Annotated in this window: 109 protein-coding genes and 1 pseudogene (1 of these 110 cut by a window edge); 13 read left to right on the forward strand and 97 right to left on the reverse strand. The window is 52.5% G+C overall.

What is annotated here, in order from left to right:
• Window positions 1–132: 132 nt before the first annotated feature.
• Window positions 133–882, reverse strand: coding sequence for an ABC transporter ATP-binding protein (locus tag MKY86_RS16885; protein ID WP_076078723.1), 750 nt, complete (start codon window positions 880–882; stop codon window positions 133–135).
• Between the two features lie 166 nt (window positions 883–1,048).
• Here MKY86_RS16885 and MKY86_RS16890 point away from each other — a divergent pair, with 166 nt between their 5' ends.
• From MKY86_RS16890 to MKY86_RS16900, 3 genes are read left to right on the forward strand one after another with little or no spacing between them, the layout of a single operon-like run.
• Window positions 1,049–1,270: a helix-turn-helix transcriptional regulator gene (locus tag MKY86_RS16890; protein ID WP_076078722.1), complete on the forward strand. Its 222-nt coding sequence runs from the start codon at window positions 1,049–1,051 to the stop codon at window positions 1,268–1,270.
• Window positions 1,257–1,709, forward strand: coding sequence for a hypothetical protein (locus MKY86_RS16895; protein ID WP_076078720.1), 453 nt, complete (start codon window positions 1,257–1,259; stop codon window positions 1,707–1,709). The genes MKY86_RS16890 and MKY86_RS16895 overlap by 14 nt, the downstream gene beginning before the upstream one ends.
• Before the next feature lie 27 nt (window positions 1,710–1,736).
• A complete protein-coding gene (locus tag MKY86_RS16900; protein WP_076078719.1) occupies window positions 1,737–2,372 on the forward strand; it encodes an NUDIX hydrolase in 636 nt (211 codons plus the stop codon).
• 106 nt (window positions 2,373–2,478) lie between these two features.
• Here MKY86_RS16900 and MKY86_RS16905 read toward each other — a convergent pair whose 3' ends face one another.
• Window positions 2,479–4,557 (reverse strand): beta-galactosidase, encoded by a 2,079-nt coding sequence (locus MKY86_RS16905; protein ID WP_076078717.1) that lies wholly within the window; start codon window positions 4,555–4,557, stop codon window positions 2,479–2,481.
• A gap of 190 nt (window positions 4,558–4,747) precedes the next feature.
• Between MKY86_RS16905 and MKY86_RS16910 the strand changes: the two genes are divergently transcribed.
• Window positions 4,748–5,620: a helix-turn-helix domain-containing protein gene (locus MKY86_RS16910; protein WP_076078715.1), complete on the forward strand. Its 873-nt coding sequence runs from the start codon at window positions 4,748–4,750 to the stop codon at window positions 5,618–5,620.
• A gap of 81 nt (window positions 5,621–5,701) precedes the next feature.
• Here MKY86_RS16910 and MKY86_RS16915 read toward each other — a convergent pair whose 3' ends face one another.
• Window positions 5,702–7,441 (reverse strand): ABC transporter ATP-binding protein, encoded by a 1,740-nt coding sequence (locus MKY86_RS16915; protein ID WP_076078713.1) that lies wholly within the window; start codon window positions 7,439–7,441, stop codon window positions 5,702–5,704.
• Window positions 7,438–9,177 (reverse strand): ABC transporter ATP-binding protein, encoded by a 1,740-nt coding sequence (locus MKY86_RS16920; RefSeq protein ID WP_076078802.1) that lies wholly within the window; start codon window positions 9,175–9,177, stop codon window positions 7,438–7,440. The genes MKY86_RS16915 and MKY86_RS16920 overlap by 4 nt, the downstream gene beginning before the upstream one ends.
• A gap of 161 nt (window positions 9,178–9,338) precedes the next feature.
• On the opposite strand from MKY86_RS16920, the gene MKY86_RS16925 reads away from it, so the two are divergent.
• Window positions 9,339–10,208, forward strand: coding sequence for a LysR family transcriptional regulator (locus tag MKY86_RS16925; protein WP_076078711.1), 870 nt, complete (start codon window positions 9,339–9,341; stop codon window positions 10,206–10,208).
• 166 nt (window positions 10,209–10,374) lie between these two features.
• Here the strand turns inward: MKY86_RS16925 and htpG are convergent, their stop codons facing one another.
• On the reverse strand, window positions 10,375–12,258 hold the full coding sequence (gene htpG, locus MKY86_RS16930) for a molecular chaperone HtpG (protein ID WP_076078710.1): 1,884 nt from the start codon (window positions 12,256–12,258) through the stop codon (window positions 10,375–10,377).
• Between the two features lie 232 nt (window positions 12,259–12,490).
• Here htpG and MKY86_RS16935 point away from each other — a divergent pair.
• Together MKY86_RS16935 and MKY86_RS16940 are read left to right on the forward strand one after the other, a co-directional pair.
• A pseudogene (locus MKY86_RS16935) lies at window positions 12,491–12,946 on the forward strand (AraC family transcriptional regulator).
• Window positions 12,947–13,016: 70 nt separating this feature from the next.
• Window positions 13,017–13,490: a hypothetical protein gene (locus tag MKY86_RS16940; RefSeq protein ID WP_143803693.1), complete on the forward strand. Its 474-nt coding sequence runs from the start codon at window positions 13,017–13,019 to the stop codon at window positions 13,488–13,490.
• A 129-nt stretch (window positions 13,491–13,619) separates the two neighbouring features.
• Here the strand turns inward: MKY86_RS16940 and MKY86_RS16945 are convergent, their stop codons facing one another.
• Genes MKY86_RS16945 through MKY86_RS16960 form a run of 4 tightly spaced genes read right to left on the reverse strand, consistent with a single transcriptional unit; the run spans window position 13,620 to window position 18,789 of the window.
• Window positions 13,620–14,990, reverse strand: coding sequence for an MBL fold metallo-hydrolase (locus MKY86_RS16945; protein WP_076078708.1), 1,371 nt, complete (start codon window positions 14,988–14,990; stop codon window positions 13,620–13,622).
• Entirely contained in the window at window positions 14,987–16,672 is a 1,686-nt protein-coding gene (locus MKY86_RS16950) for an ABC transporter permease (RefSeq protein WP_076078707.1), read from the reverse strand. The genes MKY86_RS16945 and MKY86_RS16950 overlap by 4 nt, the downstream gene beginning before the upstream one ends.
• A gap of 24 nt (window positions 16,673–16,696) precedes the next feature.
• On the reverse strand, window positions 16,697–17,782 hold the full coding sequence (locus MKY86_RS16955) for an ABC transporter substrate-binding protein (protein WP_076078705.1): 1,086 nt from the start codon (window positions 17,780–17,782) through the stop codon (window positions 16,697–16,699).
• Window positions 17,783–17,784: 2 nt separating this feature from the next.
• Window positions 17,785–18,789, reverse strand: a complete 1,005-nt coding sequence (locus MKY86_RS16960) for an ABC transporter ATP-binding protein (RefSeq protein ID WP_076078704.1) — start codon at window positions 18,787–18,789, stop codon at window positions 17,785–17,787.
• Window positions 18,790–18,959: 170 nt separating this feature from the next.
• On the opposite strand from MKY86_RS16960, the gene MKY86_RS16965 reads away from it, so the two are divergent.
• The gene (locus MKY86_RS16965; RefSeq protein ID WP_076078702.1) at window positions 18,960–19,850 is read left to right on the forward strand and encodes a LysR family transcriptional regulator; all 891 of its coding nucleotides are present in this window, start codon (window positions 18,960–18,962) and stop codon (window positions 19,848–19,850) included.
• 119 nt (window positions 19,851–19,969) lie between these two features.
• Entirely contained in the window at window positions 19,970–20,839 is an 870-nt protein-coding gene (locus tag MKY86_RS16970) for a hypothetical protein (protein ID WP_143803691.1), read from the forward strand.
• A 130-nt stretch (window positions 20,840–20,969) separates the two neighbouring features.
• Here the strand turns inward: MKY86_RS16970 and MKY86_RS16975 are convergent, their stop codons facing one another.
• Complete coding sequence (locus MKY86_RS16975; RefSeq protein ID WP_076078701.1) at window positions 20,970–21,866, reverse strand: LysR family transcriptional regulator; 897 nt, start codon at window positions 21,864–21,866, stop codon at window positions 20,970–20,972.
• Window positions 21,867–21,985: 119 nt separating this feature from the next.
• Here MKY86_RS16975 and dapA (MKY86_RS16980) point away from each other — a divergent pair, with 119 nt between their 5' ends.
• Complete coding sequence (gene dapA, locus MKY86_RS16980) at window positions 21,986–22,891, forward strand: 4-hydroxy-tetrahydrodipicolinate synthase (RefSeq protein ID WP_076078699.1); 906 nt, start codon at window positions 21,986–21,988, stop codon at window positions 22,889–22,891.
• Window positions 22,892–23,003: 112 nt separating this feature from the next.
• Here dapA (MKY86_RS16980) and MKY86_RS16985 read toward each other — a convergent pair whose 3' ends face one another.
• From MKY86_RS16985 to sleB, 19 genes are all read right to left on the reverse strand, one after another.
• Window positions 23,004–24,533 (reverse strand): DEAD/DEAH box helicase, encoded by a 1,530-nt coding sequence (locus tag MKY86_RS16985; RefSeq protein WP_076078698.1) that lies wholly within the window; start codon window positions 24,531–24,533, stop codon window positions 23,004–23,006.
• Window positions 24,534–24,753: 220 nt separating this feature from the next.
• Window positions 24,754–25,326: a phosphate propanoyltransferase gene (pduL, locus tag MKY86_RS16990; protein WP_036692683.1), complete on the reverse strand. Its 573-nt coding sequence runs from the start codon at window positions 25,324–25,326 to the stop codon at window positions 24,754–24,756.
• Between the two features lie 161 nt (window positions 25,327–25,487).
• Window positions 25,488–26,474, reverse strand: a complete 987-nt coding sequence (locus MKY86_RS16995; RefSeq protein WP_076078690.1) for a dipeptidase — start codon at window positions 26,472–26,474, stop codon at window positions 25,488–25,490.
• 159 nt (window positions 26,475–26,633) lie between these two features.
• Window positions 26,634–26,894 carry a stage V sporulation protein S gene (locus MKY86_RS17000; protein WP_019910496.1) on the reverse strand — a complete coding sequence of 87 codons (261 nt, stop codon included), beginning with the start codon at window positions 26,892–26,894 and terminating at the stop codon, window positions 26,634–26,636.
• A 215-nt stretch (window positions 26,895–27,109) separates the two neighbouring features.
• Window positions 27,110–27,904 (reverse strand): TIGR00282 family metallophosphoesterase, encoded by a 795-nt coding sequence (locus tag MKY86_RS17005; RefSeq protein WP_076078688.1) that lies wholly within the window; start codon window positions 27,902–27,904, stop codon window positions 27,110–27,112.
• 146 nt (window positions 27,905–28,050) lie between these two features.
• Window positions 28,051–29,592 (reverse strand): ribonuclease Y, encoded by a 1,542-nt coding sequence (gene rny, locus MKY86_RS17010; RefSeq protein ID WP_036724766.1) that lies wholly within the window; start codon window positions 29,590–29,592, stop codon window positions 28,051–28,053.
• Window positions 29,593–29,902: 310 nt separating this feature from the next.
• The gene (locus MKY86_RS17015; RefSeq protein WP_076078687.1) at window positions 29,903–30,640 is read right to left on the reverse strand and encodes a regulatory protein RecX; all 738 of its coding nucleotides are present in this window, start codon (window positions 30,638–30,640) and stop codon (window positions 29,903–29,905) included.
• Window positions 30,641–30,756: 116 nt separating this feature from the next.
• Window positions 30,757–31,821, reverse strand: coding sequence for a recombinase RecA (gene recA, locus MKY86_RS17020; RefSeq protein WP_076078685.1), 1,065 nt, complete (start codon window positions 31,819–31,821; stop codon window positions 30,757–30,759).
• Between the two features lie 297 nt (window positions 31,822–32,118).
• Entirely contained in the window at window positions 32,119–33,408 is a 1,290-nt protein-coding gene (locus MKY86_RS17025; protein WP_076078683.1) for a competence/damage-inducible protein A, read from the reverse strand.
• A 58-nt stretch (window positions 33,409–33,466) separates the two neighbouring features.
• Entirely contained in the window at window positions 33,467–34,054 is a 588-nt protein-coding gene (gene pgsA / locus MKY86_RS17030) for a CDP-diacylglycerol--glycerol-3-phosphate 3-phosphatidyltransferase (protein WP_036724758.1), read from the reverse strand.
• A gap of 148 nt (window positions 34,055–34,202) precedes the next feature.
• A complete protein-coding gene (locus MKY86_RS17035; RefSeq protein WP_036724757.1) occupies window positions 34,203–34,694 on the reverse strand; it encodes a YajQ family cyclic di-GMP-binding protein in 492 nt (163 codons plus the stop codon).
• Between the two features lie 231 nt (window positions 34,695–34,925).
• Window positions 34,926–35,087 carry a hypothetical protein gene (locus MKY86_RS17040; protein ID WP_179090467.1) on the reverse strand — a complete coding sequence of 54 codons (162 nt, stop codon included), beginning with the start codon at window positions 35,085–35,087 and terminating at the stop codon, window positions 34,926–34,928.
• Between the two features lie 83 nt (window positions 35,088–35,170).
• Window positions 35,171–36,112, reverse strand: a complete 942-nt coding sequence (locus MKY86_RS17045) for a RodZ domain-containing protein (RefSeq protein WP_076078682.1) — start codon at window positions 36,110–36,112, stop codon at window positions 35,171–35,173.
• A gap of 48 nt (window positions 36,113–36,160) precedes the next feature.
• On the reverse strand, window positions 36,161–36,928 hold the full coding sequence (locus tag MKY86_RS17050; protein ID WP_081751117.1) for a DUF3388 domain-containing protein: 768 nt from the start codon (window positions 36,926–36,928) through the stop codon (window positions 36,161–36,163).
• Between the two features lie 147 nt (window positions 36,929–37,075).
• Complete coding sequence (locus tag MKY86_RS17055) at window positions 37,076–37,336, reverse strand: DUF3243 domain-containing protein (protein ID WP_036692667.1); 261 nt, start codon at window positions 37,334–37,336, stop codon at window positions 37,076–37,078.
• 132 nt (window positions 37,337–37,468) lie between these two features.
• The gene (gene ymfI / locus MKY86_RS17060) at window positions 37,469–38,236 is read right to left on the reverse strand and encodes an elongation factor P 5-aminopentanone reductase (RefSeq protein WP_036724753.1); all 768 of its coding nucleotides are present in this window, start codon (window positions 38,234–38,236) and stop codon (window positions 37,469–37,471) included.
• On the reverse strand, window positions 38,236–39,516 hold the full coding sequence (gene yfmH, locus MKY86_RS17065) for an EF-P 5-aminopentanol modification-associated protein YfmH (protein ID WP_076078680.1): 1,281 nt from the start codon (window positions 39,514–39,516) through the stop codon (window positions 38,236–38,238). Before yfmH ends, ymfI begins: the two co-directional genes overlap by 1 nt.
• A 2-nt stretch (window positions 39,517–39,518) precedes the next feature.
• Complete coding sequence (gene yfmF, locus MKY86_RS17070; protein ID WP_076078679.1) at window positions 39,519–40,799, reverse strand: EF-P 5-aminopentanol modification-associated protein YfmF; 1,281 nt, start codon at window positions 40,797–40,799, stop codon at window positions 39,519–39,521.
• A gap of 145 nt (window positions 40,800–40,944) precedes the next feature.
• Complete coding sequence (sleB, locus tag MKY86_RS17075) at window positions 40,945–41,796, reverse strand: spore cortex-lytic enzyme (protein ID WP_076078799.1); 852 nt, start codon at window positions 41,794–41,796, stop codon at window positions 40,945–40,947.
• Window positions 41,797–41,968: 172 nt separating this feature from the next.
• On the opposite strand from sleB, the gene MKY86_RS17080 reads away from it, so the two are divergent.
• Both MKY86_RS17080 and MKY86_RS17085 read left to right on the forward strand, forming a co-directional pair.
• Entirely contained in the window at window positions 41,969–43,945 is a 1,977-nt protein-coding gene (locus MKY86_RS17080) for an AraC family transcriptional regulator (RefSeq protein WP_076078677.1), read from the forward strand.
• A gap of 196 nt (window positions 43,946–44,141) precedes the next feature.
• A complete protein-coding gene (locus MKY86_RS17085; protein WP_076078676.1) occupies window positions 44,142–44,687 on the forward strand; it encodes a DUF402 domain-containing protein in 546 nt (181 codons plus the stop codon).
• A gap of 138 nt (window positions 44,688–44,825) precedes the next feature.
• On the opposite strand, the gene MKY86_RS17090 is transcribed toward MKY86_RS17085, so the two are convergent.
• From MKY86_RS17090 to dpsA, 10 genes are all read right to left on the reverse strand, one after another.
• Window positions 44,826–47,498: an FtsK/SpoIIIE family DNA translocase gene (locus tag MKY86_RS17090; RefSeq protein WP_076078674.1), complete on the reverse strand. Its 2,673-nt coding sequence runs from the start codon at window positions 47,496–47,498 to the stop codon at window positions 44,826–44,828.
• A gap of 97 nt (window positions 47,499–47,595) precedes the next feature.
• Entirely contained in the window at window positions 47,596–47,811 is a 216-nt protein-coding gene (locus tag MKY86_RS17095) for a YlzJ-like family protein (RefSeq protein ID WP_076078673.1), read from the reverse strand.
• Entirely contained in the window at window positions 47,808–48,602 is a 795-nt protein-coding gene (locus tag MKY86_RS17100) for an ATP-dependent Clp protease proteolytic subunit (RefSeq protein ID WP_083684921.1), read from the reverse strand. Before MKY86_RS17100 ends, MKY86_RS17095 begins: the two co-directional genes overlap by 4 nt.
• 182 nt (window positions 48,603–48,784) lie before the next feature.
• On the reverse strand, window positions 48,785–49,804 hold the full coding sequence (locus tag MKY86_RS17105; RefSeq protein ID WP_076078665.1) for an anti-sigma factor: 1,020 nt from the start codon (window positions 49,802–49,804) through the stop codon (window positions 48,785–48,787).
• Window positions 49,801–50,298 (reverse strand): RNA polymerase sigma factor, encoded by a 498-nt coding sequence (locus tag MKY86_RS17110; protein ID WP_076078664.1) that lies wholly within the window; start codon window positions 50,296–50,298, stop codon window positions 49,801–49,803. The genes MKY86_RS17105 and MKY86_RS17110 overlap by 4 nt, the downstream gene beginning before the upstream one ends.
• Before the next feature lie 154 nt (window positions 50,299–50,452).
• On the reverse strand, window positions 50,453–52,138 hold the full coding sequence (locus tag MKY86_RS17115; RefSeq protein ID WP_036724742.1) for a ribonuclease J: 1,686 nt from the start codon (window positions 52,136–52,138) through the stop codon (window positions 50,453–50,455).
• Window positions 52,139–52,738: 600 nt separating this feature from the next.
• Window positions 52,739–53,638, reverse strand: coding sequence for a 4-hydroxy-tetrahydrodipicolinate synthase (gene dapA / locus MKY86_RS17120; RefSeq protein WP_076078662.1), 900 nt, complete (start codon window positions 53,636–53,638; stop codon window positions 52,739–52,741).
• A gap of 16 nt (window positions 53,639–53,654) precedes the next feature.
• On the reverse strand, window positions 53,655–54,875 hold the full coding sequence (gene dapG / locus MKY86_RS17125) for an aspartate kinase (RefSeq protein WP_036692638.1): 1,221 nt from the start codon (window positions 54,873–54,875) through the stop codon (window positions 53,655–53,657).
• A 217-nt stretch (window positions 54,876–55,092) separates the two neighbouring features.
• Window positions 55,093–55,689 (reverse strand): dipicolinate synthase subunit B, encoded by a 597-nt coding sequence (locus MKY86_RS17130; RefSeq protein WP_036724740.1) that lies wholly within the window; start codon window positions 55,687–55,689, stop codon window positions 55,093–55,095.
• The gene (gene dpsA, locus MKY86_RS17135) at window positions 55,690–56,586 is read right to left on the reverse strand and encodes a dipicolinate synthase subunit DpsA (protein WP_076078661.1); all 897 of its coding nucleotides are present in this window, start codon (window positions 56,584–56,586) and stop codon (window positions 55,690–55,692) included. It abuts the gene before it with no gap.
• Window positions 56,587–56,949: 363 nt separating this feature from the next.
• On the opposite strand from dpsA, the gene MKY86_RS17140 reads away from it, so the two are divergent.
• On the forward strand, window positions 56,950–58,203 hold the full coding sequence (locus tag MKY86_RS17140; protein WP_340827267.1) for a S41 family peptidase: 1,254 nt from the start codon (window positions 56,950–56,952) through the stop codon (window positions 58,201–58,203).
• Between the two features lie 77 nt (window positions 58,204–58,280).
• On the opposite strand, the gene dut is transcribed toward MKY86_RS17140, so the two are convergent.
• From dut to fliF, 58 genes are all read right to left on the reverse strand, one after another.
• The gene (gene dut, locus MKY86_RS17145; protein WP_076078657.1) at window positions 58,281–58,733 is read right to left on the reverse strand and encodes a dUTP diphosphatase; all 453 of its coding nucleotides are present in this window, start codon (window positions 58,731–58,733) and stop codon (window positions 58,281–58,283) included.
• Window positions 58,705–59,970 carry a M16 family metallopeptidase gene (locus tag MKY86_RS17150; RefSeq protein WP_076078656.1) on the reverse strand — a complete coding sequence of 422 codons (1,266 nt, stop codon included), beginning with the start codon at window positions 59,968–59,970 and terminating at the stop codon, window positions 58,705–58,707. The genes dut and MKY86_RS17150 overlap by 29 nt, the downstream gene beginning before the upstream one ends.
• A 79-nt stretch (window positions 59,971–60,049) precedes the next feature.
• Window positions 60,050–61,036, reverse strand: coding sequence for a polysaccharide deacetylase family protein (locus MKY86_RS17155; protein WP_076078654.1), 987 nt, complete (start codon window positions 61,034–61,036; stop codon window positions 60,050–60,052).
• A gap of 260 nt (window positions 61,037–61,296) precedes the next feature.
• A complete protein-coding gene (gene pnp, locus MKY86_RS17160) occupies window positions 61,297–63,399 on the reverse strand; it encodes a polyribonucleotide nucleotidyltransferase (protein ID WP_076078653.1) in 2,103 nt (700 codons plus the stop codon).
• A gap of 224 nt (window positions 63,400–63,623) precedes the next feature.
• Window positions 63,624–63,893 (reverse strand): 30S ribosomal protein S15, encoded by a 270-nt coding sequence (gene rpsO, locus MKY86_RS17165; protein ID WP_019910460.1) that lies wholly within the window; start codon window positions 63,891–63,893, stop codon window positions 63,624–63,626.
• Window positions 63,894–64,042: 149 nt separating this feature from the next.
• Window positions 64,043–64,990 carry a bifunctional riboflavin kinase/FAD synthetase gene (locus MKY86_RS17170; RefSeq protein ID WP_076078651.1) on the reverse strand — a complete coding sequence of 316 codons (948 nt, stop codon included), beginning with the start codon at window positions 64,988–64,990 and terminating at the stop codon, window positions 64,043–64,045.
• A 36-nt stretch (window positions 64,991–65,026) separates the two neighbouring features.
• Window positions 65,027–65,941 (reverse strand): tRNA pseudouridine(55) synthase TruB, encoded by a 915-nt coding sequence (gene truB / locus MKY86_RS17175; protein WP_076078650.1) that lies wholly within the window; start codon window positions 65,939–65,941, stop codon window positions 65,027–65,029.
• Window positions 65,938–66,915 (reverse strand): DHH family phosphoesterase, encoded by a 978-nt coding sequence (locus MKY86_RS17180; protein ID WP_076078648.1) that lies wholly within the window; start codon window positions 66,913–66,915, stop codon window positions 65,938–65,940. Before MKY86_RS17180 ends, truB begins: the two co-directional genes overlap by 4 nt.
• A gap of 26 nt (window positions 66,916–66,941) precedes the next feature.
• Entirely contained in the window at window positions 66,942–67,289 is a 348-nt protein-coding gene (gene rbfA / locus MKY86_RS17185) for a 30S ribosome-binding factor RbfA (protein WP_036692621.1), read from the reverse strand.
• 18 nt (window positions 67,290–67,307) lie between these two features.
• On the reverse strand, window positions 67,308–69,968 hold the full coding sequence (gene infB, locus MKY86_RS17190) for a translation initiation factor IF-2 (RefSeq protein WP_076078646.1): 2,661 nt from the start codon (window positions 69,966–69,968) through the stop codon (window positions 67,308–67,310).
• Entirely contained in the window at window positions 69,961–70,284 is a 324-nt protein-coding gene (locus tag MKY86_RS17195) for a YlxQ family RNA-binding protein (protein WP_036724725.1), read from the reverse strand. The genes infB and MKY86_RS17195 overlap by 8 nt, the downstream gene beginning before the upstream one ends.
• Complete coding sequence (rnpM, locus tag MKY86_RS17200; RefSeq protein ID WP_036692616.1) at window positions 70,277–70,585, reverse strand: RNase P modulator RnpM; 309 nt, start codon at window positions 70,583–70,585, stop codon at window positions 70,277–70,279. Before rnpM ends, MKY86_RS17195 begins: the two co-directional genes overlap by 8 nt.
• Before the next feature lie 30 nt (window positions 70,586–70,615).
• On the reverse strand, window positions 70,616–71,713 hold the full coding sequence (gene nusA, locus MKY86_RS17205; RefSeq protein ID WP_036724723.1) for a transcription termination factor NusA: 1,098 nt from the start codon (window positions 71,711–71,713) through the stop codon (window positions 70,616–70,618).
• 26 nt (window positions 71,714–71,739) lie between these two features.
• Window positions 71,740–72,207 carry a ribosome maturation factor RimP gene (gene rimP / locus MKY86_RS17210; RefSeq protein WP_036724721.1) on the reverse strand — a complete coding sequence of 156 codons (468 nt, stop codon included), beginning with the start codon at window positions 72,205–72,207 and terminating at the stop codon, window positions 71,740–71,742.
• A gap of 191 nt (window positions 72,208–72,398) precedes the next feature.
• A complete protein-coding gene (locus MKY86_RS17215; protein ID WP_076078645.1) occupies window positions 72,399–76,730 on the reverse strand; it encodes a PolC-type DNA polymerase III in 4,332 nt (1,443 codons plus the stop codon).
• Window positions 76,731–76,859: 129 nt separating this feature from the next.
• Window positions 76,860–78,308 (reverse strand): proline--tRNA ligase, encoded by a 1,449-nt coding sequence (gene proS, locus MKY86_RS17220; protein ID WP_036724718.1) that lies wholly within the window; start codon window positions 78,306–78,308, stop codon window positions 76,860–76,862.
• Window positions 78,309–78,402: 94 nt separating this feature from the next.
• Window positions 78,403–79,677 carry an RIP metalloprotease RseP gene (gene rseP / locus MKY86_RS17225; protein ID WP_076078643.1) on the reverse strand — a complete coding sequence of 425 codons (1,275 nt, stop codon included), beginning with the start codon at window positions 79,675–79,677 and terminating at the stop codon, window positions 78,403–78,405.
• A 147-nt stretch (window positions 79,678–79,824) separates the two neighbouring features.
• Complete coding sequence (locus tag MKY86_RS17230) at window positions 79,825–80,964, reverse strand: 1-deoxy-D-xylulose-5-phosphate reductoisomerase (protein ID WP_076078642.1); 1,140 nt, start codon at window positions 80,962–80,964, stop codon at window positions 79,825–79,827.
• A 23-nt stretch (window positions 80,965–80,987) separates the two neighbouring features.
• Window positions 80,988–81,791, reverse strand: a complete 804-nt coding sequence (locus tag MKY86_RS17235; protein ID WP_076078640.1) for a phosphatidate cytidylyltransferase — start codon at window positions 81,789–81,791, stop codon at window positions 80,988–80,990.
• A gap of 20 nt (window positions 81,792–81,811) precedes the next feature.
• Window positions 81,812–82,579 carry an isoprenyl transferase gene (locus MKY86_RS17240; protein WP_036724712.1) on the reverse strand — a complete coding sequence of 256 codons (768 nt, stop codon included), beginning with the start codon at window positions 82,577–82,579 and terminating at the stop codon, window positions 81,812–81,814.
• Between the two features lie 78 nt (window positions 82,580–82,657).
• The gene (gene frr, locus MKY86_RS17245; protein WP_036724711.1) at window positions 82,658–83,212 is read right to left on the reverse strand and encodes a ribosome recycling factor; all 555 of its coding nucleotides are present in this window, start codon (window positions 83,210–83,212) and stop codon (window positions 82,658–82,660) included.
• Complete coding sequence (gene pyrH / locus MKY86_RS17250; RefSeq protein WP_076078638.1) at window positions 83,213–83,941, reverse strand: UMP kinase; 729 nt, start codon at window positions 83,939–83,941, stop codon at window positions 83,213–83,215. It lies immediately after the preceding gene.
• A 102-nt stretch (window positions 83,942–84,043) separates the two neighbouring features.
• Window positions 84,044–84,694 carry a translation elongation factor Ts gene (gene tsf, locus MKY86_RS17255; protein WP_076078637.1) on the reverse strand — a complete coding sequence of 217 codons (651 nt, stop codon included), beginning with the start codon at window positions 84,692–84,694 and terminating at the stop codon, window positions 84,044–84,046.
• A 145-nt stretch (window positions 84,695–84,839) separates the two neighbouring features.
• A complete protein-coding gene (rpsB, locus tag MKY86_RS17260; protein WP_036692565.1) occupies window positions 84,840–85,541 on the reverse strand; it encodes a 30S ribosomal protein S2 in 702 nt (233 codons plus the stop codon).
• Window positions 85,542–85,702: 161 nt separating this feature from the next.
• Entirely contained in the window at window positions 85,703–86,305 is a 603-nt protein-coding gene (locus tag MKY86_RS17265; protein WP_076078635.1) for a hypothetical protein, read from the reverse strand.
• Entirely contained in the window at window positions 86,302–86,874 is a 573-nt protein-coding gene (locus MKY86_RS17270; protein ID WP_076078634.1) for a hypothetical protein, read from the reverse strand. Before MKY86_RS17270 ends, MKY86_RS17265 begins: the two co-directional genes overlap by 4 nt.
• A gap of 69 nt (window positions 86,875–86,943) precedes the next feature.
• A complete protein-coding gene (locus tag MKY86_RS17275; RefSeq protein WP_076078632.1) occupies window positions 86,944–87,252 on the reverse strand; it encodes a hypothetical protein in 309 nt (102 codons plus the stop codon).
• 69 nt (window positions 87,253–87,321) lie between these two features.
• Window positions 87,322–88,725 carry a DUF342 domain-containing protein gene (locus tag MKY86_RS17280; RefSeq protein WP_076078630.1) on the reverse strand — a complete coding sequence of 468 codons (1,404 nt, stop codon included), beginning with the start codon at window positions 88,723–88,725 and terminating at the stop codon, window positions 87,322–87,324.
• A gap of 30 nt (window positions 88,726–88,755) precedes the next feature.
• Window positions 88,756–89,544: a FliA/WhiG family RNA polymerase sigma factor gene (locus MKY86_RS17285; protein ID WP_036724703.1), complete on the reverse strand. Its 789-nt coding sequence runs from the start codon at window positions 89,542–89,544 to the stop codon at window positions 88,756–88,758.
• Window positions 89,545–89,622: 78 nt separating this feature from the next.
• Entirely contained in the window at window positions 89,623–90,033 is a 411-nt protein-coding gene (locus MKY86_RS17290) for a hypothetical protein (RefSeq protein WP_076078629.1), read from the reverse strand.
• A gap of 2 nt (window positions 90,034–90,035) precedes the next feature.
• Complete coding sequence (locus MKY86_RS17295) at window positions 90,036–90,533, reverse strand: chemotaxis protein CheD (protein ID WP_036724701.1); 498 nt, start codon at window positions 90,531–90,533, stop codon at window positions 90,036–90,038.
• Entirely contained in the window at window positions 90,526–91,152 is a 627-nt protein-coding gene (locus tag MKY86_RS17300) for a chemotaxis protein CheC (protein WP_036724698.1), read from the reverse strand. The genes MKY86_RS17295 and MKY86_RS17300 overlap by 8 nt, the downstream gene beginning before the upstream one ends.
• A gap of 3 nt (window positions 91,153–91,155) precedes the next feature.
• Window positions 91,156–91,617 carry a chemotaxis protein CheW gene (locus MKY86_RS17305; RefSeq protein WP_036692546.1) on the reverse strand — a complete coding sequence of 154 codons (462 nt, stop codon included), beginning with the start codon at window positions 91,615–91,617 and terminating at the stop codon, window positions 91,156–91,158.
• 27 nt (window positions 91,618–91,644) lie between these two features.
• Window positions 91,645–93,735, reverse strand: coding sequence for a chemotaxis protein CheA (locus MKY86_RS17310; RefSeq protein ID WP_076078627.1), 2,091 nt, complete (start codon window positions 93,733–93,735; stop codon window positions 91,645–91,647).
• A gap of 34 nt (window positions 93,736–93,769) precedes the next feature.
• Window positions 93,770–95,161, reverse strand: coding sequence for a protein-glutamate methylesterase/protein-glutamine glutaminase (locus tag MKY86_RS17315; RefSeq protein ID WP_076078626.1), 1,392 nt, complete (start codon window positions 95,159–95,161; stop codon window positions 93,770–93,772).
• Between the two features lie 35 nt (window positions 95,162–95,196).
• On the reverse strand, window positions 95,197–96,078 hold the full coding sequence (locus MKY86_RS17320) for a MinD/ParA family protein (protein WP_076078624.1): 882 nt from the start codon (window positions 96,076–96,078) through the stop codon (window positions 95,197–95,199).
• A complete protein-coding gene (flhF, locus tag MKY86_RS17325; RefSeq protein ID WP_076078623.1) occupies window positions 96,075–97,493 on the reverse strand; it encodes a flagellar biosynthesis protein FlhF in 1,419 nt (472 codons plus the stop codon). Before flhF ends, MKY86_RS17320 begins: the two co-directional genes overlap by 4 nt.
• A complete protein-coding gene (gene flhA / locus MKY86_RS17330; protein ID WP_036724686.1) occupies window positions 97,490–99,523 on the reverse strand; it encodes a flagellar biosynthesis protein FlhA in 2,034 nt (677 codons plus the stop codon). Before flhA ends, flhF begins: the two co-directional genes overlap by 4 nt.
• A gap of 20 nt (window positions 99,524–99,543) precedes the next feature.
• Window positions 99,544–100,638: a flagellar biosynthesis protein FlhB gene (gene flhB, locus MKY86_RS17335; RefSeq protein ID WP_083684915.1), complete on the reverse strand. Its 1,095-nt coding sequence runs from the start codon at window positions 100,636–100,638 to the stop codon at window positions 99,544–99,546.
• 22 nt (window positions 100,639–100,660) lie between these two features.
• A complete protein-coding gene (gene fliR / locus MKY86_RS17340; protein ID WP_036724682.1) occupies window positions 100,661–101,452 on the reverse strand; it encodes a flagellar biosynthetic protein FliR in 792 nt (263 codons plus the stop codon).
• A gap of 4 nt (window positions 101,453–101,456) precedes the next feature.
• The gene (gene fliQ, locus MKY86_RS17345; RefSeq protein ID WP_036692523.1) at window positions 101,457–101,726 is read right to left on the reverse strand and encodes a flagellar biosynthesis protein FliQ; all 270 of its coding nucleotides are present in this window, start codon (window positions 101,724–101,726) and stop codon (window positions 101,457–101,459) included.
• Window positions 101,727–101,748: 22 nt separating this feature from the next.
• Complete coding sequence (fliP, locus tag MKY86_RS17350) at window positions 101,749–102,513, reverse strand: flagellar type III secretion system pore protein FliP (RefSeq protein WP_076078620.1); 765 nt, start codon at window positions 102,511–102,513, stop codon at window positions 101,749–101,751.
• Window positions 102,510–103,040, reverse strand: coding sequence for a flagellar biosynthetic protein FliO (locus MKY86_RS17355; RefSeq protein ID WP_036724678.1), 531 nt, complete (start codon window positions 103,038–103,040; stop codon window positions 102,510–102,512). The genes fliP and MKY86_RS17355 overlap by 4 nt, the downstream gene beginning before the upstream one ends.
• A 9-nt stretch (window positions 103,041–103,049) precedes the next feature.
• Window positions 103,050–103,415, reverse strand: coding sequence for a response regulator (locus MKY86_RS17360; protein ID WP_036692515.1), 366 nt, complete (start codon window positions 103,413–103,415; stop codon window positions 103,050–103,052).
• A 26-nt stretch (window positions 103,416–103,441) separates the two neighbouring features.
• Window positions 103,442–104,776, reverse strand: a complete 1,335-nt coding sequence (gene fliY, locus MKY86_RS17365) for a flagellar motor switch phosphatase FliY (RefSeq protein ID WP_076078618.1) — start codon at window positions 104,774–104,776, stop codon at window positions 103,442–103,444.
• Window positions 104,766–105,764 carry a flagellar motor switch protein FliM gene (gene fliM, locus MKY86_RS17370; protein ID WP_036692509.1) on the reverse strand — a complete coding sequence of 333 codons (999 nt, stop codon included), beginning with the start codon at window positions 105,762–105,764 and terminating at the stop codon, window positions 104,766–104,768. The genes fliY and fliM overlap by 11 nt, the downstream gene beginning before the upstream one ends.
• 39 nt (window positions 105,765–105,803) lie before the next feature.
• A complete protein-coding gene (locus tag MKY86_RS17375) occupies window positions 105,804–106,271 on the reverse strand; it encodes a flagellar basal body-associated FliL family protein (protein ID WP_076078616.1) in 468 nt (155 codons plus the stop codon).
• Window positions 106,268–106,492 carry a flagellar FlbD family protein gene (locus MKY86_RS17380; protein ID WP_036724671.1) on the reverse strand — a complete coding sequence of 75 codons (225 nt, stop codon included), beginning with the start codon at window positions 106,490–106,492 and terminating at the stop codon, window positions 106,268–106,270. Before MKY86_RS17380 ends, MKY86_RS17375 begins: the two co-directional genes overlap by 4 nt.
• A gap of 126 nt (window positions 106,493–106,618) precedes the next feature.
• Entirely contained in the window at window positions 106,619–107,437 is an 819-nt protein-coding gene (gene flgG, locus MKY86_RS17385) for a flagellar basal body rod protein FlgG (RefSeq protein WP_076078615.1), read from the reverse strand.
• A gap of 123 nt (window positions 107,438–107,560) precedes the next feature.
• On the reverse strand, window positions 107,561–107,944 hold the full coding sequence (locus tag MKY86_RS17390) for a TIGR02530 family flagellar biosynthesis protein (protein WP_076078613.1): 384 nt from the start codon (window positions 107,942–107,944) through the stop codon (window positions 107,561–107,563).
• Window positions 107,941–108,513, reverse strand: coding sequence for a flagellar hook assembly protein FlgD (flgD, locus tag MKY86_RS17395; protein ID WP_076078612.1), 573 nt, complete (start codon window positions 108,511–108,513; stop codon window positions 107,941–107,943). Before flgD ends, MKY86_RS17390 begins: the two co-directional genes overlap by 4 nt.
• Before the next feature lie 27 nt (window positions 108,514–108,540).
• Window positions 108,541–110,013: a flagellar hook-length control protein FliK gene (locus MKY86_RS17400; RefSeq protein WP_076078610.1), complete on the reverse strand. Its 1,473-nt coding sequence runs from the start codon at window positions 110,011–110,013 to the stop codon at window positions 108,541–108,543.
• A gap of 22 nt (window positions 110,014–110,035) precedes the next feature.
• Window positions 110,036–110,983, reverse strand: a complete 948-nt coding sequence (locus tag MKY86_RS17405) for a MotE family protein (RefSeq protein WP_340827273.1) — start codon at window positions 110,981–110,983, stop codon at window positions 110,036–110,038.
• A gap of 18 nt (window positions 110,984–111,001) precedes the next feature.
• Window positions 111,002–111,445 carry a flagellar export protein FliJ gene (gene fliJ, locus MKY86_RS17410; protein WP_076078609.1) on the reverse strand — a complete coding sequence of 148 codons (444 nt, stop codon included), beginning with the start codon at window positions 111,443–111,445 and terminating at the stop codon, window positions 111,002–111,004.
• A gap of 6 nt (window positions 111,446–111,451) precedes the next feature.
• Window positions 111,452–112,765 carry a flagellar protein export ATPase FliI gene (gene fliI / locus MKY86_RS17415; protein WP_036692488.1) on the reverse strand — a complete coding sequence of 438 codons (1,314 nt, stop codon included), beginning with the start codon at window positions 112,763–112,765 and terminating at the stop codon, window positions 111,452–111,454.
• Window positions 112,758–113,606: a FliH/SctL family protein gene (locus MKY86_RS17420; RefSeq protein WP_076078608.1), complete on the reverse strand. Its 849-nt coding sequence runs from the start codon at window positions 113,604–113,606 to the stop codon at window positions 112,758–112,760. The genes fliI and MKY86_RS17420 overlap by 8 nt, the downstream gene beginning before the upstream one ends.
• The gene (gene fliG, locus MKY86_RS17425; protein ID WP_036692485.1) at window positions 113,599–114,615 is read right to left on the reverse strand and encodes a flagellar motor switch protein FliG; all 1,017 of its coding nucleotides are present in this window, start codon (window positions 114,613–114,615) and stop codon (window positions 113,599–113,601) included. Before fliG ends, MKY86_RS17420 begins: the two co-directional genes overlap by 8 nt.
• Before the next feature lie 4 nt (window positions 114,616–114,619).
• Window positions 114,620–115,343, reverse strand: the end of a protein-coding gene (gene fliF, locus MKY86_RS17430) for a flagellar basal-body MS-ring/collar protein FliF (protein ID WP_036724657.1). The gene runs 866 nt beyond the window's last position; the window shows 724 of its 1,590 coding nt (coding positions 867–1,590); the start codon falls outside the window, past its right edge; it ends in the stop codon at window positions 114,620–114,622.

Raw genomic sequence — 115,343 nt, forward strand, 5'->3', positions numbered from 1 at the left:
AGACTTCTACCCCGTGTATGAATAGTGGAACGATTATACCGGTAATGCCGATAGATAGTCCATAAAAGAAGAGCATCCCTTTGTCACTTGTAAACTCAGCGCACTGCATTCGAACAACGGGATAGGATCTGTTCATCGGCCTCCCCCTTGCTCCATATCCATATACAGCTTTTCAAGACTGAATTGCCCGTTCTCCAGGTAATGTTTGCTGTCTTGGAGCACTGAGATGGAATCGGTAAAAATATTTCGCCCGTGCCGCAGAATCGTGACTCGATCGCATAGCTTCTGGACCTCTTCCAGGTGATGCGTGGTCATAATGACGGTGGTCCCCTCCTCCTTCGCCAGCCGCGATAACATCTTCCTTAGATCGGTTGTGCTGACAGGATCAAGGCCATTCGTAGGCTCATCCAGGATCAGAAGGCGCGGTCTATGAAGCATGGCCCGGATCAAGGCAACCTTTTTTCTCATGCCGGTAGACAAGCCCTTAACAATCGTTCGTTTCTTGTCATGCAGTGCAAATGTCCGCAGCAGCTCGTCAATACGGCTACTCGATTCAACACGGCTCATACCATAAATGTCAGCGTAATACATCAGGTTATCCCAGACGTTCAAAGACTCATACAGCCCAACATCTTCGGATAAAACGCCGCATAGCCCGCGCACGCTATCCCCCTCCTGTATAGGATTCCGCCCAAAAACAATGACCTCTCCCCCGTCCGGCTCCAGCAGACCAAGCAGTAAGCGAAGCGTTGTTGTCTTTCCCGCCCCATTATGCCCAAGCAATGCGTAGACCTCGCCCTCCTCAATACTCAGATCCAGACCGTTTACAGCAGCCACATCGCCAAAGGACTTTCTGACCCCTTCGAACCGTATATTCTCCATGCTCCCCGCCCCATCCTTTAGATCGTCTTATGTATAGCTTACTGCACATTTTTTGTATAGTCAACTGCACATAAATTGTGTAGTGAACTTGACTAAGACCGTATCCGTGCAACATAATAACAGAGTTGAGGTGCAGAAGTATTGCTTCAGGGGAGGTGGCAGGTTAGTGAAGACAAGAATACGCGAACTGCGAAAAGAGCGGCGGATTTCCCAAGAGGAATTGGCTAAGGCACTGCGTGTCACACGCCACACCATCACTTCAATTGAGAACGAAAAATATATCGCCTCCCTCCCGCTTGCCTATAAAATTTCAAAATTTTTCGATTTGCCGATCGAGGATATTTTTGATTTTTCAGATGTGGAGGATATCGACTATGAAGTCTTTTGAAAAGGAGCTGCGGCGGCGAATCGTTATCAATTCATTCTACGCGGCAGGTATGGGGATAACCGTTATTGTGGCGTTTATACTCAAAGCGTTCGTATGGGGCAGGCTCGACACGCTGGACAGCTGGGATATAGGGATTCTCGCCGGTTTATTGTTCGGTTCGTGGATTACTGCCGCTCTCCGTATTGCCCGGCTCCGTAAGGTTCTCAAAGACCCTGAATTATTAGAAGCGTTACATATTGCCGCACAAGATGAACGAAACCGGATGATCGCCTTAAAAACTGGTAGGGCTGCGATACGTCTTTTCCTTCTTTTATTGTCACTTTCTGCTGTCGTCGCCTCTTTGATTAACCAAACCGTGTTCTTAACAATTGCTGTGACTTTGGTTACCCTTCTGTTGTTGTACCTTCTGTTATCAGCATACTACTCCCGGAAAATTTAACTTACTGGGGAAATGGAGGCAAATTGCATGAACGAGGAATTATTAGCTACGTTTGATGAGCAAGGAAACCGGACGGGGACGGCTCCCCGGGACGAGGTTCACCGCCAAGGCCTCTGGCACGAGACCTTCCACTGCTGGTTTGTCCGTAAGGACGAAGGCGGGCTGAGGATCTGCCTCCAGCTGCGCAGTCAGCAGAAGCGAGATTATGCCGGGCTGCTCGATATCACCGCTGCCGGACATCTGATGGCTGACGAGACCGTTATGGACGGTATCCGCGAGGTGCAGGAGGAGCTGGGGCTTGAAATTGCTTTTGACGAGTTGCAGCCGCTGGGGGTCATCCCCTACCAGATGGACTCCGCCGGATTCATGGACCGTGAACGGGCGCATGTATATGTCTATGAGAACCGCTATGCACTAAGTGAATTCACCCCGCAGCTGGAAGAAGTGGCTGGAATCGTAGAGGCCCGCTTCGCTGACTTCCGCAGCTTCATCTCGGGAGCAGACAGCAAGCTTCATGTGCAGGGCTTCCAGGTCACCGGGAACGGTGAACGAACGGACATCGACGAGCTGGTGGACTTCACGCACTTTGTCCCGCATGAGCGTGAATACTTCAGGCGGGTAATTGAGGGGATTGAGCGGTTGTACGGTCCAGCCACAACCTAAAGCATACTCAAAAGGCAGAACCCGTCGATGAGGTTCTGCCTTCTTTTGTAACTCACTCTATCTGTGCTGATACTTCTAACTATATTACGCGATTTAGCTGCTTCACTTATGCTTTGGCCGCTGCGCGCTTCAGAATTGCCAGTCCATTCACTGCCAGCTTCAGCTCGGCCGGAGCCGCTGCGCCGGATTCTACATCAGTATAGGCTTGTCCGTCCAGCGTCACTACTTGCTCGGAGCCGCTGAAATTCTGTACGAATACATACTCATACTCACCATCGGAACGCAGCTGGGCGGTTACTCCGGTCGGAAGCTCACTGTTCAGCGTGCGGCTGATCCGCTCTTTTCCGGTAATTGCGGCGTACAGATCCACATAGAACTGCGCGTCCTTCACACGTGTTGCCAGATGATAAGCCTTACCCGCTCCCAGCTTATTCACAGTGAGTGCAGGACGTCCGGCGTAGAAGTCGCTGCGGTAATGGCCCAGCGCCTCCGCGCCTTCCAGATGAATCAGCTCGGCGATCTCATGCGCATCGTATTCCCCGCTCAGCTTCAAGCTGTTGCCTGGGTCCATTACTAAACCGTTCAGATCGCGGCTATGCAGTCCTTCTGTCTCTTCGGCCCAAATGCCCAGCGTTCTGCGCAGCGGTCCAGGGAAGCCGCCCAGGTGACACAGATCGGTCTCGCCGACCACTCCCGACCAATAGGTGGCCAGGAAGGTTCCGCCTTGCTCAACGTATTTCTCAATCCGCTTCCCGTTCTCTTCGCTGATCAGGTACAGCATCGGAGCAATCACCAGCTTATAGCCGGACAGATCATCGCCTGAGCCTACCACATCCACCGGAATTCCCAGCTCCCACAGACCCCGGTAATGCTGAAGCACAGTCTCTTCATATTTCAGGCCGGAATTGCGGATACCTTGGGCATCCTTCACCGCCCAGCGGTTATCCCAGTCGAACAGAATGGCAGTCTCAGCAGGAGTTGTTGTACCTACAACATCCTCCAGTCCCGCCAGGGTACGGCCTACCTCAGCTACATCCCTGAAGACACGGGTCTCCGTGTGTCCGCTATGGTCGATCACCGCGCCGTGGAATTTCTCGCTGGAGCCGCGGCTTTTACGCCACTGGAAGTACTGTACAGAATCTGAACCATGCGCAACTGCCTGGAGTGAGGACAGCTTGTGCATCCCCGGACGCTTCAGCTTGCTGACAATCTGCCAGTTCGTGAGGGAAGGTGTGCTTTCCATGAGCAGGAACGGCTTCTTTTTGAAGCTGCGGTACATGTCATGGTGCATCGCTGTCCAAGCGGCCAGACGGGCGTCATCATCGTCCTCGGTATATCCCCAGTCCGGGTAAGCATCCCATGATACCACATCAAGAATCTTCGCCATGTTACGGTAGTCTACGCCGTCAATCATATGCATGTTGGTGGTCACCGGCAGGTCAGGGTTAAAGCCCCGCACCGCGTCAATCTCATGCTGGCAGAAGTTAATCGTCTGATCGCTTACGAACCGGCGCCAGTCCAAGTTAAGCCCGTGAACCTGCATTTCACCATGCGGAGCAGGGGACTCGATCTGTTCCCAAGAAGTATACGTATGGCTCCAGAAGGTAGCCCACCAAGCGTGGTTCACCTCATCCAGATCATTATTGTACTTCGCCTTGAGCCAGTCTCTGAAGGCATCCTGACAGTAATTACAATGGCATTCGCCGCCGAATTCATTAGAGATATGCCAGCCGATCACTGCCGGGTGATGCGCATAACGCTCAGCAAGCTTGGAGTTGATCAGCGCTGTTTTTTCACGGTAGACCGGAGAAGTGAAGCAGTGATTATGACGGACGCCGTGCAGGTTGCGCACCCGGTTCCGTTCCACCCGCAGCACCTCAGGATACTTCTCGGACATCCATGCCGGACGCGCACCGCTCGGAGTAGCCAGGAACGCATAAATACCATTCGCCGCAAAACGGTCCAGCAGCTGGTCCATCCACTCAAAGTTAAATACCCCTTCTTCGCGCTCCAGGGAGACCCAGGAGAAAATCCCGACAGACATGACATTACAGCCTGCCAGCTTCATCATGCGGATATCTTCTTCCAGCACCCCCGGATATTTCAGCCATTGCTCGGGACTATAGTCGGCGCCATGAAGCATTACAGGAGCCTTGCTGCTGATTGCAGGAACTTTGCTGCTCATATGATTTCATCCTCTCGTTTAGGTGTGATAGTAGATGTCAGGATGGGACTTTTCACTGATACAATTTCTTCTGTGGCTCTGTCCCTCTTGCTTATAACGATTTACACTATTTATAATAAAGGATAATCTGTGATCAATGGTAGGATAATAATAGCGTTTGCATAGCACAAAATGAATATGAGGTGTTCGTATGCTCCCCTTCTCTCTGATTGAAATGCCGCGTGACCTGAATGCTTTCCCTCTCTATCCGTACTCTGTCGGCCGTCATATCCAGTATCACCATGTGCGTCCTGCCGGATTCCCGGTGTATCAGATTTTCCTGATCCGCAGCGGCAGCGGGCGGTTCCGTGACCTGGAGGACGGCACCGAAACAGTGCTGCAGCCTGGGATGGCCTATGCATTTCCGCCTGACCGCGGGCATGAATATTATCCGTTATCCCACGAGCCGTGGCATGTCGGCTTCATCGGGTTCCACGGCAGCCAGTCTGCCTCTGTTCTGGAGGGTCTCGGCCTGCTGCCTTCGGCCCCGTTCCGCCCCGAGCGGTTCGAGGAATGCTGGGAGATGCTCGGCGGGATCTGGCACACGGTGAACGGGAACAGCTCGGCGCGTCAGGAGGAGCAGTCGATGCAGGACTTGTCGGTGACGCTGTACCGGCTGCTGCTGATGCTGCGCAAAAGTGATGTCTCCCCAGGTCCAGCGACCCGGCTGGAGAACGAAAACGTCCGCAACGATGCACTTAACAAAGCAGTCAGCCTGATCAACGAGCATTTCACCGAGCCGCTGCTGATCACCAATCTGGCGGCGGCTGTCGGTTATTCCGTCCAGCATTTCCAGCGCCTGTTCCTTCAGGAATACGGCGTCACTCCGCATAAATATCTGCAGAACCTGCGGCTGCAGCGCGCCATGCAGATGCTGACCGAGGACCCGGAGCGCCCCGTGCAGGACATCGCCCTCAACCTTGGTATGGAGACCAATTACTTCATCCGGGTCTTCCGCAAGGCCCATGGAGTAACTCCCGGAGTAATGCGCAGCCGGCTGCATCCGGGCAAGGATCATACCTGATCTGCGCCGGGCTAAAAAATAGCTGCGGCACACTTCCAAAAGAAGTTCTGCCGCAGCTATTCACGCTAACCATATTCCTAGTTACACCGCCGTAAACTGGCTGTTGTACAAGCGGGCGTAGTAGCCTCCGCTCTCCAGCAGCCCGTCATGCGTTCCGCTCTCCACGATATCTCCATCCTTCATGAACAGGATGAGGTCCGCCTCGCGGATCGTGGACAGCCGGTGGGCAATGACGAAGCTGGTCCGCCCGGTGATCATCGCCAGGAAGGCCTTCTGTATCCGCGCCTCTGTCAGCGTATCAATGCTGCTGGTCGCCTCATCCAGAATGAGCATCGGCGGATCAACCAGCATGACGCGGGCAATGGTGAGGAGCTGCTTCTGACCCTGGGAGAGATTATCTCCCGAGGTGCTGATCTTGGTGTCATAGCCTTCAGGCAGGCGCTTGATGAAGCTATGTGCATTCGCGGCCTTGGCGGCTGCAATCACCTCCGCTTCGGAGGCCTCCGGCTTGCCATAAGCAATATTGTCGCGGATGGAAGCCCCGTACAGCCAGGTCTCCTGCAGCACCATGCCGAAATTGCGCCGCAGACTGTCGCGGGTGATGGAGGTAATATCTACTCCGTCAATCCGGATCGTTCCGCTGTCCACTTCATAGAAGCGCATCAGAAGGTTGACCAGCGTGGTCTTGCCCGCCCCGGTCTGGCCGACAATCGCCACGCGTGTGCCCGGCTTCACCTCCAGGCTGAAGTCCTTAATCAGCGGGCGCTCCGGTGTATAAGCGAAGCTTACCTTGTCGAAGGTGATCGTCCCCCGGCTGTTCTCCATCTCATACGCATCCGGCTGGTCGGGGGCTTCCTGCGGGAGATCCAGAATGGAGAAGATCCGCTGCGCCGAAGCTGTGGCGGACTGCAGCTGTGTGATCACACCGGTTATCTCATTGAACGGCTTCGCGAACAGACTGGAATAGATCAGGAAGCTGGACAGATCCCCTACGGAGAACAGGTCTCCGATAACAAGCACACTTCCGATCATCGCAATCAGCGAGAAGGTGATATTATTAACCAGCCGCGTAGTCGGGTTCGAGAGCGAGCCATAGAACTGCGATTTCGTCCCTGTCTTGTACAGCTCATTATTCCGCTCCGCAAAGCCTGCAAAGGAGCGGTCCTCGTAATGATAAGCCTGCACCACCTTCTGCCCGCCGACGATTTCCTCAACATAGCCGTTCAGCCCCCCGAGAATCTTGGCCTGCTCACGGAACAGCTGCTGGGAGCGCATCGTAATGAAGCGGGCAACGAAGAAGGTTGCCGGGGCAGACAGCAGCACCACCAGTGTCATTATCGGGCTGATATAGAGCATCAGCCCGATGGCCCCGGCAATGGTTACGATCCCCGTCAATAGCGTGGAGAAGCCCTGCAGCAGCCCGTCAGAGACGGCATCCATGTCGTTCACGAACCGGCTGATGCTGTCGCCCTGGGGATGGTTATCATGGAACTTCAGCGGCAGGGCGTCCAGTTTGTCAAACAGCTCGCGGCGCAGGTCATAGACTGTGCGGAACGCCAGCTTATTCGTATAATAAGTGAGCAGCCAGCCGAAGAAGCTGCCGACCAGATATACACTGCCCAGAATCAGCAGCAGGCGCAGAATTTCCGGGAACTCCACCCGATCCGGTCCGATCATATGGTCGATGGCGCGGCCAATCAGGAGCGGCCCGATCAGGCTGGCAACCACGCTCAGGATGGCGCAGAAGATAGCTCCATACGTTATTTTCCGGTACTCACGGGTATATTGAAACAGACGTTTCCAGGTCATTGTACTGGTCATTGTAAAGCCTCCTCGCTTGAGAGCTGTGACATGCAGATTTCCTGATAGACTGCGCAGCTCTCCAGCAGTTCCTCATGCGTACCGATTCCGGCAATCCGGCCTTCATCGAAGACGATAATCTGATCGGCCTGCCTTACTGTGCTCACCCGCTGGGATACAAGCAGTACGGTCATATCTGTACTGTTCTTGCTTAGTGCGCGGCGCAGTGACGCATCCGTAGCGAAGTCCAGCGCACTGGAGGAATCATCCAGGATGAGAATCGGCGGACGTCCGACGACAGCGCGGGCAATGGTCAGGCGCTGCTTTTGGCCACCGGACAGGTTATGCCCGCCGCGTACCACCAGCGTATCCAGCCCTTCCGGCAGCCGGGTGATGAACTCCTCAGCCTGGGCAACCACCGCTGCGGCCATGATCTCGTCCCGGGTAGCAGACGCCTTCCCCCAGCGGATATTCTCGGCAATCGTCCCGGTGAACAGCACCGCCTTCTGCGGCACAATGCCGATTCTGCTGCGCAGCTGCTCCAGCCGGTAGTCCCGTACGTTTACACCCTCGACCCTAACCTCCCCTTCCACAGCGTCATAAAAGCGCGGAATCAGATTCACGAAGGTGCTCTTGCCCGAGCCGGTACTGCCGATTAATCCTACCGTCTGCCCCCTGAGGATATCTACAGAGATATTTTCCAGGGCCAGCTCTCCGGTCGTGTTATAGCCAAAAGAGACATTGTGGAAGGAAATCACCGGCGCTGCTCCGTCCCGCTTCGCAGCAGGTGCATGAGCAGGCACTTCAACAACCGAAGCTGTCATCGCCAGCACCTCATTGATGCGGCTGGCAGACGAAGAGGCTTTGGTGAACAGAATGACCAGATTGGAGACTACGATCAGGGCCAGCAGGATCTGGGTTACATAGTTAATGAATGCAATAATCTCACCCTGCGACAGACTCCCGGCTTCAATGTGAATGCCGCCTGCCCATAGAATGGCAATAATCGCCGCGTTCACTACCAATGTCGTCATCGGTCCCAGCCAAGCGGAGATCCGTCCGACACGGATGGCCGTCTGCGTCAGATCCTCAGAGGCTTCATTGAAGCGCTGCTTCTCGCGGCGGCTCTCGGCGAAGGCCCGGATCACCCGGATGCCTGAGAGATTCTCGCTGAGCACCAGCGCCAGACGGTCCAGCTTAGCCTGATATTTGCGGTACATTGGCGAACTCCGAGTAATGATGAAGTATAGAATTACTGCGAATACGGGAGTAGCGGCAATCAGGATCAGCGACAGACGGAAATCCAGAATCATCGCCATAATAATAGCCCCGATACAGATGAATGGCGCACGGATGACCAGCCGGATGAGCATAGCTACTGCCACCTGCAGCTGGTTAACGTCGTTAGTGATCCGGTTGATCAGCGAAGGCGTGCCGATGACATCCAGCTCGGCATACGACAGCGAAGAGATGTGCTTGAACATTTTGTTGCGCAACGTGGTGCCGAACCCCTGTGAGGCCCGCGCCGCATAATATTGACATACCATGGAGCAGCCGAAGCCCAGAATAGCCATCAGCACCATCAGGGACCCCATCCGGTAAACGTAGCTGCTATCCTGCTTGCCAATTCCGTTGTTGATGATCAGGGCTACAATCGTCGGCAGCAGCAGCTCGAGAACCGCCTCCAGCAGCTTGAAAATCGGCCCGATTGTCACTTCTTTCTTGTATGGTTTTAAGAAAACTGCAATTTTGCGCACATTCATCCTCACCTAACTTAGCGTAGTATGTAATCCTTCTTGAAAAAAATAAAAGACCCGTTATGATTATGTCATACCTGCTTATATATTCATAATATTGGTTTCGTATCTATCCCATATGGATAACGTATGTCATAACCCTAACAAATGGAGGCTATACCATGGATATCCGCCAATTAAAATATTTCCTGGCCATTGCCGAGGAAGGACAAATTACATCCGCAGCCAGGAAGCTGCAAATGGCCCAGCCCCCGCTCAGCCAGCAGCTGAAGCTGCTGGAGGAGGAGCTCGGAGTCAAGCTGGTGGAGCGCGGACCGCGCAGCATCCAGCTGACGGATGCCGGAATCATTCTGCGTAACCGGGCCCAGCAGATCCTGGAGTTAACGGACTCCACCGCCCGGGAGATCAGCGACTATGCCAAAGGGCTAAAGGGGAGCCTTACCATTGGAACGGTCTCTTCATCAGGCGCTACCCTGCTGCACGAGCCGCTGACAGCGTTCCATAAGCGCTATTCGGGCGTAACCTTTGAGATTCATGAAGGCAATACGTTCATGATTATCGACCTGCTGAACAAGGGCATTGTTGAGGTGGGCATTATCCGTACCCCGTTCAACACCAGCAATCTGGAATGCCTGTATTTCCATTCGGAGCCGATGATCGCGGTGATGACCGCTGATTATGACTGGGCCCCCAGCCAGAGTGCTGCCCAGCTGGGCGAGCTGCAAGCCAAGCCGCTCATCATCTACCGCCGCTTCGAGCAGCTCATCCGCGAGACCTGTCTGGAGCACGGCTTTGAGCCACAGATCTTCTGTATGAACGATGATGCCCGGACCACGCTGCTCTGGGCCAATGCGGGACTCGGGATCGGCATCGTGCCCAAGTCGGCGTTCGAGCTGGCTAATCACAGCAACCTGATCTACAAAGAGATCCTTTGCGAGAGCCTGCGCACCCGCGTAGCCGCCGTGTGGATGAAGGATAAGTATTTGTCCACCATGGCTACCAAGTTCATCGAGACGTTCAAGTCGCTATGAACACGCCCCGCTCAGTCCCTCCCTTCTGGAGGATGTCCATTATCTGCGCCGGTCATCCTGCGGCTGGACGCTTTCCATATTCGCACCAAAATACCCCGCACCGGCCTAAGCCAGTCGCGGGGTTTCATAATCAGTCAAGGTCAACAGCCCGGCGGCAGCGCCGGTGTTAGACCATGATTTTACAAATATCGTTCGTGAACTGCACCGGATCATTAACCTGCAGTCCTTCGATCAGGAGCGCCTGATTGTACAAGAGGTTGGTGTACAGACCCAGCTTCTCCTTGTCGCCTTCGGCCGCAGCCTTCAGGGACTTGAAGACATCATGGTGAATGTTGATTTCCAGCACCTTGTCCGCTTGCACATCCTGGCCGCCGTTAGGCATGGCCTTGAGGATTTTCTCCATCTCGATCGTCAGCTCGCCTTCAGTGGACAGGCAGACCGGATGGGATTTCAGCCGCTTGGAGGCTTTGACCGCCTTCACTTTGCCGGACAGAATGCCCTGCATGGCTTCGAACAATCCCTTGTTCTCATTCTCTTCCGCTTCGGATGGCTTATCCTCGGCACTCTCTTCAATGCCTAAGTCGCCGCTGGAGACATTTCTAAACTCCTTCTCCTTGTACGCCATGATCATCTTGATTGCGAATTCATCGATATCATCGGTGAAGTAGAGAATCTCGTAGCCCTTGTCCAGTACCATTTCGGTCTGCGGCAGCTTCTCGATGCGCTCTACCGATTCACCGGAAGCGTAGTAGATATACTTCTGGTCTTCCGGCATTCTCTCTACATATTCAGCCAGCGTCACCAGCTTCTTCTCCTTGGAGGAGTGGAACATGAGGAGATCCTGCAGCGTTTCTTTTTCCATACCGTAGTCGTTATAGACCCCGAACTTCAGCTGTCTGCCAAAAGACTTGTAGAACGTCTCATACTGCTCGCGCTCATCCTTCAGCAGGCTCAGGAGCTGGCTCTTGATCTTGCTCTTAATGTTCTTGGCGATCATTGTAAGCTGGCGGTCATGCTGCAGCATCTCACGGGAGATATTGAGCGACAGGTCCTCGGAATCGACCATCCCCTTGACGAAGCTGAAGTAATCCGGCAGCAGGTCGGCGCATTTGTTCATAATCAGCACGCCGTTGGAGTAGAGCTCCAGGCCCTTCTCATATTCCTTGGTGTAGTAGTCGAACGGAGTATTCTCCGGAATGAACAGAATCGCGTTGTAGACCACTGCGCCGTCAGCACTGATGTGGATGTGCTTCAGCGGCTTGTCGAACCCGTAGCGCTTCTCTGCATAGAAGTTGTTGTAATCTTCTTCGGTCAGCTCTTTCTTGTTCTTGCGCCAGATCGGCACCATGCTGTTGACCGTCTGCTCTTCGGTGACATCGATGAATTCATTCTCTTCGCCCTCTTTGGGCTGTCTGCCGGTAATGTCCATCTTGATCGGGAAGCGGATGAAGTCCGAATACTTCTTAATGATTGATTTCAGACGGTATTCTTCCAGGAATTCGTCGTAGTTATCGTCTTCCGTATTCTCTTTGATCTTCAGCGTAATTTCGGTACCGACCGTATCCTTCTCACAAGACTCAATCGTGTAGCCGTCCGCACCCTGGGATTCCCATTTGAACGCCTGCTCGCTGCCCAGCGCCTTACTGATTACGGTCACATCGTCAGCCACCATGAATGCGGAATAGAAGCCGACCCCGAATTGTCCGATGATGTTGTGTCCATCCTTAGCTTCATTATCCTTCTTAAAAGCAAACGAGCCGCTGTTCGCGATAATCCCCAGATTGTTCTCCAGCTCTTCCTGCGTCATCCCGATGCCGGTATCGGCAATGGTTAACGTACGGCTCTCCTTGTCGGCGGTAACTTTAATGTAGTAGTCCTCTTTATTGAACACCAGACTATCATCGGCCAGTGCCTTGTAATAGATTTTATCGATGGCATCACTTGCATTGGAGATCAGCTCCCGCAGAAAAATCTCGCGCTGCGTATAAATGGAGTTAATCATCATTTCCAGCAGTCTTTTGGATTCAGCTTTAAACTCTTTTTTAGCCATGAATAAATAAATCTCCTTTCAAAAGTAACCTTCGGATTACGGAGCATCGTTTAGCACTCCACTCACTTGAGTGCTAACACTCCCTTTTATATACCATATTCTAGTTTTTGATGTCAACATCTTACCGCCCAGGGAGCCCACAAAAAAAGAAATGCATTCTATTTTAGTCCATGTTAGCATTCGGGTTGTACTCCATTTGACCACTTAACCACAGAAAGGATAATGATTAATGATGAACATTCAGCTCGAAAGCATTCCCGCAACACGTATAGCTTATGTACGGCAGACAGGCCCCTACGGCCCCGGCAACGTTCAGGCGATGGAACAATTGAAGGGTTGGGCGCGGGAACAAGGCTTGCTTCAAGGCTCGGCGGTGCTGTTCGGCATTCCGCAGGATAACCCTGCAACTACAAGGCCGGAGCTCTGCTGATATGATGCCTGCATCAGCCTGCCTGAGAATCCTCTCGAAGAGGCCTCAGTACCTTACGGCGAGCTTCTCGGCGGAGCCTACGCAGTGGTAACCCTCCAGCATACAGCTGAAGCTGTCGGTCAGGCATGGGCCGAGATTCTCCCGGCGTTGTCACGCAGCGGCCATAAGCTTGATCCCGGGCGGCCGGTTATAGAGAGATACACGGAAGACATGGTCAGCAGGCATCTTTGTGAGCTTTGTTTTCCTGTATTTGAATAAGGGCAGGAAGGCGCTTTAAAAAGCGGAAGTCCCGAAATCCATGATATAGCTACTTGGGACAGCCTTTATTTTGGAGCAGGATCAGTGTGAGCGCTTGAGTGGACGCTCCGCAAACAGAACGTTGTTCCCATCGCTGTTGTGTCCAGATTTTTTCATTCCCCTTAGCGGTGAAAATCCGGACACAAAGGCGAACGCTCCGCTTGTACACAATCATTCTGCCCGCTCCGCTGTTTATGCGGGAAGCGGACAAAATCACCCTAACGAGCCTGGCGGTGCTCCGCCCATCTTTCACCAATTTAGAACGTCTTCTCTCACCGACCGCTTGTATGAAGCAGCATTGTTGCACATTTTGCAGGACTTCACTAAAAAAGTTACTGGTTGTGGTACATTGTTGCATCATTTGCAGAAATTCCGGTACTTGGAGCAAATTAGCGCTGGCTTTGTTGCATTTTATGCAGGATTTCAGCATCAGTCGTTTCTATTGGGCCGTATTGTTGCATTTCATGCAGGATTTCTCTACAATGTTACGGACTGCGGAGCATGAGGCCCATCCACATCACAGCAGCACCGATTGTATTCGGAATTCCGCATACAATTTGCTAAAAAACAAAAAAGAGGCACCTCTATAAGCAAAATTCCCGCTTACGAGACAGCCTCTTTCATCTTTTCATAGTTAATCCAAATCCAGCGTTTCCCCCGCCGCCATAGAATGCAGCGTGCAGCCCGTCAGCTGCCCGCTCTGGATCAAGGCTTCGCGGAGCTTGTCGGTCTCCGGCTTCGCGGCATGAACCAGTACGGCGTGCCGGACCGGAAGAGACTTCAGCATACGCTGCACATCTTCCCGGCCCTGATGCACCTTATAGCGCAGCTTGAGCACCTCGCATACTCCATGCTGTCCCGGTTCATGCAGCAGCTTGTATCCGAAGGTACCGGCCGCTACATGACCGGTGATCAGCACGGAATAGGTTGAATGGGACGCCCACCTCGCATAGTACCAGCGGGACAAGGACGATTGCATCATGCCATCCGGCACGAACCACAGGGAAGGGCCGGAGCCTGACAGCAGCTCCTCCCGCTCCGCCTCGCTTTGCGGCATCGTCCAGCGGCGGGCGGCAAGAAAGTCTGCTATGTGATCCGCTGCGGAATACCCTCCTGTTCGCTCAGCACTCCTAAGCCAGAACGGCGAGGCTGCCAGCCGCCTCATCCCCTCTATCAGCTTCGCTTCCACTACCATCGGCAGATCCGCGAACAGCTTGGCAGCCCATAGCATCATCTCCTGGCTCCGTCCGCCTGCCGGAACCGGGAGCAGCACCTTGCCCCCCCGTGCCGCAGTCCTGCGGATGGCCTGCTCCAGCTGTCTCAGCTTATCAGACTGGCTCTCCTCGTCCATTCCGTACGCCGCATCGCCCACCGCCAGATCAAGACGCTGCCCGCACGACCATACCCTCAGCCTCTGGTCCGCATCCGGGATGCCTCCGGCTGCTTGTATCGCCTCAGCTGGTGAATCAGCCGCAAGTAACAGGGATTCCGCCGTATAGTCGCCGGAATAGAAGATGGAGCGCCCTTCCGCAGCGATCAGGAACCATACAGATCCCGCCAGATGCCCGCTTCGTCCCCACATGACCTGAACCCCGGGAATCAGTCTGAACCAGGACAGGCAGTTGCCCTCTTCCTCCAGATACCGGTAACGGATCGCTTGTTCATCTGCTTCAGTGTATGGCAGCTCATGGCCCTCACGATTAATATTCGAACGCCAGGAGCGGAAATAGGCATCCAGTTGCGCCCGCGTTTCCCGCGTTGTCCATACCTCACCCTTGTAACCCTGCGCATACAGCAGCGGCAGCGCTACCGAATGATCCTCATGGGCATGGGAGAGCAGTACCATGTCCAGCATTGCCGCCTGCCCGGGTTCGATGAGGGGATATTGTCCGGCTCCGCCTTTTTTGACGCCGCAATCAAGCAGCAGACGGTAGCCCCTTCCACTCAGGAGGTAAGCGGAACGCCCGTGTTCACCGGCTCCGCCCCATATGGTCAGCTTCGTCATAATCCGGTCCACTTTGTTCTGGAATTCAGCAGTTCAATGCCGAGCAGCAGCAGCACCGTCAAGCCAACCGATACCACCGCCATGGCCATGCCAAGCGATACCTGCCCCTGTTCGAACTGGGCAAAAATATACGTAGCCGAGGTCTGCATCGAAGGCGGCAGAATCAGCAGCGATCCAACCAGCTCCCGTACAGATATGGTGAAGGTCATCATCCAGCCTGCCAGCATACCGGGCATAATGAGCGGAAGCAGAATCCGCCGCAAGATATAGAACGGGCCTGCTCCGCTCACCTGAGCCGCTTGAAACAGCAACCCGTTAATTTGCGAGAAGCTGGACTTCACATACTGCACGGTATAAGGAAGAAACAGCACCACATACGTAAGCACTACCATCCCGTAGGTGTTGTAGAGCGTGAAGGGCATCCATGGCGCATTCCAGAGCAGAATCAGCCCCACCACCATTACAATGCCCGGAACCGTATTAGGCAAAAGACTCAGCAGATCAATGATCCGCTGCAGCCGCCCCGAAGACCTGCCGATAGCCAGCGCAAGACCGGCTCCAAGCACGACAGCCACCGATGCTGCGGCAAGCGACAGCCCCAGACTGTTCCCAATCGCCTTCAGGCTCACCGATCCCCAGGAGAGCAGCTCCCTGTAATGATCCAGCGTCAGATTGTCCAGCGATAACCCGGCACCGCGCAGCTTCATCAGCGAGGCGGCGATAATCGAGAAGTAGGGGATGCCTATGGATAATAGCAGCAGGGCAGCCAGATACAGGCCCGCTAGCCAGCCTGCGCCGCCGCGCAGGGAATACATCTTGGAGCGCTGTCCCTTGCCCCCCACCAGACGGTAAGTGAATCGGCGGCTGACCGCCGACTGCATGTACCAGATGACCAGACAGACCGACAGCAGCACGGATGCGAGCGAAGTAGCCTTGCCGAAGTCAATCGGCCAGCTGGAAATGTATTTATGAATTTCCGAGGTCATGACATAATAGCCGATCTTGCGGCCGAAGGTAGCCGGTGTTCCGAACTCCGCAATCGTCTTGACGAAGACGAGCATCACCCCCATGCCATAGGCCGACAGCAGCAGCGGCATGATGATCCGCCGGAAGCGGTAGCCTGCCTTTGCCCCGTGCACCGCTCCCGCCTCCTCCAGATTGCCGCCTATTCGAATAAGCGCATCCCGAAGCAGCAGATACAGGAACGGGAACAGATGCATGCTCATAATGAAGACCATTCCCCAGAAGCTGAAGAAAGAATCACTTAACGCACCCGCACCCGGAAGCCACTGCTGAAGATATCCGCCTTTTTGCATGAACAGAATCCAGCCCATGGAGCCGATATACGGCGGGGTCATGAACGGAATCAGCAGAATAACATCAATCCAGCGGTGCAGCCCCATACGGGTCTTGGCCATCATCCAGGCCAGCGGCATCGCAAGCAGCGTCGTTCCTGCCACTACGCATATTCCAAGCCATACCGAGTTCAGCAGCACCCCGGACAGACTGTGTCCGGTGATCGTACGGAGGGGGGCCATCCAGTCCAGCCGCTGATCCGGGGTAACGCTTTGCCAGAAGATGAGCAGAAGCGGAATGCCGATGCTGACCGCCAGCAAAAAGAAGGAGAGCAGCAAGCCCGCTCTCCGAAGTATCCGGTTACTGTCCATGGAGACTGGACTCATTGCTTTCACCTCAACCTTAAGCCTTTATTTGTAAATTTCCGCGAATTTCGAAGCCGTCTCATTCCCATGCTCACTCATCCAGGTCCAGTCTGCCTTAAGCTGCGGGATGTCCTTCAGATTGGTCCGGTTTGAAGCTTCAATATCCTCGCGGCCCGGTATGAGATACGCATCCACTACCAGCTGCTGAGCTTCGTCAGACAACAGATAATCAATGAATGCTTTAGCATTGGCCACGTTCGGACTCGTTTTTAGAATTGCTGCCGGTCTCGGACTTACCACCGTACCCTCCTCAGGATAGATGATATCCAGCGGTTCTCCCTTTGCTTTAGCTTTGTAGGCCATATAATCTACCCCTGCTGCTACAATACTCTTAGCTCCTGTAATCACCGGATCAAGCGCCTCCTGGTTCGCTCCAGCCATAGCGGCACCGTTCGCCTTGTAATTCTTGAACAGCTCCCAGCCCTGCTCGCCGTTCACGCTCAGATAGCCTGTAATGAAATCCAGCGCCGAACCAGACAGCGTCGGATCAGGAATGTTGACGGCATCCTTCCACTCCGCATCTGCCAGCTCTGCCCAGGTCTTGGGCGGATTCGCTACCAGCTTCGTATTATAGACAATTCCCAGTGCTGATGCGCTTGAGCTGAAATAATTGCCTTCTGCATCCGACCAGTCCTGAATCAGCTTGTCCTTATTGGCCGCTTCCGGGTAGGGCAGCGTCAGCCCCTCCGCCTTAAGCGCCTGTGCGGAAGGCAGGGAAGCCAGAATCACCACATCGGCCACCGGGTTTGCCTTCTCCGCTTCCATCCGGGCCAGAATCTTGCCGGTCGTTCCCTGGAACATTTCCACCGTGACACCTGTCTTGGCCTTGAAGCCATTCACAATATTGTCTGCCAGGCCCTGCGGGCCGGCGGAATAGAGCACCAGCTTGCCGCTTAACGCAGCTTCTGTAGCTTCAGGAGTTGACGAAGCTGCCCCAGTTGCCTCAGGTGTACTCGTGCCGGCCCCGCCGGCACTGGTGCTGTTGCCCGTACCACAACCCGCCAGACTCATACTCATCACAGCAGATAACAGCAGCACTGCCCCTTGTTTACGCGGTTTGTTCCATTTCATGGTTATGATTCGCTCCTTTTAGGTTCTTCTTCATTTGAATTCGAATTCATCCGGCATATCCGCCGCGGTGAGACATAGAGCTGAACCCTTTCTCCTACAGGAATCCGGTTGTTCAGATAGGCTGTCCATATTCCGGCCCCCTCCACCTCCGCACGGATCTCATAACGTTCTCCGGCATAACTGACACTCCGTACAGCAGCGGAATAACACAGATCATCGCCCGCCGTCCGGCTCCATCCGATATGCTCAGGCCGCACCATCTCCTGCTCCGGCGTAAGCCAGTTCGACTTGCCGATGAATGAGGCCACGAACGGTTCTGACGGTGCCTCGTATACCGCTTCAGGAGTTCCAGTCTGCAATATCCGCCCGCTTTTCATAACGACAATCTCGTCGGACATCGACATCGCTTCAATCTGATCATGGGTCACGTAGAGTGCAGTGAGACCCATGTCCCGGACCAGCGACATCATCTCCACTCTCATCTCTTCCCGGAGTACGGCATCCAGCGCGCTTAACGGCTCATCGAAGAGTACCACACCCGGACGGACAACTACCGCTCTGGCAAAAGCAACCCTCTGCTGCTGACCGCCCGACAGCTGATGCGGATACCGGTTCTCCATCCCCTGCAGCCGGACCATCTCCAGTGTCTCCAGTACCTTGCTCCGCAGCTGCGCACGCTGCCCTGAGGCCTTCAGCCCGAAAGCCACATTCTCATACACCGTCATATGCGGCCAAAGTGCAAAATCCTGAAACACCATCCCGAAATTCCGCTTGTGCACCGGAACATCGATCCGCTGCGCAGCGGAGAAATAACATTTCCCGTCAGCGTATAATTCCCCGCCATCCGGGCGCTCAAGGCCCGCTAACATCCGCAGCAGCGTGGTTTTGCCGCAGCCGGAAGGCCCCAGTAAGGTAGTGAACTTACCGTGCTTCAATTCAAGCCCCGCAGGCAGCAGCGCCGGTTGTCCGCCAAAGCTTTTATGAATCCCCTTTATCTGAATATTCATTTCGATCCCTGCCTGTCTTCTTGAGCTGTCCTCAGTCTAACGTCTGTATTCGCAGGTTGTTTATTTTTCATGTAAACACGTAATTAACTTTATATATGAATTCTGTTAACGTTCATAGATAAAATCTATGGTGGGGGGAGATCCCACTAACGATTGGAAGAGGTAACTCCATGAATCTGATGAAACTGCAAATCATTGAACTAATCGACCAGCTGCACCATATGACCAGCGTAGCTGAAGTGCTCGGGATCAAGCAGCCGACCGTAACCTTTCATATGAAGTCGCTTGAAGAAGAGCTTGGGGTCCGGCTGTTCGAGGCCCGCAGTGGCAAAACCTTTCTCACCGAGGCCGGAGCAGCCCTCCTTCATTATTCCGTGAAGATTAATGCGCTTGCCCGCGAGGCCCGGCGGGTAGCCGGAGAATTCGACACCCTCTACCGGGGAACGCTGCTGATTGGGGCCAGTTATGTACCTGCAACCTATTTGCTGCCGTCCATATTACATGCGTTCTCCCGGGAGTTCCCCGGCATCCGCATGGCTCTGTCTGTGAAGCCCTCTCCGGTCATCCGGGAGATGCTGATCCGCCACGAAATCGACTTAGGTGTGATCTCCTCCGAGCCTTTCACGGAGCCTGCTCTGCAGGCTGAATCGCTGATTACAGATGACCTCGTCCTGATCTGTTCTCCTAAGCACCCGCTCGCCCGCAAGACTCAGCTTACTATGGAGGAGATGAGTAAGACTCCCTTTGCGCTGCACGGAAGCGAATCCAGTACTCGCCGCCTGACGGAGCGCTGGTTCGGACAGCAAGGGCTGCAGCTGCGTAATACGATTGAGGTCGATTCACTGGAGGCCATCAAGCAGCTCGTGCAGCTGGGCGGCCACATCTCCGTGATGTCCCGGATGGCGGTACAGTGGGAGCAGCAGCAAGGTCTAATTCAGGTGATGCCTATTCAAGGGGAGATGTCACCGCGTTATATCTATGCCGTGCATAACAAGGACCGGCATCCTTCGGTGCAGATGGAGAGCTTCCGGAGCAGCCTGCAGGCCACCAAAAACTGTTAGCCGTCATTGAGTAAGTCTATGCAGGATTAACGCAATTCCCCTTTCACTTTAACCGCTCCCATATACTTGGCCCGTAAAGTGGGTCATGTACCCAAACCTGATCATAGGAGTGATGATGCTTGAGAAAATGGAAAAAGCTTACCCTGTCCTTCATGCTGAGTATTGTGACAGCAGGCGGTGTATTAGCCGGACAGGGCATCCTGCTGCCGGAGCGCGTCTCAGCCGCAGCTAACGCCGTTCCAGCCTATGAGGTGAAGTTTCTGGCGGACCCTGATCTTGTGCTAGACAGCAGCGGATCGCCGCAGCGCGAGGTCATGGATACATTCGATCTAAATTCTACTCCACAGGCTATTCGAGTCGAGTATTTCGATACCGACACGCTTGAGCTGAACAGCAAGGGGTGGGATGTGCGGCTGCGCAAAAAAGAGAACAAGTCCGATTATGAATTGACCTACAAGAAACGTTATCCTGTCGTGAACGGAAATATCCAGGCAGCGCTCACCCTGGCGAATCAGGAGGGCTTCGACGCCTCAGATGATAACTATGAAGCAGAGGTGGATTGGGGGTATGGCAAGCAGACCCTTAGCTTCTCTAATACCAAAAAGGTCAGCACCAAAGCTGCCGGAGCCGTTCTCCCTGCTGAGGAAGAGGCCCTGAAGCTGCTGCTGGACAAGCTGCCAGGCAAATTGAAGAACTGGTCTGCATCGAACTGGGGGAAGCAGAAGCTGACAGCCTCCCGGGCGCATGGCCCGTTGACCTTCGAGCGGTATACAGGCACCTGGAACAATCAGGAGATCACTCTTGAGGTATGGCCAGTGCGTGATGAGGCGGGAAGCGGCATCCAGAATATCGTGGAGATTTCGTTCAAAGCCACCGATAGCACCAGTGTAACCGGGTTACGTGCCGGGCTGATGAGCCTGCTGAACGCCGAGGGCTGGCTTCTTCCTGCTGATGGCCTCAAGACCCAGCTGATTCTGGAAAGGTATTAAAGTAATCATCAATATTAGCTTATAACTCAAAAAGAGCACTGCCGCACCCTTCATGAGGGCGATACGGCAGTGCTCTTCTGCTGATATGAATTTGTTACGAGACGGCTCCCCGCTGCCCGGTACGTTACCATTACAGCGCAACAGTCTTCGCCTTGGCGTCCTCAAGCATCATCTGAATCAGCGACTGCAGCGGCAGGGACTTCCACTTCTTCGGATGCAGCAGCAGTTGCAGATCGAAATGAATCTCCGGGTGGGCAAAAGACAGCTCGGACAGGTTCCCCCGCTCGATCTCCTCCTCCGCCACAATCCGCGGCAGCAGCGCTATGCCCAGGCCATTGCGTACACAACGCTTAATCGCTTCCAGATTCGACAGCTCAAAACCAATCCGAAACACGATCCCGTGGTCCCGGAGCAGGTTCTCGAACAGGCTGCGGTAAATGCAGCTCTCCTCGGAGACAATCAGCTCGCAGTTGTTCAGATCCTGGAGGGTCACCTGCTCCAGCCGGGCCAGCGGATGGCTGGCTGGTGCCACGAGGACAAGCGGCTCATCACGGATGATCGTTCGCGTAAGCGCGCTATCCACCGTGCTGCGGTCCAGCAGAAGACCGATATCGACCTCTCCGTCCCTGATTTTGGATATCAGATTGGCCTCCTGCTCGGTCTGCAAATGAATATTCAGACCAGGGAACATCGTCCGCAGCTGCTGCAGGAACGGCGGCAGATAGAAGGCCGCAAGTGAATCAATCGTTCCAATCGTAAGCGTTCCGCCGATCTGCTGGGCGATCGTTTCCTTAGAGCGGTCATAGAGATCCAGAATCTCCACGAACAGCTTAAGCAGCTCTTCCCCCGGCGGAGTTAAACGCAAGGCGCGGCCATGACGTTCAATGAGCGGCACTCCATATTCCTTCTCAATCTTCTGTATCTGCATCGTGACACTGGACTGGGCATAGCCCAGCTCTTCAGCCGCACGCGTAAAGCTCTGCCGCTTGGCCACTTCGCGGAAGGTCCGCATATACGTTAAGTCCATCGTCTCACCCTAACATCAATATTATTGATAACCCACATCATTTATTATAGCTAACAACGATGCAATAATCCATGGTACAGTAGAACAAACGGATTTTACATTTTTGGAGGACGATATTCATGTTAACAGAAGAACAGATTTATGGAATTTATGTTCCCGTGGTCACCCCGTTCCATGCTGCAGGCGAGCTTGATCTGGAATCGTATCAGCGTTATGTGAACAACATCATCAAGAACAATATTCATGGTCTGGTCGTCAATGGAACCACTGGAGAATCGCCGACAGTCAATATACAGGAATTACAGTCGCTCGTGGATACCTCACGGGAACTTCTGAAGTCCAGCTCTATCCCGCTCGTGGTGGGAACAGGTACAAATGATACCTACTCTACCGTGGCCCGTACTGAGCTGGCGGCGAACGCAGGTGCCGATGCCGCACTGGTGGTTGTCCCTTATTACAGCCGTCCGTCCCAGGAAGGCATCATCGCTCATTTCCGCAAGGCAGCAGAAGTGGGTCTGCCCATTATGGCTTACGATATCCCGGGCCGCACTGGAGTCGGCATGACGCTGGACACTGCCCGTACGATCCTGGAGATGAACAATGTCGTAGGGTTAAAAGACTGCTCCGGCTCCCCCCTGCTCGTCTCCGAGCTGTCCAAGAGCGGCGGCAAGCCCGTGCTCTGCGGCGAAGATCTGCATTTCTTCGACATGCTGGGCTACGGGGCCGCCGGAGGCATGCTGGCCTCAGCCAATGTACATACAGGCCGCTTCCTCAGCATCTACGAGCAGTACAGAGCCGGTCAGATTGAGGCTGCACAGGCTGCGTATGATCAGCTAGTGCCGCTGATGAAGCTGCTGTTCAAGGAGTCCAACCCGGCCCCGATCAAATGGCTGCTCAGCGAACTCGGAGAGCTCTCCTCGGATACGCTCCGCTTGCCAATGACTTCCATTAGCACCGCGCTGCGCGAGGAGCTGGGCGCCTACCTTGCAGGGGAAGCTGTCAGCGGCAGACAAGAAGCGATGTAACCGTTAAGAGGCCATGGAGCAGACAAACACCCGCCATTTTCAGTGAGAACCTGAGAATGGCGGGTGTTTATGTTAGATAAGGTCAAGCATTACTGCACGTTACAAAATCGAATTACGAGCGGCCCGCTTTAGCCGCTGGACGGCTGGACGGACGTCCGCTCTGACCGCCAGGTCTGCTGCCCGAAGGGTTTGAACGGCCGTATGAGCCGCTGGGCGATTTCTGGCTCTGGCTGCCGCCTGGACGCCCGCTGGCATTAGCCTGGCCCCCCGAAGCACCTCTCGCTCCACCGCCAGCATAACTGTTGCCCGATGTGCTTCTAGCTCCACTGCCTGCATGACCGCTTCCAGAAGCGCCTTTAGCGCCATTTGTGTTGCCGCCGCTCTGCTGTTTGCCTTGCGCGAACCATTCCGACTTCGGCTTGCGGGGCGGATTCGTCTTGGCTTTCTGCGACGGTTTGACCGGCGCTTTGCCGGGACGGTCTGCCAGCAATGCCAGATTGCTCTTAGACATCGGATACGCATGCTCCTTGATCTCCGGAATCGTCTTGCCGATCAGCTTCTGGATATCCTTCAGATACGGAATTTCCTCCGCTTCGCACAGCGAGATGGCGATGCCGCTCATCCCCGCACGGCCGGTCCGGCCAATACGGTGAACATAGGTTTCCGGGATATTCGGCAGGTTGAAGTTGATGACATGGGACAGCTCATCAATATCAATTCCGCGCGCAGCGATGTCTGTTGCTACCAGCACGCGGGTCGCTCCGCTCTTGAAGTTTCTTAGCGCATTCTGGCGCTCATTCTGTGATTTGTTCCCGTGAATGGCTTGTGCTGTAATATTAATGCGGGTTAAATCCCGGGTTACCCGGTCCGCGCCGCGTTTGGTGCGTGTGAATACCAGCGCCGATACAATCGACGGGTCCTGCAGCAGACGGTTCAGCTGATTCTGCTTATTTCCGTTCTCCAGCAGATAGATCGACTGCTCAATTCTGTCTACCGTGGAGGAAACCGGAGTAATCTCGATTTTCACCGGATTGACAAGCAGTGTCTTCACTAGCTGCGAAATCTCCGCAGGCATAGTCGCTGAGAAGAACAAGGTCTGCTTCTTGAGCGGCATCTTGGCGATAATCCGCTTCACATCATGAATGAAGCCCATGTCCAGCATGCGGTCCGCTTCATCTAGCACGAGAATCTGCACATGCTGCAGATCCACACGCTTTTGGCTGATCAGGTCGATTAGACGGCCCGGTGTAGCAATCAGAATGTCGGCACCGATGGCAAGCGCCCGCTCCTGCGCCTTCTGTGATACTCCACCGACAATGGCTGTCGAACGGATGGTTGTGAACTTGCTGTAAGCCTGAATGTTCTCCTGAATTTGCAGCGCCAGCTCACGGGTAGGCGTAAGAATCAGGGAACGGATGCGCTTGCCTCCGCCGGTTCTGCCCGGCTGCTGGCTCAGCAGCTGAATAATCGGCAACGAGAAGGCCGCCGTTTTACCGGTACCGGTCTGTGCACAGCCCAGGATGTCTCTGCCGGCTAATGCCGCAGGAATAGACTCTTCCTGAATCGGGGTTGGGGATGTATAGTTTTCCAGGCTAAGCGCCTTAAGAATCGGGGGGATCAGGTTCAAATCGTTAAATGTCATTTTATCTCCTTCATTGTGCATACATATATTGGTGAATCCTTAATTCCATTTACGAATACTTCTTTTGCGGCGTCTCCACATAGCGCTCAGCAAAGTCGTAACACATAATGATAACACAGAAAAGCAAATATGAAAACTTTCATTTCTTTCTTTTCAAAAAAAATTACAACAAAAAAGCAGAGGAAGGTCCCCTGCTCTTGTCTTACCTATAATAAAAATACTAGTCTAGGATTTCAGCGGTATCGCCATTATTGGCACCGGCAGCGTTAGCTTCATCGGTATCGATGTGCATGTCCAGCTTGAAGCTGTCGGATACGCGTGCAATTACGTTCTCCAGCACCAGGCCGCGTTCGCCGCCCAGACGTACCTTCAGGAGCTGCTTATCAGCAATGCCCCAAGCTTCTGCTTCGGAAGTATGGAAGTGGATGTGGCGCGCTGCTACAATAACACCAGTCTCCAGCTCAACTTCACCGGCAGGTCCTTTAATCGTAATTCCTGGTGTTCCTTCAATATTGCCGGATTCACGGACAGGGGCCTTCACGCCGAGGCTGAAGGAGTCTGTGCGGGATACTTCCAGCTGTGAAGCCGGACGGGCAGGTCCGAGGATTCTTACTTTGTCGAACTTCCCTTTCGAACCAATGACAGCCACTTGCTCATTCGCTGCGAATTGTCCGGGTTGGGACAGGGGTTTGAACTCGGTCAATTGATAACCTGGGCCAAACAATGCTTCTACGTGCTCCTGCGTAAGGTGAATATGCCGGGCCGACACACCTACGGGTACAGTCTTGCTCATTTTTAAGTCACTCCTTGTATTTTCTCTAGTATCTGTACAAGCCACTGAACATTATACATCTTATTACCCGAAAATAAAAAGACCCGCATCACAATGCGAGGCTTTTTTCCGGGCATATTACGATTCTGTGAATGCTTCATCCTGGTTTTTCCAATTCATAGTCATTTCCCGGCGAGAACAGAGGCGCTTCCTGCCGAAGAAGGTAACTGATCCCTTAAGAATCCTAGCGCATTCTCATACAGCCAGCCCCGCACATCCGCCTCCGGATAGTATTTCAGCAGCATCTCGGCGAACTCCGCGTATTGCCCCGGATGCTCCAGCCCTTCTACCCACGCTTCAATTCCGTCAAAGTCCGAGCCGAACATCAGCTGTCCGCTCCCGCCAAGACCACAGACATGCTCAATATGCCTCCGCATATCCTCCCTCCGGGCCGCTCCTTCATCCCGCACGAACCAGGGGACAAAGGTAAGCCCGATTCGCCCGTCGCTTACAATCAGTGCCTTTAGCTGATCATCACTCAGATTGCGGGGATGACTGCATACCGCTGCGCAATTCGAATGCGAAGCAATGAACGGACGGGTACTGTGCTCCAGCAGCTCCCAAAAGCCTGCCGGGGCCAAATGCGACACGTCCAGCAGCATTCCGCTCCCGTTGCACCAGTCGATCAGTTTCCGGCCATGCTCAGTGAAACCGCCGTTCCGCCGCTCCAGCACACCGTCCGCCGCCCAGTTGGCATAATTCCAGGTAATCCCCAGGCAGCGCACACCCAGCTCGAAGCATAACTGGGCATAGAACAGATTGCCCTCCAGACCGTCCACGCCCTCCAGAGAGAGCATTCCATAGGCCGGTGCAGTGAAGCTGCCTTCCTGCGCTTCTTCCTTCCACCTCAGCCACTGCAGCCCTCCAGGACCGGTAACCTTTTGATGGAAGCACTCGATTTGCCCCAGAATATCCTCGAACTTTGCCCTTCCGCGCACCGCAGACAAATAGATGGCAAAAACCTGCAGTCCGACATTTCCCTCTGCCAGCCGCTCTGCGGTCACATCCAGCCGGGGATCATTCTTGAAGTCTATCCCTGGATTCGCCTGCAGCTTACTCAGAGCATCACAATGAAAATCTGCCACCTTCAGCTTCCTGTTTCCCACCATAGGTCAGCTCTCCTTCTTCCTTCACTTGCTGAATATCCAAATGAACCGTTGATGGCCCAGCGTCTATTTCATGTATATGCACCTAACTGAAACGGCAGTCAGCACAGCAAAAAGCCTGTTTACAATGTAAACAGGCCTAATCTAAATGATTCACTTGAGTTATCTAGGTTCCACAATAAGTTTGATAGCCGTCCGGTCTTCCCCATCAATCACTATATCCGTAAAAGCCGGAATACAGATCAAGTCCACTCCGCTAGGTGCGACAAATCCCCGGGCGATGGCAACGGCCTTCACGGCCTGGTTCAGTGCTCCTGCTCCAATAGCTTGTAGCTCGGCCGATCCACGTTCGCGAAGAACACCTGCTAATGCGCCAGCAACGGAATTTGGATTGGATTTAGCTGATACTTTTAATACATCCATAGTAAGTACCTCCCCTGGGAAAATGATGGTGTTCTTCTTCCACTACAGTAGATGTTATTCGCTTCAGAAGAATTAATTCCTTCTTTTTGCGGACCTCTCCGGAGAAAATAGTTCAAAAGATACTCTTTTTCGATATAATAAATATCACACTTCACCCAAAACAAAATGAGTATTCCCGAATTACCTATTTGCAAGTAGAAATGGCATTGCCGTCCTTAGCTCATCACCCATTCATCCTCACGCAGCCGGATCTTCTCCAGTCGTGTCGCTCTGCCTGTAGCTTCATCAAGTTCTGCGAATAGACCATGCAGCTGCCATTTGCCTTCGTCGACTACAAACCGGGAGGGAAGCTGAGTTGTAAATTTATAGATGATCGCATCCTTTTCCATACCCAGAATCCCTTCTCTTGAACCAACCATACCCGCATCTGTAAGATACGCTGTACCTCCAGGCAGGATCACATCATCATTACTCTGCACATGAGTATGTGTGCCGACTACAATCGAAGCCAGTCCATCCATAAAATAGCCCATCGCAATTTTCTCGGAGGTAGCTTCCGCATGGAAATCCACCAGAATGCACTTATGCTCTCTGCGCAGTTCCTCCACAATCTCCTCGCCTACCCGGAACGGGTCATCGATCGCCGGAAGAAAGGTACGGCCCTGCAGATTCACAATCGCCAGCTGCTTGCCGTTCCCCTTAACAACGGTATATCCGCGGCCCGGTGTCCCCGGCGGAAAGTTAGCCGGACGGATGAGCCGCGGCTCGTCGTCGATGAACTCGAAGATATCCTTGTTGTCCCAGGTGTGGTTGCCCATCGTAATACCGTGGATACCCCAGTTAAAGAATTCGTTAGCGATAGCAGCGGTGATCCCTCTGCCGGCAGCGGCATTCTCACCATTGGCAATGATGATATGCGGCTGATATTTGCTTTTCAGGGAAGGCAGCATTTCACGCAGCGCTTTTCTGCCTGTATTGCCTACAATGTCTCCGATAAATAAAACTTTAATAATCTTCTCCTCCTAAATTTTTGGTTTGTGTATGCTCTGCCAACCATAAATCGCTGCTTAAGTATAATTTCACCTATTCTGCTTCATTCCAAACTCCACAGCGTGCTGCATGAAAAAAGGCCCCGCAAGGGGGCCGATTTCCTTATTTATTTCGCATATTCTACAGCGCGTGTCTCGCGGATTACCGTAACCTTGATATGACCCGGATAATCCAGCTCACTCTCAATCATCTTCGTAATATCGCGGGCCAGACGGAAGCTTTCGGCATCATCAATCTTCTCAGGCTGTACCATTACGCGAACCTCACGGCCCGCCTGAATGGCATAGGATTTCTCGACACCCTCGAAGGACTCCGAGATCTCCTCCAGCTTTTCCAGACGTTTGATGTACGTTTCCAGGGTCTCACGGCGTGCACCTGGACGGGCAGCCGACAATGCATCAGCAGCTCCCACCAGCATAGCAATAACCGAGGTAGCCTCGCAATCTCCATGGTGGGACGCGATACTGTTGATAACCACCGGATGTTCCTTGTACTTCTTCGCCAGTTCGACGCCGATTTCAACATGCGAACCTTCCACTTCATGATCAAGCGCTTTGCCGATATCATGCAGCAGTCCGGCACGTTTTGCAAGCACGATGTCTTCCCCAAGCTCACCGGCCATAAGTCCAGTCAAATAAGCAACCTCCATGGAGTGCTTCAGTACGTTTTGACCGTAGCTCGTGCGGAATTTCAGGCGGCCCAGAATTTTGATCAGATCCGGGTGCAGACCATGAACGCCAACCTCGAAGGTAGCCTGTTCACCGTATTCGCGAATCCGTTCATCCACTTCTTTGCGGGATTTCTCCACCATTTCTTCAATACGTGCAGGATGGATACGTCCATCTGCCACCAGCTTCTCCAGTGCCGTACGGGCCACTTCGCGGCGGATCGGATCAAATCCTGACAGAATAACTGCTTCCGGCGTATCATCAATAATAAGATCAATCCCGGTCAGAGTCTCCAGCGCACGGATATTGCGGCCTTCACGACCGATAATCCGGCCCTTCATCTCTTCATTCGGCAAGGTAACGACAGATACCGTAGTTTCCGCCACATGATCAGCCGCACAGCGTTGAATCGCCAAGGTGATAATCTCACGGGCTTTCTTGTCCGCTTCTTCCTTAGCTTGCTGTTCGATTTCCTTGATCATCTGAGCAGTTTCATGGCGAACTTCCTGTTCTACATTGCTGAGAATGATACTTCTGGCATCATCGATGCTCAGATTGGAGATACGTTCCAGTTCAGTAACCTGATTCTTGTAAATAACATCAATTTGCTGTTGGGTTTCATCAATTCGTTTCTCTTTGTTAGCTACTTGTTCTTCTTTTCGTTCAAGCGATTCCATTTTTTTATCCAGCGATTCTTCCTTTTGCAGCAAACGTCGCTCTTGCCGTTGGATTTCATTCCGACGTTCACGAGTTTCTTTCTCAGCTTCGGTACGGATTCTATGAACTTCGTCCTTAGCCTCAAGTACCGTTTCCTTCTTCAGCGCCTCCGCCTCTTTCTTCGCGTTCTCCACGATGACTACGGCTTCTTTCTCTGCGCTGGAAATCTTAGCTTCTGCAAGGGATTTACGAATAAAATAACCGAATCCAAAGAATGCTGCAGCTACAACGAGAACGACAATGACCCAGATCAATGGATCCATCTGTTCACCTCCTCGCTGATATCCTCCAAGGCTCTTTCCCTTGGGTATTTGTGCAGTTGTTAAACTATCCGTTCATCACCATACAAAAAACCGGTAATACACCGATTGCCATACTGCACATGCTGCACATGGACATTGCCCGCCTTATCCGGCGATTACATTTCATATGAGTTGTACGCGAACCGGAACATAAGAGTCTGCTTTTTGGGAAGGAAAAAGGATTCTTAGTTTATGCCGATTCATGTTATATTTTATTATTTATAAAAAGACCTTGTCAAGAGAGTCGATAACCGTAATAAAGTCAAGAGAATCAATCCGGGAAGTAAAACTCCTCTTCTTCCCCCTCAGAATCCTGCTCATCCCGCAGAATCCTGATCACCTGGCGCACCATTTCTCCTGAGAATCCCCGGCGCATCAGGAACGCCCCTGTCTTCCGCCGTTTGTCGTTCACATCTCCCCGGATCGTATTCCATTTCTTCCGTCCGGTCAGCAGCGCGCTCTCCAGCTCCTGCTCGGGTGTGATCTCATCCAGCGCTTCCGCAATCAGCGACTTATCAATTCCTTTCTCCCGCAGCTCCTGCCGGATCCACATCTTGCCCTTACGCTGATTCACAATCCGCTGCTCCGCCCACTGCTTGGCGTACAAGGGATCATCAAGCAGACGTTCCTCCTGCAGGCGGAGCAGAACTTCGGCAATAACAGTCTCCCCTATTTCCTTCTCCCTTAAACGGCGGGCCATCTCCTGTGCGGTTCTGGGCTTGCGCTCCAGATACCTAAGCCCCTCCACATACGCCCGCTGGCGCTCGTCTGCGGCAACGATATCCTCCAGATCCGCTTTTATAAAAGCACTTCCGGTAATCATCCGGTATTTAATCATGACATCTTCATGAACAGTCATGTTGTAGTCTCCGAAATGGATTAGATAACGATAATTAGACTTCTTAAGCCGCTCTACCTTTGTAATTACCAGCTCTTGATCTGCCGGGAAATCCGCCAGCACCTGCTGCTCATCCTGTTCTTCGAATTCCTCATCCAATTGTATAACCATCCTGCCGATCACCTACTTAAGCTGAAATATTTGCGAAAAGGCACCCTGTAATATCCTCCACAGGGCGCCTATCCATCATGACTTCATTATTCAATTAGAAGTAGAGGAGTACTTAATTACTCGATCTCAAGCAGCAATTTCTCTTCTTCCTCTTGCTCCGCAACCACATCTGCTTCAGATGGTGCCGCTACCAGAGTTGTCAGATTACTTGCCTCACGGATCTTGTTCTCGATCAGCAGAGCAATATCCTGATGTTCCTTCAGGAACTGCTTGGAATTCTCCCGTCCTTGACCCAGACGTTCGCCTTCATAGGAATACCAGGCTCCGCTCTTGTTGACAATATCCATCTCCGTACCGATATCCACAAGGCTTCCCTCTCTGGAGATTCCCTCGCCGTACATGATATCTACATCCGCTTGCTTGAACGGAGGCGCTACCTTGTTCTTCACAACCTTGATCTTCGTGCGGTTACCCACGACATCGTTACCCATCTTGATACTCTCTACCCGGCGCACATCCAGACGGACGGAGGAGTAGAATTTCAGAGCGCGTCCACCCGGAGTGGTCTCTGGGTTACCGAACATTACGCCAATCTTCTCACGAAGCTGGTTAATGAAGATCGCAATGGTGTTGGATTTGTTAATGGCGCCTGACAGCTTCCGCAAGGCCTGGGACATCAGACGGGCCTGCAAGCCTACGTGGGAATCACCCATGTCGCCTTCAATTTCCGCCTTCGGCACAAGTGCTGCTACAGAGTCAACTACAATGATGTCTACTGCTCCGCTGCGTACAAGCGCTTCAGCGATTTCCAGGGCCTGTTCACCCGTATCAGGCTGGGACAGCAGCAATTCATCAATGTTAACGCCAAGCGCCTTGGCATACTTGGGATCAAGCGCATGCTCAGCATCGATGAAGGCAGCTTGTCCGCCCTGCTTCTGTACTTCAGCGATCGCATGGAGTGCAACCGTCGTCTTACCGGAAGATTCCGGTCCATATACTTCAATAATACGTCCTTTGGGAAGTCCGCCAATACCTAGTGCAATATCAAGTGCCAAAGATCCGCTAGGTACAACTTCCACTTTCATGTGAGTGGATTCTCCCAGTTTCATTACCGAACCTTTACCGAATTGTTTTTCTATTTGACGAAGCGCCATATCAAGCGCTGCACGACGATCTGACAATCAGACCACTTCCTTCACTGTTTATAGTATTATAATAACGTGTTTTGAAGGGCTTGCCAAGTCTTTTTTAGAACATACATTCGTTTTTTTTGCTCCCAGGGATAATACTCCCTTTTATTGTAAGATGAAGGCCTCCTTCCGGATGCAAAACTCAGCAGGTGCTTCTCTTCCGCTTCTTACGTTAACAGGAACAGCCATAGGGTAATTTGTTATACCTAATATAAAACAAAAAACCGTAGCATGATCGCTCAAGCCACGGTTCTTCCGTATACATGAATTATATACCGGCCCGTACAGTTATTGCAAGGCCGAGCCTTCCAGCGGAGTAGCAACCTTGCGTTCTTCCAGGCGGCGCCACAACCGGTACAGCAGCGCCTTGACGGTGCGCAGCCGGATGTTCTCACGGGTGCCCTTCAGATTCAGCTCATATACCTCTGTCTTGCAGCCCCGCTCAGCCAGTCCTACGAACACAAGACCCACCGGCTTGCGCTCGGAATATCCCGGTCCGGCTACACCGGTAACCGATAAGCCGAAGTCCGTGTCACCGATCATACGCACCTGCTCAGCCAGTACCTCCGCAACCTCGCGGCTCACCGCTCCCGGGGCATCCGGACCTTCAAGCATGGCGGAAGGCACATTCAGCAGTTTCTTCTTAATATCATTGGAATAACAGACGATCCCTCCGGCAAACATGGAGGCGCTGCCCGGAATATTCGTAATGCTCTCCATCAGCAGACCGCCTGTACAGCTCTCGGCAGCACTCAGAGTGAGTCCCGCATCCGCCATCCAGTCCACAATCAGCTGCTCCAGCGGCACATCGATGTTGGCATACAGATTCTCCGGCAGAATGTCAGCAATCGTCTTCTCCAGAGCATCGAGCTTGACCATAGCTTCCCGCTCGGACGGCGCCTTGGTGGAGATGCGCACGGTCACTTCGCCTTCCTTGGCATACGGGGCAATCGTTGGATCGCTCTGGCTGCGGATCAGCTCAATCAGCTTGTCCTCCAGCAGCGACTCGCCAATCCCGGCGAACTTCAGCATCTTCGAGTAGAGCGGCATTTCACCAGTAAGTGCATGCTGCTGAAGCCATGGCTTGGCCTTATCCGTGAACATCGGCTTCATCTCCCGGGGCGGGCCGGGCAGCACGATATAATATTTGTCTTCTTCTGCAAAAGCAATCCCTACCGCAAGGCCGGCATCATTGGACAGAGGAGTCGTCCCTTCAATGACAAGCGCCTGCTTGCGGTTATTCTCAGTCATTACAATCTTGCGGTCATCGAAGAAGCGCTGCACATGATCCATGGCCAGCTGGTCGATGTGCAGGGTCCGGCCAAGCGCCGCAGCCAGCGCATCTTTGGTCAGATCATCCTCGGTCGGACCAATGCCGCCCGTGAACAATATAACATCCGCCCGGCTCTGAGCAATCCGGATCGCTTCCAGAAGGCGGCTTTTGTTATCTCCCACAACGGTCTGAAAATAAACGTCAATGCCTAATGCAGCCAGCTCGACTGAAAGAAACTGGGCATTGCTGTTCACGATTTGTCCAAGTAAAAGTTCTGTTCCAACGGCAATAATCTCTGCTTTCATAGCTGACGTTCTCCTCCTGATTGTAGGTATCCTGCAAGGTTCAGCCTGTTCCAGCCTCTCAGGCTTTGTTCAAATCCAGCAGATCCTTATTCTTCACGAAATAATCAATGCCAGAGTAAATGGTAATGATGGCTGCCGCCCAGATGGCAATGTCATCCACAGGGATGCTGACGAACTGGAACGGGAAATTGTTAAGCAGCAGCAGGGAAATAGCAACAATCTGAATCACTGTTTTTACCTTTCCCCATTTGCTTGCAGCCACTACCTTCCCTTCCAGCAGTGCCACCTGGCGCAGGCCGGTCACGGCAAACTCGCGGCTGATGATGACAATGGCAATCCAGGAATCGCATCTTCCCAGCTCGACCAGCGAGATCAGCACGGCCGAGACCAGCAGCTTATCCGCAAGCGGATCGAGCAGCTTGCCCAGATTGGTGACCATGTTATATTTTCTGGCTATGTAACCGTCAATTCCATCGGTACTGGCTGCCAGCAGAAAAATAACTGCCGCGACCAAGTGATTAATTGAAAGCTGAAAGGAGCCCCAATGTATCGGTTCCGGATAGAAGCTGAAGTCCACCAGCAGAAAAAACATCATGATTGGGATAAGGCAAATACGTGCTAATGTGATGCGGTTGGGTAAATTCACTGAAGGTTCCTCCCCTAGTCCATACGAATCCGGTATTCCAGCATTTTCTTCAAAACTGCTTAGCTAGTATATTATAGCCATAAATAAGTGTCAAAAAAACATGAAGCACCCCGCAAGTAAGGTAGTATACAATGCGGGGCACATGATCTTACTTTAAATTGTTAAACTGTAAATCAAGCGGCAAATCAGCCTTGCGTAAAAGCTGGATAATCTGCTGGAGATCGTCGCGGCTTTTGCCGGTCACACGGATCTGATCACCCTGGATCGTGCTCTTAACCTTCAGCTTGGAATCGCGGATCAGAATATTGATCTTCTTCGCGTTCTCCTGGTCTATCCCTTGGCGCAGTCCCAGCCGCTGGCGCACCGTGCCGAGCGAAGCCGGCTCCACTTTGCCGAAATCCATATTTTTCAGCGTGATTCCCCGCTTCACCATCTTGGTCTGGAGGATATCAATAACTGCATTCAGCTTGTATTCATCCTCTGAGGCGATGACAAGCGCATCCTTCTCCAGCTTCAGGCTGCTCTTGCTGTTCTTGAAATCAAACCGGTTATCAATTTCCTTCTCGGTCTGATGAACCGCATTGGTCAGCTCCTGCATATCCATCTTGGATACGATATCAAATGAACTTTCTGAACTCATGGTTCCACATCCTTTACTTACAATTAGTCTGTTCCTATTATATGAGATAGGGGCTCTTAAGTCTAATACTGGAAAAGAGTCAAGTGGAAACGGCATTCCGTCCTTTGTAAGGACGGTACCGTTTCAGCGAGAAATAGAAGGATAATTTATAGCGTAAACATATAAATTCTTATATTTTCACCTAAAAACACGCCTCCCGGAACCTGTCCGGGAGACGCTCACCTCTAAATATTATCTGCTGCGTGCAGGAGCCCGGAACATATCCAGAATCCCCAGCAGAACATGTGCCAGTCCAAAGCCCAGAATACCATATCCCCAGGCGCCCGGTGTCAAATAATACCCCAGGAGACTGACAATAATGCCAAGCCCTGTTACAATCCAGCTGACGGTCATGAGAGAATACACCTCACTTTGGCGTAAGAACTGTTAAACACTTCTAGGTTCTCCATTCTGCCAAAGACTATACATCGGGTGTACTATTCTCCTGTAGTGCTACCGTCAGTAGCGCCGTCCGTCCCGCTATCCAGTTCAAGGAGCAGGCGCGAGGAGGTTTTGCCGTCGGTGATAGCCTGTCCGTTGACCGAAATTGCCGTAGCTGGTGAATATCCCGATTTGATATACATTCCGCCGCTGTCCAGTGTAAAGCTCAGATTCTCACCGGCCTTGGTGTTCCCGAAGCTGAGCTTCTCCCCCTTGGAGTTCTCGCCCTTGTACACTTCAAGCCAGCTGACTCCGGTCGCGGCAATCTGTACCTGAACCGGGGTTCCAGCAGGTGCAGAGACCTTGTAAATGGTCGTCTTGCCCGATTTACGGTCCTGAGTAACGGTGACAGCACCCGGAGAAGACGATGGAGACGGCTCTGGAGTTGCAGCAGGCGCAGTGGTTGCCGCGGCTCCTGCATCAGGTGTAGCTGCCGCATCCGCTGAAGGCACTGCACCGCCTCCAGCGGCAGTAGGAGAAGGCTTAGCCTTAGCCGGATCTTGCGTCGCGGTAGTCATGCTTGCATTATCCGCTTTCTCCGGCGAATCATTATTCATTGTGGAAGAGGCATATAAGTAGATGACCACCAGAATCAGCACCGGGAAGGTCCACATCAGCAAGGTCGGGAGCCACTTGGCGTTACGCTCCGTTTCAGGCTTGCGGCTGCGCTTCTGAATCACGGTCTCCATGGTAGTATCGACGGGAGCAGCAGGCACATTGCCGTGCTCCTCCATCAGCTCATCCGGGTTAACCCCGACCGCCTCGGCATAGGTTTTGATAAAGGCCCGGACATAAAAGCTGCCCGGAAGCACTTTATAATCCCCTGCTTCGATGGCTTCCAAATATTTTTTGCGGATCTTTGTTACTTCCTGGACATCATCAAGACTCATCCCTTTTTGCAGACGAGCCTCCTTCAAATGCCGGCCCAGTTCCGACATACCATCACCTCCTGAATGTTGTGTGAGCAATGCTCTGAATGAAATATATTAAAGATCTTCACTGTAGCTTGTCGTAAACGACTCGTACAATATCTCTTCGTTCGGTGAATTGCGCAGCTCAATAATAATATCGAAGTCATCGAAGGTGAATTCGGACTCCCGCACAAAAATATCAGGATGCTCAATCACCTTGGTGCTTGCCATACTCATGACATTCTGCAGCAGGTTATAATGCTTCTCGTTCGAGCGGATGGTGCTGACGATCCCGTCAATGATAAATACATTATGCGGATTCATCTCGTCTTCGGCGAGCTGGCTGCGGACGGTCTGGCGCAGCAGCGTAGAGGAGACAAACGTCCAGCGCTTCATCGCACAGACGCTGCCGGCAATAATCGATTCTGTCTTGCCTACCCGCGGCATGCCACGTAGTCCTATAACCTGATTGCCTTCTCTCTTAAACAGCTCGCCCAGGAAATCGACCAGCAGCCCGAGCTCATCGCGGGTAAAGCGGAAGGTCTTGCGGTCATCCGAATCCCGGTCGATATACCGTCCATGCCGGACCGCCAGCCGGTCCACAAGCCGCGGTGTACGGAGTGCCGTAACCGTTATATTATCAACTTTCTTGAGCATTTCGCCCATCAGCATGATCTTCTCATCGTCGCTGGTTTCCAGCAGCATTCCACGCGTCTTGCCTTCCACGCCGTTAATCGTCAGAATATTGACTTCCAGCATCCCCAGCATGGAAGCAATGTCGCCTAACAGACCGGGTCTGTTCTTATGTATCTTATACTCCATATACCATTGTTTATATTCCACTTGTGCGCACCTCATAGATTCCTTTTCCCTGCATGTTGTTTCAGATACACGGGTCATGTTAATGATATATAAAAAAAAATTGAAAGGCAAGGACACGATTGTAATAATTGCAGAAAAGCTCCCGCAAGGGGAGCTTCTTCCGCGTACCTATGCGTTTTTCTTCGCCAGTTTGACCATGAGTCCGGCAATGGTATGCTTCTCATCATCCGTTCCGACATCCCACAGCTCTTTGATGGCCCGGTTGGAATAGTTGCCCGGATCGACCTTCTTATCGAGGAATTCCCCGATTTCGAACGCCAGCTTGGTGATGGTCTCGTCGCTCATCCCCATTTTTTCAGCCTGAATGACCCGGTCGCCCAAAAAACTTTTCCAGGTATCAAAGTTCTTCACTACGGAATCTGTTGACATCTTAAATCCTCCTCAGGTTTGTAATGATATTGAGATTTAGAAGCAACAGTTATAATATGTCTCAAGCCGGAAGGTCTTATGCTGGAGCATTTCTCCAGAGCAGGCTCATGGTTCCTGGCATTATACCGGTTATTACGTAATCCAGCCGCCGTTCGGACTGATGACCTGACCCGTAATATAACCGGACTCAGGCAGCGCCAGAAAATAAACAAGCGAGGATATATCCTCAGGGGTAGCCAGCCTCCCCGCAGGGATCTCCTCCTCCAGCATTTTCAGTTCATCCGCCTGCAGATTGGACAGCATGGCCGTATGAACTGCTCCAGGCGCTACAGCGTTCACAGTGACCTTGGAGGGGGCCAGCTCCTTGGCAAGCGCCTTGGTAAAAGCATTCACTCCGCCCTTACTGGCCGAATAAGCCACTTCACAGGAGGCACCCGAGATCCCCCACACAGAAGACACATTAATGATCCGGCCGTAACGCTGCGTGACCATATAAGGCATGAAAATCTGGCTGCACATGAAGGTGCCCTTCAGATTCACCGCCATGATATCGTCCCACTCCTCCTCGGTCAGATCGGCTAACATGCCATAATGAGCTTTCCCGGCATTATTGACCAGGATATCCGGCATCATGCCGCTGCTCTCCAGTCTTTCGGCCATGCGTACGAGCTGACTGCGGTCTTTCATGTCCGCCGCTACGGTCATTACCTTCGCCCCCAGCGCCAGACAGCGCCGGGCCACATCATTTGCCGCTTCATGCGAATTCATATAATGAATCACAATGTTCATTCCCACCGAAGCAAAACGCTCAGCGATCGCGCCGCCGATTCCCCCGCTGCCCCCGGTAATGAGCACTGTCATTTCGCCAATCGGTTTGCTGTCCTCTCCCGGTAACATCATTAAGGACTCACCACCAGCGATACGGCCAGCTGCTCCCAGTTCACATGATCATGGAGCCGGGCATTCACTTCATCCAGAGTGATCGATTCATACAGGGGAAGCACTTCAAACAGATCTCCTCCACGGAACTGGTAACGGGTGAACTCATGGGCAATGCTCTCCGGCGAATTCAGCATCCGCAGGAAGCCGCCGATTTTCTTTTTGCGGGCTCGTTCAAAATCCTTCTCCGCGAAGCCCGTCTCCAGAATGCGTCCAACTTCTGCCTTAATCCGTTCAAGCAGCAGACCCGGATCTTTGGTATCGCCGCCAATCGCCGAGAAGGCATACTCCGCAGAGCTGTTAAATTCATGGCCGAAGATGTCCGAGATCAATTCCTCGTCATAGAGCTTCTGATACAATGCCGTACTGCTGCCAAACAGCAGGTCCAGCATCAGCTTCGTGGTCAGATCACGGCGCACCGCCGCTTCACCGCTCAGACCATCCACCTTTTCCTTGAAGCCGAACATCATTTTGGGAATGGAGACAGCAAGTCTGCTCTCCACATGCTTCGAGGCTACCTGCTCAGGCTCCTCCGCGAAGATACGTGTAATTTCACCCTGCTTCTCATAGCTCTTGCCTTGCTGATTGCTGCGGATCAGTTCAAATACCTGCTCAGGGTCCACTCCGCCGACAACGAACAGCAGCATATTGCTGGGATGATAGAAGGAGTTGTAGCAGGTGTACAGCGTTTCCTTCGTAATGGTTGAGATGGATTCGATCGTTCCGGCAATATCAATGTGAACCGGGTGAGTAGCATACATGGCTTCAATCAGCCCGAAATAGACGCGCCAGTCAGGATTGTCGGCATACATATTGATTTCCTGCCCAATAATCCCCTTCTCCTTCTCCACGTTCTCATCGGTAAAATAAGGACGCTGCACAAAATCAACCAGCGTGCTGAGATTCTGCTCAATGTTCTCCGTGGCCGAGAAAAGATAGACCGTCTGGTCGAAGCTGGTGAAGGCATTGGCCGATGCGCCATTCGACGCAAAGGTGGCAAAAATGTCGCCTTCCGGCTCCTCGAACATTTTATGCTCCAGGAAGTGGGCAATTCCGTCGGGTACTGTAGTCTCCTCGCTGCCCGCCACCTTGAAGTGATTGTCTACCGAACCGTATTTCGTGGCAAAGGTGGCGTAGGTTTTGAGAAAAGCCGGCTTCGGCAGCACATACACCTGCAGTCCGTTATCCATAACCTCGTGATAAAGTGTTTCTTGAAGCCGTTCGTAATGGAGCTTCTCCATCCCTATTCCTCCTTCCCTGTCAGGAAATAAATCGTATCCAGCTCAAAAGTATCCGCTGCAGCCTTCACTTCAGCCGCCCCCATGCCGTCGACCTGGTCCATCAGTTCCTGGGCAGAACGGTCTTTGCCGGATAGCTGGCGGTTGAAATCAAAGGAAATCATCTCAAACGCCGAATCCTGAATCTCGGACAGCAGGTTGCGGATCATCGCCTTCGTCTGGCTAAGCTCCAGGTCAGTGATATTGCCGGCCTTCAGCTCATCCAGCTGCTTGCGGATAATATCAACGGCTTTGCCGTAGTTCTGGGTCTCGATCCCCGATTGAATCGTTCCGATGCCCTTATGCCCGTCATAACGGGAGGAGGCGTAATACGCCAGACTCTCCTTCTCACGGACATTGACGAACAGCTTGGAATGCGGGTAACCGCCAAGAATACCGTTGTACATCAGCGCGGAAGCATACCGTTCATCCTTGTAGGTAATCGAGGTCCGCAGCCCCATGTTCAGCTTGCCTTGATTCACATCCAACTTCTCCTCTACCGTCCGCACTTCCGTAACCGATACCGGAGTGAAGTCCGAGGTGTAGCCTCCGGCTTCGGAGTGATGGGCCCGGCCGAAATGAGCTGTCACCAGCTTCTCGACCTCCTCAGGTGTGGTATCGCCCACAACATACAGATCAAGCGTAGCTCCATTCAGCCAGGAGGTATAGCTCTGGTACAGCGTCTCAGGCGTGATAGCATCCAGATCGGCCCGTTGACCGAGGGGATGGAGACGGTAAGGCTCGTTGCGGCACATTTCCTCAATGCAGCGTTCTGCCGCATAGCGGATTTTGTCATTCACAATGGATTCCAGCTTCTTGCGGATCGTCTCGCGTTCTGTAGCTACATAAGAAGCCCGGAAGCTTCCATTCTCAAGCAGGGGACGGGTCAATACCTCTCCCAGAAAAGCAAAGGATTCCCCAAGCAGGCTCTCCTTGCTCTGCACAAAGGAATCATTGATCGTATCCATCCGGAACTGGACAATCTGGTAATCCCCGCGTTTATAAATATCGAAGCCGAAGCCGGCACCGTACAGCTCCTCCAGACGCTCGCGGAATTGGGTAGTCTCCGGGTAGGATGCTGTCCCCCGGCGGAGTACAAACGGAACCAGTGCGGTAGAGGTCACTGTACTTTCTTCAAGCGGAACGCCTGCATACAGTGAGATGGCGAATGTCTTGAACGCCTTGGTCGGCAGAACATGTATGCGCATGCCAGCGGCATGGCCATGTTGAAATGCATTATTAGTCAAGTCCAAAACTCCTTTGCAGCGTGGATGGATGCTCTATAACAAGTTTATGAAGTATTATCCATTCTAAACCATTCCAAAGTAAGGAAGCAACCGGAGGACAGCGTACCGGTTGCTCTTACGGAGGGTTGTATACAGACACAGTAAGCTACATGCAGAAAATATGCTGGCCGATCGTCTTCACCTGCGGACGGGACCAAATCCACTTGGAAGTCGCCGTCTTGGGATTGAAGTAATAGATACAGCCGCCCGACGGGTCCCAGCCGCTCAGTGCCTGCTGCACTGCCTTGCGTGCCTGTTCATTAGGCTCCAGATAGATCTGTCCGTCAGCTACGGCAGTGAAGGCTCCCGGCTGGAAAATGACGCCCGAAGGCGTATTTGGGAAGCTTGGGGATTTTACACGGTTAAGAATGACTGCGGCTACAGCCACCTGTCCTTCAAAAGGTTCGCCGCGAGACTCGCCGTAAACCGCGTTAGCCATGATCTTCAGGTCGTTTTCGGACAAGCCCATGGTATTGCCGGAGGACAGTTCAGCCGTATTGGTTTTGGCTGCAGCTGCGCCGGAGGGCGCTTTCTTCTGGGCGGTAGACGTCTCAGGCGCTGTCGGCTTCCAGGCTGTAGTCGCATTGTATAGCTTAAGCTTCGTCTTGGCCCCGACGACCCCGTCGGATTTCAAGCCGAATTTCCACTGAAACCAGGTGACAGCATTTTTGGTTTTGGTCCCGAACTGGCTGTCAATCTTCCCGTTAAAATAACCAAGGTACTTCAATCTTCCCTGCAGCTCATAGACATCCTGCCCGGAGGAGCCTACCTTAAGCGGAGTTGTGCCGAACACGGGCATGGCTTCCTCCCCTTCATCAGGGCTATCTGCGGCAATCTGTTCTGCTGCATATGGCTTGGCATAGATCAAATCATGATCTTTGAAGACTGCACCGGCAAACGGTGCAGCTGCAAGGGCAAGGGTAACGGCGGCAATGATCCACTGCTTATGTTTTGTCATGGGATTCGCTCTACCTTTCTCTTGGAAGTTCTGCATGAATGGCTAAAGTTATTATGACGACTGGCAGGACTTCCTATGCATGACCGCAAATCAAGGAACCGTAAATCCATTGCAACTGAGAACGATTATCAACTATACTTGGGTTATGAAACAACAGGAGTTGAGAAGAAACATGGATTTTAAGGACCATATTGTACTGTGGAACCATGCTGCTGTAGAAGTTATCGATATCCGCAAGGCCTCATTCATTTCTGGACAACCTCCGCTGAAGTATCGCCTTCCGGCTAGTACATACCTGTATATCGTTCGCGGCAGCGCAAGTCTGCTTATAGATGACAGCCGATATGAAATCAGCGGCGCAACTGTCTTTCACGGAGGCAAAGGCACTACGATTAAATTGCTGAAAACACATGAAATTCTGGATTATTACCTTATTATGTACCGTTCAACGTTAACCCTGCCTGCGCGCCGCAATCTTACAGCGCTTTTAGACCGCAGCAAGCCTTTTACCGCGTCATATCATTGCACTCCGGCCCATCCTCTGCCGCTGTATGAGATTCTAGACCAGATGTATGGGGAGTGGCAGACAGGCAGCGACCTTGAGCATCTGCATGTCAAAGCCCTGTTCTATCAGTGGGTCCATGAGCTGCTTCGCCAGATGCAGGGGCAGGAGCTGCACCCGCTTAGAGCAGATGTGCTCGACCAGGCTGTACGCTATATGCATGATTCTTACAGCAGGCCGTTCACCCTGGATTCACTAGCCGGCACTCTGGGCACCAGCCCGAGGACATTATCGAGGTTATTCCGCATCCGGCTTCAGACCAGCCCTGCCCAATATCTGGTTCAGATTCGCATGGACAAGGCCCGTGAGCTATTGCTGGGCACAGAAGCCACACTGCATGATATTGCAGCTTCTGTGGGCTATCCGGATGCGTATTCTTTTGGAAAAATGTTCAAAAAGCACTTCGGAAACTCACCAGTAAGGTACAAAAATTCTGTTCAGGCCGCTTCCCCGTGGCGGGATATGATATCTGCGCTGTCTGCAAATGACATTGCCCGTGAAGGCACTCTCGGATATATTGATGATGATAATCATTATCAATATGATCTAAAAGGAGCGTCATCCATGTTCAGAACGTCTAAGCCATCCCTAATGTTAACCTTGTTGTTATGCTTCACCATAGTGTTAAGTGCCTGTTCCTCAGGAACTGCCACTACAACGACGGCGGGCAACGGCAGCAATACGCCAAGCTCTTCGCCTGCTGCGACGGCATCCTCTACAACGTCCCCTGACAACACTGCAGCCGAGGCACAGACCCGGACAATCTCTACAATAAAAGGGGATATCGAGGTACCTGCCAATCCTCAGCGTGTCGTTGTGTTGTACTTGCTGGGCGATGTTCTGGCGCTGGGCATTAAGCCCGTAGGTGTCTCTAGTGTAAATGAAGGTGCTGCCTTCGAGAACGAATTGAAAGATGTACAGAAGTTGGGAAGTTGGTTCGAGGCCAGCCCGGAAGCTGTCTTATCGCTTGATCCCGATCTGATTATCGTTCCTTCCGAGGAAACCTACAATGCATTGCATGATATCGCACCCACCGTATTGGTGCCTTATGAGAAAATGACAACCGTTGAGCGGGTCAGCTTTATTGGACACACTCTTAATAAGGAAGATCAGGCCACCAGCCTATTAAATGATTTCAATGCCAAAGTGGAGGACAGTAAGCTGAAGCTGAAGGAAGCGGGAATTCTAGATTCGACCATCTCCATCATGGAAGGCGGCGGAGAGCGCAGTATGTTAGTGATTATGAGCAAACAATACGGCCGGGGTTCGCAGGTCTTATATGAATATCTTGGCATGAAGGCACCGGAGAAGATTCAGCAAAAAATAGATAGCAAGACCGATGTCGGTGGGGAGTCTGTATCCTTTGAAGTCATTGCCGATTACAGCGGAGAGTATATCTTCCGTTCCTCTTATGACGGAATGACTGACCTGACGGGAGACCCGATCTGGAACAGTATTCCGGCAGTCAAGGAAGGCCGGTTAATGAATATCGACTTCGGATTATCGTATTACAATGATATCTACTCCCTAAATGCGCAGCTTGATTACATGGTTGATGCTCTGCTTACAGCTCCCCGGGTGAATTGATACTAATGGCACCATTCGCAAAATAAAGTTAGGCACAATCTAAACAGAGCAGCGCTCCTCTAATATTGGAGAAGCGCTGCTCTGTTTTTAGATGTAAAACAACCTATAATAAGGTTCTTTACATAAATATTGTTGCTGATTCTCCGCTTTGATACAATATAGGAAAGAACACTTCTTAGGTGAAGGAGCTGTACATTTGAAGAGAAAATACGGGGACCGTTCAGATTGGAAACGTGTATTGGAAAGAGAATATGTCCAGTCATATCTTGAAACAGATAATTTTAAAGGCTACTTATCACTTCTGAAGATTGCCAAAGTTAAAGAGCCGTTGTACGTAAAATACTTTGACCAAAAGGTTTGCATTGTAAATGATGGGTATTCGTGGCTTCAACAATTCCCTCTTGATAAGCATCATTCAGTGACTACAATGTTTGACGAGCAAGGGCAGATTGTACAGTGGTATATTGATATATGCTATAGAAATGGTGTAAGTGAGGATAACGTGCCTTGGATGGACGATTTGTTCTTAGATATTGTCGTTTTGCCGTCAGGTGCAGTAATCCAAAAGGATTCGGAAGAACTCGATGAAGCATTGCTTCAGGGCAGAATTGACAGCTCTCTATATAACCTCGCAAGACAAGAGGCAGACTTCATTAATTCCCTTATCAAAGACGGGAAATTCACCTTGTTGCAGCTTTCAGAGCAACATCAAGATATTCTTTTACATATGCTCCAAAAGTAAGTCTGATAAAAAAAAAACAACCTCACCCATTTATACTGGGATTGTTCGGGACACATAACATCAACGTTATCGAAAAGAACCTCTAATAAAAAGCTGTCCCAATCAGCCATTCATGGCTTGCGGGACAGCTTTTTACATTTATGAACTGAGTCTGTTCTGCTGATACTGCTCCAGCGACATCAGCACCTCACGCGGCTTGCTGCCCTCGTAAGGGCCGATAACGCCTCTGGCCTCCATAGAGTCGATCAAGCGTGCGGCACGCGTGTAACCGACGCGCATACGCCGCTGAAGCAGCGATACAGAAGCCTGCTTGGCTTCCAGGACAATCTGGACGGCCTGTTCGTACAATTCATCCTGCGGCTCCTGATCCTCGCTCAAGGTGTCGTCTACCTCAGGCACAAGCGACTCATCATAATTCGCTTCCCCTTGGCTGCTGACATACTGCACGATCGTCTCCACTTCCTGATCGCTCATGAAAGCGCCCTGAACACGGATCGGCTTGGAAGCCCCCATCGGCAGGAACAGCATATCGCCGCGTCCGAGCAGCTTCTCGGCACCCGGCATATCCAGAATGGTCCGGGAGTCCACATTCGAGGAGACACCGAAAGCAATCCGCGAAGGAATATTCGCCTTAATCAGGCCGGTGATCACATCTACCGAAGGACGCTGTGTGGCGATAATCAGATGAATTCCCGCCGCCCGCGCCATCTGGGCCAGCCGGCAGATCGCATCCTCTACATCATTCGCAGCAACCATCATCAGATCGGCAAGCTCGTCCACGATGACAACGATATACGGCAGTACTGCTGCCGGATTATCCTTCATCAGGTTGTTGTAGCCCTCCATGTTACGTGTGCCTGATTTGGAGAACAGCTCATACCGCTTCTCCATCTCCACCACAATCTTCTTCAAGGCCAGACTGGCACGCTTAGGGTCTGTCACTACCGGAGCCAGCAAATGCGGAATGCCGTTATATACATTCAGCTCGACCATCTTAGGGTCAACCATAAGGAATTTCACTTCATTCGGCTTAGCCTTATATAGAATGCTGGTAATAATACCGTTGATGCAGACCGATTTACCGGAGCCGGTTGCTCCTGCTACCAGCAGATGGGGCATCTTGGCGAGATTGCCGATAATCGTCTGGCCGGAGATATCCCGCCCGAAGGCAATGGACAGCCGCGAATCCGCCTCCTGGAAAATCTGTGTCTCCATCACTTCCCGCATGGTGACGACCGAGACCTCCGAATTCGGCACTTCGATGCCGATGGCTGATTTGCCGGGAATCGGCGCTTCCATACGGATATCCTTGGCAGCCAGTGCCAGCGCGATGTCATCGGTAAGATTGACAATCCGGCTGACCTTCACGCCGATATCCGGCTGAATCTCATACCGGGTCACCGCCGGTCCGCGAACCACTTCCAGCACCTTCGCCCTTACACCGAAGCTCTCCAGTGTAGCCTCCAGCTTGCGTGCCGTCTGCATATAATCATTCTGATCGCCCGCCTTAGCCCCGTTAATCGGCTTAGCCAGCAAACGGAAGGATGGCAGCTTGTACGGCTTGGGCGGAGGTGGAGGCGGTATAATCGGAGCCGCTTCGCCCTCCTCTGCCGTTCCCGGCAGCCCGTCCAGCTCTACAGGCAGTATACCCTCCCCGGATTCCCCTGACGGAACAGAATCTGCTCCCACTCTCGTAAGCTCAGCAGCACCTGTTCCGGTGGCAGCACCACCACGTGCCGCTGGTGAGAATTCGCTCCATTCCTCCCGGTCCTCGGCATTCAGCCCTTCAGAGCGGATATGCTCGAAGAAATCCCGGATGATCGGCGTCACAGGCTCAAGCTCCTCATCCGGGAAGTCCTCCTCGCCATACTCCTCCAGAGGAACACCTCCCGCTGCTGTCATTCCGGAGATGACCGGACCACCCTGCGGATCCGTAATGATGATATCCGTCACTTCATCCTCCGGATCGCCCATGACTTCCGGCTGACTCTGGCGGGCAGCCCCGCTGAACCAGCCGGTTATTCTGCCCAGCAGCTTCGACTGTCCGCGTCTTGGCAGCTGCTGACCCGATCCGTCGTCCTCTTCAAAGTAATCGTCATCATCCGCAGGTTCCGGCGTTGTAACTCTGTTGGCTCTAGCCGGTCTGCTGTTGACCACTGGAACGGCAGCCGGGCGGTTCGCCGCGCGGAGCTTAATTCCTTCAATCAGCTTGACGGCCCTTACCCGGAGTAAGGTAAACAGCTCTACATAGGAGAGATTAGTAATCAGCATGAAGCTGATGGCCAGCAATACAATCATCAGCAGCTTAGCGCCCAGATTGCCGAACAGCCACAGGAGAGCAGCGTATTCAAGCGCACCGATGTACCCCCCGCTGATGTCCTTGCCCAACATGTACACGCTGCTGTCGCCGGCGCCCGGTGAGAGGGCGCCGGATAGATCATTATGTATTTGAGACAGTACATTGCCCGGATGCAGCATCCCAAGCGGGCCCAGCTTCTGCTGCATCGCCGATATGGTACTCATCAGGCACATGGACAACAGCAGGAGCAGGCCACCGGTATAGCGGCTGTTCCAGGTGGACGGCCATTTCCTGTGAATCATTACCATCAGACCATAAAAGGTTCCCGCCAGCGGCAGCACAAAATAGAATCTGCCGAGCAAATAACCTGCCATGCTTGAGAGCGAGCGGCCGACAGCCGCTTCCCCCGACAAAGCAATGACGGAAATCGTAATCAGCAGAATTCCGTAGATTTCATATTTTAAAACACTGCCCAGCAGCGCTTTCTTCTTCTTTCTTCTCCGTTTAGCCACGCCAGCCACCCCCGAGTCAACATTATACCATATAATGGCGTGGCGTACCTATGTTCTCTTTTGTCAGAATATGCATCTTTAGGGGGGTTGTTCGCACTTAGCGGTCCAGCTGAACGATTGCACCCGGGGAGAAGGCCGCATCCAGATATTTATCCAGCGGACACTGCAGCAGCCGGACCACCTTCGCCTGACCTCCATCCAGCAGCTCTACCTGCATCAGCATGCCCTGAATAGTCATCTCCTGCACGGGAGAGGCATAACTCAGTGCCCCCTCGAATACCTGCTCCATCGGCATAATGGTATAAAAGGTCATTGGGGCAGCCCTCCTTGCGGAAGTGTCTCATTTGTCAGAGTGGGGACAGCAGCAATCATCCGGTTCAAATGGGCGAGTGCGGCACCTATCCCGCCCACTTCATCCATCAGACCATACCTGACGGCATCCTGCCCGCCCACTGCGGTACCGATGTCGCGGTTCAGCTCTCCGGTCTTGAACATCAGATCCTTGAACTGCACTTCCGTGATGCGGGAATGAGAGGTCACGAATTTCACCATCCGCTCCTGCATCCGCTCCATATACTCGAAGGTCTGCGGCACGCCGATCACCAGGCCGTTCATCCGGATCGGATGAATTGTCATGGTGGCACTTTCAGCAATAATGGAATACGTGGAGGATACCGCTATAGGTACACCGATGCTGTGACCGCCGCCGATGACAACTGTTACCGTAGGTTTCGACAAGGAAGCGATCATCTCGGCAATGGCCAGTCCAGCCTCTACGTCCCCGCCGACCGTATTGAGAATGATCAGCAGCCCTTTAATGGTCTTGCTCTGTTCAGCTGCAACGAGCTGGGGAATGATATGCTCGTATTTCGTGGTCTTGTTATGCGGCGGCAAGACGAAATGCCCTTCAATCTGTCCTATAATCGTCATGCAAAAAATATCCGGCTCCCCTGTCGGCACCGCCGTCTGCCCCAGCTCCTTCAGCACCCCCACAGGTCCCGGCATTCCTGGAGGAACCGGATCATTCACCGCTGGTTTAACCTCGCCTGGCAGGATCTCTTCGTTACGCCCTCCGCCCGCCTTGCTTGCTTCTGTGATTTCCATCGTACACAGCGCTCCCCTTCTGCCTGCAACACCCGTCCGTGTGCTTCAGGATTCTGATTTCTATTAGTATGACATTCCGGGGGACTCCCTTATGCACTATATAAATTGCACTTGTATTTTTCTGCTGCTAATTCAAGAAGGCGGCCCCTCTCTTTAACGGACCGCCCTCTGTATGTCATATTTTAATATTTGTCCACCACCGCACCCAGCACCGCTCCGCGCACGTATGTCTGGTCCTTGAGGCTCTCTAACCCGTCCGCCGTGCCGGTTACAACCACACCCAGTATGCGAAGATCACCGGCCTCCGGCGCAGCCTTGTCTTTTTTCAAATAATTGAAGATACGCTGATACTCACTGTGATGCTTGCCCTTCTTGTCCACACCGGTCTGTACTGCGCCGATGAAATCGTCAGGCTTCGCCTGATCCCGGTCCGGCCAGACCCCGAACCCGTAGACTCCGTAATTCGCACTCATCGGGGTCGGATAGTTCATTTTAGCGGGATCATTCTCATTAGGAAACGGCTTAAAGCCGAACCCCTCGCGGTCATCATACGTATCGACCCAGTACCAGACTGGCTTTACGCCTGCGGGCAGCAGGCCTTCCACCTCTTCGAACGAATAATCCTTGTCAAAAGACACGGCTAGTTCCACTCGCTTGTCTTCGTTCATCTTATCCAGCTCGGGAAGATCATTTAGAATTCTCCCGCCATAATCGACGCCCGGAATATAGAAAGCCAGCTCCCTTTGCCCGTTATAGGAATTATATCCCCGGTAATACTCGTACCCCTCCTGCTTCATACGCGGATCTTCTACAGTCAGGTTTGACACGCCGCCGTACGCACCCGTAGTGAAAGGAAACCACCAGGCGTTGTAATTCAGCCATCTGTTCTTCCACGGAACAGGCACATCGTCGACGATTTTATAGGTTTGAAGTTCGAGTACTCCTGATAAAAATCCCCTATTGTCCCTATAGCCTGAATTGAATTCATTAGGGCTGCTGATCCTCATATACTGCTGCTCACTGTAAAGGGCATTGGAGGACAGACGGTCTACCAGCTGCGCTGCGCCATAAAATACGGCGATCAGCATAAGCCCACTAACCGCGAGTGAAATCAGAATACTGCGAATAAGGCTCTTCCGTTTGGTTTTTTTCAGGGTGGTCATAATATTCTGGTCTTCTGCTTCTTCCCATGGGGCAGTCATTCGCCCTCACCTCCATATAATTGTTGAAATTGCTGCCGCGCCCGGTAGAGCGTAGCCTTCACTGTTCCTTCCGTGATGCCGAGCATGGCGGAAATTTCCTTGTAGGACAGCTCCATTTCATATTTCAGCAGAATCAGCTGCCTGTTGGCTGGAATCATACCGGCCAGCACCTCTTCAATCTTCTCCTTGCGCTCCCGTCGCAGCAGCACCGCTTCCGGGAGCTCATGCTCAGGCGCAGGATGAACCTCCACTTCCTCGCTGTATTGAAACTTCTTCTTCCTGCGGCACAGGTCAAAATACCGGTTGATCGCAACCTTGTACAACCAGGCGCTGAATTTGCGCTCATCGATCGCTTCCAGATACAGCAGCGCCTTGTACACAGTGTCCTGCACAATATCCTCTGCATCTGAGGCCCCGGCGCCGAGGCGGATCAAGTAGCGGCGGATCTCCGCCAGTTTGGGTTGGAGCACCTTCTCCAAGTCTCTTGGCTCCATGCTGCACCTCCTTGCCTGTATAACGGTCAGGTTGCCCAAATGTTGTTTTGTGCAGTGAAAAAAAACATTAAAAAGCCCCCTTCCCCAGGAAACCGTCCAATATTTCCGGGAAAAGAGGCTATTGCCAAAGCTATATTGTTAAGAAATGCTTCTCTTATACTTCCATAATAATCGGCAGGATCATCGGTCTGCGGCGTGTCTGCTCATAGAGGAAACGGCCGAGGGAGTCTTTGACACTGGTCTTCAGAGAAGCCCATTCATTGACCTTCTCACTCATCAGACGCTGCAGCGTACCCGCAACAATCCGGTTCGCTTCGTCCAGGAGACCTTCCGATTCCCGCACATATACGAATCCGCGGGAGATGATGTCAGGACCGGAGACAATCGCTCCGTTCTGCTTGCTGAGGGTAACCACAACCACCAGAATACCATCCTGCGACAACAGCTTACGGTCACGCAATACAATGTTGCCTACATCGCCGACACCCAGCCCGTCGATCAGCACGTTACCGGCAGTTACCTTACCCGCTCTGCGTGCAGCTCCACCGGAGATCTCAATCACTTCACCCAGCTCGGTGATGAAGATATTGCTTGGCTCTACGCCAACAGATTCCGCGAGAAGTGCATGCTTGCGCTGCATCCGGTATTCACCGTGGATCGGCATGAAGTATTTCGGCTTCATCAGGTTGAGCATCAGCTTCAGCTCTTCCTGGCTGCCGTGACCGGATACGTGAACGCCGGAGTTGGAGCCGCTATATATCACATTGGCACCCAGACGGAACAATTCATCAATGGTACGGCCTACATATTTCTCATTACCCGGTACCGGTGTAGCCGCAATAATAACGGTGTCGCCCGGCATAATGTCTACCTTGCGGTGGCTGGAACGCGCCATGCGTGTCAGCGCCGACATTGGCTCGCCTTGGCTGCCTGTGCACAGTACTACCACACGGTTGCCTGCCATTCTGTTCATCTCTTCAGGCTCAATGAGCATGCCGTCAGGAATATGCAGATAACCAAGCTCGGAAGCAATGGATACTACGTTAACCATGCTTCGTCCAATAACGGTAATCTTACGTCCTGTTGCTTCAGAAGCGTTCACTACCTGCTGAATACGATGCACGTTGGAAGCGAAGGTTGCTACTACCACACGTTGTTCAGCTTTGCGGAAAATATCTTCCAGCACAATGCCGACATTCTTCTCCGAAGGTGTGAAGCCCGGCTTCTCGGCATTGGTGCTGTCTGACAGCAGGGCCAGAACGCCCTTCGATCCGATCTCAGCCATGCGGTGCAGATTGGCAAATTGACCGTTGACTGGCGTGTGGTCGAATTTGAAGTCACCGGTGTGGACAACGTTGCCCTCTGGTGTCTCAATGCATACCCCGACAGAATCCGGAATACTGTGATTCGTTCTGAAGAATGTTACCTTAAGCGATGTGCCCAGTTCAACCTCGGAATCCTCGTTAATCAGAATCCGCTTAGTTTCACCCAGCAGGTTCGCTTCCTTGAGCTTGTTCTCCACAAGACCCAGGGTAAGTCTTGTTCCGTATACCGGAACATTCAGGTTCTTAAGCACATAAGACAAGCCGCCAATGTGATCCTCATGGCCGTGCGTAAGAACAATCCCTCTTACCTTGTCACGGTTCTCGGTGAGGTAGGAGATATCCGGTATTACGATATCAATACCCAGCATATCTTCTTCAGGGAATTTCAGACCGGCGTCTACGACTACAATGTCGTTGCCATACTGAACTACGTACATGTTCTTACCAATTTCACCGACTCCGCCAAGTGCGAATATCGTCAGTTTGTCGTTGTTGTTATTGTTTTTTTTGGACAAATGAATCTAACCCTCCTATGATGTTGGACGTCATACTTTTTATTTGTTAACAATGAGCTTCAATATTTCAGCGGCGCTGTAATATACATCAAATTGCTGTTAACTCCTTATTTCGACAAGGAATTCCCGGTAAGTCTGTATACTTGCACAGGTCTAAACTCCCGAATCCGGGCAGTAATATCCTCTTGAAGCGGGCAAATGCCCTCAAAATTCCACCACCGCGCCCCTCGCGCGTAAATCCGGCATATTTAGCACAGACTTATTCAAGGACCTATCCTGTCTTACAATGCAACAAATCCGCATTGCCGGAAGATTACCGCATATTCAATTAACCGCACCAAGTCACTTAAGTTCATTATACATGATTTTTTTGGCAAAAGACAAGTCACCCTGTACCTGGTCCTATTCTTTCCTTAACAAACAGCCAATATTTAAGGAAAAGACAAGCAAAAAACGCTGCAATGCCTGACTTTTTTAACATAGAGTTAATCCTGGAGAAATAATTACCATATGCGATTTGCGGCAGTCAGAAGTCCGTAACGTAAAAAACCGGCCGCTCCATAAGAGCGGCCGGTTGCCGTTGTACCTATCTTCGCCTATTCACTTATCCATGCCTGGACTAACTTCTCTGAGCAGGGCAGCAATGAAGGCCGCCTCTTCTTCCGTCGGTGAAACCAGCGGCAGGCGGACCGAGCCGACATCCATCCCGCGCAGCCCGAGCGCATACTTCACGGCCGAGGGGTTCGGCAGCGGCTGCGGACACTCGAACAGTCCCTTGAAGACCGGAAACAGCTGCCGGTGAAGCTCGCCTGCACGGCGGACATTCCCGGAGGTGAAGGCCTCGATCATCTCTGACATCTGTGCTCCGACAACATGGCTGGCCACACTGATAATACCGTGTCCTCCCACAGCAAGCGTCGCGAGACCGGCGGAATCATCTCCGGTGTAGACATGGAAGTCTTCAGGACAAGCTGAGGCAATCCATGTAATCTGGTCTACCGAAGCACATTCCTTCGTAGCCACAATATTAGGAATCTCCGCCAGACGCAGGGTGGTAGCTACACTCATGCTTACTGTCGTTCGTCCTGGCACATTGTACAAGATGCATGGCAGTGAAGTCGCAGCAGCAATTGCAGAGAAATGCTGGTAGAGCCCTTCCTGATTCGGTTTATTGTAGTAAGGGACGACCAGAAGCACACCGTCCACGCCGATTTTCTCGGCTTCCTTAGTAAGCTCGGTGGAATGTCTGGTGCTGTTGCTGCCGGTGCCGGCAATAATTTTACAGCGTCCGGCTGCCTGCTGCTTCACGAAGGAGAACAGCTTCAGCTTCTCCTTATCGGTTAGGGTCGGCGATTCGCCGGTGGTTCCGCAGACTACGAGCGCAGCGGACTTTTGTTCCTTGATCAGGTAATCGACCAGCCTTGAAGTTGCTTCCCAGTTGATTTCTCCTTCCCCGTCAAACGGGGTAACCATTGCGGTGATCAGTCTTCCGAAATCCACTTTGAATTCCTCCTTGTCAGCGGTGCAATTCAAACTTGGCATGCAGGGCGCGAACCGACTGCACCATATCTTCTTTTTTCACGAGAACCCAGATCGTTGTGTTGGAATCAGCAGACTGCAGAATCTGGATGTTCTGCGAGCTGAGCGCCTCGACGATATGTGCCATAATTCCCGGAACACCGTTGATGCCCCCGCCGATGACGGAGACCTTGGCACAGCCGGACAAGCTCTTGGGACGCAGGCCCAGCTCCTGCAGCGCAGCAATCGCCTGCTCCGATTTGTCATCGAACACGGTATATACGGCCTCGGTCGGTGTCACATTGATGAAGTCCACGCTGATTCCGTTATCGGCCATGCTTTTGAAGATCTGCAGTTGCACGCCGGTTCCATTGCCCTCCGGACATTCCACCGAGATCTGCGTAATATTGCTGACATAGGCAACCCCTGTGACGAATCGGTCCACCACTCCATGGGATACATCACTGAAGCCCTCGGGATGGGTCACAAGCGTCCCTTCCGCTTCCGAGAAGGTCGAGCGTACACGCACCGGAATCTGCGCCTGCATGGCAATCTCCACAGCCCGTGGATGAATAACCTTGGCTCCCTGATACGCCATGTTACAAATCTCGGTGTAGCTGACATAAGTAAGCTGTCTTGCATCTTCAACAATCCGCGGATCGGCGGTGAGTATTCCGTCCACATCCGTATAGATGTCTACCATATCCGCACGCAGCGCAGCCCCCAGGGCTGTAGCTGAGGTGTCGCTTCCTCCGCGGCCCAGCGTGGTGAAATCACCCGCTTCAGTCTGACCCTGGAAACCGGTTACTATTACTACTTTATGCTCACGCAGTTCCCGTAGAATGCGTTCTGTGCGAACGTCCAGGATTCTGGCATTGCCATAGCTGTTGTCGGTCAGGAATCCGGCTTGCGCTCCTGTCAGCACCGTCGACCGGATGCCCTCCTGCTCCAGCAGACCGCACAGATTGGCCGCCGAGATGATCTCCCCGCAGCACATCAGCAAATCCCGTTCCCGGTCCGGCAGTGAATTCCCGCTCTGAACCGCCAGATCAAGCAGTGTATCGGTAGCATAGGGCTCCCCCTTGCGGCCCATAGCCGAGACTACGACCACCAGGCTGAACCCGCTGGCCAGCTCCCGTTTGACATGACGGATTACGTGTTCTCTGGCCACTGGTGTGGAGAGTGAGGTTCCGCCGAATTTTTGCACCAAAATACCCATGTATAATTCCTCCATTGCTTCTCTCAGCAGACTTACTGAACCCTACGTGAAATAAATCACCCCGCGAGGCAGAAGTGTTCGTAGCCGCGATAACCTGACTCTTATTATAGCGTAAAATTGTTCGTGCCGCCCCCGGGATGAGGACGGCAGAAATGAAGCTTATGGGTCCGTCAGCTAAAATTCGCTCTTCCGGGCAATCTTGTACTGATTATATAAGCTATGCAGAATGAAATCGTTGTACTAACATAGGCTGTAACTGGTGACCCTGCAGGGCGGCGTAACAGGCTTCGGGAATGAGATCCATCTGCGCCACCAGCGAATTCGGCTTCCCCTCGGGATTATCCTGTCCGAACGGGACGAAATAAATATGTTTGGCTACCAGGAGCTTCGCAATATTCGCAGCGTTAAGCCCAAGCCCGTCATTCGTCGAGATCGCCAGCACCAGCGGACGCCCGTTGCGCATCTGCGATTTGGCTGCCATCAGCACCGGACTGTCCGTCATCGCGTTCGCCAGCTTGCTTGTTGTGTTCCCTGTGCAGGGAGCAATCGTCAGCACATCCAGCAGCTTGGAAGGACCCAGCGGCTCCGCTTCAACAATTGTAGAAATGATATCATTCCCTGTTATATCTTTCAACTGTTTTAACCAATTTTCCGAGGTTCCAAAGCGGGTATCCGTGTTCAGTACCGAAGCAGACACAATCGGCACCACATTCGCTCCTGAGTCCATGAACCGCTGAATCTGCGGCATCACCTCAGCGAAGGTACAGTGTGAGCCGGTAATGGCATAACCTACTGTTTTTCCGTGCCAATCCATTCATTCATCCCCCCTGATTAAAGTCTCGTCCGATATCGACTGTACCAGCGCACCTGCCATAATGATTCCGGCGCTCTTGGGGGCAACAATCCCGGGCAAGCCCGGTGCCAGCATCGCCTTGATCCCGCGCTTCTCGGCATAACGGAAGTCGCATCCGCCCGGTGCGGACGCCAAATCGATGATCACGCAGTGCGGCTGAAGCCGGGACAGGACCTGTGCGTTGATAATCATAGCGGGTATGGTGTTGAAGATCAGATCCGCCTCAGGCGCATGCAGCAGCAAATCCTCTGTCATAAAAGGCTTCCAGCCCATTTCCTCCGCCCTTGCAAAGTGCTCCTGCTTCCTGACGCCTACTTTGACCGTGGCCCCCATTCCCTGGAGGGTTCTGGCCATGGTGAAGCCGGTCCGGCCCATCCCCAGCACCATCGATGTGGAGCCGTGTATGGTAAAGTCCGTGTTCTGTACGGCCATCACCAAAGCTCCCTCCGCTGTCGGGATAGAGTTGTAGATCGCCACATCGTCCCTGTTCAGCAGCTCCACCAGCTTCAGCGAATGTCCGGCACACAGGCCGCGCAGATAGCTTTTAGCCATGCCGGTGTATACCAATGCCCGGGACGGCAGAGCCGCGATATGCTCCTCCCGCAGCTGGAGGCGTTCCGAAGAATACAGCGCGTTAATGTAACCCTCATCATCGCAGCCGACCGCCGGCAGCACCAGCACATCCGCTTCACTTAGCAGCTCGGGCGACAACAGTTCCAGGCTTACCCCCGGGCATGGGGCATCCCATGTATCGAATCCGGCAACGCTTACGGCCGCATCCAATTCCACACATTTCCGAATCACTTCAATTTGTCTCGCGTCCCCGCCCAGGAACACGATCCTGATGCCAGTAAGCATAGGGATGACGCTCCTTTCCACAACCACATTCGACTATAGAGCATCTTATGCCGGAAGCCGCCGATGGGTGAAAAGCGGAGAGGAATTCCCGCAGCACAGATATTAGTCACAGAGTTTTGCTGATATTTCAATCTATAATCAACTAAAAATGGATATGAAAGGAATGCTATGCGGAATAAATTCATTCGTTACATTGTACCAGTCGTCGCAGTTGCAGCAATCCTTACCGCAGCAGTCTACTTGAATCGGACCAGTATTAGTGGCTCAAAGAGTGAACAAGCGAACTCTTTGCCGGAAAAGAATAAGGTAGTCATTTCTGCACATGCCCCCAGTCCTGCCATGGCAGAGCTAAGTCCGGAGCAAATGAAAGAGGACCTGGATAAGCTTGTACAGACACTTGTCCAGATGCACCCCCGTCTGATCAACGGTTGGACCAATGATGAGCAATCCGTTATTGACACTGCTTACGCCAACATTAAGCAATCCAAGACACTTGGTGAATTCTATTTCATTGCAGACACTATAGTCATGCTGCTTCATGACGGGCACACGACGCTCTACCCGCTCCCGGAGGTGAATATCCTTGATTTTCCTTTATTTTGGAGCCGGGAAGGTCTGCTGGTGAAGGATAGACGGGGAGCCTTTCAGCCAGGGGATCGGATTACAGCCATTGGAGGACGCAGTGTCAAGGATCTCGAAGAGGATCTGCAGCAGCTTATTCCGGCTGAGAATGAGAACTGGGTAAGAACGCAGGCAGCCAGCCTGCTCCGGTCAGAATGGTTCCTGCAGCATTTAGGACTGGTCACCGAAGGTACAGTCTTGATAAACGCAACAAGGGCCGGACATCAAATTTCGGAGAGCATCCCCTTGTCATCAGACAGCGGACAGAAGGAATACAATCCGTACCCGGCACATTCTGCTGCGTTCACTTTTGAAATCAAGCCTGAGCAGTCCCTGGGAATCTTTCAGATCAATGACTGTGTGTATTCACAGGATTATAAGTCAATGGTTAAACGTTTCTTTGACGAGGTCTATACACAGGGAATCAGCAATATAGCGGTTGATTTAAGAAATAATGGAGGTGGGGATTCCAGGGTGGTTGAAGAATTTCTCGCCTACACGGATGTCAGGAGCTACCGGAGTTTTGGAGGTGAGGTCCGCTTCTCCACACAAGTTAAGCAGCAATTCCCAGACTTTCCGGACGACGGTACAGGTAGGAACGAACCTGCTCCCGTCCAAAATATCCGGCTGACCGATCATCCCTTCAATGGGTCCGTCTATGTATTGACTTCTCCCCGCACCTTCAGCTCGGCGAACTGGTTCGCTCTGATCATACAAGACAACAAGCTCGGTCAAATCATTGGTGAGGCGAGCGGAAATCAGCCGTCCGCTTACGGAAATGTTATCGGATTCCAGCTTCCGGCATCGGGTATCGGCTTTCAGGTCTCTTTCCAAAAATTCACCCGTCCTGATCCTTCCCGAGACCCGGCCACAGCCGTGATTCCTGATATTGAAGCCTATACAACTGCTAAAGATATTATTGATCGCAGGGATGCCCAGATGGAGAAGCTGTACGAGGTCATTGTGCAGAAACAGACTGGGGGATCTTCCAGCTAAACGATATATTTCAAAAAAGCTTGCGGAAAGCGCACCTAAAGGTGCGCGTCCGCAAGCTTTTTTATAATTCCTGTTTACTATTTGCCAGTATGCCCGAAGCCGCCGGCTCCGCGGACCGTGTCAGACAGCTCATCCACTTCCACCAAAGTCACTTCAGGCACCGCCTGGAATACCATCTGTGCGATCCGCTCGTTACGGGCAATCGCAAACGGCTCCTGTCCCAGGTTGATCAGCAGCACCTTAATCTCACCCCGGTAATCCGCATCAATGGTGCCCGGTGTATTGAGGCAGGTGATGCCATGCTTCAAGGCCAGCCCGCTGCGCGGACGGATCTGCGCCTCCAGCCCGCCTGGCATCGCCAGAGATATGCCGGTGGGGATCAATGTCCGCTCGCCCGGAGCAAGCACCACAGGCTCTCCTACAGCGGCATACAGGTCATACCCCGAGGCCTGCTCGGACATTTTGCAGGGCAGCAGCACATCCTCATTCCCCGGTAGTTTGTTAATTTGTACGTAATGAGGCAAGATCATCTCTCCTAACATTGGCTATCGCTTTATCGGTGGAGCCTACCATCGCCAGGGACAACGGCTGTGCGAACATAAAGTCCAGCAGAGCATTGATGTCCTCCATGGTTACAGCTCCGATTTTGGTTATCATTTCATCCAGAGTATCCTGCCGGCCAAGCATCAGCTCATTTTTGCCCATCCGGTTCATCCGGCTGCCCGTGCTCTCCAGACTGAGAATCAGGCTGCCCTTGAGCTGCTCCTTGCCTTTACGCAGTTCGTCCTCGCTCAGGCCGTTCACCGCCAGATCACGCAGCATCTCTTTGATCAGCTCCGTAACTTCCTTGGTCTGCTTCGGCGCTGTCCCGGCATAGACCGTGAACAAGCCGCTGTCAGCCTGGGCGCTGTGGTACGAGAAGACGGAATAGGCCAGACCGCGCTTCTCGCGGATCTCCTGGAACAGCCGCGAGCTCATGCCGCCGCCGAACGCATTGTTGAGGAGCGCCATCGGATATTGCAGCGGCCCGCCGCTGCGGACACCCGGCAGGGAGATGCAGATGTGATTCTGCTCCGTCTTCTTTTTGTGGAACACCAGCTCTCCCTGATATGCAGGCTCAGTCAGCACCGGCGCTTCACCATGATTCGTGAAGGAACCGAAATGCTGCTCCAGCAGCGGGATCAGACCGTCGTTAATATTACCGGCTACGCTGATCACTGTATTCTCAATGGTGTACTGCTCCTTCATGTAAGCACGCAGATCATCCGGCGTCATCTCCAGCAGGCGTTCCTTCAGCCCGAGGATCGTGTAGGCCAGCGGGTGATCACCGTAAGCGGCAGCACACATCAGCTCATGGACAAGATCATCCGGCGTGTCCTCGCACATGGCGATTTCCTCCAGGATTACATTCTTCTCCTTGGCCAGTTCCTCGGCATCCATCCGTGAGCGGAAGAACATATCTGCCAGCACATCCACGGCAATCGGCAGATGCTCATCCAGCACCTTCGCATAAAAGCATGTATATTCCTTCGAGGTAAACGCATTGACGTTCCCGCCAATGGCATCGAACTGTTCGGCAATATCCTTGGCGCTATAGCGGTCAGTCCCCTTAAAGAGCATATGCTCGATGAAATGGGAAATCCCGTTGTTCAGCGGGTTCTCATTGCGGGAGCCCGTCTTGACCCAGATTCCGAAAGATACGGACCGGCCGGTCGGGATCTTCTCGGTCACCACCCGGAGTCCGTTCGATAATAATATTTTGTCCAATGTGTAATCCTCCTGGCACAGCCCCTGGTTCTGTCTGTATTTGTTATTCGCGCCTCTTATCCTATCAGAAATAGGGCGTTCACTCAACTTCCGCAGTCACGATACGCTCAGGAGAGAGCGTCTGACTGACGGTTCCCAGTTGCAGGCCCTTGGCTCTGATCCCCCGGATCATCCCTCTCAGCGCTTGCGAGGAGGATGCCGTCGGATGCATCAGGATCAACGTTCCCGGCTCTACCCGGCTGCTGATCTTGGCAACAACTGATTCGGGGGACGGATTGCGCCAATCGACCGTATCCAGCGTCCACAGCACCGTCTTCAGTCCCAGTGAGGCGGCGATCTCCACCGTCTGCTGGTTAAAGTCGCCTGACGGCGGAGCAAACCACTTGTTCGTCACACCCAGGCTTTCCTTCAACAGCTTCTGTGTCTTCTCAATCTCGGCAGTAGCGCGCGTCCGGCTTAGAATACTCATCTTAGGATGCGTATACGCATGGTTCTCCACCTCATGCCCGCGCTTCAGCATCTCTGCTGCAAGCTCCTTGTTGCGGCTTAACCAGCTTCCGTCCAGAAAAAAGGTGACCTTCACCTTCTCCGCATCCAGAATGTCCAGCATCGGACGGATATACTCATTCCCCCAGGCCACATTAATCATCAGCGAGGCCATCGGCTTCGCCGGATTCCCCCGGTAAATCGGCTGCGCTCCCAGATCATCCAGTGATACCTTAGGCTTAATCTGGCGGTACAACAGCTTAAGGCCTGCTTCGGGTCCCCGCAGCAGCGCGCTCCGGTAGGTTGCCTCTACATCGACCTCCAGCCCGTTATACCCTGGTATGGCTTTCCATACCCGGTCAACTACAGCATTCACCGGCTGCGCATTCAGTGCCTCGGCCCGGCGGGTAATCTGCGCGCGCAGATCATCCTCCGCCTGATTCTGTGCATAGCTCATCACGGCTGCATCCGCCTGAGGCTTAAGCCCGGCAATCATCTCTTTCACGGGTCCATTCGTGCTGCCAATTCCAATGACTACTGCGATGCAAGCCAGCACTAGCGCCGCCTTGTCCGTCTTCATGACGTTATACCTCCCCGGCACAAACGGTCTGTTCCGTCTCCGCACCAGGGTCAAGCCGTGCGGGGACGCTTTGTCCCAGCCTATGTATGAAGGGTGCAAATTATGCATACTCGTCAATGCCGCCTTCAAGCGGGTATGGTATAACCGTCAGTCAGGACGGTACTGCTGCGTATACTTGTCCAAAAAAAAGAGCCAGAACTGTACTGCTTCTGTCTCTTCTTATCTATAATCAGGATAGCGGTGAAGCGGCAGCGTAATGCTTACGCCTTCGCTCCGCTCTCTGAAGTCAGCACCGCTTTGCGCGACAGGTTGACGCGGCCCTGCTGGTCGATCTCCGTTACCTTCACGGTAATGGTGTCGCCAATCGCCACAACATCTTCCACTTTGGCCACACGCTCAGTGGACAGCTGGGAAATATGCACAAGTCCGTCTTTGCCAGGGATCAATTCAACAAATGCGCCGAATTTCTCAATGCGTCTAACCGTACCCACATAAATCTCACCAACCACTACTTCCTTCACAATTCCTTCGATGATGCCACGGGCCTTCTGGATCATAGCTTCGTCAGAAGAACCGATAAATACGCGGCCATCCTGTTCGATGTCGATCTTCACGCCGGTTTCTTCAATGATCTTGTTGATGATTTTACCGCCGGCACCGATCACATCACGGATCTTGTCGGGATTGATATTGATGATAATGATCTTCGGAGCATATTTAGACAGGCTCGTTCTTGGAGCAGCAATCGCTTCATTCATTTTACCCAGAATGAACATCCGGCCTTCTCTTGCCTGCTCAAGCGCCTCCTGCAGAATTTTACGGTCGATGCCGTCGATTTTGATATCCATCTGAATCGCCGTTACGCCTTCTGCTGTACCTGCTACCTTGAAGTCCATATCGCCGAGGTGATCTTCCATGCCTTGAATATCGGTCAGGATGGACACATGCTCCCCGTCCTTGATCAGACCCATCGCTACACCGGCTACAGGCGCCTTGATAGGTACCCCTGCATCCATCATCGCCAGAATACTGGCACAGATACTTGCCTGGGAGGTGGAGCCATTGGATTCAATCGCTTCGGATACCAGACGGATGGTGTACGGGAATTCAGTCTCACTTGGAATCACCTTGGACAATGCGCGTTCACCGAGTGCCCCGTGGCCGATCTCGCGGCGTCCCGGTGCTCTTAGCGGACGGGCTTCCCCTACGCTGAACGGAGGGAAGTTGTAGTGGTGCATGAAACGCTTGGTTTCAGCCGGATCAATACCATCCAGAATCTGCACATCGCCCAGTGCACCCAGTGTACATACGCTGAGGATCTGTGTCTGGCCGCGTGTGAACAGACCGGAACCGTGCGTGCGCGGCAGCAGAGCTGTATCACATTCGATCGGACGGATCTCGTCCAGCTTACGTCCATCCGGACGAACCTTGTCATGCGTGATCAGTCGTCTGACTTCATCCTTCACGATATCATGCAGGGCTTCCTTAACATCCTTAAGAAGCTCTGGGGTTTCTATGTATTTCTCTGCGAAATACGCCACCGCTTCGTTGTTCACCAGATCGATAGCATCCTGACGGGCATGCTTCTCGGCAATTCTTACGGCTTCCACCAGACGACTCTGCGCAAAAGCACGAACCTCTGTATTCACATCCGCATTAACCGCATGCAGCTTCACAGCCATCTTCTCTTTACCGGCAACGGCTACGAGCTGTTCAATCACAGCCACAATCTTGCGGACCTCGTCATGTCCGAACATGATCGCTTCAAGCATCACTTCTTCAGTCACTTCATTGGCTTCAGCTTCCACCATCATGATGGCATCCTTCGTACCGGCCACAACCACATAAATATCGCTGATTGCCTGCTGGGCTTGATCAGGGTTGATGATGAATTCTCCGTTAATCCGGCCGACAGCCACGCCGCCGATGGGTCCGTTGAACGGCACATCGGAAATACTGAGCGCAGCGGAAGTACCGATCATGGCAGCAATATCAGGCGCACAGTCCTGATCCACGCTCATTACCAGGTTCAAGACTTGAACGTCATTGCGGAATCCTTCCGGGAACAATGGACGAATGGGACGGTCTGTCAGACGGCTGGACAGAATCGCTTTCTCGCTCGGACGTCCTTCACGTTTGATGAATCCGCCAGGGATTTTGCCTACTGCATATAATCTTTCCTCATAATTCACTGTAAGCGGGAAGAAATCCAGATCTTTAGGCTCACTGGATGCTGTAACCGTACACAATACTGAAGTATCTCCGTAACGCACCATCACGGCTGCGTTCGCTTGTTTGGCCAGACGGCCTGTTTCCAGCACAAGGCGTCTTCCGCCCAGCTGCATTTCCACACGTTGTTCCATAAAACCCCTCCTTGAATGGTAATAATACGTTCCTGTATGTTCTACAAGCAAAAACGGCTTGTCCTCCGCAGAAGTGCTATAGCCGTTTTTGCGAATGCTATCCACTTGTCAACTGTAAAAGTTTACCCTAAATTTTCAAAAAGCAACCCGGCTGTCCCGCTGTCGCTCGTAAGAAGGACATACGGTATACAACCAGGCTGCTTTTGGGCTTAACTTATGGAAAATTAACGACGCAATCCCAGTTTTTCGATCAGGGCGCTGTAACGTCTGATGTCTTTGTTCTTCAAATACGCCAGCAGTTTACGACGTTGTCCAACCATCTTCAGCAGTCCGCGGCGGGAATGATGATCCTTCTTGTGCGTACGCAAGTGGTCAGTCAAATTAACGATGTTCTCCGTAAGGATAGCAACTTGCACCTCAGGGGATCCAGTATCGGATTCATGAGTTTTGTGCTCGTCGATCAATTGGTGTTTACGTTCTTGAGTCAATGCCATCCTGTTCACCTCCTTCATTATAATCGCCAGTAGCCTCGTCACCGTCGGTGAGAACAAGTAACCAAGCTAAGGTTCACATGCTGTCATTCCAGCAACGTTAATCAGTATAGCACCTTCACAGGCAAAAGTAAACGGCTTGTCCGGAAAGATTAGGAATGATATCCCAGCATCCCTTTGGCCGTCTCAGCATCTGCGCCGATCTGTGCAATTAAGGCCTGGATAGACTCAAATTTGCGCTCTGAGCGGATATAGGAAACCAGCTCCACCTTAAGCTCCTGCCCATAGATATCTGAGGCAAAATCAAACAGGTGAACCTCAAAGCTCGGAGTGGTCACGCCTTCGTGAAATGTTGGCTTCACGCCGACATTCATCACCCCGTACAAGACCTCGTCCCGGTAAAAGACCTTGACGGCGTATACGCCCTTGGCCGGAATCACATAGCGGTCTTCGAGCTGCAGGTTCGCGGTCGGAAAGCCGATGGTCCGGCCCCGCTTCTCCCCGTGACCGACGATACCGCGCAAGTGATAACAACGTCCAAACCAGGCATTGGCCTTATCCAGTTCCCCGCTCAGCAAGCTCTTGCGGATACCCGAGCTGCTGACCTTCTCTCCTTCAAGCAGGAACGGGGCGACCGTCTCTACCTTCATCGCACCCTGTCCCAGCTCCGAAAGCGTGTCCGCATCTCCCCCGCCCATGTAGCCGAAGCGGAAGTCGAACCCAACAACTGCAGTTATAATCTGCAGCGGAAGCAGCATTACAGAGACAAAATCCGCCGGACTCACCCGGGAGAGCTCTTCATTAAATTCAATGATATATAAAAGCTCAACCCCCATCCCGGCAAGCAGCTCCTGCTTATCCTTAGAAGGGGTCAAATATCCCTCATAATCCCCCTTGCCCATAACATCTTTGGGATGGGGGTAGAAAGTCATCACCGCAGCGGGTACACCTGCCTCGCGGGCAAGAGCAACAGCTGATGTGATGACACTGGCATGCCCGAGGTGCAGTCCATCGAACTGTCCCAGAGCAACTACTTGAGGCTGCGCGTACTGTGCTGCCGTCTCAGGCAGCATCGGATAGCTTAACGTTACGGTTCTCACGCTGTTTCTCACCTACATTCGCAAATAAATTAAAGTTTAGACTTGGGCAAAGACCTTGACAGGTGCAATAGCTCCGGTAGCCTCCAAAGCATAAATACCGAGGAACTCCCCTTGCTGATCATAGAGACGGAAATCTCCGGCCTGCTTCACTTCCGGCATTACAAAACGGGGCGACAGACGCTGCCCCTGCAGGGCTGCTTTCTTCTTCTCTGCCGCAACGGTATGTCTGGGCAAATGTGAAATCGCCTCGTCGGCAGCAATCAGATGCTCATCCAGTGTGCCGCCTTCCTTGTGCTGCGCAATTTGCTCCAGAGTCAGGCAATGACTGGCCGAGATCCCGGCCGACATCGTCCGCTCCAGCTTCACCATCACACCGGGAAGACCAAGCTTACGTCCGATATCTACACAGAGGGTGCGGATATAGGTTCCCTTGGAGCATAACGCCCGGAAAGTGATCTCCGGATAATTGCCGTTCCAGACCATTTCCTGCATCTCAATCTCATAAATCTCCACTTCACGGCTCTTGCGCTCTACGGTCTTGCCTTCCCGGGCCAGCTCGTACAGACGCTTGCCGTCCACCTTCACTGCGGAATACATCGGCGGTACCTGTGAGATCACGCCCTGAAAGGAGTTCAGCACAGCCAGCACTTCGGCTTCTGTGATATGAACCTCCTCCACAGATTCCGTAATCGTGCCGGTCAGGTCCTCTGTATCGCTGGCCATTCCCAACCGCAGTGTGGCAACATATTCCTTGGGCAGCTCCTGGATATACTCAACTACTCTAGTAGCCCGTCCCAGACAGAGCGGCAATACACCAGTTACCTGAGGATCAAGTGTCCCGGTATGTCCAATCCGCTTCATGCCCAGAATGCGCCGCGCCTTGGCCACAACATCATGTGAAGTGAACCCTGCCGGCTTATATACAGCCAGAACTCCTGTAAGCTCACTCATAAATGACGTTTGACCTCCTCAAGCACCAGTGCCACAGCTTCTTCCAGACTTCCATTAATACGCGCGCCCGCTGCCCGGGTGTGTCCGCCGCCGCCGAAGGCTTGCGCGAGTGCAGCCACATCCACCTTACCTGCTGAACGCAGGCTGGCCTTCACCGCATGGTCATCAATGACCTTGAACAGAATGCCTACCTCTACCCCGCGGATATTCCGGGGATAGTTGACAATCCCTTCAAGATCCTCATTGGCCGCTCCAGAGTCCAGCATATCCTGAGGTGTAACATACACCCAGGCTATATCTCCTTCAGGACTAAGCTGTAAGGTGCTAAGTGCGCGGTTGAGCACCTTAACCTGGGGAAGCGTCATCTCTTCCAGCAGGGTCTCTGCCAGGTCCGGTCCATTCACGCCCAGTGCCAGCAGCTCGGATACCGCCGCCATCACTTTAGGAGAAGTATTGCTGTAACGGAAACCGCCGGTATCCGTTAACAGCCCGGTATAAATGGCTGTGGCAATATCAATATCCCATTCCAGTTCAAAGGTCTTCAGCAGATCGAACAGAATCTCTGCTGTCGCTGCCGCATCCGGCTTGATGAGATTCACCGCGCCGTAGCCGTTGTTCGTTGGATGATGGTCTATATTCAAGATCAGGGCATCACTGGTGAAATGCTGCTGGGTCAGTCCTACACGCTGGAAATCAGCACAGTCAACACATATCACATGGCCGTACTGGCGGGGCAAAGAACCTTCAGACAGATTGACAATCTGATCGGCATGCCATAAGTATTCCATCCGCTGCGGAATCTGGCCTTCATTCAGCATCAGATATTTTTTGCCCAGACATGAGAGAAGCCAGCCCACCGCGAGGGTGGAGCTGACTGCATCTCCGTCCGGCTGAACATGCGACACTACAAGATAATCGTCGTGTTCCAGCAGAAACTTACGCGTCTGCTGGAGACTTTGTTCATAGCTCTGCATTCGCCGTCTCCTTTATGTTCCGTAGCCTATTCGTTTTTGCCGATTTCGCCGAGCAGCTTCTCAATATGACTTCCGTAAGCAACGGATTCGTCAATCTTGAAGATCAGCTCAGGCGTATGGCGCAGGCGGATCGCTTTGCCAAGCTCCGAGCGGAGAAAGCCATTAGCTTTCTCAATCGCTCTAAGCGAGTCTGACTTCTGCTCCTCGTCCCCGAATACGCTCAGGTATACCTTGGCCTGTGACAGATCGTTCGTCACATCTACGCCAGTTACGGTTACGAACCCGACACGCGGGTCCTTCAGTCCGCTCTGGATGAGCTGGCTCAGCTCTTTCTTAATCTGCTCGCCAACCCGTCCCGCTCTGATTTTAGACATCTTATTTCACCTCTTCGCTTAGCGCTCTACCGTTTCCATGATGAATGCTTCGATGATGTCGCCTTCGGCGAGATCATTATAGCGTTCCAAAGTTATGCCACATTCATAACCCTGTGCCACTTCTTTTGCATCATCTTTGAAACGCTTCAAGGTGTCGATTTTGCCTGTGAAGACAACGATACCGCTGCGGATCAGGCGCATTTCAGCATTGCGGGTAATTTTGCCGTCGGTAACCATACAACCTGCGACACTGCCCACTTTGCTGATTTTGAATACATTGCGCACTTCGGCATGACCGATAACGTTCTCTTTATAGATAGGATCAAGCATGCCCTTCATGGCACTTTCAATCTCTTCAATGACGTTGTAGATGATGTTATGCAGACGCACATCCACCTTCTCCTGCTCAGCCGCAGCTTTCGTCTGGGCATCCGGACGAACGTTGAAGCCGATCACGATAGCATTGGAGGCTGCTGCCAGGGTAATATCGGATTCCGTGATCGCACCGGCACCGCTGTGAAGAATCTTCACGCGTACGCCTTCCACTTCGATCTTGGCCAAGGAGCCCTTCAGCGCCTCTACCGAACCCTGTACGTCACCCTTGATGATTACGTTGAGATCCTTGATCTCGCCGTCCTTGATGTGCTTGAACAGATCATCCAGCGTAACGCGGGTGTTCGTGTTCAGCTCGGACTGGCGCTGCGTAGTAGAACGTCTGTCAGCGATCGCCCGTGCTTTGCGCTCATCTTCGAAGGCCATGAACGGATCGCCCGCCTGCGGCACTTCGGTCAGACCGGTAATTTCCACTGGAGTGGAAGGTCCCGCTTCCTTGATTTTGCGTCCCTTGTCATTCACCATGGCGCGTACGCGGCCGAAGCAGTTACCTGCTACGAATGCGTCTCCGACCTTCAGTGTACCGTTCTGCACGAGAATACGGGCAACCGGTCCACGGTTCTTGTCAAGCTCAGCTTCTATAACAGTACCGCGTGCCCGTTTGTCCGGGTTCGCCTTGTACTCATTCACTTCGGCAACGAGCAGAATCATTTCCAGCAGCTCTTCCAGGTTAATGCGCTGCTTAGCGGACAGGTTGACGAAGATTGTATCGCCGCCCCACTCTTCCGGCACCAGCTCATAGTTGGTAAGCTCCTGCTTCACCCGGTCAGGGTCTGCGCCCGGCTTATCAATCTTGTTAACTGCAACAATGATCGGAAGTCCGGCTGCCTTGGCGTGGTTAATCGCTTCTACGGTCTGAGGCATTACGCCGTCATCTGCCGCTACGACGATAATCGTCATATCTGTGACCTGGGCACCACGGGCACGCATGGCGGTGAACGCTTCATGGCCCGGAGTATCGAGGAATGTGATTTTCTTATGATTAATCTCAGCCTGGTAGGCACCGATATGCTGCGTAATCCCGCCTGCTTCACCGCTTGAGACATTCGTGGAACGGATGGCATCGAGCAAGGTTGTTTTACCATGGTCAACGTGACCCATGATCGTTACAACCGGCGGCCGTGTCATCAGATCGTCTTCGGAATCGTTCTCTTCCACGGTCTCGAAGCTGTCTTCGTCAACCGGAATCTTCACTTCTACTTCTACGCCGAATTCGCCGGCCAGCAGCAGAATCGTATCGATATCAAGCTCCTGGTTGATGGTAGCCATAACCCCCATCGAGATCAGCTTCTTAATCACTTCCGAAGCATCCTTGTGAAGCAGCTTCGCGGTTTCACCCACGGTCATGCTGCCACGGACAATGATCTTCTTAGGTGTGTTGTCAATCTTCTCACGATATACGGTCGGCTGGTTTCTGCCGCGGTTGTTCTTGCCGCCACGGCCGCGATAGTTGCCGCCCTTGTTGTCGTCGTAACGTTTCTGGCCGCTGTTATTGCCGCCAGGTCTTCCGCCAGTGGTATTCTTCTTAGGGCCGTCGCTCCGTGAGAAACCTCCGCCTGCATTGCCTTGACCTTGCGGACGGTCACCTGTACGTGGTGCGCCGCCTTGTCCTTGCGGACGGCTGCCAGTAGAGCTGCTCTGTGGGCGGCTTCCGCTAGTTGAGCTGCCTTGTGGACGGCTTCCGCCAGTAGAGCTGCCTTGCGGACGGCTGCTGCCAGTGGAGCTGCCCTGTGGACGGCTTCCGCCAGTAGAGCTGCCTTGTGGACGGCTTCCGCCAGTGGAGCTGCCCTGTGGGCGGCTGCCGGTGGAGCTGCCTTGCGGGCGGCTGCCAGTCGAACTGCTTTGCGGACGGCTGCTGCTTGAACTGCCCTGCGGGCGGGAATTCTGAGCGGAGCCTGATGTTTGTGTTCTGCGGGAATCTTGTCCGCTTTGGGGCCTTGGGGACGTCGTCGATTGGTTGTTGTTTTGGTTACTGTTCATACCTACCTGCTTTTCCGAATGAATTTTGTTGGTATTCTGAGCACTGCGTACTTCGGCGGTTACCGCACCGGTAGTCACTACCGGACGGCTGCTGGTGCCATTGTCCCGCTTGGCTGCAGCGTTTGACTTGATGTCCTTGAAGAATTGTTCAACTTTGTTCACGGAGCCATTCTCCATGACACTCATATGATTATTCACCGGGACATCCAAACGCTTCAGAATGGTAATAATTTCTTTACTGCTCATGTTCAAAGACTTGGCATATTCGTATACGCGCAGCTTATCCTTATTATCTTCTTTAGTCAATAACTCCACCTCCGACAGTATCTCCAAGCGTTCTGGAGATCATTTCCGCGAATCCTTTATCCGTAACGGCCAGCACCACGCGCTGGTCCTTACCAATACTTGCACCGAGTTCATCCCGGTGAAATGCGATTACTAGTGGAATATCGTAGGTTCCGCATTTATCGCGGAACTTCTTCTGGGTATTATCTGAAGCGTCACCTGCCAGGACGACCAGCTTCGCCTCTGAAGACCGCACTGCCTTAAGCACAGCCTCATCGCCGGTGACAATCTTGCCTGCTCTCATCGCAAGCCCTAAATAAGAAAGTGTCTTACTCATTGTCCTCACTATCCTTCGCTGCCAAAAACTGCTCCTCCACGGATGCAAAATCCCGGGCAAGCTGGGCATAGATTTCAGGACTGACCTGACATTTCAATGCCCGGTCAAGTGCTTTGGTCTTCTGTGCTAGCTTAAAGTATTCCAGTTTACCGCAGATATAAGCGCCACGGCCCGACTTCTTGCCTGTCAGGTCGATCAGCACCTCGCCTTCAGGCGTTCTCACCACGCGAATCAGCTCTTTCTTGGGCATCATCTCCTGGCTGGCAACGCATTTACGCAGCGGCACCTTTCTTTGCTTCATAACAAAGCACCTCCCGTCAGTCAGCATTCATTAATCGATGGAGACGGAATCCTGATGCATTTCATCATTGGACGATCTGGGTCTGCCGTATTCCTGCTCCGCCTGCGTCTCGCTCTTGATATCGATCTTCCAGCCGGTCAGCTTGGCGGCAAGACGGGCATTCTGCCCCTTGATGCCGATAGCCAGCGACAGCTGATAGTCAGGAACAATGACGCGGGCCATTTTCTCAGCTTCAAAGACTTGAACCTCAAGCACCTTGGACGGGCTAAGCGCATTGGCTACGTACTCCTGCACCAGCTCGGAATATCTGACGATATCAATCTTCTCACCGCGAAGCTCAGTCACGATGGTCTGTACACGCGTGCCTCTCGGCCCTACGCAGGAGCCCACCGGGTCCACTTCAGGATTGCGTGAGAACACGGCGATCTTGGAGCGGAAGCCGGCTTCGCGGGCAACGGAACGAATCTCCACCACCCCGTCAAAAATCTCCGGCACCTCCAGCTCGAACAGACGCTTCAGGAGACCCGGATGACTGCGGGACAGCATGATCTGCGGTCCTTTGGTCGTGTTCTCCACCTTGGTGATATAAGCCTTGATACGCTCGCTCTGCTTGAACTTCTCTCCAGGCATCAGCTCGCTCAGCGGAAGAACCGCCTCGATTTTGCCAAGATCCACATAGATATTGCGCATATCCTGGCGCTGTACAAGGCCGGTAACAATATCATCTTCCTTGTCGATAAAAGCGTTATAGATCAGGCCGCGTTCCGCTTCACGGATACGCTGGGTAACCACCTGCTTCGCAGTCTGGGCGGCAATGCGGCCGAAATCACGCGGCGTGACTTCCTGCTCGGCGATGTCCTCCAGCTGGAAATGCGGGTTGATCTCCCGGGCAGCCAGGAGTGAGATCTCGGTCCGTGCATCGAGAACCTCCTCCACAATAAGCTTGCGGGCAAACACCTTGATTACGCCTGTGTTGCGGTTCATATCCACACGCACATTCTGCGCCGCATTGAAATTGCGTTTATAGCTGGAGATCAGCGCCGCTTCGATGGCTTCGAACAGCACATCCTTGCTGATGCCTTTCTCCCTTTCCAGTTCATTCATAGCTTCAATAAACTCCATACTCATGAAATTCCGGTCCCCCTTTCAAGACGTTAAAAAATAATGGCCAATCTCGCACTGGCGACCTTGGCGTAAGGTACCACATGTTCTTTTTTGCCCGCGGAGATGAGCAGTTCCTCGTTCTCGAACGAGAGCAACCGGCCTTCGAATTCTTTGAGTCCTTGAATCGGCTCATAGACGGTTACATATACGTCCTTGCCTACTGCCTTGGCGACATCCGCAGCTTTCTTGAGCGGACGCTCAGCTCCCGGCGAGGAGACTTCAAGGAAATACGCTTCGGAGAAGGGATCATTCTCATCCAGCTTCTGGCTGATATATTCGCTGATGGTACCGCAGTCATCGATATCGATGCCGCCCTCTTTGTCTACGAATACGCGCAGAAACCAGTTGGAGCCTTCCTTCACGTATTCAACGTCCACCAGTTCGAAACCATTGTCCTCGAGATAGGACCCGAGCAGCTGCTCTACCGTTTGTTTAATTTTGGATTTGGGTGTGCTCAAAAGAAGATTACCTCCACGAACTTGTCTTTTGCTATATACCAAAGATAAAGAGTGGGTTTCCCCACTCTTTACACAACGGACTTATCTCATTATTACCAAAAAAATTATACCATAGTGAGGCAGCACTGACAAGTACCAGCCCTTGACTCCCCTTTTTAAAGGACTCTATATGCTATCACTTAAGCCGGTTGTTAGAACAGTGAAAGCTGGTTGCTCTCCGGCAATCCCCGGAAGCAGCCCATTCCCGTGAGCAGCTCAATCACCGTTTTACTGGCCTTGGATTTCTGCTGGAAATCCTCAATGGAGAGGAATTCTCCTGCGTCCTTGGCAGCGGCGATATTAATCGCAGCATTATCCCCGATTCCCGCAAGCGAGGAGAATGGAGGAATCAGGCTCGTACCGTCTACGGTAAATTTGGTAGCGTCCGAGCGGTACAGATCAATGTTCTTGAAGGTGAAGCCGCGTGCGGTCATCTCCAGGGCCATCTCCAGGACCGGAAGCATGGCTTTTTCCTTAGGCAGCGCCTGGAAGCCCTTGGCTTCGATCTCTACCAGCTGGCGCGCAATGGCTTCGTAGCCTTTGCAGCACAGCTCGATATCGAAATCCGCCGCGCGGACCGAGAAGTAAGTCGCATAGTATTCTATCGGATGATACAGCTTGAAGAAGGCTGTTCGCACCGCTGATATAACATAAGCCGCGGCATGGGCCTTCGGGAACATGTACTGGATTTTGAGACAGGAATCGATATACCACTGCGGCACCTTGCAATTCTTCATCTCGTCAATCCACTCCGGCGGCAAGCCCTTCCCTTTACGCACGCTCTCCGTAATTTTAAAGGCCAGACTGGCATCCATGCCCGCCTTATAGATCAGATAGAGCATAATATCATCACGGCAGCCTATAACCGTCTTAATGTTGCAGGTGTTGTTCTTGATCAGCTCCTGGGCATTTCCCAGCCACACGCCGGTTCCATGGGACAGCCCCGAAATCTGCAGCAAATCGGCAAAGCTGGACGGCTTCGCTTCGACAAGCATCTGGCGGACGAACTTCGTCCCCATCTCGGGCACTCCATAAGTGGCTACCGGGGTGCGGATCTGATCCGGCCTTACCCCGAGCGCATCCGTAGAGTTGAACATACTCATCACCTTCGGATCATTCATTGGAATGGTCGTCGGGTCGACGCCAGTCAGATCCTGCAGCATCCGCATCATCGTCGGATCATCGTGGCCGAGAATATCGAGCTTGAGCAGGTTGGCATCGAAGGCGTGATAGTCGAAATGGGTGGTCTTCCACTCGGCTGTAACATCATCCGCCGGGAACTGCACCGGAGTGATATCTTCGATCTCCATGTAGTCCGGCAAAACAACGATACCGCCGGGATGCTGCCCCGTACTGCGCTTCACACCGGTACAGCCGGCGGCAAGCCGTCCGACCTCCGCGCCGCGCCAGCGCTTCTGGTGATGCTCCTCATATTTCTTAGTGAAGCCGAACGCGGTCTTCTCCGCCACTGTACCGATGGTTCCCGCGCGGAATACATTGTCCGGACCGAACATTGTTTTGGTAAAATTATGGGCGTTCGGCTGATACTCCCCGGAGAAGTTAAGGTCGATATCGGGAACCTTGTCCCCTTTGAAGCCCAGGAAGGTCTCAAACGGAATATCCTGTCCTTCTCCCTTAAGCTTGCCGCCGCAATCCGGGCAGTCCTTATCCGGCAAGTCAAAGCCGCTCGGCACACTTCCGTCCAGGAACCATTCGCTGTGCCGGCATTCGGAATTAGTGCAAATATAATGAGCCGGAAGCGGATTAACCTCCGAGATACCGAGGAAGGTAGCCACCACAGATGAACCTACCGATCCACGGGAGCCGACGAGATAACCGTCCTGGTTCGACTTTTTGACCAGCCGTTCCGAGATCAGATAGTTGGCGGAGAACCCGTATTTAATAATCGGGGCAAGCTCCTTCTCCAGACGGGCAACCACAACCTCCGGCAGCTCCTCGCCGTAGATCGATTTGGCAGTGTCATAGCAGGTATTGCGGATCTCATCGTCCGCACCTTCAATAATAGGTGTGAAGAGATCGCTTGGGAACAGATCGTATTCCTCGAACCGCTCAGCCAGCTCAACAGTATTCGTTACCACGACTTCCTTCGCTTTGGCTGCACCCAGGTATTCGAACTCGGCAAGCATCTCATCGGTTGTACGGAAGTGGGCATCCGGCTTGTTCTGGTCCTTCAGCGGACTGAACCCGGTAATCCCATGGATCGTAATATCGCGGAACAGCTTATCGCGCGGCTCCAGATAGTGCACATTCCCAGTGGCTATCACCGGCTTGTTTATCTGCTCGCCAATCTCACAGATTTTACGTACAACTCCCCGCAGGTCCTCAGGGCTCGCTACGAACCCTTTATCCACCAGATGCATGTACATGGTCAGCGGCTGGATTTCCAGCACATCATAGAACTGGGCAACCTCAATCGCCTCTTCTACGGTCTTGTTCAGCACAGCCTCGAAGAACTCGCCCCGCTCACAGCCGGATATGACGAGCAGTCCGTCACGATGCTCTTCAAGCTTCGATTTGGGAATGCAGGGTACCCGCTTGTAGTACTCGGTATGCGACATGGAGATCAGCTTGTAGAGGTTCTTTTTACCGATGGGATTCAGTGCATAGATGCCGCAGTGAAACGGCCGCACATTCGACAGGTCATTGCCTACATAATCATTCAGCCGGTCCAGCCGTGTCATCCCCTTCATCTTCTCCGCATCGGCCAAGAGACCATTCAGAATCCCGCCCAGTGCTATCGTATCATCCACCGCACGGTGATGGCTCTCCAGCAGTACCTTGTACTTGTCAGCAAGCGTATTGAGCCGGTGGTTCTTCATTTTGGGGAAGAGCAGACGCGCCAGCTCCAGCGTATCCAGTGAAGGATTCGGCAGCTCCGGCTGCCCCAGCTTCTTCAGAGAAGCTTGAATGAAGCCCATATCGAACCGCGCATTGTGCGCAACGAGAATGCTGTCTCCTACAAACTCCACGAATTCCTTAAGTACCGGTTCCAGATCCGGGGCATCCTTGACCATTTCATCCGTAATGTTTGTCAGCTGCTGGATGTGGTAGGGAATTTTCTCATGCGGATTGACAAAGGTGGTGTAGCGGTCCAGCTCCTTGCCTTCGCACATCTTGATCGCCGCAAGCTCCGTGATGTTATTGCGTGTGATGGACAGCCCCGTGGTCTCGATGTCAAAAACGACATAGGTTGCCGTCTTAAGCTCCAGCGGCTGCGCATTCTCCACGATATTGACCGCGTCATTGACGACATTAGCCTCGACACCGTAGAGCATCTTGAGCTTATGCTTATGGGCGGCATGATTCGCATCCGGGAAGCTCTGAACATTGCCGTGGTCGGTAACTGCAAGTGCCGGGTGGCCCCATTTCGCAGCTGTTTTGACATAGGCATCAATCGGTGCTACCGCATCCATCGTGCTCATAGTCGTATGCAGGTGGAACTCCACGCGCTTCTCCTTGGCATTGTCCTTACGGGCAGGCGGCGCCGACACCTCGGTCAGATCCGAAGGAATCATCACCAGCTCGGGAATCTGCATGAACCGGTCATACTCCACTTTGCCGCGCGCCCGGACCCATTTGCCGTTAGCCAGCTGGCCCATGATCTTCAGCTCTTCCTTGGTTTTGGCGAACATCTTCATCTGCAGGGAATCCGTAAAGTCTGTGATGCAGAAGGTGAACAGCGTATTCCCGTTACGCAGCTCCTTGCTGTCCAGCCCGAAGATCGTCCCCTGGATTGTAATCTTCTTCTCTTCATCCTGAATCTCCAGAATGGAGACGGCCTGCTCCTTAATGTCATTCCCGATCTGAAGCTTAATGACCTCGCCCGGGTCCCCCGCTTCTTCAGGCTCGTCCGGCTCACTGTTCATCATCATCAGCTCTACCAGCTCACGCTGCTCCTGCTGGAGCTTCTGCTGGAATTCCTCATAGGCATCCGCTTTGTTCTTGGTCTCATCCTCGGACATCTGCAGCTTGACCTTGAGAGGGAGCGCGAAGTATTTATCATAATATTTAATAATGGCGGCTTCGATACCCTTTTTGCGGGCCAGTTCGAGCGACATGGAATCGTTCAGGCTTAGGATGAGCGTGCCGTCCTGCAGCTCCTGGCTGGAGCGCGTCAGCCAACCGTTGACGGACGGAATCTCACGCTGGACCCACTCCAGGAACATGCCCCAGTACTCCTGTACAATATCGGCTCTGCTTACAGTATCATCATATAGGAACAAGAAGCTGACCTTGGCAATATGCTGCAGCTTCTCACGCATTCTAAGAATAAATGCCCGGTAGGTCTGGGCGGGAATCAGGGTTGTCTTCGCAATCACGATATGCCAGTCATGGTTGCCGCGGCTAATCTCCACCCGTTCAATCTGTCCGTCTACAAAATAAGGATCAATCATGGCAGGCGGAATCTCCCCCTGCTTCATCAACAGCTCAAATCTCTTTCTTCTCTCCACGTTCTGCTCCATGCATTCCCCACCTAACTCGGCAATAATTGTAAGAAAAAGCCTCCGGCTAAAAAAGCATTGGGTACTTGCGGCCCGCCGACTCCTCTCGCCAGAAGCTGATATAAAAAATAACAAATATAAGGTTGCCGATTAATATGCTTTGGCAAATACAACCGTATGCTGAGCAGGCTTGCCGCAGCAAATACAGGTCTCTTTCGTTTCTGACGGGTGGAACGGAATATTACGGCTGCCTGCGCCGGTCTCTTCCTTGACCTTATCTTCACATTCCTCAGAGCCGCACCAGCCTGCAAGCGCAAAGCCGCGTTTCTCTTCCATAGAATCCTTCATCTGCTCAAGAGTGTCTACGGAATAGAAATGATCCTCACGGAATTTCAGTGCCCGCTCGTACATTTCCTGGTGGACCTGCGCAAGCATCGCATTCACTTCTTCAACCAGGTTCTCCTGCTGAATGACCTTCTTCTCGCCGCTGATCCGGGATACGAGCACGCAGACGCCATTCTCCATATCACGCGGTCCAAGCTCCAGACGGACAGGCACGCCGCGCATTTCATATTCATTGAACTTCCAGCCCGGGGTTACATCCGCACGGTCATCCACACGCACGCGGATTCCGGCGCTCTTAAGCTCACCAAACAGTTCGTCGGTACGTCCGATGACTGCTTCGCGGGTCTTAGGCGGTCCGATTGGAATCATAATGACTTGCGTAGGTGCTACCTTCGGCGGCAGAGCCAGTCCGCGGTCGTCACCATGCACCATGATGAGCGAACCGATCAGACGCGTGGTAGAGCCCCACGAGGTGGTGTGTGCATGTTCCAGTACATTCTCCCGGTTCAGATATTGGATATCAAAAGCAACCGCGAACTTGGTGCCCAGATAATGGGAGGTAGCGGCCTGTACAGCCCGTCCATCCTTCATCATCGCTTCAATGGAATACGTATCCACAGCACCGGCGAACCGCTCGGATGGCGTCTTCTGTCCGGTCACTACCGGAATAGCCAGAAAGGTCTCCACGAAGTCGCGGTAGTTATCAAGCATCTTCATCGTTTCTTCGCGTGCTTCCGTCTCATTCTCATGCGCGGTATGGCCTTCCTGCCAGAGGAATTCTGTCGTACGGATGAACGGCAGGGTACGTTTCTCCCAGCGGACCACGTTGGCCCATTGGTTGATCAGCACCGGAAGGTCGCGGTAAGACTGAATCCACTTGGAATACATATGGCCGAACATCGTCTCGGACGTAGGGCGGATCGCCAGACGTTCTTCCAGCACATCGCCTCCGGCCTCAGTGACCCAAGGCAGCTCTGGGTTGAAGCCCTCCACATGCTCCTTCTCCTTCTGGAAAAAGCTCTCGGGAATGAACAGCGGGAAGTAGGCGTTCCGGTGACCGGTTGCCTTCAGGCGGCGGTTCATTTCCTCCTGGATATGCTCCCAGATTTCATAGCCGTCCGGTTTGAACACGATACAGCCGCGGACCGGCGAATAATCCATCAGGTCCGCTTTTTTGATAACATCGATATACCAGCGTGAGAAATCCTCGCCCTGCGGCGTGATCTCTGTAACGAACTGCTTGTCTTTGGCCATGTGAAGAAATCCTCCTATTATTCGCCCCTCAGATTGCACATTAGGTATGAAGCCCAATCAAATGCATCGCGGGATAAAAAAGATATGACATCCGTCAGCCGCTTATGAGGCGTAAAATATCATTATACGTAACAGCGATCATCACCAGGAACAGCAGGGCAAAGCCTACAAAGTGGACCATGCCTTCCCTGCTCGGGTCCACCGGCTTGCCGCGCAGTGCCTCAACACCCAGGAATACAAGCCGGCTGCCATCCAGTGCAGGAATCGGCAGAAGATTGAAGATCCCCAAATAGAGGCTGAGAATAGCCGCCCAATAGGTCAAATACTGAATCCCCTGCTGGGCAATCTGCCCGGTCAATTGGAACGTGCCCACCGGCCCGGAGATATCATCCATATTAAATTTGTTGATCAGCTGCTTGAAGCCGATAAAAATCAGCTTGGTGGTGTCGACCATAGCTGTACCGGACTTGGTAATTGTCTCCCCCACTCCAGCCTTGCGGGTAGGAAGCTCCGGCGTAATTCCAACCTTGCCGCCTTGCTCCCCTTCCATTCCACGGGGAATCATGGTCACATTCAAGGTCTCTTCGCCGCGCTTCAGCGTCCAGTTCATTTCTTTGCCTTTGGAGGCTGAAGTCAGCTTGATCATCTTCTGGTAATCTCCGCCGATGGCCTGCCCGTCCACAGTGACGACGATGTCGCCCTTCTGAAGACCTGCTTCCTGCGCAGGCATTCCTACGCTGACGTCACCGATCTTCACATAGGTCGGATTCTCCACCGGGATTCCGGCCATCTGCAGATGAAGTGCAAATAGCACAAACGCCAGAATGAAGTTCATCACCGGTCCGGCCAGGATCGCTATCGCGCGCTGGCCGACGGTTTTGCTGCCGAACTGGCGGTCCTTAGGCGCAATTTGCGTCTGCTGGGTGCCTTTGATCATCATCGCCTGCGGATTCACATCATAGGTGGTCACTTCACCATCTACATCAAGGCGGATCTTCAGTTCATTCTCCAGATCCGTGAACTGTGCTTCGCCGCGTATAACATTTCTGCGCGTATCCAGGGAATCGAGGTAAATATTCTTTACCTTGTTATCCTGGCCCAGCCGGACAGCAATGGTCTGCCCGGGGCCGATCTCAACCATCTCCGGGTCTTCGCCGGCCATACGGGCGTATCCCCCGAAGGGCAGCAGGCGGAGCGTGAACTGGGTTTCACCGCGTTTATAAGAGAACAGTTTCGGACCGAAACCGATCGCAAATTCCCGTACAAGAATTCCGGCGCGTTTGGCAAAATAATAATGTCCCCATTCATGGACAGTCACCAGAACAAAGAACATAAACACCGTTAAAAAAACAACTCTTACCATCTCCATAGCGCAACATTCCCCCTTAAGGTGTAAGACCGAAGTATGTCCTCTTAATTTATCATTATTCCAAGGCAGGGCACAAGAGAATCAACAGTCCACACCTATTTTTCAGGGTACAGCCATATTCACCGTTTCCAAAGGCCTCTTATCCCTTTACAGGACAGCCGCAAGCTCCCGGGAAGCTATATCGCTACTGTGGATCTGTTCCAGACCGGGGTTCGCCTCATTGTGATGACGCTGAAGCACTTCATCAATAATCTCATCAATCCGCAGGAAGGGAATCTCACCGCGCAGGAAGCGGGCCACGGCGACCTCATTGGCTGCATTGAAGGCTGTTGTGAATGTGCCGCCCGCTATGCCGCAGTCAATAGCCATCTTCAGCGCCGGATAGCGCTCATAATCCATCTCCCGGAAGGTCAGGCTGGCTACCTGAGCCAGAGACAAACGCTTCGCAGGAGACGGCCAGCGGTCGGGATAGGTGAGCGCATATTGAATTGGAACCCGCATATCAGGAGTCCCAAGCTGAGCAATAATGCTGCTGTCGCAGAACTCCACAAAGGAGTGAATGATACTCTCCGGATGCAGCACCACATCAATCTGCTCATACGGAAGGGCGAACAAATGGTGGGCTTCAATAACCTCCAGGCCTTTGTTAACCATGGTTGCCGAGTCAATAGTAATCTTGGCCCCCATGCTCCAATTAGGGTGACGCAGTGCGTCCGCTACGGTAACATTCGTAAGCTGTTCACGCTTATAATCACGGAATGAACCGCCCGAGGCAGTAATGGTAATTGAAGCCACATCCTCACGGTTCTCCCCGTTTAAGCATTGGAAAATCGCCGAATGCTCACTATCCACTGGCAGCAGCTTCACGCCTTTGCGTCCAGCCAGCTCTGTAACCAGATGTCCGGCGGTCACCAGTGTCTCCTTATTAGCCAGTCCAATATGTCTGCCGGCTTCAATCGCCGCCAGCGTAGACTGAAGTCCTACACTGCCTACAAGCGCAGTTACGACCGTCTGTGCATCGCCTCCGGCAGCAATCTCCACCAGACCTTCACTTCCGCTATACAGCTCTACGCCGGCAGGCAGACTGGATCTGATCTCCTGTGCAAGCTCCTTCGTGGATACCGATACACGGCGAGGCTTGAAACGGCGGACCTGTTCCAGCAGCAGTGAAGTATTACTTCCCGCCGCCAGTCCATCGACTTCAAAAGCTTCCGGATGCATAGCTACCACATCCAGCGTCTGGGTACCGATGGAGCCCGTAGAGCCGAGAATACTAATTTTTTTCACAGTTGCTTTCCTTCTCCCTGTCGTTAATAGTAAGGCATCAGCATTACGATATGTACGAAAGGAAATACGATGATCCAGCTGTCGCAGCGGTCCAGGATGCCACCGTGACCCGGCAAGAGTGAGCCTGAATCCTTAATACCGTACACCCGTTTATAGGCAGATTGTACAAGATCTCCAAGCTGACCCAGCACAGCGCAGGCAATTCCAATCAGCAGCGCGCGTCCGATAGTCAGCAGATCAGGAACCAGTATAGCAAACACAATCGATATGACAGCAGAAATCAATACTCCGCCAAGCGCGCCCTCTATAGTCTTGTTAGGACTGATCGCAGGCCACAGCTTGTTCTTCCCAAAGCTTCTGCCGACAAAATAGGCTCCGGCATCACTGCCCCATATACAGCATAGCAGCAGGATCGTCCAGAAGAGGCCATGGCCATCTCCCGCACCGCGGGCGATTCCCATATACGAGAACCCCATTCCTATGTAAACAATGCCAGTGAACATCATCGCGGTGATTTTAATATCAAGCTTATTCTTACTGAAGACAGTGACCAGCAGGAACAGCAGCAATACCAGCCAAATCCCCTGTTCCCAGGAGAATAGCTTATTCGTTCCAAGGAGATCCCAAGGAATCATAAAGCCTACTACAGAGGCATATCCAAATACAGCAGTCAGCCCGAAGGTTGCTGTACCTGTCATTTTCACAAATTCATAATAGCCGATGAGGGCCATCGCAGTCAGCATCAGCTGATACGGCCAGCCACCCCAATAGCATAACCCTAAAAACAAGGCCCCGGCAACAATTCCGGTAATCAATCGCTGCTTCAAAGAATCCCTCTCCCATCAGGCTACTTCAATCCACCATAACGGCGTGTGCGGCGCTGATATTCAGCCACAGCCTGCATCAGATGCGTCTTGTCGAACTCCGGCCAGTACGCATCCGTAAACCAAAATTCACTATAGGCGATTTGCCACAGCATAAAGTTACTGAGCCGCATCTCCCCGCTCGTACGGATGAGCAGGTCAGGATCGGGTAATCCGCTGGATGACAGTCTGTTGTCAATCAGCTCTGAAGTGATCTCTTCAGGTGACAGAATTCCTGCCTGGATATCCTTGCCCAGAGCGCGCATACAGTCCTCAATCTCTTTGCGCCCGCCGTAGTTCAGAGCAAAATTAAGTATAAGTCCGGTATTGCTTAGTGTGCGGGCGACCGCTTCTTCCATCGCCTTGCGGGTATGGGAAGGCAAAGCCTCCGTGTTGCCCATTACGCGCACCTGTACATTCTTCTCAATGAGTTCATCCAGTTCAATCGCCAGGAATTCTACGGGGAGGCGCATCAGGAAATCCACTTCATCCTTCGGCCGGGTCCAGTTCTCCGTAGAGAAAGCGTACAGAGTCAAAAATTCTACTCCGAGGTCATTCGCTGCAATGGTAGCACGTTTGACTGCCTTCATCCCGTTCTGATGGCCCACAACCCGGGGCATACCGCGCCGCTTCGCCCAGCGCCCGTTGCCATCCATAATTATCGCTACGTGCCGGGGAATATTATCCGGTGAAATCTCGACTGGCTCCTGCCTGTCTTTACGGCTCAGCCATTCTTGAATCCGTTTGATCATTTCCGTTTCCTCCAAGCTCTTATCAGAAAGAGACAAACCCCACCATTAACGGAGGGGCCTGAAGTCTCATGAATTTCGTTATACTTCCATAATCTCTTTTTCTTTGGACAAGAGCACTTTGTCGACTTCAGCTATGAACTTATCCGTTGATTTCTGGATATCTTCCTGATGTCCATGTGATTCATCTTCTGAAATGCCGTTCTTCTCCATCTTCTTAATGTCATCATTGGCATCGCGGCGGATGTTGCGGATCGCTACCTTCGCTTCTTCACCAAACTTCTTGGTGAATTTCACCAGCTCAGTGCGGCGTTCCTCGGTAAGCGGAGGAATCGACAGGCGGATGATCGTACCGTCATTGGCTGGAGTAATCCCAATGTCGGATTTCATAATCGCCTTTTCGATGTCTGACATCGAAGTTTTGTCCCACGGCTGGATCAGCAGGGTCCGGGAATCCGGTGTGCTGATGTTGGCCAGCTGATTAATAGGAGTTGGAGCACCGTAATATTCAACCTGGATGCGATCCAGCAGCGACGTCGAAGCGCGTCCTGCCCGCAGTGTTGCCAAGTCGCGTTTCAGCGAGAGAATCGCTTTTTCCATACGCTCTTCGGCATTCTTCTTAACCGATTGTGGCATTTAATTTACACTCCCTTTAACGATCGTCCCGATCTTTTCGCCGAGAACGACGCGTTTAATATTGCCTTGCTCTGTAATAGCAAACACAATGAGCGGTATATTATTATCCATGCAGAGTGAGGAAGCGGTAGAATCCATAACCCCCAGGTTTTTGTTCAGAATATCCATGTAAGTAAGCTGCTCGAACTTAACGGCTGTGCTGTCCTTGAACGGATCTGCTGAGTAGACGCCGTCTACCTTATTCTTGGCCATGAGGATAACCTCGGCTTCAATCTCGGCTGCTCTAAGTGCTGCCGTAGTATCTGTCGAGAAGAACGGATTCCCTGTCCCTGCGGCAAAAATAACTACGCGGCCCTTCTCCAGATGCCGGATCGCCCGGCGGCGGATATAAGGCTCAGCAATCTGCTGCATGGCGATAGAGGTCTGAACCCGGGTAGGGACATCGATCTGCTCCAGAGCGTCCTGCAATGCCAGCGAGTTCATCACTGTTGCCAGCATTCCCATATAATCGGCTGTTGCCCGGTCAATACCGCTTGCACTTCCGGCGATTCCGCGCCAGATGTTGCCACCGCCGCATACAATCGCAACCTGAACTCCAAGCTCCACGACTTCCTTGACCTGCTCTGCAATAGAGATGATCGTATCGGCATCGATGCCATAGCCATTCTGTCCGGCGAGCGATTCACCGCTTACCTTAAGGACTACTCTCTTAAATACCGGTTGTTCCAATTATATACCCTCACTTTCTACAAAAGACGGAACACTACTTGTATGTGTTCCGCTCTTTTGATGCTTGCCTGTATTCAGTTCTTATTCAATGTCATGCAGTTATTATTGTTTTACTTGTGCCATAACTTCTTCTACGAAGTTGTCGACTTTCTTCTCCAGACCTTCACCCAGTTCGAAACGAACAAAGCGGCGGATGGTGATGTTCTCGCCAATCGTGCTGATTTTTTCATTCAGCAGCTGGGAGATTGTCTTGTCCGGGTCTTTAACGAAGGATTGCTCCATCAGGCAGTATTCTTCATAGAACTTGCTGATGCGGCCTTCCACCATTTTTTCAACGATCTTCTCAGGCTTGCCTTCGTTCAGCGCTTGTGCCTTAAGAATTTCTTTTTCCTTCTCTACGTCTTCAGAAGGTACTTCTTCACGGCGGACATACAGCGGGTTCGCTGCTGCGATTTGCATAGCGATGTCGCGTGCGAATTCTCTGAAGGAATCCGTTTTGCCTACGAAGTCAGTTTCGCAGTTGATTTCCACCAGAACGCCAATACGGCCGCCAGCGTGGATATAGGATTCTACAGTACCTTCAGTAGCAATACGTCCGGCCTTGTTCGCTGCTGCGGACAGACCTTTTTCACGAAGCAATTCTGCTGCTTTGGTGATGTCGTTGTTTGCTTCTTCCAGCGCTTTCTTACAATCGAGCATTCCTGCCCCTGTTCTTTCACGAAGTTCCTTCACTGCTTTTGCATCTACTGCCATTGTTATTCCCTCCAGGGTCATAGTCGTTGTCATACGCGGGCATAAAGCGATACTTGCTTGCATTTTAAAAAAAGGGCAGTGAGAGGTTATCCACCTGCCAACCACCCTTTTCATTTAAGTTTATGTTTTATGTTCCGGTTACTACTTAAGCTGTAGTTGTGTCTTCGCCCTGATGAGCTTCAACAACAGCATCAGCCATCTTACCAGTCAAGAGCTTCACGGCGCGGATTGCGTCGTCATTGCCTGGGATTACGTAGTCAATTTCATCCGGATCGCAGTTAGTATCAACGATAGCTACGATAGGAATACCCAATTTGCGAGCTTCTGCTACTGCAATGCGCTCTTTACGCGGGTCAATGATGAACAGCGCGCTTGGAAGACCTTTCATGTTCTTGATACCGCCCAGGAATTTCTCAAGACGATCTTTCTCTTTGCGGAGAAGGATAACTTCTTTCTTAGGCAATACTGCAAAGGTACCGTCTTCTTCCCAAGCTTCCAATTTCTTCAGGCGGTCAATACGCTTCTGAATAGTCTGGAAGTTAGTCAGGGTACCACCGAGCCAGCGCTGGTTAATGAAGAACATACCCGAACGTTCAGCTTCTTCTTTTACGGAATCCTGTGCCTGCTTCTTTGTTCCTACAAATAGGATTGTGCCGTTGTCGCCAGCGACGCTCTTTACAAAGTTGTAAGCCTCTTCTACCTTCTTGACTGTCTTTTGCAAGTCAATAATGTAAATTCCGTTTCTTTCAGTGAAGATATAACGATCCATCTTTGGGTTCCAACGACGAGTCTGGTGACCGAAGTGTACCCCAGCTTCGAGAAGCTGCTTCATGGAGATTACTGCCATCTTCACACACCTCCTAAGTTTGGTTTATTGTGTGTCTCCTCCGCCGCGCGTCATCTTTCAGCAAGACTTTCTTCAGAAGAAAGCACCCCTTGTCGAAATCAACCGGCGTGTGTTTTAACACCGTCAATTAATATATCATAATAAAACAGCCTATGCAACGATTACTTTTTTACGGTAATCAGCTTGTCAATAATGGAGTTGATGCTCTCTCCCTTACTGAAGCTGTAGCTGCCGTATTGAATGATAGTGTTCACCTTACGGCCGTTTGCTGTCTGGAGGAACTTGTTCTTATCCTCGATAACCCCGGCTTCCGCAAGCAGATCTGCCGTCTGGGCGAGCGTAATTCCAGTGGGGATCTTAAGAGAGATTACCCCGTCAACCGCAGCCACAGGCGCTTCAGGCGTAGCCGGAGCCTTGGTAACAGGTGCTGCGGTACTCTGCGGCTGTGCAGGAGCTGAAGGCTTGCCCGGAGTCGTTGCGGCGCTTGGTGTTGCTGCCGGCTTGGGCGGGACAGCAGGCGCAGCTGTCGGTGTTGCTGCTGGCGCCCCGGAAGCCTGGGCCTCGGCCGCTTCCTCCGGTGACGGCGTTGCTGTTGCAGCAGCTTCTGCCGGATCTACAACAGTCAGGTTCAGGCTAGCCGCTTGCCGGATCAGCTCTTCTTTGGTCAGAGGAGCGGTCCGTCCGGCTATCATCAGCTGCAGCAGCAGCGCTCCGGATATTAGCCCGATCCCTAGTCCCAGCATAAAGAACCGGTTCTTCATCATACGGATTCCTCCTGCTGGGCAAGCTGCAGGATCAGCTGCACCTCGCCCCGCTGCAGACCGGCGGTCTTGGCGATAGAATCGATCGATTTCCCTTGCTCATGCAGCTCGAACAGCCGGGGATACCGCAGCTTAATGGAGCTGACGGGTCTTGGCTTAGCAGGAGGTACTGCCTCGGCAGCCTGCTCCCTGCCCTGGGGCTTCTCCGCGTGTCCGGACGAAGCTTCCCGCGAGAAGGTGGCTGCCAGCTGAAGCAGTCCCTTCTCTTCTGCGGTCAGCCGCGCATCCATCAGCAGCAGGCTCTTCTGCAGCTCGCCCACCTGCTCCCGCAGTCCACCGATCTCTTCCTGCAGGGCCGCTTTATTGCTCTGTGACTGTGTCTTAATACTGCCCACCAGCTTCAGCAGCTCGGAGTTTTCGTGTTCGATATCGGCCATGTAGAGCTCCAGAGCCGCCTCCGTCTCCTTCAGGCTCTTCTTCTCCGAGTCTTCCTTCCCCGTTCTGGCCGGCAGCCGCAGGGCATAAACAATAGCAACTGCGCCTACCAGCACGATGTATACCCATGGTTCCAAGTGTGTAATCTCCTTCTGCGTTTAATTCATAGGATGCCTTAACTGCATTTGCGGTTATTCTGGTCGAAATCAGAGACTGAAATCTATACGGTGCCCCTTATAGGGATGTTCGGCATCATGGGTGTTCTCCTGATTGCCCTGCTTACGTGTGTGAGGCTGACTCCCGGAGCCGTTCCCCTTTCCGCCGTCCCGCAGCGCGGATTCTGCGGACTCGTCCACCTCGCTGCTGCGCTGCGCAATCTCCTGGGTCTGCTTGACATTCTGGCCTGCCAATTGCTGCTGGTCGAGTGCAGGACGCTGCTGAAGGTTGTTCTGAACTTTGCCCGCATCATGGGTACGGGGCAAAGCAATTTGCAGTTCCACCGGTTTCAGACTCATAAGATCCCTCTTCTCCACTCATTGGTTACAGAATCAAGGAATAGCAGGCCGCCTCGGCTGCCTGCCTGATTATACATACGGTATTATGGATATATCCCCTTCACTGTAAATGAAGGATACCCGCTCCGTCGGGTCCTTGACGAACCTGGTATATCTGCCGATTACGATCTTAGAGCCTCCATAGATCGTCTTGACGACATCAACCTTAGCTCTGCCGGTGTCCTCCAGCATGCGCTCGATCTCCAGCACACGCTCTTTAATTCTCTTTTCATCACGCATATGGGATTGCTTGGTGGCATTAAGCTTGACGCGAAGCGCCACCTTATCGGGCGATAGCTGGCCATTGTTCGCCAGCTGATTAAGCAGATACAGCGCCTTATTGGTCTTGTCCTCATTCTCAAGAAGCTGCCGGAGCTCCTGGCGCAGTTCGTTGATCTCATTTCTCAGCTCGGGAACAACGCCCACTTCAATCGCTGTAGCTGTAGACATGGTATTGCCGACGGTGCGGGCAATCACGTGTTCACCCGCCTGCACAATACCGCCAACAATTAAGCCTTTGGCGCCGTTGCACAACACATCGCGGCCTGCCCGGATGCTGGAATGCATGATGCTTTGTGAGACTATAACATCCTCCCCGGCCACAACATTGCCATCCTGGATGAACGAGACCTTAACATTTTTACCGGCATGAACGAGCCCTTTATTATATCCGATGATGCCGCCCGTAATCTCGATGGACCCGCCCGATATCAGCTCGGCCCCCTCTACCCCGCCGACCACCCGGATATCTCCTGCGGATTTGACGGTGAAGCCGGTAAGCACATTGCCGCGGATGACCACCGTGCCCACGAAATCAATATTGCCCGTGCTGTAATCCACATCCCCATTGATTTCATACACCGGAAATACATTGATCTTGCCCTTGTCTGTCAGCGTGACCAATCCGTCAATCGCAGAATACATGGAGGTCTCTTCCTGATCCACCACCACATTCTTGCCTACCTTGAAATGAGCCTCCTTCCCTGCCCGGAACGGAAGCTCCTCCCCGGTTACCGTTTTGCCGCTCACACCGTTCTCTGCCGGAATAACCTTGGCAATAAGCTGGCCCTTCCTTACGTTATGCAGCCGGACCAGCTCTTTGTAATCCACCTTGCCATCCTCTTTCTCTAGAGGCTTGCGGTCCTCCTCCATATCAACGGTCAGCACAATGCGGCCATCCTTACCGTTGACAGCAGGCTGTCCAATCGCGATCGGCACCCGGTTCCAGAAGTATTCTTCCGGGTTGCTGCTAATCCGCTGCACAATATCATGCTGGATACCGAAACGAATATTGTGACTGGACAGGAAGCTCTCAAGGTCCTCGACCGAACAAGTGAACTTCTCATCCTTCTTGGTGAACTGAAGGTAAGCAATCCCCTTATCCTCCGAAAAAGTAATGCTCAGGTATTGGCTCAATACATATTGACCGATCAATTTCTGCTCCCCCTTGTCACCGTCACCCGGTTAATCATTTTGCATCAGAAGGTCCCGGTTCTTCTCAAGTGTTCCTCTTAGCCGCAAAATAGCTTTGGAATGAAGCTGGGAGATTCGCGAAGGAGACAGTGACATCACTTCCGCAATCTCGCTTAAAGATAAATCCTCATAATATAAAAGGGACACGACGGTCCGTTCTTTCACTGTTAGTTTCTCGATGCCTTTGGTTAGCGTATCCCTCAGGTAGAACTCATTCACTTTACGGTCCGGATTCTTGGCCTTGTCATCTACCAATATGGACATTCGTGTCTCTGATTCTTCTTCACGTATAGGATCTTCCAATGAACAGAGCGACATTACTGCGACATCCTGCAGCATCGTCTGAAACTCCGTTTCCGAAATATTCAGATACTTGCTCATTTCATCGTCACTTACCGATCTCAAATACTTCTGCTCCAGCTGCTGGTAGGCATCCTCGATTTTTTTCGCTTTTTCGCGTACGGATCTGGGAACCCAGTCACTTTGCCGCAGAGAATCAAGGATTGCTCCCCGAACCCGCCACGAAGCATAGGTCTGGAATTGAAGCCCCCGCTTGTAGTCGAATTTTTCGATCGCATCAATGAGTCCCATGACACCGTTGCTGGCCAAATCGTCCTTGGAGACGTTTTTGGGCAGCCCTACTGCCAGACGGCTGGACACGTAATCAACAATATGGAGATAACTCTCAATCAGCTTTTTTTTAGCTTCAGGATCGCCGTGCTCTTTCCACTGCTCCCAAAGCAGGTCTGTTTCCGACTGAGCTGCTTTACGCTCGTTCAACGGCTTTCACCCTTCCCAAAGTTTAGTCAGCGGGCAAACATGCGGCGCAAGATGACGGACTTTCGCCGCAGTACTCGCTTATTCTTCTTTCAGGTGACGAACGGCCTTGGCCAATTCTTCAGGATCTTTCATAGAGACTAGCTTCGGAGGCTGCAAAGGCGTGAACCCCCCGGGCTCTTCACTGACCGCCTCCCGTTTTGGGGTTAACAGGTCTTTGAGCTCCTGATCCTCTTCAGGTGTACTAATATCAAGCTTCCCGCCAAGAGACTCTCCGTTATCGAACAAACCGGCTTCCGGGTCTGAGGATTCTTTTCCGATAATAAAACCCAATACCCATCTCAGGAAGAAAGCAAGCACAAACCAGATAATAAATCCGTACATGCCCCGGATCAGGCTGGTACCCAGCAGGTTCTGTCCGTTGTTCGCAAGGAAGGTTAGTACAAATCCGATCAGTCCGGCCACAATATTCAGCAATAGTTTCCTGCTCATGGCTAAATTTCCTTCGGGCCTTTTTGAACGCTGCGGATAAAAATCACTCCGGTATTGCAGGAGATTTCTATCGTGCGCCCATAATTGCCGCCCGTGTCCTCCGCGATAAGCGGAATATGAAGGCTCTCAAGAGCAAGCTTGCAGGATTCCACATTCCGAGGCCCGATCCTCATGGTGTCACTCCCTCCGGCAAAAGCAAACATCTGCGAGCCTCCGGCCATCTTGGCCACAATCCGGCTTCTAACCGCCCCCAGCCCCAGCAGGCGGGCCAATAGCTCAGGCACAGCAGTATCTGCGAACTTGGCGATATTCAGCTGTCCCTCCCTGGCAATCTCTGAAGAGGGCAGCATGACATGAGCCATCCCCGCCAGCTTTTTACCGGGATCAAACAGAGTCAGACCTACACAGGAGCCAAGACCGGTCGTACGAATAAGGCTGTCCTGGCTGCCTACGTTCAGATCCGCCATACCTACTTTAATGATGCTCTGCTCTTCAATCATTGTCGAACGGTACTCCTAAAGCCTTGAATATTTTGGGGAACGATTCCGGATCGGGAATAAGGAAGAATTGTCCTTCAATTTCATTTTGGCCTTCTAAAAAAGTCGTATCGATCAGCAGCGCATCATCGCCCATCTGACCGAACTGCAGCAGCCCGTAGCCAAGAATGGCTCCGGCCATATCCATTGCAAGCGCCGGCACTGTCGGATACATGGTCAGGGAGGTGAAGTCCGCCAGGGAAGAGAGATAAGAGCCGGCCAGAATATTGCCGATCTCGCTTAGTGCGGATAACTCCATCTCACTCAGCTCATCGCCGCCGGAGACTTCAATGCCGGCAATCCGGCTGAGCAGGTTGCTTGCCGCCTCCGGGGTAAGAATGAAGAACAGGTTGCCCGGGGCTTCACCTTCCACACGCAGGAATACCGCATATACCAGTTCCTCCGCTCCGCCCACCTTATCGGTGATCTCCTCGAAGCTGAGCAGCTGTACCTTCGGAACCGCCATATCAATCGGCTTATTAAGCAGTTGTGATAAAGCAGTGGCAGCATTGCCGGCCCCGATATTTCCGACTTCCTTAAGCACATCCATTTTGAAGTCTTTGAAGTTCTTGAATAGCTCCATAGGCTAGCCCTCCAGGCTTTCCAGCTGCACGATTTCACTCTTGTTCAGCACTTCAGACAGGTTAAGCATAATCAGCAGGCGGTCATCACCAATTTTGGCCACCCCGTCCAGATACTTCGCCTTGATTCCGCCCACGACATCCGGCGGTACATCAATAATGTCACGGTTCAGATCAATGACATCGTTGGCTGAATCAACAATGAAGCCCACTTCCATCTCATTCACATTGACGATGATGATCCGGGTCTGGTCGGTGTGCTCCGCTTCCTCGATGCCGAACCGTCCGCGCAGATCGATAACCGGAATCACGACACCGCGCAGATTGATCACACCTTTGATAAAGGAATAGGTCTTCGGTACGCGGGTAATCGGCATCATACGTTCAATCGTCTGGACCTTCTCTACTTCAATGCCGTATTCTTCAGTGCCAAGCTTGAATACAATTACTTTGATATCTTCAGCCATGGAATGACCCTCCCTGTTCTAACCTGATTATTTGATAAAAGCATTCGGATCGATAATAAGCGCTACCTGTCCGTCTCCAAGAATCGTGGCTCCGGAAATTCCCTGCACCTCTGGGAGATACTTGCCGAGGTTCTTGATTACAATTTCGTTCTGGCCAATGAAGTCCTGCACGGCCAAGGCAACCAGCCGTTCTCCCTTGCGGACAACCACGATCTCCGTCTCCTCTTCCGTGCTTTCATCATAGTCCGGAATGGAGAAGATCTTGCTCAGGGAGACCAGCGGAATATGGCTGCCCCGGAACTCCAGCATCCGGTTGCCGTGAATGGTGCGGATCTGGGATTGCTTCACAATTCCAGTCTCCACGATGGAAGAGAGCGGAATGGCATATTTCTCTGAGCCAAGCCGAACCAGCATCGCTGCAATGATCGACAGGGTCAGCGGAAGCTGAACGGAGAAATTCGTGCCCTTGCCTGGTGTAGAATAGATGGTGACGTTACCGCCCAGGGAAGAGATTTTGGATTTGACCACATCGAGACCCACGCCCCGACCCGATACGTCAGAGATGACCTCAGCTGTACTGAATCCAGGCGCGAAGAGCAGTTGGTACGCTTCGTCATCTGTCATCGTGCCCGCCTGCTCTTGGGTAATCACACCCTTTTTGACAGCAGAGGCTAAGACATTCTTCGGATAGATGCCCTTGCCATCCTCTTCAATCTCGATGAACACATGATTGCCGCTATGGAAGGCCCGGAGCTGGACGGTTCCGGTCTCCGGCTTCCCAGCCGCAATCCGGTCTGCAATAGATTCAATCCCGTGGTCAACCGCATTGCGCAGCAGATGGACCAGCGGATCGCCAATCTCATCAATCACGGTACGGTCAAGCTCTGTATCTGCTCCAGTGATGATTAAATCCACCTTCTTGTCCAGCGATTTCGCCAGATCGCGGATCATCCGCGGGAACCGGTTAAATACGGTGTCTACCGGAACCATGCGGAGCTTCATTACGATATTTTGCAAATCTCCGCTCACCCGGCCCATATGCTCGACCGTTTCGGTAAGATCCCCGTTTTGGACCTCGGAGGCCAGCTGCTCCAGCCGGACACGGTCAATAAGCAGCTCGCTGAACAGATTCATCAGCACATCCAGCCGCTCAATATCCACACGGATGGTCCGGGAAGGCGACGGCGACCCTCCTGCCCGGGCCGGGGCTGCTTTGCCGTTCTCTTCCTTGGGATGCAGAGAAGCCGCAGGGGAAGCATTACCGGCAGCAACGGGAGCAGCTTCCTGCACCGGAGCCGGAGCGGGCGCTTCGGCTGTAGCTGCCGCAGTGTCTTGTCCCATTTGGCGAAGTGACTCCTGATCAAGCGCCACAGCGGTAACCGCTTCGATCTCTGACAGATTCAGAATCATCTTCTGAATCTCGCTTGCATCCTTTTGGGTTATGTAGTAGAGGGAGAATCCGTAATCGAATTTCTCCTGCTCTATGTCCTGAACCGAAGGGAAGGATTTCACGACTTCTCCTGAACGCTCCAGAAGGTCGAAGACCATGTAGGCACGCACAGCCTTGAGCTGACAGTCCTTGCGGATCGCCACATCCACATACAGCACCTGATGGCCTTCCTGAAGGGATTGCTCCAGCACTGAGTACTGGAACTCATCCAGGAACACCTGGGCCGCGCTGGCATTGCCGGACGCAGCAGCAGTGACTTCAGCAGAAGCATTGCCGGCAGAAGGAACCTCTCCGCGTACGATGGCCTGCAGGGAAGAGACAATCTCTGTTACATCAGCCTTGCCCGCTCCCCCGCCGGTGATATCCTCCACCATGGATTCCAGAGCGTCAATACTTTTGAACAGGGTATCAAAAATGAAGTCCTGCATCCGCAGTTTGTTATTGCGCACCAGATCGAGCACATTCTCCATTTGGTGCGTAAGCGAAGCCAAATCTTCAAACCCCATTGTAGCCGCCATACCTTTCAAGGTATGGGCGGAGCGGAAAATCACCTGAACAATACTCAGATCCTCCGGATTCGCTTCCAGCCCCATCATGCTCTCGTTCAAAGACTGCAGATGATCATTTGACTCATCAATAAACATGGATAAGTATTGGTTCATGTCCATGAGCGGGTACCTCCCCTTCGAGTTCGCTATTCCATTATTTAACGGCTTGTACCAGCCTTGGAGCAATTTCTTGCAAAGGCAGGATGTGTCTTACACACTTCAACTCTACTGCAGACCTCGGCATTCCGTATACCACACAGGTTTCTTCACTCTCTGCAAAGGTTGATGTCACCCCCGAATCATAGAGTGCTTTCATCATACGGGCCCCGTCGCTGCCCATTCCCGTCATAATGACGGCATGACGTTCCAGCGAGGTAAGCTGCAATACCGATTCAAACAGTGTATCTACAGAAGGACGATGTCCATTACGGACCTCTTCCTTAGTAAGCTCTATCATGTATTGGCCGCCAGGCACAGGAACCACTGTCAGGTGATAACCCCCGGGGGCAATATACGCCGCACCCTGCCGGAGAATCATACCGTGCTCCGCTTCCGCGACCTCCAGCGCGCTGAAGGTATTCAGACGCTGGGCCAGCGATTTGGTGAAGTTAGGCGGCATATGCTGGACAATGACAATCGGTGCCGGGAAGTCACCGGGGATGTTCTCCAGGAATGCCTTCAGCGCTCTCGGACCTCCGGTTGAGCAGCCTACAGCAACCAGCTTGCGCACGCTCCGGCTTCCGCTTGCCTGGCCTCCTGTTGCTGCAGGAGGTTCCGCGAACGAGCCTGCAGCAATTTCAGAAGCCGCCCGTTGTACAGCCCTTCCGGCGCCCTGCGCCTCCTGGGAACGCCCTTTCAACCTGTCGGGAGCCGGTTTAGGCACTGCAGGCGCAGGCTTGGCTACCCGCTTCGCAGCCGCCGGCTCAGTGCCGGTCTCCGGCTTCCGTTTGTCAGCGGGCGGTTCAAGCGGCGCCCTGACCCTTGGCTTCTCCGTGCCCTGAAGCGGCGCTTTATCCGCTTCTTTCTTGGACGGCTCCAGCTTCCTTCTTACCGGTTCCACAACAGCCCGCGGAGCAGGCGGTTCAGCAGCGGGAGGAGGAGGCTCAGGCGATTTGACGGCGGAAGCGCGGGCTTCACGCCGCTCGCGCGCCAGCATCGCTTCCTTCATCTGCTCCCGGAGGGACACTCCGACAGCGATGATATCCTGGGAGTTTGAAATGGACGGCTTTCGGATGAAATCGAAAGCCCCCCACTCCAAGGCCAGAATCGTCTCCTTCATACCCTCTTCATTGATGCCGGACAGCATAATCACCGGGAGCGGACGCTGGGCCATGATACTTTTGAGCGCCTCCAGGCCATTCATCTCAGGCATCTCCACATCCATGGTTACGAGATCCGGACGAAGCTCGTTAACCTTCTCAATCGCCTCGCGTCCGTTGGCAGCTGTCGCTGTGACTTGAAAGTCGGCATCATTCTCTATTAAATCGGAAATGATCTTGCGCATGAATGCAGAATCATCAACAACCAGAACTTTATATGGCCTCATAGCTTTTCCACCTCTGTCCCTCAAATTCAGAACAATTATCTGTTTCGTTTCAACCACTTGCTGATGAATCCCTTGATGCCTTGAACTTTAGCGGTTTCTACTGAATCCACAGCCAGATAGCTCTGCGCAAGCCTCTGCACATCCCTGGCTGCAATACTGTTCGGAAAAGCCACTGAGAATGGAATTTGTTTCTTAACGGCCTGTACTACATGCGGATCACTGCTGATGTAACCGAGAAAGGGAAGCTCAAGCTGCAGGAACCGGCTGGCCGCCATCCGGATTTTGTCACTGGTAGCCCGTGCCTCCCGTTCATCCCCTGCCTGATTGACAATCAGCCTGAACGAAACCTCAGGATGCGAATGATGAACAACCTTCATCAGCGCATATGCATCTGTAATTGCGGTAGGCTCAGGCGTGGTCACCACCAGGCAGTCATCGGCAGAAGTGATGAATTTCATCGTTTCCTTGGACAGCCCCGCCCCTGTGTCGAACAGGATGAAATCCATGGTATCGGCAATGCTTGCAATCTGTGTGGTAAAGTAATTCAGATCCGCCTCCGAGAGTGTGAACAGCTCGTCCATCCCGGAGCCCCCTGCAATGAAGGGCAGCGCCTCCGGACCGAGCTGAATAATCTGTCCGATATCCGCTTCCCGCTTGAGCAGGTGGTACAGATTGTATCTGGAGGAGACACCCATAAGGACATCAATATTGGCCATGCCGATATCGGCATCGAACAGAAGAACTCTCCGTCCCATGGCCTTCAGTGCAAGCGCGAAGTTAAGGGTAAAATTCGACTTTCCGACTCCCCCCTTCCCGCTGCATACCGTGATGATCCGGGCGGAGGCACCGCTTCCGGGAGCCTGCCTTGTATCCTGGCTGGAGACCAGCCGTCTTAATGCCTGCGCCTGGTCCATCACCCGCCCCCTGTTCCCAGCAGCATGCCGCCAATCTGCTCCCCTGTGGCCATAAGAAGATCATCAGGAACATTCTGTCCGTTGGTAATATAAGAGAGCTTCAGGGGATAATCATTCAGGACATTGAACAGCGGGCCGTAGCTCCCCGTTTCATCCAGCTTCGTGAATACAACCTTATCCAGCTGGTATCTGCCGAAGTGCTCCGCGATCTTTTTCATATCGCGGCTCTTCGAGGTCAGACTCAGCACCAGTAGGGTCTCGCTCTTAAGCTCCTTGGCCAGCAGGCTCTGCAGTTCAGCCACCAGCATTTCATTGCGGTAATTCCGTCCGGCTGTATCCATTAGCACCAGATCACAGCTCTCCAGCCGGAACATCGCCCGCTGCAGATCTCCCGGTGACTGGACAACCTCCAGCGGCATGTTGAGAATGGAAGCGTAGGTTCTAAGCTGTTCAACCGCCGATATCCGGTAAGTATCCGAGGTAATCAGCCCAACCTTGCGGCCCTGCTTGAACAACTGCTCCGCTGCCAGCTTGGCAATCGTTGTCGTCTTGCCGACCCCAGTGGGCCCGGCAATATATACAATCCGGGTATCCGGGGCAATACCGCCGGCAATGCGTCCTGACAGAAATTCATCAATCTGCTCTCTGAGCACAGCCTCGAATTCCTCCGGCCCCCAGCTGCTTCCTTCCTCACGGTAACGCTCCAGAACATGTCCGATCCATTCCTCTACGAGAACAGCGTCAGTCTCCTGGTCAATCAGGCGGCTGCGTAAGGATTCCAGCGCATCAGGCAGCTCGGCTGCCCCTGAGGAATAACGTGCAATACGTTCCATCCATTGCTTCATATCCCGGATCTCCCGCAGAACATCGCTTTCAGTGGGAGCAGTATGCTCAGGTTCAGACTGCTCTGTTGCAAGCGATTCATAGATCGCTGCAAGCTTCTTCCGGTTCTCCTCTGGCTGCGGTACAGACGACTGGCCTGCTGCAATATCCTCAGTGCGGATATCCGGCGGCTCCGTCTTGGCTAAAGGCGGCATCACAGCGACGCCTCCGCCCTGCTCCAGCGGATCAGCCAGCGCTGCGGCAATCTCGGCAAACGACTTGGCTGCTGCCGCATCTCTTACCGTCACAGGCGGCGGGAGCGGAGGAGCAGCGGCTGAGGCAGCCTTCTGATAGGCCTCTGGCACTGCATTTCGCGGTACATTCATTGGCGGTGCAGGAATCTTCTCCTGCGCGGCCGCCTTTGCACCGTTCTCCACAGCAGCCACAACCTCAATCTTCTTTTTTGTGAACATGCCCATGAATCCGCCAACCTTTATTTCTTTGGTGCTTAAAATAACGGCATCGCTTCCAAGCTCGCTGCGGATCGAATGCATGGCGTCAGGCATCGTATCGACCACATAACGCTTCACTCTCATAAGTTCACCACCCCGACGCTTTGAATTTCAATGTTTGGCTCCAGCTCGCTGTAGGAGAGCACCGGGATATCCTGCATGGTTCGCTCAATCACCTGGCGCAGATACATGCGAATCGTTGGAGAGGTTAGTACAATCGGCTGCTGGCCGGATTGCAGGAGACGGTTGATCTGCTCCGTAAGCCGCTGATAGACGGTTTGGGTAGATACCGGATCAAGCGCCAAGTAGCTGCCCTGCTCCGTCTGCTGCACGCTCTCGGAAATTTTCTTCTCAAGTCCGGGGCCTACAGTAATGACACGCAGGGTCTCCCCCGTCTGAGAGAACTGCTGGGTAATCTGTCTGGAGAGGGATTGCCGCACATATTCAGTCAGAATGTCAGGGTCCTTGGTATACGTGCCGTAATCGGCAAGCGTCTCGAAGATGGTGACCAGATCGCGGATGGATATTTTCTCCCGCAGCAGCTTGCCCAGCACCTTCTGAATATCCCCGACAGCAAGAATGGAAGGGATCAGCTCGTCCACCAGCACAGGGTAATTCTCCCTGAGGTTGTCGACCAGTTGCTTCGTCTCCTGACGGCCCAGCAATTCGTGTCCATACCGTTTGATCAGCTCGGTCAGATGTGTCGCTACAACGGAAGGCGGGTCAACCACGGTATAACCGGATAATTCAGCCCGCTCCTTCACCGACTCATCAATCCATAGGGCAGGCAGCCCAAAGGATGGTTCAATAGTCTCAATCCCGCTAATCGACTCATCATCATAACCGGGGCTCATGGCGAGATAGTGATTAAGTAATAATTCACCGCCGCCAACGTTATTTCCTTTAATTTTGATGACATATTCATTCGGTTTTAGTTGAATATTGTCGCGTATACGAATAACCGGCACGACAAGACCCATCTCCAGCGCACATTGCCGTCGAATCATGATGATACGGTCGAGCAGATCGCCGCCCTGTCCCGTATCCGCCAAAGGAATCAGACCATAACCAAATTCGAATTCGATCGGGTCCACCGTAAGCAGATTGATGACACTTTCGGGACTTCGCACCTCTTCGATCTGCTTCTCCTCGACCAGTTGTTCATCGGCAATCTGCTGCCTGCTGGCCTTCTGCCCCATACTGTAGGCCGCGTAAGCCATCAGCCCTGCCAAAGGAAGCGTGGACATAATCGTAATCGGGGTGAAGAAACCCAGAAACGCAATGGTTGCAGCCACTATGTATAGAAGCTTCGGATAAGACAGCAATTGTCCGGTCAGATCCTCTGCCAGATTGCCTTCCGAAGCCGCCCGGGTAACGATCAGACCGGAAGCCGTGGAGATCAGCAGGGCCGGAATCTGGCTGACCAGACCGTCACCGATGGTCAGTACAGAGTAGGTTGAGAGTGCTGTCTGGAACGACATACCGTGAACGGTCATACCGATAATGAAGCCGCCGATCAGGTTGATAATGAGGATGATGATACTGGCAATGGCGTCACCTTTGACGAACTTACTCGCACCATCCATGGCTCCGAAGAAATCCGCCTCGCGTTCGACATTACGGCGGCGTTCCCGTGCCTGCTGCTCATTGATCATCCCCGCATTCAGATCCGCATCAATACTCATCTGCTTACCGGGCATCGCATCCAGTGTGAAGCGGGCGCCTACCTCGGCCACGCGCTCAGAACCCTTGGTGATAACAATGAACTGAACCACCACCAGGATCAGGAAGACAATGAACCCGATCGCGATCTGTCCCCTGGCAATCCAGCTTCCGAAGGTCGCTACGACCTCCCCGGCATGGCCATCAGCCAGAATCAGCTTAGTTGTTGACAGGTTCAGCGCTAAGCGGAACAGCGTTGTGATCAGGAGCAGTGAAGGAAATATTGAGAACTGCAGCGGATCTCTGGTATTCATAGCGACCAATATAATGGTCAGGGCTATCGAGATATTGACAATTAACAGTACATCCAAAAGCCAGACAGGGATGGGCAGAATCATCATCAGCACGATACCGATAATGCCCAGTAGAACTGTTAGATCTTTAGCTTTCAATGTCCTTAACCTCCCCCGGCTTATCTCCTCTTGCCTTTAAGCTTGTATACATAGGCCAGCACTTCGGCAACTGCCTGGAACAGATCGGCCGGCACTACATCACCGATCTCCGCTCTCTGGAACAATGCCCGTGCCAGCGGCTTATTCTCCATCGTTACAACACCATGCTCCTTGGCCAGTTCCCTGATGCGGAGTGCCACATAATCCTGACCCTTGGCTATAATCTGAGGAGCCTCCATTGTGGAACCGTCATACTTCAGGGCGACTGCAAAGTGGGTCGGGTTCGTGATGATAACATCGGCCTTGGGGACCTCCTGCATCATCCGCTGCATCGCCATTCTGCGCTGACGTTCCCTGATCTTGCCTTTGATGATGGGGTCGCCCTCCATCTTTTTGTACTCATCCTTAATGTCCTGCTTGGACATCTTGAGACTCTTCTCATGCTCGTATTTCTGATAGATATAGTCCAGTACAGCCATTATAAAAAGAGCCGCTGCAATCTTGATGCCCAGGCTCATGGTCAGCTTCGCAACGAAGCTGTATGTCCCTTCCGCATCGACATGCGAGAGGCGTGCAAAGCTCTCCTTCTGTCCCCAAAGCGTACTGTAGACCAGATAGGCAATCAGGATGAGCTTGAAGACAGATTTGAGGAACTCTACTACGGAACGCATGGAAAAAATATTTTTGAAGCCTTTGATGGGGTTGATCTTGCTGAACTTAGGCGTAATTCCTTCGCCTGAAGCCATAAAGCCTACCTGTGCGAAGTTGGCCACAAGCGCCAGCAGGAAGGTGATGCCCAGCAGCGGAGCGAGCAGAATGAGGATCTGCAGCCCGTACTGGTTGAACAGTGCCGAGATATTCTCTGGTGTTACCTCAAGCATCATCCGGTTCTGGAACACATCTGTATACAGCTTGATAAACCGTTCTTTCATGAAGCCGCCGAAGACGCTCAGTGACAGCAGCGCCGAGAAGAGGACCACTGCACCTGACATTTCAGCACTTTTGGCAACCTGCCCCTTCTTGCGGGCATCCTGCCGTTTCTTCGGAGTGGCCTTCTCTGTCTTATCTCCCCCGAACAGCTGAAGGTTCAGTTTGTATCTTGCCTGTTTTGCCAAGACAATCTCTCCTTACCGTAGCCTAAGGACTCTTCCCAATGAGGCCAAGCAGATTGTGCATGGACTCGAACATAATCTCGAAGAGATTCTGGAACAGCGCAGCCAGCCCCGGCATCAGTATAAGAAGCAGCGCCAGACCGATAATGATTTTGAGCGGAACACCGATGACAAACACATTATATTGCGGAGCCGTTCTGGCCAGGAAGGCCAGGCCTACATCCGTCAGGAACAGAGCAGCGACCAGCGGAGCCGACATTTGGAAGGCCAGCATAAAGGATTGTGCAAAGGTGCGGATCAGAAACTCAGACAAGCTTCCGCCGATCATTTTCAGGAACAGATCATTATCTATCGGCACCCATTTATAGCTGTATACGATAGCATCCAGCAGGTAGTGGTGGCCATTCATGCTCAGGAACAGCAGCAGTGCAATCATATACTTGAAGTTGCCGATAATCGGCGCCGAGGCCCCGGTCATCGGGTCAATGACGTTCGCAATCCCGAACCCGATCTGAATATCGATAAAAGAGCCCGCAGTCTGAATCGTCATAAACATCAGGTAGGCGATAAACCCAAGCAACAGCCCGATTAATGCCTCCCTGATAATCAGGAGGATAAACCCCAGATCCTGCGGAACGGTAATATTCATACTGCCTGAGCTGAAGATGACCATGGACACAAAAAAAGACAAACCGATTTTGAACGTTGTCGGCACGCTTTGTGACGAAAAGACAGGAACGACAACAAAAAAGGCGGTAATTCGACAAAAAATCAACAGAAAGACAGGAAAACTTTGCAGCAGGGTCTCTATATTCATAGTCTCAACCGATATACATATAGAGACTGCCCAGAATTTGGCTGGTGAAATCCACCAGCTTCGTTATAATCCACGGACCGAACAGCAGTAAAGCAAGCAGTACGGCAACGATTTTGGGAACAAACGCCAGGGTCTGCTCCTGAATCTGGGTTGTGGCTTGAAAAATACTGACGATCAGTCCTACCACCAGACCAAGAATCAGCATGGGGGCGCTGGTCTCCAGCACTAAATATACGGCTTGGCCGGCCAGACCGATAATAAACTCCGCATTCATCCCATGTGCCTCCTCTTATAAGTCAGGTGTTAAAACTCAGCAGCAGTGATTTGACTACTAGGTACCAGCCGTCCACCAGCACAAAGAGCATAATTTTGAAAGGCAAAGATATCATTACCGGCGGCAGCATCATCATCCCCATGGCCATCAGGGTGCTGGACACCACAATATCAATAATAAGAAAAGGAATAAAAATCATAAAGCCCATGGTAAAAGCCTTCTTCATCTCGCCGATTGCAAAAGCAGGTACCATTACTGTTAAAGGAATATCATTATAGCTGGCTGGCTTTACTGTAGCGTTATTGCCGGTATAGTTCATGAACAGCAGCAGGTCCTTCGTGTTCGTCTGCTTGAACATAAACTCCTTAATCGGCTCCTGCGCTTTGTTCAGTGCTTCACTCTGGGTCAGAGTCCCCTTCATATAGGGCTGTAAGGCCGTCTCGTTCACGGTTGCCAGCGTCGGCGACATAATGAACAGGGTTAAGAATAGAGCCAGTCCTACAAGCACCTGATTCGGAGGCATCTGCTGTGTACCAAGTGAGGTTCTTACGAACCCAAGTACGATCACGATCCGCGTGAAGCTGGTCATCAGCACCAGGAATGAAGGAGCAATGCTAAGCACCGTTACCAGCAGCAGGATGGAGATGGAGCTTGTCCCCCCGCTTGAAGCATCGTTGTCCCCCACCGAGATATTGATATTAGGAATCGGGTCGGCATGAACCGGATGCAGGAGCAGCACACTGAAAATACCAAGCAGCATAAAAGAAAGAATCAGCTTTTTTTTCATAAATCCTCCGACTCTTTCCTGAGATCCTCATCCCTGCGCAGTTCCTCCAGCTTCTCTTTGCGCTCTGGCGCCAGGGCAAGCTTGGATTGCAGCGTCTCATAGAAAGACGAAGTCTCATGAATCTCAATTTCCTGGGACGGCACTTCACCGCGCAGCTTGGACTTGATTTTGGCGATAAGCGGTGCAATGAAGTTGTCCGTTCCTGGGGCCTGGTCTTCAAAAGCGGATATAATCAGCGCCACCTCTGCCGGATCGGTGATCTTATCCATCATAGTGATGTCCTCGCCCACTCCGATCAGATAGAGGCTGCCGCCCAGCTCAATGACCTGAATCGACTTATTCGGACCCAGCCCCAGCGCACCCAGCGTACGGATGGAACGGCCGCTCATCAGAGTCTGATTGCGGCGTCCCAGAAAACGGATCAGCAGCACGATAAGAATAACAATAACTGCCAGAAAAAAAACAACCTTCAATAAATTCAGCAGGGCATTACTACTGTCTCCGAGCGTTCCGGAAGCAAATAACATACCTCGTTCCTATATACCCAGCGTTTTATTGATGGCTTCAATGACACGGTCTGCCTGGAACGGCTTCACAATAAAGTCCTTGGCACCGGCCTGGATTGCATCAATAACCATAGCCTGCTGACCCATGGCTGAACACATAATGACTTTGGCATTGGCATCTACTTTTTTGATCTCCTTAAGGGCGGCGATCCCGTCCATTTCAGGCATGGTGATATCCATCGTGATCAGATCCGGGCGCAGTTCCTTAAATTTCTCTATAGCCTGTGAACCGTCCTGGGCTTCACCCACTACCTCAAATCCGTTCTTCGACAAAATGTCCCGGATCATCATTCTCATAAATGCTGCATCGTCCACGATTAGAATTCGGTTAGCCATTTTTACAAAATCCTCCCTAAGTATGCTTATTGTAATTTTTGTATACGGTCCCACTGGCTGACGATATCCGTAACGCGGACACCGAAGTTCTCGTCGATAACTACGACTTCCCCCTTGGCAATGAGCTTGTTGTTAACCAGAATGTCAACAGGCTCACCTGCCAGCTTGTCCAGTTCAATAATTGAACCTTGCGACATTTCCAGAATATCTTTGATCTGCTTCTGGGTCCTTCCTAATTCTACGGTTACCTTCAGTGGTATGTCCATTAATAAATTTAAATTATTTTCGTCAATATTGCCAAAAGCCCCTGCACTCAGATTCGCAAATTGCACAGGCTGCACATTTACATTACGGCCCTGTACCGGATTCTGCGGCTGAGCCTGCGGATAGGGCGTGCCTTGCGGCGGCATTCCGTAAGGCGGCATGCCCTGCATCCCATACGCCGGCATCCCTGCCGGAGGATAATAATATCCGCCTTCCGGCATTCCCGGATAAGGCGGCATGCCCTGACCCTGCGGCGGATATTGCGGCGGGTACCCTCCCGCCTCCGGCGCAGGCATCTGCTGCTGAGCTGTAGGCGGCGCCTGCGCTGGTTCCGGTGCAGGCGCTGGTGCGGCTGCCGCAGCCGGAGGCGGTGTAGCTTCCGCAGAGGAGACTGCCGCTTCCTGGTCAGCCTGGCTGACATCGCCTAGCAGCATGGTCACCATATCCTTGGCGAATTGTACAGGCAGCAGCTGCATGATAGTGGAATCAATCAGATCACCGATCTTGAGGCGGAAGGAAATCTGGATCAGAGTCTCATCATCCGGCAGGCTGCCTACACCTTCTCCGCTGGACATGTTAAGAATATCAATGCCAGGCGGAGAAATGTTGACGAATCTGTTGAAGATCGTTGACATTGAGGTAGCGGACGAGCCCATCATCTGGTTCATCGCTTCCTGCACGGCACTGATATGAATCTCGTTCAGTTCCTCGTCTTTGGGATCTCCTTCCCCGCCGAGCATCAAGTCGGCAATGACCTGTGCATCCCTGATCTTGATCACCAGAGAATTGATTCCCTGGAAACCGTCGACATACTGTACGTGAACAGCTACATGAGGTTTGGGAAAGGCTTCCTCGAACTCTCCGCGTGTAATAATGGATACCTTAGGGGTAGTAATGTCTACCTTCTTACCCAGCAAGGTGGAGAGTGCAGTTGCCGCACTTCCGAAGGTGATATTGCCGATCTCTCCCAATGCATCCTGTTCAAAAGGTGTTAAGTAATCATCCACGGTCTTCGGTGAAGGAGCCAAATTGCCTTCCGCAGACTGTCTAAGAAGAGCATCTATCTCTTCCTGGGACAAATAATCTTTACTCGTCAAACTCTTCAACCCCTTCGCTGACAATCTCGTCTATTTGCACAGCCACACGTTCTTTGATCATCCCCGGACTTCCAATGAATTTCAGCTTGTCCCCCACCTTAATCGACAGACCGGAATCCACCGTCTTGTTAAGAGAAATCACGTCGCCGATGCTGAGCCCGAGAAATTCAGCAATGGATAAATTCGATTCGCCCAGCTCAGCCACGATGGGAAGCTGCGCCCGGTGCACTCTTGCCCGGATGGCTTCGAGCTCTACCTCATCCCGCACCTTTTTCTCAGAGACAAACCACTGGTGCACCGAGAGTCTTGACATAATCGGCTCCAGCACAACGTGCGGGATACAGAGATTGATCATCCCCGTTGTGTCTCCTATTTTGGTACTGAGGGAGATCAGGGCAATCGTTTCATTAGGCGATACAATTTGCATAAACTGCGGATTCGTTTCCAGTGCCTCCATCCGGGGATGGATATCAAGCACCGTCTTCCAGGCTTCCTGCAGACTTTCAAAGCATCTGCTGAAAATCCTCTCCATAATGGTCGTTTCGATTTCAGTCAACGCATTGATTTTGGAGGGTGCCGTTCCGAAGCCGCCAAGCAGACGGTCCAGCATGGCAAAAGCAATATTCGGATGCACCTCCATCACCATCCGGCCCTCCAGCGGCTCGGCCTCAAAAATATTCAATATCGTCATTTTGGGAATGGAGCGGATAAACTCGTCATAAGGGAGTTGCTCTACTTGAACGACATTGATCTGCACGAAGGTGCGCAATTGGGCCGAAAAGTACGTTGTAAGGTAGCGGGCAAAGTTATCATGAATCCGGGTTAAGCTGCGGATATGATCTTTGGAGAAGCGTACGGCCCGTTTGAAATCATAAGAGCGGATCTTTTTAGTAGTTTCCTCTTTTTTAAGTTCGTCGGCATCCATTTCACCGGATGAAAGTGCAGCAAGCAGAGCATCAATTTCGTTTTGTGATAGTACATCAACCAATTCAATCACCCCCCCATCAAAGAATTGACCCGCCTGCAGCTACATTGGTGCCATTATGAATTTGGTGAATTCAATCTGGGTAATCGAACCTTCTGTCAGGTTTTTGTTGATGATGTTCACCAGTTTGCTGCTGAACTGATCTTTGCCGCTGGCCCCATTCAGCTCCTCGGGTTTGGCATCGGCAATCGCTTTGATAATCAGCGGTGTTATTTTAATCGATTTTATCTTTTCGAATTCTTCCTTGGACGCCGCTGAATCTAATTGAAGCGCGATGTCAACTGAAAGGATGTAATCGGGATCGGCGAGATTAGTTTTGATATCCTGGATTTCGGCCGTCATCTTAACAATTTCATCAGCAGTCATCTTCTTCGTCTCCACGTTCTGGACAGCCTTGTTCACTTCATTCCCGTCACCCGGGAAAAATCTGTCCATCAGCAAGAATGCAGCGACTACGATAAGTGTAACGGCCAGCAATATCGTGATGAGCCATGGCAGCATCTTTTTCATGAAAGCTCCTCCATTGACTGGACTTTAATGGTGGCAGCGTGTGTGCCTATGTCCCTGTTATATTCCTTGATCTTGCTAATGACTTCATCGGCCTTCTCAAGCACGATCAGCCTTTTGCCGGTTACCAGCGTAATATACGTGTCCGGTGATTCTTCAACCATTTCAACCAGCAGGGCATTCAGCCACATCCCCGCCCCGTTCAATCTTGTTACCGAAATCATGACAGGCCTCCTAACCTAAATAGGGGGAGGAGCTCCTCCCCCACGACTGCAATAACATTTCCGCTGCAGGCAAAACGTTATTATTCAGCAAGTTACATCTTACGGTTCAGGCTTAACGGTTCAGGCTTAACGCTTCAGATTAACTACTTCCTGCAATACTTCATCGGAAGTGGTGATAATCCGCGAATTCGCCTGGAATCCACGCTGGGTAACAATCATTTCTGTGAACTCACCAGTCAGATCCACATTGGACATTTCCAGCTGGCCGGTAACAATAGTACCTGTTCCCACTTCTGGATCATTGGCAGTTGTCGGTTCCAGTGCTCCTTCAGCATTTGCATTTAAGGACATCCGGTACAGGTTGCCGCCGATTTTCTCAAGCCCCTGCGGATTGCTGACTTTACCCATGCCAATCTGAACACCGGATTCAGTAGTGCCGTCCGCCATCGTCTGCACAATCGTTCCGTCACTGGAGATGGAGAATGCCGTAACATCGTCAGCGATCTGAATGGGCGCGCCCCCGGAGTCAACGACATGTAAGCCGTCCGATGTAATCAGATTGCGGCTGGCGTCCACATGAAAATCCCCGGCACGGGTCAGGAACGGTACTTCCTGGTCACCCGTAAGCTTCACCAGAAAGAATCCGTCTCCGTCGATCCTCAGATCTGTGGGGTTATTCGTTGTCATAGCACTACCAGCTGTGTGCATAGTATCAACGGAACCGATGGATACGCCAAGACCGATCTGTTTAGCATTGACCCCGCCTTGTCCCTCTTCCCCGGGTGCCGTAACCCCGGAGACAGTCTGGCTCATAATATCCTTGAACATCACGCGCCCTGACTTGAAGCCAATGGTATTGACATTCGCAATATTATTACCAATGACATCGAGCTTAGTCTGGAATCCGCGCATACCTGAAACCCCTGAGTACATAGATCTTAACATTATTAATCGTCCTCCCGGTTATAGAGTCTTCTGACTCTTAAGAATTGAAAGATAAAGCTGGAGCGGTGGCCGCGTCAGTCGGTCGGCAGCCACTTTCGGCTCTCCAGTAAGGACCAGCCGAGGTCAAGATATAATTACTGCACTGTCAATCTGCGTGAATACATTGTCTTTCATTGAATTGCCGTCCATCGCTGTAACCACTGTCCGGTTCTTTACACTTACAATCAATGCCATGTCCTTCATAAGAATCAGAGATTCTTTGCTGCCCTTAGCGGCTGCTTTGTCTACCGCAGAGGAGATCTGATCCAGCTGGCGGCTGCCAAGCTCGATTCCCCGCTGCTCCAGACGCTTCGCTGCATGATTGCTGAACTTCAGCATATTCTTCTGCAGCAGACTCTCGAACGATGCTTCAGGACTTGATGAGTCCTTAACAGATTGCTTACGCTGCAAGGCGGAAGGATGTACAGCTGCCGGATATAATTGTCCGATAGTTATTCTGTCACTCATGATGTCTCCCCGCTCTCCCCGCCGCTTGTTTCAGTCTCGCTGGCTGCCGGAGTCTCACTGGCCGCTGGTGTCTCGCTACCCGCTGGAGTCTCGCTGCCCGCTGGAGTCTCGCTGCCCGCTGGAGTCTCGCTGCCCGCTGCAGGTGTAGTGCCGGCATTCTGAATTTGCGTAATATCCGTCAGAGCAATCCGCTCCTTGCCTACCACTGCATATTGCACACCGCTGCTGACAACAATCGATTCGACATTGCCTGATTTCGGCAATTTCGTCTCGGCATCCGTCCAGGTGATATCCTTCCCGATCAATCCTGACACAGAGCCAAGGGACTGATTCAGTGCTGTAAGCTGGGTGGATATGTTCATAAGCTGCTCTACAGATGAGAACTGAGCCATTTGTGCGATGAATTCCTTATCCTCCATCGGCTGCATCGGGTCCTGGTTCTGCAGCTGGGTAATCAGTATTTTCAAGAACTGATCCTTGCCCAGTGTAGAGTTGCCTGTGGTCTTGGGTGTCTTATCATTCGCTACATAATTCCACTCGTTACTGTTAGACACGGGATTCGTTGCCATATCATTTCACCTCGCTTATCCTGTCGATCATATCTTGGTTGAGAATCCGCCGCTCTGGTTACTGTCCTGCTGAGCTGCTGACACCCAGTCCTTCCATTCTCCATTAAGCTCTGCGGCAAGCACGGCATCTGCCAATTCTTCCTGGCGTTCCCGTGAACGTCTGCCTTGCTGCTGTCCGCCCGCGCCTGTCTGCTGACCCTGACCTCCGGTCCACTGTGACTGAGGGGAGCTGTTGTTCTGCGTCACTTCGAGGCGCTCTACTTGAAGTCCCTGGGACTGCAAGGCCAATCGAAGCTGACTCATCTGCTGCTCAAGCATATCCTTGGTTCCGGCATGCTGGGTCATGAACTGTGCCACCAGATTACCGTTTTGCATGGAAATCTTCACATCCACTTGTCCCAGATTCTCCGGGAATAAGGTAATCGTAGCTTCAGCCACTCCACCCTTCTTGACAATCTCAAGCTTGCCGCTGATGAAGGTGTTCATCTCCTGGGCGAATTGCTGAACCGGCACTGGCGCGGCTTCCGCCTTGAGCGGTGCAGTAATTCCGTGCCGCAGGGATAATTGGCCGGCCGTTACAACCTCCGGCTCCGCGGTCGCTGCTTCGCCAGCGGGCAAAGTCTCCTCGGCTGATACGGTCTTCTTCATTGAAACTGCCATTCCTGCAAGAACAGGAGTGGAGCCCTCATCTGCAATTACAGCTTCGGCGGTACCGGCTGCTGCTGCATCCAACATGGAACGAGTGCTAGCTGAAGCCCCCAATAACCTACGGACATCCGTTGCCAAATCTGCTTTGCTATACATTTCCACCTTGGGCTCGCTTTCCGTTGCCTGCTTAAGCGACACCGCTGGAGCATCCACAACTGCTGGAGCCTTGTTAGCCATGGACTTGTGATTAACAGGCGCACTCTCCGCCATAATAGCCGAGAATTGATTCAGAAGCGCCGCTCCTTTGGCAGCAGTCTCCTGATCCCCGCTGACAGCTGCCGTCTGAACCTGTTGAAGCAGGCTGTTCAGTTCATCTTGAACGGCAAAGCGCAGGGTTTCAGGGTTCTTGGCAAGCGGCGACAAGCTGATGGATGTATCAGCAGCAGTAGCCGAGGCATCCTGTGAACCTGTAGAGGGATTGCCGGACACAAGAGCAGATACTTGAAGCAGCCAGCCTTGAAGCGCTGCAATCAGCGCCGGATCAGCCGCAAGGCTGGTGTCCAGCTTCTCTATATCCTGCACAAGACCTTCCAGCAGATTCGTTTGCTTGACATCTGCGCTGCCTGCCTCTTCTCCCTTAGCCTGAACAGCACTCAGGAGTCCCTGCAATAATGAAGCCAAATTACCGGCTGCAGGAGTCTCAGTGCCTTTGACAGCGGTAACTCCCACCATGCTCTGCACAAGCGTCTGGGCAAATGGCGTCGCCGGATTAACCGTTCCGGTTGTTCCCTGCGTTGTTCCGCCGGAAGCAGCCAGATTGCCTGCGGTTAAGGTTTGTAGAATAATACTCATCTTTTTCACCTCCCTTCAAAAGTTATTTCCCGCCCATCAGACGGTTGACAATTTTGGCTGTCTGTTTGCTGTCTTTCTTGGTCATCTCCCCCAGAATCGAGGAGCGGACCGAGTCACTGACCGTATTCAGCACCGTAATGACCTTATCCGGACTAAGGCTGTACATGGAGCCAAGCAGCACTGCCGCATCCGCAGCGGGCATGCTGGTGAAAGTCTGGCCTAGTTTCTCCTGATCCAGATTAGCTGAAGGCTTGGGAGTAGTGGTACCCGCCTCCTGCTTCAGCCGGGATTGCAGGGCTGCAATAGCCATATCGGTTGAATTTGTGGTTTCTTTTAGCTTTATGGAGACATCTGCCGCTTTTTTGGCATCCATTTTTTCCAGGATGGCCGATTTTGCCGCATTGCTCATCACACTGAAGATTTGAACCATCTCATCGGTAGTCAAATTCTCCATAATCGGTGCCGCTTTGGAGGCCTTCATCCCGGCGTAGAGTTTGGCCAGATCCGTCACTTTCTTCAGATAAGGATCCTCCTCTTCCTCGGTGGCTGCGGCCGTTTCAGCGGCAGTCTTTAACTCTTCAACCTGCTTTTGAAGCGCTTCGGCCTTGGTGGTCTCCGCCGCCTTGTCTTCCTCAGCCTTCTTCAGCTTCTCCTCCTGGGCGGTAAGCTGTGCTTTGAGTTCTTTGATCGTGCTCGCGGAGCTGGCGGCTTGCTCCTTGCTCTCAGCCGGCGGATTCTCTGCGGCTTCACCTGGCGCTGCCGGGTCCGGCGGCGGATCAGGCACCCATTTCTCTATAATAGGAATTTTGTTGGCAATCGCCAGCACGTTGTTACGGATATCCATATTAAATAGGGTGAGCAGTACCCCAAGCAATACAAGCGTGAAAATGATTGGAATCATCAAGAACAAAAAACGCTCTAATTTGCCTGCCGACCCTTCATCTTCAAGTTCCATCTGATTATTTGCCACTAGCGGAAACCTCCCGGGTTAGAGGGATTTCATCGCGAAGCGGACGGTAGCCATCTCATCCAGTTCGTTTTGTTCCCGTAAACTCATATTCTGCAGAAATGCGGTTTGTGCTTTGTCTTTGGCCTTAAGCCATACCTTCTCATCCAGAACCTTAGTACTCAGGTGATCCTGCTTATTCTGAACCTCAACATGTGCAAGGCTGATATCGGAATGCTTGCGGGCAATACATTTGTCGAGATAATCTACGTAATCCTGCATTTCGCGAAGCTTAGCCATCGGTGTCTTCTGCTGTGCTGCACTTTGCAGGGACAACATCAGCGCGCTGCGCTGGCCGATTAATTCATCAAGGCTTTTTTCCTGTGCCTGCAGTTCTCCGAGCGCGCTTGAGAGCATCCACTCTGCCTGTGTTTTTTCGTTACCCTTCAAGTCCACCACTTTTTGAAAAGTATAATGGAATCTCATGATCAATCAACTCCTCGAGAACTGTGAAATTAAAGTCTGCTGCACTTCGCTAAGGGTTACCTTCTCGTTCACTTTTTGCTTGGTGAAATCCCAGATGCTGTCGATGTAATGCATCGACTCATCGATTTGCGCGTTAGAGCCCCTCTGGTAGGCTCCGATGTTAATCAGATCCTCGGAGTCCTTATACACCGCCATCAGGCGCTTCACATTCTCGGCTGCTGCAATCTGCTCCTCCGGGGCGATATCCTTCATCACCCGGCTGATGCTTGCGAGAACATCGATCGCCGGAAAATGTCCTTTGTTGGCTATATTCCGGTTCAGAACAATATGCCCGTCCAGAATACCGCGTACAGCGTCTGCTATCGGCTCGTTCATATCGTCACCGTCAACCAGCACCGTGTAGAACGCGGTGATTGAGCCTGTAGGACCCGTTCCGGCCCGTTCCAGCAGCTTAGGCAGACTGGCGAATACAGAAGGTGTATACCCTCTCATCGCCGGAGGCTCACCGACTGCCAGCCCTACCTCACGCTGCGCCATCGCATAACGTGTTACCGAGTCCATCATCAGCATGACATTCAGACCACGGTCGCGGAAGTACTCGGCAATCGTAGTAGCGATCAGTGCCCCCTTAATCCGGATCAGCGCAGGCTGATCGGAAGTGGCCACAATGACTACCGAACGCTGAAGGCCTTCCGGTCCCAGATCGCGCTCAATGAAATCAAGCACCTCTCTGCCCCGTTCACCGATCAGCGCAATAACATTGACATCTGCCGAGGTGTTGCGGGCAATCATCCCCATCAGGGTACTCTTCCCCACACCCGAGCCGGCAAAAATCCCTACGCGCTGCCCCTTGCCGATCGTCAAAAGTCCATCGATAGCCCGGACTCCAATGCTGATCGGCTCGGCGACCCGCGGGCGGTTAAGCGGATTGGACGGAATGTTGAAGGTAGAGCTATGCGGCATTCTGGCCGGTATCAGTGAACCATCCAGCGGCTGTCCCAGACCGTCGAGAACCTTCCCGAGCAGCTCCGAGCCGACTTGAACGCTCAGCGGCTTGCCGGTGCCCACCACATCACAGCCAGGCCCGATGGCCTGCAGTTCGCCAAGCGGCATTAACAGCACCTTGTTATCACGAAACCCGACAACCTCTGCCTGAAGCGGCTTACTTCCTTTGGCAGGATAGATATAGCACACATCACCGATGCTGGCGTCAGGCCCTTCCGACTCCACCATCAGCCCGATAACCTGCGTAACCTTGCCATTAATCCTTACCGGATCGAAGTTACGCAGCTGATCTTTGTATCTTCTGCTGTCAAGCATCGTCGTCCCCATTTCTGTGTTCATCCGAGTCCAGAGCGATTCTTAGCAGTTCTTTTTTAATTTCGGCAAGCTGGGTATCGACACGGGCATCGATGCTGCCGAAGGAAGACCGGATCACACACCCCAGATCTCTGACCGTTGAATCCGGGAGGATCTGCAGTTCAGCCTGAGAGTCCACAGCAAGCGAGAGTTCTTCGCGGGCCGCATTGACAAAAGCAAACTGTGCAGGAGACACACAGAGTGAGATCAGCCCCTGCTCGCGTTTTCGGGCCAGGTTTTTACGGATCAGATCCATCGCAAATTTCGGTTCAACGGTCAGCTGCTTGTCCACGATTTTCTCAGCAATATCGCAGCTTAGCTCTACAAGAAACGGTTCCGCCTCCTGTATAATTACATCTCTTGCCCGGTAGGCTTCCTGAAGCACGGTCCGCGCTTCTTCCATCATCTCGGCAAGACGCAGGGACATCTCCTGCTCTGCTTGAGCCAGACCTTCCTGATACCCCTGCTGATAGCCCTCGGATTTGACGGCTTCGATCAACAGCTCATCCTGTTCCCTGCGCTCGCGCCACCATTCTTCAGCTTCAGTCCGTGCTGATTCCACAATATTCTCCGCTTCCTCGGAGGCGCTGCGGACCTGACTCTCCGCAAACTCCTGAGCATCCTTCAGCATTTGCTTACGTGACTGCTCCGCTGCCTCCCTGGCGGGGTCCTGGTAGTGGACTTCACCCGGAGGCTCTTCTGGAGCCGGCTCTTCAGTCAGGCCTGCATGATGTCTGGCCTGTTCAAGACGCTTCAGCACATCTACCGGAATATATTGAGAATGCTTGATCAGCTTAGACAATAATGTCATCTCCTCCGCCACGGGCGATGATAATTTCACCAGACTCTTCGAGTCTGCGGATCGTGCCTACGATGCGGGTCTGTGCTTCTTCCACATCACGCAGCCGCACAGGTCCCATGTACTCCATTTCCTCGCGGAAGGTCTCGGCCATACGCTTGGACATATTGCGGAAGATCACATCCCGCACTTCCTCGCTGGCCACCTTGAGCGCAAGCTGCAAGTCCGCGTTGTCGATATCCTTGATAATCCGCTGAATGGAACGGTTGTCCACATTGACGATATCCTCGAAGACGAACATCCGCTTCTTGATTTCTTCGGCCAGCTCCGGGTCCTGAATTTCCAGGGAATCCAGAATGGTCCGCTCTGTACCGCGATCTACACCGTTCAGAATCTGCACAATCGATTCGATACCGCCTGCATTCGTATAATCCTGGGTGACTGTAGCAGACAGCTTCTGTTCCAGGACACGTTCGATTTGGGTGACCACCTCTGGAGAGGTACTGTCCATAATCGCTATTCTTCTGGCTACCTCCGCCTGCTTCTCCTGAGGCAAGGAAGACAGAATGGAGGCCGCCTGTTCAAATTGCAGATAAGAGAGTACAAGTGCAATGGTCTGTACATTCTCGTTCTGGATGAAGTTGAGAATCTGGTTCGGATCAGCCTTACGGGCAAAATCGAAAGGTCTTACCTGCAGCGTTGCTGTCAGGCGGTTGATGACTTCGAGCGCCTTGGCCGAGCCGAGAGCTTTCTCAAGAATCTCCTTGGCGTAATTGATACCGCCCTGTGAGATATATTCCTGTGCGAGACAGATCTGATGGAATTCGGACATAATCGACTCTTTTTCCCCGCTGTCCACTTTGCGTACATTCGCAATTTCCAGCGTCAGCTGTTCGATTTCCTCATCCCGCAGATGCTTAAATATTTGTGCCGATACTTCAGGCCCTAGTGTGATAAGCAGGATCGCCGCCTTTTGACGGCCGCTGAGTCCCTGCTGGCTAGCTTTTGCCATCTCTTCACCTCTGTTCTTCAGCAAGCCAGGTGCGGAGCAGATTTACGAATTCATCCGGCTTCTTCTTCGCCAGACTTTCCAGCTGCTTACGGACCTGACTTTCATTCGTCACGCTATCCATATTAATTGAAGGGAACTCGGTGGGAACCTGCAGCGGAATATCTTCTTCGACCTCTTCCTCCTGCTTGTTCTTGCGGCTGCGGTAGATCAGATAACCTCCGCCTGCACCGACCAGTAGAGCAGCCGCACCGATGGCCCAGATCATCCAGGTTGCCAGTCCGCCGGATGCGTTCTCGGCAGTAGCACCTCCAAATTGTTGCGAGAATACCGAAACTTTTTTGGTCAGGTCTGCGTCTGTATAAGTGATACCTGAATCTGCCAGGGACGCACGGACAATGTTGACCAGAATGTTCTGTATCGCTCCTGAAGTAGCCTCGTCCAAAGTTGTTTGTCCTGCAGGTGGTTCAACCGCGACATTTATGGTTAAATCTTTTACAGTATATGGACTTGCGATGATATCTTTAGTGATTCTAGTAACTTCATAGTTCCTTGTCTCCGATGATTCCTCAGAAGAAGAAGCACCTGTGTCAGCCCCCGCAGGATAACCTGCAACATCTTCAGATCCTGTACCTGCGACTCCTCCGGAAGTGTTCCCTTGGCCCGAGAATGTTTTGCTGATAATCTGCGAGCTGATCTCAATCCCCTTCATATTCTCAGCATCCACCGGT

Source organism: Paenibacillus sp. FSL R7-0333 (assembly GCF_038000365.1).
Classification (GTDB): domain Bacteria; phylum Bacillota; class Bacilli; order Paenibacillales; family Paenibacillaceae; genus Paenibacillus_AQ; species Paenibacillus_AQ silagei.

What these genes read in the sequence shown, in the direction of transcription:
- MKY86_RS16885 (WP_076078723.1), bottom strand. Translation starts at nt 882, where the DNA reads ATGGAGAATATACGGTTCGAAGGGGTCAGAAAGTCCTTTGGCGATGTG.
- MKY86_RS16895 (WP_076078720.1), top strand. Translation starts at nt 1,257, where the DNA reads ATGAAGTCTTTTGAAAAGGAGCTGCGGCGGCGAATCGTTATCAATTCA.
- MKY86_RS16900 (WP_076078719.1), top strand. Translation starts at nt 1,737, where the DNA reads ATGAACGAGGAATTATTAGCTACGTTTGATGAGCAAGGAAACCGGACG.
- MKY86_RS16905 (WP_076078717.1), bottom strand. Translation starts at nt 4,557, where the DNA reads ATGAGCAGCAAAGTTCCTGCAATCAGCAGCAAGGCTCCTGTAATGCTT.
- MKY86_RS16910 (WP_076078715.1), top strand. Translation starts at nt 4,748, where the DNA reads ATGCTCCCCTTCTCTCTGATTGAAATGCCGCGTGACCTGAATGCTTTC.
- MKY86_RS16915 (WP_076078713.1), bottom strand. Translation starts at nt 7,441, where the DNA reads ATGACCAGTACAATGACCTGGAAACGTCTGTTTCAATATACCCGTGAG.
- MKY86_RS16925 (WP_076078711.1), top strand. Translation starts at nt 9,339, where the DNA reads ATGGATATCCGCCAATTAAAATATTTCCTGGCCATTGCCGAGGAAGGA.
- htpG (WP_076078710.1), bottom strand. Translation starts at nt 12,258, where the DNA reads ATGGCTAAAAAAGAGTTTAAAGCTGAATCCAAAAGACTGCTGGAAATG.
- MKY86_RS16945 (WP_076078708.1), bottom strand. Translation starts at nt 14,990, where the DNA reads ATGACGAAGCTGACCATATGGGGCGGAGCCGGTGAACACGGGCGTTCC.
- MKY86_RS16950 (WP_076078707.1), bottom strand. Translation starts at nt 16,672, where the DNA reads ATGAGTCCAGTCTCCATGGACAGTAACCGGATACTTCGGAGAGCGGGC.
- MKY86_RS16955 (WP_076078705.1), bottom strand. Translation starts at nt 17,782, where the DNA reads ATGAAATGGAACAAACCGCGTAAACAAGGGGCAGTGCTGCTGTTATCT.
- MKY86_RS16960 (WP_076078704.1), bottom strand. Translation starts at nt 18,789, where the DNA reads ATGAATATTCAGATAAAGGGGATTCATAAAAGCTTTGGCGGACAACCG.
- MKY86_RS16965 (WP_076078702.1), top strand. Translation starts at nt 18,960, where the DNA reads ATGAATCTGATGAAACTGCAAATCATTGAACTAATCGACCAGCTGCAC.
- MKY86_RS16975 (WP_076078701.1), bottom strand. Translation starts at nt 21,866, where the DNA reads ATGGACTTAACGTATATGCGGACCTTCCGCGAAGTGGCCAAGCGGCAG.
- dapA (WP_076078699.1), top strand. Translation starts at nt 21,986, where the DNA reads ATGTTAACAGAAGAACAGATTTATGGAATTTATGTTCCCGTGGTCACC.
- MKY86_RS16985 (WP_076078698.1), bottom strand. Translation starts at nt 24,533, where the DNA reads ATGACATTTAACGATTTGAACCTGATCCCCCCGATTCTTAAGGCGCTT.
- pduL (WP_036692683.1), bottom strand. Translation starts at nt 25,326, where the DNA reads ATGAGCAAGACTGTACCCGTAGGTGTGTCGGCCCGGCATATTCACCTT.
- MKY86_RS16995 (WP_076078690.1), bottom strand. Translation starts at nt 26,474, where the DNA reads ATGGTGGGAAACAGGAAGCTGAAGGTGGCAGATTTTCATTGTGATGCT.
- MKY86_RS17000 (WP_019910496.1), bottom strand. Translation starts at nt 26,894, where the DNA reads ATGGATGTATTAAAAGTATCAGCTAAATCCAATCCAAATTCCGTTGCT.
- rny (WP_036724766.1), bottom strand. Translation starts at nt 29,592, where the DNA reads ATGGATCCATTGATCTGGGTCATTGTCGTTCTCGTTGTAGCTGCAGCA.
- MKY86_RS17015 (WP_076078687.1), bottom strand. Translation starts at nt 30,640, where the DNA reads ATGGTTATACAATTGGATGAGGAATTCGAAGAACAGGATGAGCAGCAG.
- MKY86_RS17025 (WP_076078683.1), bottom strand. Translation starts at nt 33,408, where the DNA reads ATGAAAGCAGAGATTATTGCCGTTGGAACAGAACTTTTACTTGGACAA.
- MKY86_RS17035 (WP_036724757.1), bottom strand. Translation starts at nt 34,694, where the DNA reads ATGAGTTCAGAAAGTTCATTTGATATCGTATCCAAGATGGATATGCAG.
- MKY86_RS17040 (WP_179090467.1), bottom strand. Translation starts at nt 35,087, where the DNA reads ATGACCGTCAGCTGGATTGTAACAGGGCTTGGCATTATTGTCAGTCTC.
- MKY86_RS17045 (WP_076078682.1), bottom strand. Translation starts at nt 36,112, where the DNA reads ATGTCGGAACTGGGCCGGCATTTGAAGGAGGCTCGTCTGCAAAAAGGG.
- MKY86_RS17055 (WP_036692667.1), bottom strand. Translation starts at nt 37,336, where the DNA reads ATGTCAACAGATTCCGTAGTGAAGAACTTTGATACCTGGAAAAGTTTT.
- ymfI (WP_036724753.1), bottom strand. Translation starts at nt 38,236, where the DNA reads ATGATGTTACCGGGAGAGGACAGCAAACCGATTGGCGAAATGACAGTG.
- yfmH (WP_076078680.1), bottom strand. Translation starts at nt 39,516, where the DNA reads ATGGAGAAGCTCCATTACGAACGGCTTCAAGAAACACTTTATCACGAG.
- sleB (WP_076078799.1), bottom strand. Translation starts at nt 41,796, where the DNA reads ATGACAAAACATAAGCAGTGGATCATTGCCGCCGTTACCCTTGCCCTT.
- MKY86_RS17080 (WP_076078677.1), top strand. Translation starts at nt 41,969, where the DNA reads ATGGATTTTAAGGACCATATTGTACTGTGGAACCATGCTGCTGTAGAA.
- MKY86_RS17095 (WP_076078673.1), bottom strand. Translation starts at nt 47,811, where the DNA reads ATGACCTTTTATACCATTATGCCGATGGAGCAGGTATTCGAGGGGGCA.
- MKY86_RS17100 (WP_083684921.1), bottom strand. Translation starts at nt 48,602, where the DNA reads ATGGAAATCACAGAAGCAAGCAAGGCGGGCGGAGGGCGTAACGAAGAG.
- MKY86_RS17105 (WP_076078665.1), bottom strand. Translation starts at nt 49,804, where the DNA reads ATGACTGCCCCATGGGAAGAAGCAGAAGACCAGAATATTATGACCACC.
- MKY86_RS17110 (WP_076078664.1), bottom strand. Translation starts at nt 50,298, where the DNA reads ATGGAGCCAAGAGACTTGGAGAAGGTGCTCCAACCCAAACTGGCGGAG.
- dapG (WP_036692638.1), bottom strand. Translation starts at nt 54,875, where the DNA reads ATGGGTATTTTGGTGCAAAAATTCGGCGGAACCTCACTCTCCACACCA.
- MKY86_RS17130 (WP_036724740.1), bottom strand. Translation starts at nt 55,689, where the DNA reads ATGGATTGGCACGGAAAAACAGTAGGTTATGCCATTACCGGCTCACAC.
- dpsA (WP_076078661.1), bottom strand. Translation starts at nt 56,586, where the DNA reads ATGCTTACTGGCATCAGGATCGTGTTCCTGGGCGGGGACGCGAGACAA.
- MKY86_RS17140 (WP_340827267.1), top strand. Translation starts at nt 56,950, where the DNA reads ATGAAAGAGGACCTGGATAAGCTTGTACAGACACTTGTCCAGATGCAC.
- dut (WP_076078657.1), bottom strand. Translation starts at nt 58,733, where the DNA reads ATGATCTTGCCTCATTACGTACAAATTAACAAACTACCGGGGAATGAG.
- MKY86_RS17155 (WP_076078654.1), bottom strand. Translation starts at nt 61,036, where the DNA reads ATGAAGACGGACAAGGCGGCGCTAGTGCTGGCTTGCATCGCAGTAGTC.
- pnp (WP_076078653.1), bottom strand. Translation starts at nt 63,399, where the DNA reads ATGGAACAACGTGTGGAAATGCAGCTGGGCGGAAGACGCCTTGTGCTG.
- rpsO (WP_019910460.1), bottom strand. Translation starts at nt 63,893, where the DNA reads ATGGCATTGACTCAAGAACGTAAACACCAATTGATCGACGAGCACAAA.
- truB (WP_076078650.1), bottom strand. Translation starts at nt 65,941, where the DNA reads ATGAGTGAGCTTACAGGAGTTCTGGCTGTATATAAGCCGGCAGGGTTC.
- MKY86_RS17180 (WP_076078648.1), bottom strand. Translation starts at nt 66,915, where the DNA reads ATGCAGAGCTATGAACAAAGTCTCCAGCAGACGCGTAAGTTTCTGCTG.
- rbfA (WP_036692621.1), bottom strand. Translation starts at nt 67,289, where the DNA reads ATGTCTAAAATCAGAGCGGGACGGGTTGGCGAGCAGATTAAGAAAGAG.
- MKY86_RS17195 (WP_036724725.1), bottom strand. Translation starts at nt 70,284, where the DNA reads ATGAGTAAGACACTTTCTTATTTAGGGCTTGCGATGAGAGCAGGCAAG.
- rnpM (WP_036692616.1), bottom strand. Translation starts at nt 70,585, where the DNA reads ATGAAGCAAAGAAAGGTGCCGCTGCGTAAATGCGTTGCCAGCCAGGAG.
- nusA (WP_036724723.1), bottom strand. Translation starts at nt 71,713, where the DNA reads ATGAGTATGGAGTTTATTGAAGCTATGAATGAACTGGAAAGGGAGAAA.
- MKY86_RS17215 (WP_076078645.1), bottom strand. Translation starts at nt 76,730, where the DNA reads ATGGAGCAGAACGTGGAGAGAAGAAAGAGATTTGAGCTGTTGATGAAG.
- proS (WP_036724718.1), bottom strand. Translation starts at nt 78,308, where the DNA reads ATGGCCAAAGACAAGCAGTTCGTTACAGAGATCACGCCGCAGGGCGAG.
- rseP (WP_076078643.1), bottom strand. Translation starts at nt 79,677, where the DNA reads ATGGAGATGGTAAGAGTTGTTTTTTTAACGGTGTTTATGTTCTTTGTT.
- MKY86_RS17240 (WP_036724712.1), bottom strand. Translation starts at nt 82,579, where the DNA reads ATGATCAAACGGATTCAAGAATGGCTGAGCCGTAAAGACAGGCAGGAG.
- frr (WP_036724711.1), bottom strand. Translation starts at nt 83,212, where the DNA reads ATGCCACAATCGGTTAAGAAGAATGCCGAAGAGCGTATGGAAAAAGCG.
- tsf (WP_076078637.1), bottom strand. Translation starts at nt 84,694, where the DNA reads ATGGCAGTAGATGCAAAAGCAGTGAAGGAACTTCGTGAAAGAACAGGG.
- rpsB (WP_036692565.1), bottom strand. Translation starts at nt 85,541, where the DNA reads ATGGCAGTAATCTCCATGAAGCAGCTTCTCGAAGCTGGGGTACACTTC.
- MKY86_RS17265 (WP_076078635.1), bottom strand. Translation starts at nt 86,305, where the DNA reads ATGATGAAGAACCGGTTCTTTATGCTGGGACTAGGGATCGGGCTAATA.
- MKY86_RS17275 (WP_076078632.1), bottom strand. Translation starts at nt 87,252, where the DNA reads ATGAGTCTGAAACCGGTGGAACTGCAAATTGCTTTGCCCCGTACCCAT.
- MKY86_RS17290 (WP_076078629.1), bottom strand. Translation starts at nt 90,033, where the DNA reads ATGAGCAGGAAACTATTGCTGAATATTGTGGCCGGACTGATCGGATTT.
- MKY86_RS17295 (WP_036724701.1), bottom strand. Translation starts at nt 90,533, where the DNA reads ATGATTGAAGAGCAGAGCATCATTAAAGTAGGTATGGCGGATCTGAAC.
- MKY86_RS17300 (WP_036724698.1), bottom strand. Translation starts at nt 91,152, where the DNA reads ATGGAGCTATTCAAGAACTTCAAAGACTTCAAAATGGATGTGCTTAAG.
- MKY86_RS17305 (WP_036692546.1), bottom strand. Translation starts at nt 91,617, where the DNA reads ATGGCTGAAGATATCAAAGTAATTGTATTCAAGCTTGGCACTGAAGAA.
- MKY86_RS17310 (WP_076078627.1), bottom strand. Translation starts at nt 93,735, where the DNA reads ATGGACATGAACCAATACTTATCCATGTTTATTGATGAGTCAAATGAT.
- MKY86_RS17315 (WP_076078626.1), bottom strand. Translation starts at nt 95,161, where the DNA reads ATGAGGCCATATAAAGTTCTGGTTGTTGATGATTCTGCATTCATGCGC.
- flhF (WP_076078623.1), bottom strand. Translation starts at nt 97,493, where the DNA reads ATGAGAGTGAAGCGTTATGTGGTCGATACGATGCCTGACGCCATGCAT.
- fliR (WP_036724682.1), bottom strand. Translation starts at nt 101,452, where the DNA reads ATGAATATAGAGACCCTGCTGCAAAGTTTTCCTGTCTTTCTGTTGATT.
- fliQ (WP_036692523.1), bottom strand. Translation starts at nt 101,726, where the DNA reads ATGAATGCGGAGTTTATTATCGGTCTGGCCGGCCAAGCCGTATATTTA.
- fliP (WP_076078620.1), bottom strand. Translation starts at nt 102,513, where the DNA reads ATGAAAAAAAAGCTGATTCTTTCTTTTATGCTGCTTGGTATTTTCAGT.
- MKY86_RS17355 (WP_036724678.1), bottom strand. Translation starts at nt 103,040, where the DNA reads ATGTTATTTGCTTCCGGAACGCTCGGAGACAGTAGTAATGCCCTGCTG.
- MKY86_RS17360 (WP_036692515.1), bottom strand. Translation starts at nt 103,415, where the DNA reads ATGGCTAACCGAATTCTAATCGTGGACGATGCAGCATTTATGAGAATG.
- MKY86_RS17375 (WP_076078616.1), bottom strand. Translation starts at nt 106,271, where the DNA reads ATGAAAAAGATGCTGCCATGGCTCATCACGATATTGCTGGCCGTTACA.
- MKY86_RS17380 (WP_036724671.1), bottom strand. Translation starts at nt 106,492, where the DNA reads ATGATTTCGGTAACAAGATTGAACGGGGCGGGGATGTGGCTGAATGCC.
- flgG (WP_076078615.1), bottom strand. Translation starts at nt 107,437, where the DNA reads ATGTTAAGATCTATGTACTCAGGGGTTTCAGGTATGCGCGGATTCCAG.
- MKY86_RS17390 (WP_076078613.1), bottom strand. Translation starts at nt 107,944, where the DNA reads ATGAGTGACAGAATAACTATCGGACAATTATATCCGGCAGCTGTACAT.
- flgD (WP_076078612.1), bottom strand. Translation starts at nt 108,513, where the DNA reads ATGGCAACGAATCCCGTGTCTAACAGTAACGAGTGGAATTATGTAGCG.
- MKY86_RS17400 (WP_076078610.1), bottom strand. Translation starts at nt 110,013, where the DNA reads ATGAGTATTATTCTACAAACCTTAACCGCAGGCAATCTGGCTGCTTCC.
- fliJ (WP_076078609.1), bottom strand. Translation starts at nt 111,445, where the DNA reads ATGAGATTCCATTATACTTTTCAAAAAGTGGTGGACTTGAAGGGTAAC.
- fliI (WP_036692488.1), bottom strand. Translation starts at nt 112,765, where the DNA reads ATGCTTGACAGCAGAAGATACAAAGATCAGCTGCGTAACTTCGATCCG.
- fliG (WP_036692485.1), bottom strand. Translation starts at nt 114,615, where the DNA reads ATGGCAAAAGCTAGCCAGCAGGGACTCAGCGGCCGTCAAAAGGCGGCG.